Origin of the sequence: uncultured Tenacibaculum sp. (genome assembly GCF_947502995.1) — a bacterium.
Lineage (GTDB): Bacteria > Bacteroidota > Bacteroidia > Flavobacteriales > Flavobacteriaceae > Polaribacter.
In genome coordinates, this window is the sequence record NZ_CANNBW010000001.1 from 1 (window position 1) to 115,343 (window position 115,343).

Annotated in this window: 105 protein-coding genes (1 of these 105 running past the window's edge); 73 read left to right on the plus strand and 32 right to left on the minus strand. The window is 30.2% G+C overall.

All coding sequences use genetic code 11. The features are described 5' to 3' along the window. On the minus strand, window positions 1–2,579 hold a 2,579-nt coding region (locus Q1A46_RS00005; protein WP_299672440.1), incomplete at its 3' end, for a PA domain-containing protein. A 64-nt stretch (window positions 2,580–2,643) separates the two neighbouring features. Beyond that, window positions 2,644–3,981: a deoxyguanosinetriphosphate triphosphohydrolase gene (locus Q1A46_RS00010; protein WP_299672443.1), complete on the minus strand. Its 1,338-nt coding sequence runs from the start codon at window positions 3,979–3,981 to the stop codon at window positions 2,644–2,646. Between the two features lie 152 nt (window positions 3,982–4,133). Here Q1A46_RS00010 and Q1A46_RS00015 point away from each other — a divergent pair, with 152 nt between their 5' ends. After that, entirely contained in the window at window positions 4,134–4,658 is a 525-nt protein-coding gene (locus Q1A46_RS00015; protein ID WP_299672473.1) for a Panacea domain-containing protein, read from the plus strand. After that, window positions 4,651–4,983: a hypothetical protein gene (locus tag Q1A46_RS00020; protein WP_299672476.1), complete on the plus strand. Its 333-nt coding sequence runs from the start codon at window positions 4,651–4,653 to the stop codon at window positions 4,981–4,983. Before Q1A46_RS00015 ends, Q1A46_RS00020 begins: the two co-directional genes overlap by 8 nt. 58 nt (window positions 4,984–5,041) lie before the next feature. On the opposite strand, the gene Q1A46_RS00025 is transcribed toward Q1A46_RS00020, so the two are convergent. The 3 genes from Q1A46_RS00025 to trxA all read right to left on the minus strand — a co-directional run bounded on the left by Q1A46_RS00025 (window position 5,042) and on the right by trxA (window position 9,357). Next, window positions 5,042–7,432, minus strand: coding sequence for a ribonucleoside-diphosphate reductase subunit alpha (locus Q1A46_RS00025; RefSeq protein WP_299672479.1), 2,391 nt, complete (start codon window positions 7,430–7,432; stop codon window positions 5,042–5,044). 90 nt (window positions 7,433–7,522) lie between these two features. Beyond that, window positions 7,523–8,494 carry a ribonucleotide-diphosphate reductase subunit beta gene (locus tag Q1A46_RS00030; protein ID WP_299672482.1) on the minus strand — a complete coding sequence of 324 codons (972 nt, stop codon included), beginning with the start codon at window positions 8,492–8,494 and terminating at the stop codon, window positions 7,523–7,525. Window positions 8,495–8,997: 503 nt separating this feature from the next. Further along, window positions 8,998–9,357, minus strand: coding sequence for a thioredoxin (trxA, locus tag Q1A46_RS00035; RefSeq protein WP_299672485.1), 360 nt, complete (start codon window positions 9,355–9,357; stop codon window positions 8,998–9,000). Between the two features lie 146 nt (window positions 9,358–9,503). Between trxA and Q1A46_RS00040 the strand changes: the two genes are divergently transcribed. From Q1A46_RS00040 to Q1A46_RS00055, 4 genes are all read left to right on the plus strand, one after another. Then, entirely contained in the window at window positions 9,504–11,657 is a 2,154-nt protein-coding gene (locus Q1A46_RS00040; RefSeq protein WP_299672488.1) for a prolyl oligopeptidase family protein, read from the plus strand. A gap of 64 nt (window positions 11,658–11,721) precedes the next feature. Next, the gene (locus Q1A46_RS00045) at window positions 11,722–12,186 is read left to right on the plus strand and encodes a hypothetical protein (RefSeq protein ID WP_299672491.1); all 465 of its coding nucleotides are present in this window, start codon (window positions 11,722–11,724) and stop codon (window positions 12,184–12,186) included. A gap of 104 nt (window positions 12,187–12,290) precedes the next feature. Continuing rightward, window positions 12,291–13,028 (plus strand): DUF3667 domain-containing protein, encoded by a 738-nt coding sequence (locus tag Q1A46_RS00050; protein WP_299672511.1) that lies wholly within the window; start codon window positions 12,291–12,293, stop codon window positions 13,026–13,028. A gap of 65 nt (window positions 13,029–13,093) precedes the next feature. Further along, window positions 13,094–14,020: an ABC transporter ATP-binding protein gene (locus tag Q1A46_RS00055; RefSeq protein ID WP_299672514.1), complete on the plus strand. Its 927-nt coding sequence runs from the start codon at window positions 13,094–13,096 to the stop codon at window positions 14,018–14,020. On the opposite strand, the gene Q1A46_RS00060 is transcribed toward Q1A46_RS00055, so the two are convergent. Both Q1A46_RS00060 and Q1A46_RS00065 read right to left on the minus strand, forming a co-directional pair. Further along, window positions 14,010–14,459, minus strand: a complete 450-nt coding sequence (locus Q1A46_RS00060) for a 3-oxoacyl-ACP synthase (protein ID WP_299672517.1) — start codon at window positions 14,457–14,459, stop codon at window positions 14,010–14,012. The genes Q1A46_RS00055 and Q1A46_RS00060 overlap by 11 nt on opposite strands. Further along, window positions 14,456–15,562, minus strand: coding sequence for an FAD-binding oxidoreductase (locus Q1A46_RS00065; RefSeq protein WP_299673180.1), 1,107 nt, complete (start codon window positions 15,560–15,562; stop codon window positions 14,456–14,458). The genes Q1A46_RS00060 and Q1A46_RS00065 overlap by 4 nt, the downstream gene beginning before the upstream one ends. Before the next feature lie 83 nt (window positions 15,563–15,645). Between Q1A46_RS00065 and Q1A46_RS00070 the strand changes: the two genes are divergently transcribed. The 5 genes from Q1A46_RS00070 (at window position 15,646) to Q1A46_RS00090 (ending at window position 20,058) form a co-directional block, all read left to right on the plus strand. After that, entirely contained in the window at window positions 15,646–16,125 is a 480-nt protein-coding gene (locus Q1A46_RS00070; protein ID WP_299672520.1) for a hypothetical protein, read from the plus strand. 104 nt (window positions 16,126–16,229) lie between these two features. After that, window positions 16,230–17,162: a hypothetical protein gene (locus tag Q1A46_RS00075; RefSeq protein WP_299672523.1), complete on the plus strand. Its 933-nt coding sequence runs from the start codon at window positions 16,230–16,232 to the stop codon at window positions 17,160–17,162. A 137-nt stretch (window positions 17,163–17,299) separates the two neighbouring features. Beyond that, window positions 17,300–18,055, plus strand: coding sequence for an SDR family NAD(P)-dependent oxidoreductase (locus Q1A46_RS00080; RefSeq protein WP_299672526.1), 756 nt, complete (start codon window positions 17,300–17,302; stop codon window positions 18,053–18,055). After that, window positions 18,045–18,917, plus strand: a complete 873-nt coding sequence (locus tag Q1A46_RS00085) for an aldo/keto reductase family oxidoreductase (RefSeq protein ID WP_299672528.1) — start codon at window positions 18,045–18,047, stop codon at window positions 18,915–18,917. Before Q1A46_RS00080 ends, Q1A46_RS00085 begins: the two co-directional genes overlap by 11 nt. Before the next feature lies 1 nt (window position 18,918). Beyond that, a complete protein-coding gene (locus tag Q1A46_RS00090) occupies window positions 18,919–20,058 on the plus strand; it encodes an ATP-binding protein (protein WP_299672530.1) in 1,140 nt (379 codons plus the stop codon). Here the strand turns inward: Q1A46_RS00090 and Q1A46_RS00095 are convergent. Beyond that, window positions 20,055–20,678 carry a hypothetical protein gene (locus Q1A46_RS00095; protein ID WP_299672532.1) on the minus strand — a complete coding sequence of 208 codons (624 nt, stop codon included), beginning with the start codon at window positions 20,676–20,678 and terminating at the stop codon, window positions 20,055–20,057. The two genes, Q1A46_RS00090 and Q1A46_RS00095, sit on opposite strands and share 4 nt — an antisense overlap. Window positions 20,679–20,766: 88 nt before the next feature. Beyond that, entirely contained in the window at window positions 20,767–22,896 is a 2,130-nt protein-coding gene (locus tag Q1A46_RS00100; protein ID WP_299672534.1) for a T9SS type A sorting domain-containing protein, read from the minus strand. 214 nt (window positions 22,897–23,110) lie between these two features. Between Q1A46_RS00100 and Q1A46_RS00105 the strand changes: the two genes are divergently transcribed. From Q1A46_RS00105 to Q1A46_RS00120, 4 genes are all read left to right on the plus strand, one after another. Beyond that, window positions 23,111–23,806 carry a response regulator transcription factor gene (locus tag Q1A46_RS00105; protein ID WP_299672536.1) on the plus strand — a complete coding sequence of 232 codons (696 nt, stop codon included), beginning with the start codon at window positions 23,111–23,113 and terminating at the stop codon, window positions 23,804–23,806. Between the two features lie 59 nt (window positions 23,807–23,865). Next, the gene (locus Q1A46_RS00110) at window positions 23,866–24,864 is read left to right on the plus strand and encodes a cell wall metabolism sensor histidine kinase WalK (protein WP_299673182.1); all 999 of its coding nucleotides are present in this window, start codon (window positions 23,866–23,868) and stop codon (window positions 24,862–24,864) included. A 61-nt stretch (window positions 24,865–24,925) separates the two neighbouring features. Then, window positions 24,926–26,725 (plus strand): excinuclease ABC subunit UvrC, encoded by a 1,800-nt coding sequence (gene uvrC / locus Q1A46_RS00115; protein WP_299672539.1) that lies wholly within the window; start codon window positions 24,926–24,928, stop codon window positions 26,723–26,725. Next, window positions 26,722–28,920, plus strand: coding sequence for a patatin-like phospholipase family protein (locus Q1A46_RS00120; RefSeq protein ID WP_299672541.1), 2,199 nt, complete (start codon window positions 26,722–26,724; stop codon window positions 28,918–28,920). Before uvrC ends, Q1A46_RS00120 begins: the two co-directional genes overlap by 4 nt. Before the next feature lie 60 nt (window positions 28,921–28,980). Here Q1A46_RS00120 and Q1A46_RS00125 read toward each other — a convergent pair whose 3' ends face one another. Next, window positions 28,981–30,522, minus strand: a complete 1,542-nt coding sequence (locus Q1A46_RS00125) for a ribonuclease E/G (protein WP_299672543.1) — start codon at window positions 30,520–30,522, stop codon at window positions 28,981–28,983. Between the two features lie 284 nt (window positions 30,523–30,806). Further along, complete coding sequence (locus Q1A46_RS00130) at window positions 30,807–31,097, minus strand: HU family DNA-binding protein (protein WP_075340504.1); 291 nt, start codon at window positions 31,095–31,097, stop codon at window positions 30,807–30,809. A gap of 142 nt (window positions 31,098–31,239) precedes the next feature. On the opposite strand from Q1A46_RS00130, the gene mutY reads away from it, so the two are divergent. The 5 genes from mutY to Q1A46_RS00155 are packed head-to-tail and all read left to right on the plus strand — an operon-like array spanning window position 31,240 to window position 35,055. Further along, a complete protein-coding gene (gene mutY / locus Q1A46_RS00135; RefSeq protein WP_299672545.1) occupies window positions 31,240–32,283 on the plus strand; it encodes an A/G-specific adenine glycosylase in 1,044 nt (347 codons plus the stop codon). A 33-nt stretch (window positions 32,284–32,316) separates the two neighbouring features. Then, on the plus strand, window positions 32,317–32,742 hold the full coding sequence (locus tag Q1A46_RS00140; protein ID WP_299672548.1) for a single-stranded DNA-binding protein: 426 nt from the start codon (window positions 32,317–32,319) through the stop codon (window positions 32,740–32,742). 19 nt (window positions 32,743–32,761) lie between these two features. Continuing rightward, entirely contained in the window at window positions 32,762–34,090 is a 1,329-nt protein-coding gene (gene gldE, locus Q1A46_RS00145; protein ID WP_299672551.1) for a gliding motility-associated protein GldE, read from the plus strand. Next, a complete protein-coding gene (gldD, locus tag Q1A46_RS00150; RefSeq protein ID WP_299672554.1) occupies window positions 34,083–34,643 on the plus strand; it encodes a gliding motility lipoprotein GldD in 561 nt (186 codons plus the stop codon). The genes gldE and gldD overlap by 8 nt, the downstream gene beginning before the upstream one ends. A gap of 10 nt (window positions 34,644–34,653) precedes the next feature. Beyond that, on the plus strand, window positions 34,654–35,055 hold the full coding sequence (locus Q1A46_RS00155) for a hypothetical protein (RefSeq protein WP_299672557.1): 402 nt from the start codon (window positions 34,654–34,656) through the stop codon (window positions 35,053–35,055). Between the two features lie 318 nt (window positions 35,056–35,373). Here Q1A46_RS00155 and Q1A46_RS00160 read toward each other — a convergent pair whose 3' ends face one another. Next, on the minus strand, window positions 35,374–36,438 hold the full coding sequence (locus tag Q1A46_RS00160) for a heme A synthase (protein ID WP_299672564.1): 1,065 nt from the start codon (window positions 36,436–36,438) through the stop codon (window positions 35,374–35,376). Between the two features lie 117 nt (window positions 36,439–36,555). Here Q1A46_RS00160 and dinB point away from each other — a divergent pair, with 117 nt between their 5' ends. Further along, complete coding sequence (gene dinB, locus Q1A46_RS00165; RefSeq protein ID WP_299672567.1) at window positions 36,556–37,638, plus strand: DNA polymerase IV; 1,083 nt, start codon at window positions 36,556–36,558, stop codon at window positions 37,636–37,638. Here dinB and Q1A46_RS00170 read toward each other — a convergent pair. From Q1A46_RS00170 to Q1A46_RS00195, 6 genes are all read right to left on the minus strand, one after another. After that, window positions 37,635–39,572 (minus strand): tetratricopeptide repeat protein, encoded by a 1,938-nt coding sequence (locus Q1A46_RS00170; RefSeq protein ID WP_299672570.1) that lies wholly within the window; start codon window positions 39,570–39,572, stop codon window positions 37,635–37,637. The two genes, dinB and Q1A46_RS00170, sit on opposite strands and share 4 nt — an antisense overlap. 1 nt (window position 39,573) lies before the next feature. Further along, window positions 39,574–40,317 carry a LytTR family DNA-binding domain-containing protein gene (locus tag Q1A46_RS00175; RefSeq protein WP_299672573.1) on the minus strand — a complete coding sequence of 248 codons (744 nt, stop codon included), beginning with the start codon at window positions 40,315–40,317 and terminating at the stop codon, window positions 39,574–39,576. 146 nt (window positions 40,318–40,463) lie between these two features. Beyond that, on the minus strand, window positions 40,464–41,246 hold the full coding sequence (locus Q1A46_RS00180; protein ID WP_299672576.1) for an enoyl-CoA hydratase/isomerase family protein: 783 nt from the start codon (window positions 41,244–41,246) through the stop codon (window positions 40,464–40,466). 3 nt (window positions 41,247–41,249) lie between these two features. Then, window positions 41,250–42,662 (minus strand): PAS domain-containing sensor histidine kinase, encoded by a 1,413-nt coding sequence (locus Q1A46_RS00185; RefSeq protein ID WP_299672579.1) that lies wholly within the window; start codon window positions 42,660–42,662, stop codon window positions 41,250–41,252. A gap of 51 nt (window positions 42,663–42,713) precedes the next feature. Further along, on the minus strand, window positions 42,714–43,229 hold the full coding sequence (locus Q1A46_RS00190) for a hypothetical protein (protein WP_299672582.1): 516 nt from the start codon (window positions 43,227–43,229) through the stop codon (window positions 42,714–42,716). 1 nt (window position 43,230) lies between these two features. Next, window positions 43,231–44,382: a DNA polymerase III subunit delta' gene (locus Q1A46_RS00195; RefSeq protein WP_299672585.1), complete on the minus strand. Its 1,152-nt coding sequence runs from the start codon at window positions 44,380–44,382 to the stop codon at window positions 43,231–43,233. A 126-nt stretch (window positions 44,383–44,508) separates the two neighbouring features. On the opposite strand from Q1A46_RS00195, the gene Q1A46_RS00200 reads away from it, so the two are divergent. The 8 genes from Q1A46_RS00200 (at window position 44,509) to Q1A46_RS00235 (ending at window position 53,738) form a co-directional block, all read left to right on the plus strand. Beyond that, entirely contained in the window at window positions 44,509–44,739 is a 231-nt protein-coding gene (locus tag Q1A46_RS00200; protein WP_299672588.1) for a FeoA family protein, read from the plus strand. Then, window positions 44,740–46,836, plus strand: a complete 2,097-nt coding sequence (feoB, locus tag Q1A46_RS00205) for a ferrous iron transport protein B (RefSeq protein ID WP_299672591.1) — start codon at window positions 44,740–44,742, stop codon at window positions 46,834–46,836. After that, entirely contained in the window at window positions 46,833–46,949 is a 117-nt protein-coding gene (locus Q1A46_RS00210) for a FeoB-associated Cys-rich membrane protein (RefSeq protein WP_299672594.1), read from the plus strand. Before feoB ends, Q1A46_RS00210 begins: the two co-directional genes overlap by 4 nt. A 633-nt stretch (window positions 46,950–47,582) precedes the next feature. After that, complete coding sequence (locus Q1A46_RS00215) at window positions 47,583–48,137, plus strand: hypothetical protein (protein ID WP_299672597.1); 555 nt, start codon at window positions 47,583–47,585, stop codon at window positions 48,135–48,137. 119 nt (window positions 48,138–48,256) lie between these two features. Beyond that, a complete protein-coding gene (locus Q1A46_RS00220; RefSeq protein WP_299672600.1) occupies window positions 48,257–48,814 on the plus strand; it encodes a transposase in 558 nt (185 codons plus the stop codon). A gap of 378 nt (window positions 48,815–49,192) precedes the next feature. Further along, the gene (locus Q1A46_RS00225) at window positions 49,193–49,600 is read left to right on the plus strand and encodes a hypothetical protein (RefSeq protein ID WP_299672602.1); all 408 of its coding nucleotides are present in this window, start codon (window positions 49,193–49,195) and stop codon (window positions 49,598–49,600) included. A 198-nt stretch (window positions 49,601–49,798) separates the two neighbouring features. Beyond that, complete coding sequence (locus Q1A46_RS00230) at window positions 49,799–53,173, plus strand: hypothetical protein (protein ID WP_299672604.1); 3,375 nt, start codon at window positions 49,799–49,801, stop codon at window positions 53,171–53,173. A gap of 88 nt (window positions 53,174–53,261) precedes the next feature. After that, on the plus strand, window positions 53,262–53,738 hold the full coding sequence (locus Q1A46_RS00235) for a hypothetical protein (RefSeq protein ID WP_299672606.1): 477 nt from the start codon (window positions 53,262–53,264) through the stop codon (window positions 53,736–53,738). On the opposite strand, the gene brnQ is transcribed toward Q1A46_RS00235, so the two are convergent. Both brnQ and Q1A46_RS00245 read right to left on the minus strand, forming a co-directional pair. Then, a complete protein-coding gene (gene brnQ / locus Q1A46_RS00240; protein ID WP_299672609.1) occupies window positions 53,735–55,009 on the minus strand; it encodes a branched-chain amino acid transport system II carrier protein in 1,275 nt (424 codons plus the stop codon). The genes Q1A46_RS00235 and brnQ overlap by 4 nt on opposite strands. Before the next feature lie 3 nt (window positions 55,010–55,012). Then, entirely contained in the window at window positions 55,013–55,804 is a 792-nt protein-coding gene (locus Q1A46_RS00245) for an alpha/beta fold hydrolase (protein ID WP_299672612.1), read from the minus strand. A 21-nt stretch (window positions 55,805–55,825) separates the two neighbouring features. On the opposite strand from Q1A46_RS00245, the gene Q1A46_RS00250 reads away from it, so the two are divergent. The 4 genes from Q1A46_RS00250 to Q1A46_RS00265 all read left to right on the plus strand — a co-directional run bounded on the left by Q1A46_RS00250 (window position 55,826) and on the right by Q1A46_RS00265 (window position 61,440). Further along, on the plus strand, window positions 55,826–56,635 hold the full coding sequence (locus tag Q1A46_RS00250; RefSeq protein WP_299672615.1) for an alpha/beta fold hydrolase: 810 nt from the start codon (window positions 55,826–55,828) through the stop codon (window positions 56,633–56,635). 45 nt (window positions 56,636–56,680) lie between these two features. Then, window positions 56,681–57,811 carry an AraC family transcriptional regulator gene (locus tag Q1A46_RS00255; protein ID WP_299672618.1) on the plus strand — a complete coding sequence of 377 codons (1,131 nt, stop codon included), beginning with the start codon at window positions 56,681–56,683 and terminating at the stop codon, window positions 57,809–57,811. A 4-nt stretch (window positions 57,812–57,815) separates the two neighbouring features. Continuing rightward, window positions 57,816–58,934, plus strand: coding sequence for an AraC family transcriptional regulator (locus Q1A46_RS00260; RefSeq protein WP_299672621.1), 1,119 nt, complete (start codon window positions 57,816–57,818; stop codon window positions 58,932–58,934). Between the two features lie 133 nt (window positions 58,935–59,067). Beyond that, window positions 59,068–61,440, plus strand: coding sequence for a TonB-dependent receptor domain-containing protein (locus Q1A46_RS00265; RefSeq protein ID WP_299672624.1), 2,373 nt, complete (start codon window positions 59,068–59,070; stop codon window positions 61,438–61,440). A gap of 80 nt (window positions 61,441–61,520) precedes the next feature. Here the strand turns inward: Q1A46_RS00265 and Q1A46_RS00270 are convergent, their stop codons facing one another. Next, on the minus strand, window positions 61,521–62,309 hold the full coding sequence (locus Q1A46_RS00270; protein ID WP_299672627.1) for a hypothetical protein: 789 nt from the start codon (window positions 62,307–62,309) through the stop codon (window positions 61,521–61,523). Window positions 62,310–62,424: 115 nt separating this feature from the next. Here Q1A46_RS00270 and upp point away from each other — a divergent pair, with 115 nt between their 5' ends. Continuing rightward, the gene (gene upp / locus Q1A46_RS00275) at window positions 62,425–63,078 is read left to right on the plus strand and encodes a uracil phosphoribosyltransferase (RefSeq protein ID WP_299672630.1); all 654 of its coding nucleotides are present in this window, start codon (window positions 62,425–62,427) and stop codon (window positions 63,076–63,078) included. Here the strand turns inward: upp and Q1A46_RS00280 are convergent, their stop codons facing one another. After that, window positions 63,079–63,981 (minus strand): DUF6427 family protein, encoded by a 903-nt coding sequence (locus Q1A46_RS00280; protein WP_299672633.1) that lies wholly within the window; start codon window positions 63,979–63,981, stop codon window positions 63,079–63,081. A gap of 42 nt (window positions 63,982–64,023) precedes the next feature. Here Q1A46_RS00280 and Q1A46_RS00285 point away from each other — a divergent pair, with 42 nt between their 5' ends. The 27 genes from Q1A46_RS00285 (at window position 64,024) to Q1A46_RS00415 (ending at window position 90,684) form a co-directional block, all read left to right on the plus strand. Then, window positions 64,024–64,242, plus strand: a complete 219-nt coding sequence (locus tag Q1A46_RS00285) for a hypothetical protein (RefSeq protein ID WP_299672638.1) — start codon at window positions 64,024–64,026, stop codon at window positions 64,240–64,242. A gap of 17 nt (window positions 64,243–64,259) precedes the next feature. Continuing rightward, complete coding sequence (gene trmB, locus Q1A46_RS00290; protein ID WP_299672641.1) at window positions 64,260–64,931, plus strand: tRNA (guanosine(46)-N7)-methyltransferase TrmB; 672 nt, start codon at window positions 64,260–64,262, stop codon at window positions 64,929–64,931. Between the two features lie 69 nt (window positions 64,932–65,000). Beyond that, window positions 65,001–65,612 carry a hypothetical protein gene (locus Q1A46_RS00295; RefSeq protein ID WP_299672644.1) on the plus strand — a complete coding sequence of 204 codons (612 nt, stop codon included), beginning with the start codon at window positions 65,001–65,003 and terminating at the stop codon, window positions 65,610–65,612. Between the two features lie 3 nt (window positions 65,613–65,615). Continuing rightward, a complete protein-coding gene (locus Q1A46_RS00300; RefSeq protein WP_095074806.1) occupies window positions 65,616–65,942 on the plus strand; it encodes an MGMT family protein in 327 nt (108 codons plus the stop codon). Next, window positions 65,918–66,808, plus strand: coding sequence for a hypothetical protein (locus Q1A46_RS00305; RefSeq protein ID WP_299672655.1), 891 nt, complete (start codon window positions 65,918–65,920; stop codon window positions 66,806–66,808). The genes Q1A46_RS00300 and Q1A46_RS00305 overlap by 25 nt, the downstream gene beginning before the upstream one ends. 116 nt (window positions 66,809–66,924) lie before the next feature. Beyond that, window positions 66,925–68,055, plus strand: coding sequence for an Mrp/NBP35 family ATP-binding protein (locus Q1A46_RS00310; RefSeq protein ID WP_299672658.1), 1,131 nt, complete (start codon window positions 66,925–66,927; stop codon window positions 68,053–68,055). A gap of 11 nt (window positions 68,056–68,066) precedes the next feature. Then, the gene (locus tag Q1A46_RS00315) at window positions 68,067–68,300 is read left to right on the plus strand and encodes a NifU family protein (RefSeq protein WP_299672661.1); all 234 of its coding nucleotides are present in this window, start codon (window positions 68,067–68,069) and stop codon (window positions 68,298–68,300) included. Between the two features lie 13 nt (window positions 68,301–68,313). Beyond that, on the plus strand, window positions 68,314–69,369 hold the full coding sequence (locus Q1A46_RS00320) for an NAD(P)/FAD-dependent oxidoreductase (RefSeq protein WP_299672664.1): 1,056 nt from the start codon (window positions 68,314–68,316) through the stop codon (window positions 69,367–69,369). Between the two features lies 1 nt (window position 69,370). Continuing rightward, the gene (locus tag Q1A46_RS00325) at window positions 69,371–70,279 is read left to right on the plus strand and encodes a sterol desaturase family protein (protein ID WP_299672667.1); all 909 of its coding nucleotides are present in this window, start codon (window positions 69,371–69,373) and stop codon (window positions 70,277–70,279) included. Between the two features lie 11 nt (window positions 70,280–70,290). After that, complete coding sequence (locus tag Q1A46_RS00330; protein WP_299672670.1) at window positions 70,291–70,560, plus strand: hypothetical protein; 270 nt, start codon at window positions 70,291–70,293, stop codon at window positions 70,558–70,560. A 1-nt stretch (window position 70,561) separates the two neighbouring features. Further along, window positions 70,562–70,897, plus strand: coding sequence for a 2Fe-2S iron-sulfur cluster-binding protein (locus Q1A46_RS00335; RefSeq protein ID WP_299672673.1), 336 nt, complete (start codon window positions 70,562–70,564; stop codon window positions 70,895–70,897). 36 nt (window positions 70,898–70,933) lie between these two features. Then, window positions 70,934–71,236: a hypothetical protein gene (locus Q1A46_RS00340; protein WP_299672676.1), complete on the plus strand. Its 303-nt coding sequence runs from the start codon at window positions 70,934–70,936 to the stop codon at window positions 71,234–71,236. A gap of 96 nt (window positions 71,237–71,332) precedes the next feature. Then, window positions 71,333–71,839, plus strand: coding sequence for a ferritin (locus Q1A46_RS00345; protein ID WP_299618465.1), 507 nt, complete (start codon window positions 71,333–71,335; stop codon window positions 71,837–71,839). A 306-nt stretch (window positions 71,840–72,145) separates the two neighbouring features. Further along, window positions 72,146–73,303 (plus strand): homogentisate 1,2-dioxygenase, encoded by a 1,158-nt coding sequence (locus tag Q1A46_RS00350; protein ID WP_299672679.1) that lies wholly within the window; start codon window positions 72,146–72,148, stop codon window positions 73,301–73,303. Window positions 73,304–73,542: 239 nt separating this feature from the next. Continuing rightward, complete coding sequence (gene hppD, locus Q1A46_RS00355; RefSeq protein ID WP_095074795.1) at window positions 73,543–74,706, plus strand: 4-hydroxyphenylpyruvate dioxygenase; 1,164 nt, start codon at window positions 73,543–73,545, stop codon at window positions 74,704–74,706. Between the two features lie 139 nt (window positions 74,707–74,845). After that, a complete protein-coding gene (locus Q1A46_RS00360) occupies window positions 74,846–75,763 on the plus strand; it encodes a tryptophan 2,3-dioxygenase family protein (RefSeq protein WP_299672682.1) in 918 nt (305 codons plus the stop codon). Between the two features lie 309 nt (window positions 75,764–76,072). Further along, on the plus strand, window positions 76,073–77,032 hold the full coding sequence (locus Q1A46_RS00365) for a hypothetical protein (RefSeq protein ID WP_299672685.1): 960 nt from the start codon (window positions 76,073–76,075) through the stop codon (window positions 77,030–77,032). 160 nt (window positions 77,033–77,192) lie between these two features. After that, window positions 77,193–77,711, plus strand: a complete 519-nt coding sequence (locus tag Q1A46_RS00370) for an RNA polymerase sigma factor (RefSeq protein WP_299672688.1) — start codon at window positions 77,193–77,195, stop codon at window positions 77,709–77,711. Between the two features lie 3 nt (window positions 77,712–77,714). Next, window positions 77,715–78,638, plus strand: a complete 924-nt coding sequence (locus Q1A46_RS00375) for a FecR family protein (protein WP_299672691.1) — start codon at window positions 77,715–77,717, stop codon at window positions 78,636–78,638. Between the two features lie 2 nt (window positions 78,639–78,640). Then, window positions 78,641–81,211: a TonB-dependent receptor gene (locus Q1A46_RS00380; RefSeq protein WP_299672694.1), complete on the plus strand. Its 2,571-nt coding sequence runs from the start codon at window positions 78,641–78,643 to the stop codon at window positions 81,209–81,211. Between the two features lie 66 nt (window positions 81,212–81,277). Further along, entirely contained in the window at window positions 81,278–82,063 is a 786-nt protein-coding gene (locus Q1A46_RS00385; RefSeq protein WP_299672697.1) for a DUF3108 domain-containing protein, read from the plus strand. Between the two features lie 91 nt (window positions 82,064–82,154). Further along, on the plus strand, window positions 82,155–83,468 hold the full coding sequence (locus Q1A46_RS00390) for a peptidoglycan DD-metalloendopeptidase family protein (protein ID WP_299672699.1): 1,314 nt from the start codon (window positions 82,155–82,157) through the stop codon (window positions 83,466–83,468). A gap of 7 nt (window positions 83,469–83,475) precedes the next feature. Beyond that, window positions 83,476–85,044 (plus strand): glucose-6-phosphate isomerase, encoded by a 1,569-nt coding sequence (gene pgi / locus Q1A46_RS00395; protein ID WP_299672702.1) that lies wholly within the window; start codon window positions 83,476–83,478, stop codon window positions 85,042–85,044. A 124-nt stretch (window positions 85,045–85,168) separates the two neighbouring features. Further along, a complete protein-coding gene (locus Q1A46_RS00400) occupies window positions 85,169–88,399 on the plus strand; it encodes a TonB-dependent receptor (RefSeq protein WP_299672705.1) in 3,231 nt (1,076 codons plus the stop codon). Between the two features lie 97 nt (window positions 88,400–88,496). After that, on the plus strand, window positions 88,497–88,910 hold the full coding sequence (locus tag Q1A46_RS00405; protein ID WP_299672708.1) for a hypothetical protein: 414 nt from the start codon (window positions 88,497–88,499) through the stop codon (window positions 88,908–88,910). Window positions 88,911–88,958: 48 nt separating this feature from the next. Then, a complete protein-coding gene (locus tag Q1A46_RS00410) occupies window positions 88,959–89,690 on the plus strand; it encodes a 1-acyl-sn-glycerol-3-phosphate acyltransferase (protein WP_299672711.1) in 732 nt (243 codons plus the stop codon). 13 nt (window positions 89,691–89,703) lie between these two features. Further along, window positions 89,704–90,684 carry an acyl-ACP desaturase gene (locus Q1A46_RS00415; protein ID WP_299672714.1) on the plus strand — a complete coding sequence of 327 codons (981 nt, stop codon included), beginning with the start codon at window positions 89,704–89,706 and terminating at the stop codon, window positions 90,682–90,684. A 46-nt stretch (window positions 90,685–90,730) separates the two neighbouring features. Here the strand turns inward: Q1A46_RS00415 and Q1A46_RS00420 are convergent, their stop codons facing one another. The 4 genes from Q1A46_RS00420 to Q1A46_RS00435 form a co-directional block, all read right to left on the minus strand. Continuing rightward, window positions 90,731–91,270, minus strand: coding sequence for a DUF4377 domain-containing protein (locus Q1A46_RS00420; protein WP_299672716.1), 540 nt, complete (start codon window positions 91,268–91,270; stop codon window positions 90,731–90,733). An 82-nt stretch (window positions 91,271–91,352) separates the two neighbouring features. Further along, window positions 91,353–92,186, minus strand: a complete 834-nt coding sequence (locus Q1A46_RS00425; protein ID WP_299672719.1) for a rhomboid family intramembrane serine protease — start codon at window positions 92,184–92,186, stop codon at window positions 91,353–91,355. A 58-nt stretch (window positions 92,187–92,244) separates the two neighbouring features. Then, a complete protein-coding gene (locus Q1A46_RS00430; protein ID WP_299672722.1) occupies window positions 92,245–92,865 on the minus strand; it encodes an acyloxyacyl hydrolase in 621 nt (206 codons plus the stop codon). Further along, entirely contained in the window at window positions 92,866–93,642 is a 777-nt protein-coding gene (locus Q1A46_RS00435) for an amidohydrolase (RefSeq protein WP_299672725.1), read from the minus strand. It abuts the gene before it with no gap. A 145-nt stretch (window positions 93,643–93,787) separates the two neighbouring features. Here Q1A46_RS00435 and Q1A46_RS00440 point away from each other — a divergent pair, with 145 nt between their 5' ends. The 3 genes from Q1A46_RS00440 to Q1A46_RS00450 all read left to right on the plus strand — a co-directional run bounded on the left by Q1A46_RS00440 (window position 93,788) and on the right by Q1A46_RS00450 (window position 99,692). Continuing rightward, the gene (locus tag Q1A46_RS00440; protein ID WP_299672728.1) at window positions 93,788–96,538 is read left to right on the plus strand and encodes a PD-(D/E)XK nuclease family protein; all 2,751 of its coding nucleotides are present in this window, start codon (window positions 93,788–93,790) and stop codon (window positions 96,536–96,538) included. Between the two features lie 304 nt (window positions 96,539–96,842). After that, window positions 96,843–99,185 carry a T9SS type A sorting domain-containing protein gene (locus tag Q1A46_RS00445; RefSeq protein WP_299672731.1) on the plus strand — a complete coding sequence of 781 codons (2,343 nt, stop codon included), beginning with the start codon at window positions 96,843–96,845 and terminating at the stop codon, window positions 99,183–99,185. Window positions 99,186–99,509: 324 nt separating this feature from the next. Continuing rightward, on the plus strand, window positions 99,510–99,692 hold the full coding sequence (locus Q1A46_RS00450; RefSeq protein ID WP_299672735.1) for a hypothetical protein: 183 nt from the start codon (window positions 99,510–99,512) through the stop codon (window positions 99,690–99,692). A 39-nt stretch (window positions 99,693–99,731) separates the two neighbouring features. Here Q1A46_RS00450 and Q1A46_RS00455 read toward each other — a convergent pair whose 3' ends face one another. Together Q1A46_RS00455 and Q1A46_RS00460 are read right to left on the minus strand one after the other, a co-directional pair. Then, complete coding sequence (locus Q1A46_RS00455; RefSeq protein WP_299672738.1) at window positions 99,732–100,328, minus strand: hypothetical protein; 597 nt, start codon at window positions 100,326–100,328, stop codon at window positions 99,732–99,734. A 16-nt stretch (window positions 100,329–100,344) separates the two neighbouring features. Continuing rightward, the gene (locus Q1A46_RS00460; RefSeq protein WP_299672741.1) at window positions 100,345–100,875 is read right to left on the minus strand and encodes a GNAT family N-acetyltransferase; all 531 of its coding nucleotides are present in this window, start codon (window positions 100,873–100,875) and stop codon (window positions 100,345–100,347) included. Window positions 100,876–101,012: 137 nt separating this feature from the next. Between Q1A46_RS00460 and pgk the strand changes: the two genes are divergently transcribed. From pgk to Q1A46_RS00480, 4 genes are all read left to right on the plus strand, one after another. Then, a complete protein-coding gene (gene pgk / locus Q1A46_RS00465; RefSeq protein WP_299672745.1) occupies window positions 101,013–102,200 on the plus strand; it encodes a phosphoglycerate kinase in 1,188 nt (395 codons plus the stop codon). A gap of 247 nt (window positions 102,201–102,447) precedes the next feature. After that, window positions 102,448–103,488, plus strand: a complete 1,041-nt coding sequence (locus Q1A46_RS00470; RefSeq protein ID WP_299672748.1) for an NADP(H)-dependent aldo-keto reductase — start codon at window positions 102,448–102,450, stop codon at window positions 103,486–103,488. Window positions 103,489–103,491: 3 nt separating this feature from the next. Further along, window positions 103,492–104,595, plus strand: coding sequence for a DUF695 domain-containing protein (locus tag Q1A46_RS00475; RefSeq protein ID WP_299672751.1), 1,104 nt, complete (start codon window positions 103,492–103,494; stop codon window positions 104,593–104,595). 33 nt (window positions 104,596–104,628) lie between these two features. Then, window positions 104,629–104,946 carry a cytochrome c gene (locus Q1A46_RS00480; RefSeq protein WP_299672754.1) on the plus strand — a complete coding sequence of 106 codons (318 nt, stop codon included), beginning with the start codon at window positions 104,629–104,631 and terminating at the stop codon, window positions 104,944–104,946. 80 nt (window positions 104,947–105,026) lie between these two features. Here Q1A46_RS00480 and Q1A46_RS00485 read toward each other — a convergent pair whose 3' ends face one another. The 3 genes from Q1A46_RS00485 to Q1A46_RS00495 form a co-directional block, all read right to left on the minus strand. Further along, a complete protein-coding gene (locus Q1A46_RS00485) occupies window positions 105,027–106,454 on the minus strand; it encodes a S41 family peptidase (protein ID WP_299672757.1) in 1,428 nt (475 codons plus the stop codon). A 242-nt stretch (window positions 106,455–106,696) separates the two neighbouring features. After that, entirely contained in the window at window positions 106,697–107,665 is a 969-nt protein-coding gene (trpS, locus tag Q1A46_RS00490; RefSeq protein ID WP_299672760.1) for a tryptophan--tRNA ligase, read from the minus strand. Between the two features lies 1 nt (window position 107,666). Beyond that, on the minus strand, window positions 107,667–108,467 hold the full coding sequence (locus tag Q1A46_RS00495; protein ID WP_299672763.1) for a hypothetical protein: 801 nt from the start codon (window positions 108,465–108,467) through the stop codon (window positions 107,667–107,669). A gap of 80 nt (window positions 108,468–108,547) precedes the next feature. Here Q1A46_RS00495 and Q1A46_RS00500 point away from each other — a divergent pair, with 80 nt between their 5' ends. Both Q1A46_RS00500 and Q1A46_RS00505 read left to right on the plus strand, forming a co-directional pair. Beyond that, window positions 108,548–109,336 (plus strand): 1-acyl-sn-glycerol-3-phosphate acyltransferase, encoded by a 789-nt coding sequence (locus Q1A46_RS00500; protein ID WP_299672766.1) that lies wholly within the window; start codon window positions 108,548–108,550, stop codon window positions 109,334–109,336. Then, window positions 109,311–109,952, plus strand: a complete 642-nt coding sequence (locus Q1A46_RS00505) for a hemolysin III family protein (RefSeq protein WP_299672769.1) — start codon at window positions 109,311–109,313, stop codon at window positions 109,950–109,952. Before Q1A46_RS00500 ends, Q1A46_RS00505 begins: the two co-directional genes overlap by 26 nt. On the opposite strand, the gene Q1A46_RS00510 is transcribed toward Q1A46_RS00505, so the two are convergent. Further along, window positions 109,953–110,423, minus strand: coding sequence for a CYTH domain-containing protein (locus Q1A46_RS00510; RefSeq protein WP_299672772.1), 471 nt, complete (start codon window positions 110,421–110,423; stop codon window positions 109,953–109,955). A 68-nt stretch (window positions 110,424–110,491) separates the two neighbouring features. On the opposite strand from Q1A46_RS00510, the gene Q1A46_RS00515 reads away from it, so the two are divergent. The 3 genes in view from Q1A46_RS00515 to Q1A46_RS00525 are tightly spaced (at most 3 nt apart) and all read left to right on the plus strand, a layout consistent with a single transcriptional unit that may run on beyond the window. After that, a complete protein-coding gene (locus Q1A46_RS00515) occupies window positions 110,492–112,813 on the plus strand; it encodes a two-component regulator propeller domain-containing protein (protein ID WP_299672775.1) in 2,322 nt (773 codons plus the stop codon). Further along, window positions 112,813–113,535 carry a DNA repair protein RecO gene (recO, locus tag Q1A46_RS00520; protein ID WP_299672778.1) on the plus strand — a complete coding sequence of 241 codons (723 nt, stop codon included), beginning with the start codon at window positions 112,813–112,815 and terminating at the stop codon, window positions 113,533–113,535. The genes Q1A46_RS00515 and recO overlap by 1 nt, the downstream gene beginning before the upstream one ends. A 3-nt stretch (window positions 113,536–113,538) precedes the next feature. Further along, on the plus strand, window positions 113,539–115,343 hold the 5' portion of the coding sequence (locus tag Q1A46_RS00525; protein ID WP_299672781.1) for a TonB-dependent receptor domain-containing protein. Its footprint extends 667 nt past the window's final position; only the first 1,805 of its 2,472 coding nucleotides appear in the window; its start codon is at window positions 113,539–113,541; its stop codon lies beyond the right edge, outside the window.

The following is a 115,343-nucleotide window of genomic DNA, read 5'->3' on the forward strand; positions in this document are numbered from 1 at the left end:
TCATTTTCAGTAGCTCCAAATTCAATATCAGATATAGAACCTACAAACTCACTTCCTGTAATATCTGTCCAAGTAGGACTTGCAAAGTTAGCATTGTCAACTCTTAACAATTTTCCACTTTTTAAACCAACGAATAGTTTACTAGCACTAGTAGTAATTCTACTATGAGGAGATACTTTTAAATAAGAAGGTTCAGCATCCATTAAAACATCAGTTAAATCTTTTTTTGAAGTAGCATTAAATTTAAAATCTGAATATCTTCTAATTATAAAGTTTGAACCATTAGAGTAATTACTATATAGAATATCAAAATTAGAATCTAAATCTTCTTGGTTGATAAAATCTCCATTTGAGACGTCTTCATCACTAATAGTTACTCTTCGAATACCTGCCGAGCTTAAATCGAAGAATTGAATAGATCTATTGAAAACAAAATTTGTAATGTAGTAAGTGTCTCTTCCATCTTGATCAAAAAAACTGTAAGCTCCATCTCCTCCAGAAGTTTCTGTAGATGAACCAATATTGTCAGGAGCATCTGTAAATAGTTGTGTTCCGTTATCTTGTGCACCAGCTAAGAAATAATCTCCAGTAAATGCAGAAGTTGGAGCGACACCAATAGTGTAAAATTGAAGTGTATTATAATTATTTTTTCTAGGGAAAATATCTTCTCCAGCATTATTACTGATATACACTCCTCCATCGTTACTAAAAATTATTTTATTAGAAGAGGCAAAAGCAATAGCGTGTTGATCAGCATGAACTTCTTGAAAACCAAACCCGCCAAACCAATGAGATAATTGGTTCCATGTAGTACCTCCGTTTTCAGATTTAAATAAATCAATACCACCAGCATATACTGTGTTATCGTTATTAGGGTCAATTTTTATTAATAAATCATATCCTGCTTGTCCTCTTGTAAAATCATTAGCGTCTATACCTGTATCGGCATCATTAGGTAAAGAAACTTCTGTGATAGAATTAAATCCATCTACAGTTTTATGTATTTTAACAGGTTCTGCACTACTATTGATTTCTGTAAGTACGTAACCAATATTAGGATTTGAAGAAGAAAGTGTAATTTCTGTTCTATTTCCATTAGATATTGTATTAACTAGGTTAAAAGTGTTTCCATCAGTAGATTTTAATATGGTTCCACCTCCGTCACCATTAGAATTACTAGTAATTGTGCTTACATAAACTGAATTGTCAGCAGCTATTTCTATATTATTAGGCTCAAAATTATTACCGTTTGTTGTTTTTGGTAAATTTAATCTGTTAAAATTAACTCCATCAGTAGATTTATATACTCCAAAACTATCTCCACCAATCAAAGGACGTGTTGGAGTAGAACTAGAATAAACAGCATCTGCAACAGCTACATATATTTCAGATGTTCCACTATTATTTCTAATTGCTATATCATTTATATGTGTTACTCCTGGAACTAAAAAACTACCAGTCGCATTATCGTTAACTTTTCTTAAAGTCACATTAACAGGTTCCGTAGCTAGAGTGTTGATTAAAATATTTCCATCTGTTTGTGAAATCATTACAGATGGTATCGTTATACTAGGATCTGTCCCACTTTGTCCTATAGGATTTCCTGAAACATTATTAACAATAATAACAGCAATTGCTCCAGCGTTTTGAGCTTTTAGAACTTTATCTACAAAAGTACATCCACCTCTTCTTATTACAGCTATATTACCATTTATTTGTGAAGTATTCGTTATATTTTCACAAGCATCTTCTGTGGTTCCTGAGCCATCATCAACAAGAACCAAGTTAGCAGATACATTAGTGCTTAAGTTGCCACCGAAATTAGCTAGAATAGATGAATAATTATTGGATATTGAGCTAGGTGTATTTACAGTGACTTGAGAGTCGGTGTCCAAAAAAGCATCACCGGTAATACCCCCAAAAACTTTAAACCATGTGTTTCCTTTGTCTGTAGATTTCCATAGACCATTACCTGAAAATATTAAAGCACCAGAATAAGATTCACCAGTTCCTGCATAAAAGATATTGGAGTTATTAGGATCAACTGCTATAGATGAAACCGAAAGGTTTTCTGGAGCATTTAGTTGCTGCCATTGAGAGTTTGGGTTGCTAATATTCGTGTTTTTCCATAAGCCTCCACTAACTCCACCAGCAATAACTGTTTCTTTAGTAGCATCATTAGGATCAAATATTATAGCTCTTGTTCTTCCTCCTACATTATTAGGTCCTCTCTCTATCCAAGGATTATCAGCTGCATCTCCAGGTACTCTTTGTTTTATACTATTTAATCTTTCTTGTAAATCGTATACATTTTCTTTATGAACTCTTCCAGTAGAGGGATTAATTTCACTTAAGTATTTTTGTTCGAAATAAGCATTTGGAGGTAAACCAGCATCCTTTCTTTCTTGTCTGGATAAACTTCCAGTCTTTTGATAAGGGTGTTCTTTAAGGAATTTTGCATGACTTTTTCTTAATCTTTCAACATTATTTAATGTAGATTCCTTAGAATTAAAGTACAAAAAGCTACCAGCAGAAAACATTAATAAAGCTGATGCTGAAAAGAGTAGTTTTCGTTTCATTTGAGAGAAAATTAATTTTTTGCTAATTTACTAGCAGTTAATAGTTTTTTTAGCTTTTTTAACACTAACTAAGTAAATTTCCATTCACTTTTTTATACAAACGAATAGCGTATCCATCAGACATGCTAGCTATGTAGCTACAAATTTGCATAATTCTATCGTATAAATTTTCTTTAGGTTCTTGGTATTCTTCAGGAAGTAAATTCAGCACTAGTTTATCGTAATTAGATTGTTTTTCGTCATATTTATTATTTAAAGCGACGACAAAAACATCTAATAAATCTGCTATAATTTTATATCCTGAAACTTCTTTCTCAATAACTTCTTTACTCTTATAAATCTTTTCTACACTAATATTTATAATGTCACGTATTTGAGCTTCAAACTTACATTTGTCTAATAATGCATTATTGAATTTACCTTGTAAAATAGCTTCTTCATTATCTAAGAATATAGAAACAGCCTCACCAACTAGAGTATTAATTGCAATAGCTCTTAAATATGCAGTTCTATCTTTTTTATATTTTAAGGAATAATACTTATCTCTATTAATATTAGACACTAATTTAGACATATATTCTAATGCATAACTTTCATCAATTAAGCCAAGATTGATTCCGTCTTCAAAATCAATAATAGTATAGCAAATATCATCAGCAGCTTCTACTAAATAGGCTAAAGGATGACGGTGAAAAGCAATTTCATTTCTGTCCTTTTTTAGCATTCCTAAATCTTCAACTAAATCTAAAAAAGCTTCTTTTTCAGATTGAAAAAAACCGTACTTTTTATCAGAAATTTCTTTAGTTGGTTTTTTAGGAAGACTTTCTTTTGGGTATTTTATAAAGGCTCCTAAAGTAGCATACGATAAACGTAAACCACCAGGAGTTCCTGCTCTATTTTCAGTAACTATTTTTAAACCATTGGCATTTCCTTCAAAATCAATAATATCTTGATATTCTTTTTCTGTTAATCGCTCTTTGTATTGTTTTCCGTTACCTGTTTTAAAATATTCTCCAATAGCTTTTTCACCTGAATGACCAAAAGGAGGATTACCAATATCATGCATTACAGAGGCTGCTGCTACAATAGCTCCAAAATCGTTAAAAGTATATCCTAATTTTTTTAAGTTAGGATGTCGTTCTAATAATTCTTTTCCAACTCTTCTTCCTAATGTTCTTCCAACAACAGAAACTTCCAAGCTGTGTGTAAGTCTTGTGTGTACAAAATCAGTTTTCGATAATGGAATAACTTGTGTTTTATCTTGTAAACTTCTAAAAGGAGAAGAAAAGATAATTCTATCAAAATCAACTTCAAAACCTAAACGAGTTTCATCTTGCTGAATACGCTCACGTTTTTGTGTGTCACCATAACGTTTTAAAGAAAGTAATTGCTCCCAGTTCATTTATTCTAATAAATCAATTCGAAACAAAGTTATTTAATCTTTTTTCTTTATATTAGAGAAATGTGAGTAAACTTTAACTATTTGATTTTTAGCTTCAGAAATTGTATTTTTGTGCCATAGAAATTGAAAAAGGTTAAAAATTGTCACTACATTTGTATAAACAACACAGTATTAAAGGTATGGGAACAGCTAGCTCTGTGGCTAATGAATTTATAAGTCTTGCAAAACAGCACAATGTTGGTTTAACTAATATGAAATTAGTTAAATTGATGTATATCGCTCAAGGGCTTTCTTTATCTTTGTTAGAAAGGCCAATCTTTAATGATGATAGTATTGAAGCATGGAAATACGGTCCTGTAGTTCCAAGTATTTATCATGAGTTTAAGCATTTTAAATCAGGTCCTATTACGTCTAAGTCTATGGCTTTAAAAAACGAATGGGATAGTCCTTATGAACCTGCTTTAACAGATGAGGAAGATAAAAAAATTGTAAGGTTAACTTGGAATTTATATAAAGAGACTTCTTCTGAAGAGTTGGTAACTTCTACTCATAGGCCTGGAACTCCATGGAGTTTGACTTACAGGTATGGAGAAAATAGAGTGATAGGTGATCGATTAATAAAAAAATACTACGACGAATTCGTTGTTAACTTAAGAAAATACCTAAGAAGTGCATAATTCTGAGTTAGATGACTTGTTAAAAGGTGCCGGTGATACTGGTATTGAAGGTAAAGAATTAGATTTTGATATTAATTTAAATCTAACCCAGCAAGAGATTTCAGATAGAATTCAAGATAGAAATGAGCGTAAAAAATACGCCTACAGAACTTTCATTTTCTTAAGTGTCTTTACTTCTATTATATTATTTATTATAATCGCTGCTGGTTTTTCTACTCAGTTAAATTTCAAGTTAGATAATACTGTTTTAATTTCATTAATAACATCTTCTTTAGCTAGTGTTGTTGGTATTTTCATATTAGTAATGCGTTATTTATTTAGATAAAAAAAAGAGAAGTTTTTCAACTCCTCTTTTTACTCCCTTTTAAATTAAATTCAAAATTTTAAGAACCACACATTAAACAATCTTCTGGTCCTTCAGCATTTTTAGATGCTTCCACCATAGCTTTAAACTCGGCAGGACTCATTGGTTTATCTTCTTCTGTGTCCTTTTCTTTTGACAATGTAAACTGTATAGCGTTTACAGCAGATTTTGTACGTAAATAGTACATTCCTGTTTTTAATCCACTCTTCCAAGCATAGAAATGCATAGAAGTTAATTTACCAAAATCAGGATCTTTCATGAATAAGTTTAAAGATTGAGATTGATCGATAAAGTATCCTCTATGGCGAGCCATATCGATAATATCTTTCATACTCATTTCCCAAACTGTTTTATATAAGTCTTTAAGATCTTGTGGAATCGAATCTATATGTTGAATAGAACCATTAGCTCTCATGATATCTTCTTTCATATCATTGTTCCATAAGTTTAATTCAACTAAATCTTCTAATAAATGTTTATTTACAACAATAAACTCACCAGATAAAACTCTACGAGTATAAATGTTAGAAGTATATGGTTCGAAAGCTTCGTTGTTACCTAAAATTTGAGATGTTGATGCAGTAGGCATTGGAGCTAATAATAAAGAATTACGAACACCGTGTTCGATAACTTCATTACGTAATGATTTCCAATCCCATCTTCCGCTTAAATCTTCGTCTTTAATTCCCCACATATTATACTGGAATTCTCCTTCAGACATTGGAGATCCCTTAAATGTAGAGTAAGCTCCTTTGTTTTTAGCAATATCTTTTGAAGAAGTTACAGCAGCAAAATATAAGGTCTCGAAAATCTCTTGATTTAATTTCTTAGCTTCTTCACTTGTAAAAGGTAAACGAAGCATAATAAAAGCATCAGCTAAACCTTGAATACCTAATCCAACAGGACGGTGACGTGTATTTGAGTTTTCAGCTTCTACAACTGGGTAGAAATTCTCATCAATTACAGTGTCTAAGTTTCTGATTACTTTTTTAGTAACTTCAAATAATTTATCGTGATCAAAGAATTTGTTTCCGTTTTCATCTTCAGCAACAAACATAGGAATGGCAATAGAAGCTAAGTTACAAACAGCAACTTCATCCTCAGCTGTATATTCCATAATCTCTGTACAAAGATTAGAAGAACGAATTGTTCCTAAATTCTTTTGGTTTGATTTACGGTTAGCTGCATCTTTATATAACATGTATGGAGTTCCTGTCTCGATTTGAGATTCAAGAATTTTTTCCCATAATTCACGAGCTTTTATTGTTTTTCTACCTTTACCAGCTTGTTCGTAACTAGTATATAAACGCTCAAATTCTTCTCCGTAAGTATCGTATAAATGCGGACATTCATGTGGACACATTAGAGTCCAATCAGCATCTTCTTGAACACGTTTCATAAATAAATCAGAAATCCACATTGCATAGAATAAATCTCTAGCTCTCATTTCTTCTTTACCGTGATTTTTCTTTAAGTCAAGAAAATCAAAAATATCAGCATGCCAAGGTTCTAAATACATAGCGAAAGAACCTTTACGCTTTCCTCCACCTTGGTCTACATAACGAGCAGTATCGTTAAAAACACGTAACATTGGTACAATACCATTCGATGTACCATTAGTACCAGCAATATAACTACCTGTAGCACGGATATTATGAATAGATAAACCGATACCTCCTGCAGATTGAGAAATTTTAGCAGTTTGTTTTAATGTATTGTAAATACCATCAATACTATCATCTTGCATTTGTAATAAGAAACAAGAAGACATTTGTGGTTTTGGTGTACCAGAATTAAATAATGTTGGTGTAGCATGAGTAAAGTATTTTTTACTCATTAATTCGTATGTAGCAATTGCTTCATCAATATCTTCTTTGTGGATACCTATAGAAACACGCATCAACATTTGTTGAGGACGCTCAGAAATTTGTCCGTTTAATTTTAGTAAATAAGAACGCTCTAATGTTTTAAAACCAAAGTAATCGTAATTAAAATCACGACTATAAATAATAGTAGAGTCTAATTTATCAGCATTTTTCATGATGATTTCGTATACATCATCAGCTAATAAAGGAGCTTTCTTTCCTGTTCTTGGGTTAATGTAATTATACAAATCAGTCATTGTTTCGGTAAACGACTTTTTTGTATTCTTATGTAAGTTTGAAACGGCTATTCTTGCAGCTAATTTAGCGTAGTCAGGATGAGCAGTAGTCATAGTTGCAGCAACTTCAGCTGCTAAATTATCTAATTCAGAGGTAGTCACCCCATCATATAGCCCTTCGATAACTCTCATGGCTACTTTAACTGGATCAACAATACTGTTTAATCCGTAACACATCTTTTTTACTCTTTCTGTGATTTTGTCAAACATCACAGGTTCTTTTCTGCCGTCTCTTTTTACTACATACATGATAAATTTTGGTTTTATATAGGTTAGTCCTAGGGAGAATACTTCCCTAAGATATAATTGTTTTCAGATGTTATTTATGTGTGTAAGGCTTTAAAAATCAGCGTCAAAACTGATAGAGCCTGTTCCCCCAGATTTTACTCCTGCTTTTTGATATTCAGATACTCTTTTTTCAAAGAAATTGGTTTTTCCTTCTAGTGAAATCATCTCCATAAAGTCAAAAGGATTTGATGTATTATACTCCTTTTCACAACCAAATTCTAATAATAAACGATCTGTTACAAACTCTAAATATTGAGTCATTAAATTAGCATTCATACCTATTAAACTAACAGGTAATGATTCTGTGATAAATTCACGTTCAATGTCTAAAGCAGAAATTATTATTTCCTTAATTCTATCTTTAGAAACTTTATTTTGTAGATGATTATTGTGTAAGTGTACTGCAAAATCACAGTGCATTCCTTCATCTCTAGATATTAACTCATTTGAAAATGTTAATCCTGGTAATAAACCTCTCTTTTTTAGCCAGAAAATAGAACAGAAAGATCCTGAAAAGAAAATACCTTCAACAGCAGCAAATGCGATAAGTCTTTCCGCAAAAGAGTCAGATTCAATCCATTTTAAAGCCCAATCTGCTTTTTTCTTGATAGCAGGAAAAACTTCAATGGCTTTAAATAAATTATTTTTTTCATCATCATTTTTGATATAAGTATCAATTAATAATGAATACGTTTCAGAATGGATATTTTCCATCATGATTTGAAAACCGTAGAAAAATTTAGCTTCAGAATATTGAACTTCATTTACAAAATTTTCTGCTAAGTTTTCATTTACGATTCCATCAGAAGCAGCAAAGAAAGCTAAGATATGTTTTATAAAATAACGTTCATCATCTGATAATTTATTGTTCCAATCATCAAGATCTTGATGTAAGTCAATTTCTTCAGCTGTCCAAAAACAAGCTTGTTGTTTTTTATACCAGTCCCATAAGTCATTATGTTGGATTGGAAAAATAACAAATCGATCTTTATTTTCTTGTAAAATTGGTTCTAATACGGCCATTTTTGTACGTTCAAATTTTTGTTAAAAAGTTACTGCTAGGGGGAGAACAAAGATTCAAAATTTTGTGAGAAAAATAAAGCTATACTTATCCACAAACTCCTTGAAGTTTTTAACAAATAACCTAATTTTTAAAAAAACCACAAATAATTTTGGTTTATGTAAAATATTGTAAAACAATTATTTGTGTTGTCGTTTTTTGCTCAACTCCTTGTGTTTGTTGACATTCTTATTTTGAAAAAATTACGAAAAAAAGTTGTTGTTTTTTGAGAGAAAAAAAGACAATAAAAAAAGCAACGTCTGAGAAACGTTGCCTTTGATTCCATAATTCGAATAATCCCCAATATTACGATTTATGATTGTGTAAATGTTGAATACATAAAAGTACACCGCGAATATACACAGTTTACATAATTCGGAATTTATTTTTTGTATAAATGGTTAAATTTTATGTGTATTTGGTAAACAAAAGACATTGGATTTAAAAATAATACAATAAAATCGTCTTATTTAGATACTTTTAAAACATCTTCAATAATTTTTTCTATCTGTTGTTTAGGTAATGCACCATGTGCCATTTGAGGATCTTCACCTATTGGACAGAATAACATCGAAGGGATACTTCTAATTCCAAACATGGCAGATAATTCTTGTTCAGCCTCTGTGTCAACTTTGTAAATAACTACTTTGTCTTTATATTCTTCTCCTAGTTGTTCTAAAATTGGAGCTAACATTTTACATGGTCCACACCAATCGGCATAAAAATCTATAATTGCAGGTAATTTTCCTGAGTAATTCCATTTTTTATTTTCTTCATAGTTAAACACTTTTTCTAAAAATGTATCTTTTGATAATAATTCAGTCATTTTAATCTTGCTTAAGTTTTTAGTTTAGACGTTAAATGTAATAGAAATTACAGATATAGACTACAGATGTTAAAAAGCTCTTAAATTGTAACGTTTGATAAATTATTTAATCTAATTTTGAAAGTATTAACTAATCTATCTAAATAATGAAAAGAATATTTATACCAGTAATAACAGGGTTGTTACTTGTTGGATGTCAGCAAGAAAAACCCAAAAATGTAATAGAATTGAACTATCCAGAAACGGAGAAAGTACCAGTAGTAGACAAATATTTTGAAACAGAAGTAACGGATAACTACAGATGGTTAGAAGATGACAGAAGCGAAAAAACAGAAGCATGGGTAAAAGCAGAAAATGCTGTAACATTCGATTATCTTGATAAAATTACTTACAGAGATCAACTAAAAGAAAGATTATCTGAACTTTGGAACTATGAAAAATTAGGAGTTCCATTTGAGAGAGGTGATTATACGTATTTCTACAAAAATGATGGTTTACAGAATCATTATGTATTGTACAGAAAAAATAAAGAAGGAAAAGATGAGGTTTTCTTAGATCCTAATGCTTTTTCAGAAGATGGAACGACTTCTTTAAGTACAGCAAGTTTTTCAAAAGATGGAAAAACATTAGCTTACGCAATTTCAGAAGGTGGTAGTGATTGGAGAAAGATCATTATTATGGATGTAGAAAGTAAAGAAATTAAAGAAGATACTTTGGTTGATGTGAAGTTTTCGGGAATTTCATGGAAAGGTAACGAAGGATTTTACTATTCAAGTTATGATAAACCGAAGGGAAGTGAATTATCAGCTAAAACAGATCAACATAAATTATACTATCACAAGTTAGGTACAAGTCAGAAATCAGATAAGGTCATTTTTGGTGCAACAGCCGAAGAAAAGCACAGATATGTAGGAGGTACAGTTACAGAAGATGGTAAATACCTTTTTATATATCCTAGAATTTCTACATCTGGGAATAAATTATTAATGAAAGACTTGTCTAAAGAAAATAGTCCAATTGTTACAATATTAGGTGATGCTGGTAGCGATACTTATGTGATAGAAAACGAGGGTAGTAAATTGTTTTTAGTAACAAACTTAGATGCTCCAAATAAAAAAATAGTAACTGTTGATGCTGCTAATCCAGGTGTAGAAAACTGGAAAGATTTTATACCTGAAACAGAGAATGTGTTAAGTCCATCTACAGGTTCAGGGTATTTCTTTGCTAGTTATATGGTCGATGCAGTTTCTAAAGTATTTCAATATGATTATGAAGGAAAATTGATTCGCGAAATTGAATTGCCAGGTGTAGGTTCTGCTGGTGGTTTTGGAGGAAAAAAAGAAGCAAAAGAATTGTATTTTTCTTTTACAAATTATAAAACTCCAGGAACATCTTATCAGTTAAATCCAAAAGATGGTACCTATAAAAAATATTGGAAACCAAATATTGCTTTTAATTCAGATGAATATGAAAGTAAGCAGGTTTTTTACACTTCTAAAGATGGAACAAAAGTTCCTATGATTATCACACACAAAAAAGGAATTGAACTTAATGGAAAGAACCCAACTATTTTATATGGTTACGGAGGATTCAATGTGAGTTTAACTCCTAGTTTCAGTATAACAAATGCTGTTTGGATGGAACAAGGAGGTGTTTATGCTGTTCCAAACTTACGCGGAGGCGGTGAATACGGAAAGAAATGGCATAAAGCAGGAACTAAAATGCAAAAGCAAAATGTTTTTGATGATTTTATTGCTGCAGCTGAGTTTTTAATTAAGGAAAAGTACACATCTTCAGATTTCTTAGCTGTAAGAGGTGGTTCTAACGGAGGATTATTAGTTGGTGCGACTATGACACAGCGTCCAGATTTAATGAAAGTAGCGTTACCAGCAGTAGGAGTTTTAGATATGTTACGTTATCATACATTTACAGCAGGAGCAGGTTGGGCATACGATTATGGAACAGCAGAAGATAACAAAGAGATGTTCGAATATTTAAAAGGGTATTCACCAGTTCATAATGTAAAGTCAGGAGAAGAATATCCAGCTACAATGGTTACAACAGGAGATCATGATGATCGTGTAGTTCCAGCTCATAGTTTCAAGTTTGCTGCAGAGTTACAAGAAAAGCAAAAAGGAACTAATCCAGTATTGATCAGAATTGAAACTAATGCTGGTCACGGTGCAGGAACTCCTGTAGCTAAAAGAATAGAACAGAGTGCAGATATTTTCGGATTTACATTATTCAATATGGGATTTGAAACTTTACCGTATTCTCCAAAAACGAAAGTTAAAGGTTAATTCCTGTAACATTTTATCTAAAAACGATTCTTATATAGTGTAAAACAAATTAATTAAATCGTTTATGGAAATTATAGAATTGAAAAAAAATAATCAGTTGACTCAGAAAGAAACAACGAAGAAAGCATTTTCTAATTTAGAAAAAACTTTAGTTGCTTTAAGAGGGTTAGATTTACCAGAAGATTCTGTGATAAAAATTAATGATAAAATTAAATTGATTAATTCTTTTCAAGAAAGTAACGAAAGAAAATTTAGAAGAAAACTGTTAATTCAAAAGAGTAACATTATTCATCTTCTGGTAAAAGAACATGGTTTAGTTCCAGAAAAATACTATCAAAACCAATGGTTTGCTATAGGTATGTCGACATTTGGAATTCCATTAGGTTTAGTTTTTTCTTCCGCTATTGGTAATACCGCTTTTTTAGGTTTTGGTCTTCCGCTTGGGATGTTAATAGGTTCTATGATTGGAAAACAAAAGGACGAAAAAGCTAAAAAGGAGGGAAAGCAAATAAACTTATTATTTAGATAAAATGTGATACATAATATTAAAAACCGATACGAGAGTGTCGGTTTTTTTATTGAAATCAAGTGTGTAGATTTCTGTATTTTTGGATGTTATTTTAATTTTTCTTCATGAATTGTAAAAACTGTAATGCAGAGGTTAATGGTAATTTTTGTTCAAATTGTGGACAGAAAACAAACGTAGGTATAATTGATTTTAAATATCTATTATCAGAATTAAACAATTCATTTTTTCAGGTAGATCATGGCTTCTTTTATACAATAAAACAATTAGCAATAGCACCAGGAAATAGTATTAAAGATTTTATAAATGGAAAAAGAAAAAACTATTTTAAGCCTATAACTTTTGTGCTAGTTTTATCAACAGTTTATGCTTTAATTGCTGGTTTTTTTGATGAAAGAACTATGCTTGGTGATTTTGTGTCAGGCTGGAATAATTATGAAAATTCTAAAGTCGGCTCTAATGACAAAATACTTGTTTTTCAATGGTTGGTTAAGAATTATGCATACGCTATGTTGTTATTTTTACCTGTGTTTTCTTTCGGTTCTTATTTGTCTTTTAGAAAGCATAAATACAATTATTTTGAACATTTAGTGTTGAACTCTTTTATAACTGGTCAACAAGCAGTTATTTATACTTTTTTTCTCATTTTAAAATCAATTACAAAAGGCAGTGTTTTTATAGAGACAATTTATATGTTGTTTGTTTTAGGTTATGTTTTTTGGAGTTATTTACAGTTTTTTAATAATTATAAAAAGTTAAAAACGATTCTTCTAACAATTCTTACCTATGTGTTTTATTTAATTTTTATGAGTTTAATAGGTCTTGTTTTATCACTTTTAATATGAAATTTAGTTCAATAAGTTTATAAATCTATAGAGGTCTTTCTTAGAATAGGTTTATTTTTACACTCATGCTACAAGTAAATAATATTACATTTTCATATTCAGAAAAAAAGAAAATTCTTAAGAATATCAGCTTGAAAATTTCAGAAGGCGAACATTTAAGTGTTATGGGTGAAAGTGGATGTGGAAAATCAACATTATTGAAAGTTATTTACGGATTATTAGATCTTGATGAAGGAAATATCTTTTGGAAAGATCAAGAAGTTTTAGGTCCAGCTTATCATTTAGTTCCTGGAATGGATTTTTTTAAATACGTTCCTCAAAACTTCGATTTAATGCCTTACATAACAGTTGCAGAAAACATCTCAAAATTCTTATCTAGATTTTATCCAGAAGAGTCTGAAAGAAGAACAAATGAATTGTTAGATGTTATAGAAATGAAAGCGTATGCAAATGAAAAAGTAAAAAACTTAAGTGGAGGCCAGCAACAGCGTGTCGCAATAGCAAAAGCTTTAGCAAAGGAGCCAGAATTATTATTGTTAGATGAACCTTTTAGTCAGATTGATAATTTTAAAAAAAATGCTTTAAGAAGAAATCTTTTTTCGTATCTAAAAAAGAATAAAATTGCTTGTATAGTAGCAACTCACGATGGTAACGATGCTTTGTCATTTTCAGATCAGTTAATTGTAATTCAACACAATAAAATTATAGCTTCCGGAACTCCATCTGAATTGTATCAAAAAAGAAACAATAAATATGTGGCAGCTCTATTTGATGATGTAAACGAAGTTGTAATTAATAATGAAACAAAACTGTTTTACCCACATCAAATAAAGTTTGTAGAAGATTCAGAATTTAAAGTAAAAGTACTTAAGAATTATTTTAAAGGATTTTACTGGTTGGTTGAAGTAGCTTACGATAGCCAAAGTCTTTTTATTGCTAGTGAATTTGAATTAGAAGTTAGATCGGAAAGGTTTATCAATTTTAGAGAATAGATTGTATTGTTATCGAGTTTCCATTGAAAACAACTTTATCGCCTTCCTTTTTACCCAAGAACATTTTTCCAATTGGTGAAGAACTAGAAATAATAAAATAATCTTTATTATCAATAGTTGTTTTACCTAAACTTATTGCGATAAAGTAATTTATTTTTTCAGTGATAATAACACTACCTAAACGGACTAAATCGTGAGAATTTGCGGTATCAACTTTAGCTAAAGTTTCTTTCATTTGATGTACGACAGCAATTTGCTGACTAGCTTTTTCCATTTCTAATTGCAGCATAGCTCGTCCAGTTTCATGCTTGTCACCAGCCGAACTTTTGGTTTCAGATAGTAATGCTTTTTTGTTGGAATTTATAATTTCTTGTATTGTTTGTTCTCGTTTTTCAACATAAAAAACACATTCTTGATATAGTTTTTCTTTTATACTCATAATAAATCCGCTAATTCTTGTCCGATTAAACTACCAATAGCAACACCCATTCCGCCTAATCGTATTCCGCAAAATACATTTTCTGATATTGGTTTTACGATACTTTTTTTCTGATTTCCTATTCCCATAATTCCGCTCCATCGATGATCAATTTCAAAAGCGGTATTTGGTAAAATAGTATTCTTTAAAATTTCTTCTAATTTCTTTTGAATCAATTCTGTTAGAGAAAACTCAGTGGTTTCTTCAGTTTTAAAATCTAAATTTCTACCACCTCCAAACAAAATACGATCATTAATATTTCTAAAATAATAATATCCTTTGTCTAAATGAAAAGTTCCTTTAATATGAAGGTTTTTAATAGGTTCTGTAATTAAAACTTGAGCTCTAGCTGGCTTAATATCCTCATTTAATAAAGTTTTAGAAAATCCATTTGTGGCGATAAAAACTTTATTTGAATTAAAGGTTAGTAAGTTAGTTTTTATATGAACAGCGTTTTTGTGATCTTGAATTTCCTCAACAGTAATATTGTTGATGATTTTAACTCCAAGTGATTGAACTTTTTTAAGAAGTTCATGCATCATTTTTCCTGTGTCAATCTGACCTTCGTAATTATTTATAATATATTTCTCTTCAATTTTTTTGAAGTTAAAAGTATTGCTTGATGTTGAAAATACGGGAGTATCAAAAACACCTGAAAGTAACTTATTAATTGTTTCTTTTTGAGACAAACAACTATCTAAAAGTTCCTTGTTTTGAAACAATTCAAAACCTTTGTTTTGTTGAAAATCAATATTTTTATCACCTAAGTTTTTTCGTAATAATTGTAAGCCATTCCAACGTTTTTTAACTAAGCCTAACACTTCATCTTCTGTGTGATTTTGTAAATCATCAACAAGTTCAGATAAACTTCCAAAACAAGCAAATCCAGCATTTTTAGTGCTTGCACCATGAGGTAAAATACCTTTTTCTACAATTAAAATATTTGATTTAGGAAATCGTTGTTTTAACTGTAAAGCACAATTTAATCCTACAATTCCACTACCAACTATGGTATAGTCTACATTTGTAAACCATTCTTTAATTTCCCAATAACTTAGTTGTATCATGCGTTAAAACTATAAAAAAGGTTTCATTTAAATTTGTACATTGGTATGATCCTTGAAAAAACATTTAGAAAATACATATTATGAAGATAATTAAGAGCAAAAAGATAATTTTCCCACTTTTTATTTTGGCTATTGTGAGTTGCGGAAGCTACCAATTTGAAAAGAAGCCACCTTTTAAGGTTTTATCAGGAACGTACACAAGTTGGGTAGGAGGTGTGCGAGGTGTTTCTGGAGTTAATATCAATATTGTATATTCTGCTGAACAAAAAATAAAGTTTGAACATATATTTTACAGAGGAAGGAAAGCACCAGTAAGTTATAAGGAAAATGGAAATCAAACTTCAATATTAGGACAGTTTAGAAATCAATCTGATGATTTTCAATTACATGAAGATCCAAAAAATGAATATGGAAATACGCCTCCAAAAGATACCTCTAAAGAAGATTTTCCATTTAAATTAGACGGAAATGAAGTTGTGATAAGTTATATAGAAAAAGGCGAGGTAAAGTATTTTAAATACAGTGGGTTAACTGAAGGTGAACAAGTGTTGTATCAATAAAAATAAATAAGAAAAATAGTTTAATAAAGTCGTTCGAAAGAGCGGCTTTATTTTTTTGGCACGTATTTTGAAATTATTTCCATATAACCGTAAAACTTAAACTTATGAAAACAGTAAAATTACTTTTAACGCTATTTGTAGCCGTCACAACTTTAACTTCTTGTGTTGTAAGAAATGAAGAAATCATTGTAGAAAATATTGTGCCTACAGAAGCAATTGTTTCTGGTTATGATTTATGGTATGTAGATTTTCACAGAACTCAAGGAAGTGCAGAAATTCCATTTTTATCAAAAGCATTTACAGTTTCTTTTTTAAATGGAAATATGTATGCAAACAATAATATTGTTGATATTGGTTTAACAGGAAATGGGTTGGGAATAAATGTAGGAAGTTATAGAACTTTTGATGATGGAGTTATTGAAACTTTTCACACACAAGACGGAAATTACAGTTTTGAAGTGATAGAATTAAGTAATAATGAAATCCGATTAAATGATTTAAATAATAATGTGAGTTATTTTTTAATAGGTTACCAAAGAAACAATTTTGATTATGACAAGTTGTTTTATGACAATATTGAGTTCTTTTTACAAGAGTATGTTGCTTGGGAAAGAGTAGCCACTAGAAATGGTGCACCAAATCCGTTTGATAATGAGCGTTATTTACAATTTACGCCAGAAAATAATACAACTTTTTACTCATCTCACGATAATTTTGGCACAAATGTTGCTTCTATTAATTGGGACTTTGTAGGGAGCTATACAATAGATGATATAAGGGATTACGACGATCTTAAGTTTTTAACACTAAATTATGATGGAGGAGATACTGAAGAGTTTGAACTGAGCGTTGTTAATGATGGTGAGATAGAATTATACCATATCAGTACAGGAACAACATATGTATTTAATGGTAGAGGATTCATTCAGTTCTTAAAAGGAGAAAATGCAAATGGTTCTAAAAAACCAGTAAGGAATAGTAATAGAAAACGTACTAAAGTAAAAAGAAAAGAAATTACAAGAAAAGTATTAAAATAAAGTTTGGTTAGTTGATTTTTGGTTGGTTATTCTTAAATAACCAATTAGAGATGCCGCCCCAGGAGGGCGGTTTTTTCTTTTTATATAACTTAAGGTTTACATTAAAAGTTTTACTTTTATAGTAAATAATAAAATTTATGTCAACCGTACTAATTACTGGTGCTACATCTGGAATAGGTAAAGCTTGTGCTTATGTATTTGCAGAACAGAATTATAATTTAATTTTATGTGGTAGAAGATCAGAAAAATTAAATGAATTAGAAAAAGAGCTATCAAAACAAACCAAAGTACACACACTTCAGTTCGATGTACGTTTTAGAGAGGATGTTTTTAAAGCTATTGAGAGTATTCCATCAGAATTTAAAGCGATAGATATTTTAATTAATAATGCAGGAAATGCCCACGGATTACATTCAATTCAAGAAGGTAGTTTAGATGATTGGGATGCTATGATTGATGGTAACGTAAAAGGCTTGTTATATGTTTCTAAAGCAATAATTCCAACAATGATAGATAGAAACCAAGGTTTTATTGTAAATATTGGATCTATTGCTGGGAAAGAAGTATACCCGAACGGAAATGTATATTGTGCTTCAAAATTTGCTGTAAATGCTTTAAATAAATCAATGCGATTAGATTTAAATCAATACAATATTCGAGTAAGCGGAATTCATCCAGGTTTAGTAGAAACAGAGTTTTCTGATGTTCGTTTTAAAGGAGATTCAGAAAGAGCAAAGCAAGTTTACAAAGGTTACAAGGCACTTCAAGCGGAAGATATTGCAGATATTATTCATTTTGTAGTCACAAGACCATATCATGTAAACATAGAAGATTTAATCGTTTATCCAACAGCACAAGCAAGTGCTACAATGTTAAATAAGAATGAAAACTAAACTTTCAGATATTATAATAGGCTGCATGTCTTGGGGTGTATGGGGTAAAAACTTCTCAACTAAAGAAATGACCGATCTTATACATTTTTGTGTTGAAGAAGGAAATATTACTTTCGATCATGCAGATATTTATGGTGGATATACAACTGAAGCAGCTTTTGGAAAAGCATTTGCTGAAAGTGGTATAGAACGAGAGCAAATTCAATTGATATCTAAATGCGGAATTCAATACATCACAGAAGAAAGGCCAGATAATAGAGTTAAATTTTACGATTATTCTAAAGAATATATCATTTGGAGTGTAGAACAATCTTTAAAGAATTTAAAAACAGATTATTTAGATGTTTTACTGTTACACAGGCCAAGTCCTTTAATGCAATCTGAAGAAATTAATGAGGCAGTTGTTAAACTTCAGGAAGAAGGAAAAATTATAGATTTTGGAGTTTCAAACTTTACTGCAAGTCAAATGGAGTTGTTAAAGAAGAAAACTCCATTAACATGTAATCAATTAGAGTTTTCGTTGGTTCAAAATTCAGCAATAGATCAAGGTACTTTAGATTATCTAATTAAAGAAGATATGAAAGTAATGAGTTGGAGTCCTCTAGGAGGTTTCTTTGGTTTAGAAACTGAGCAAGCAGAGAGAGTTCAACAGGTTTTAAAACCAATGTGCGATAAGTATAATGCAACTAGCGATCAGTTATTATTAGCTTGGATTTTAAAACATCCTTGTAATGTTGCTCCGGTTATTGGTACCTCGAATAAAGAAAGAATAAAAATGTCAAACCAAGCTTTACAAATTAATCTAGATTTACAAGATTGGTTCGTGCTTTATGAGGCTAGTAGAGGTCATAAAGTAGCTTAGTATGATTAATAAAAGGCTGCTTATAAAAAATTTGCTTTCTCATAATGATGAAAACAGTTTTTACGATAAAAAACAACGACTTTCATTAGGTAGTAAAGAAGGAAAAGCAAAGTTTATAAAACATATATGCGCCTTATCTAATTCTAATCCAGAAAATAATTCATATATCTTAATTGGTATTCGTGATGAAGACAATGAAGTAATAGGTGTTGACTTTTTTGATGATAGTAAAATTCAAAATTTAGTTAACGCCTATTTAATAAATCCACCTAATATTCAATACGAAAACATACCTTTTCCAGGTTTACCTCGGTATAAAGTTATAGGATTAGTTACCATTCATCCTAAAGAGAAAATTTCTCATTTATCTAAGTTTATATGGAAATATCCTAGAGGAACTGTCTTTTACAGAAGAGGAAGTAATTCAATGCCATTACTGGAAGAATTCAAACTACCTAATAGTAATAGAGAAATTGTAGAGTCTATTGAGAAAAATGCTAGAAATAATATTGAACTAACACTCGATGGAGTTTTCGATTTTTTTAATAGACATAAAGACGAATATCATCCTAAATATAAAGTTTTTAAGGAACAGTTTGTTTTATGCTGGGCAGGAAAAAAAACAATGGTAAATGAAGAAGAGTTTTATTCTAGAGTTGATATTGAATTAATCAATGAGCAAGTACAGCTTTTTTATTCAGCATTAGATGAAGTAAAAATCAAAATAAACCATCATTCTTTTATAATTATAGAATATATAACTTTAGGTTTAGAGAAAGACGAGGTAAAATATCCGTTAGAAAAAACAATTGTTCATTTTAAAAATAACGGAAAACTAGATATCATAAAAGAATTTTTATTTGAGCCTCCAACTTACGACAGTAAGATTATTAATCATATTTACGAGAATAGTAATAATATAGTTAACAATATTGAAAATAATATCCCTTTATCAGTAACAGAGCATGAAGATGTATATCGATTACCTAACAACTATTTAATCTGTTATTTAAACGGATTTTTAGATGCTAGAGAACAATTAGAAAAAGCTAAAGATTATATAAAAAACTTAGAAGATAAAACGACTTATATTAAATATAAGGAAGTAAATAGAGTACTTAGAAAAGTAAAGTATCATTAACTTCTTTTGTAGTCAGAATTAACCAGACATTTATTGTTTTTCCACCTTCCTTTCAAAGAATCAGGTTTAATTAATTTTCCATCACACGTTAAGAACTCGCCTTTTTGGTTTTTCTTAATAACTTTCATTTTTCCTTTTTTAATGGTGTTAATTACTTTGTAGATAAGTCCGTTTCTGGGAGTTTTACAATTTTTAGTAGTTAAAGAAAGTCCCACATCATTATTAAATAAATCCATTTCAGAAGAAATCTCATCAGGAACAACACCTTCTTCTAATTTTCGCTTTTTATACATTAAATAATTTTCTTTCTCGTGTGCTTTGCCAAGAGATTTTGCAGCAGATTTTCCTAATTCTTGTCGTAGCCTAGCCATCCAATATCCATGTCTAAAAGCATCTACTTGTCCACCAGCATGATCACCATCTAATAAATTAGTTTTTCGAATACTATCTGAAACACGATTAGCTTCTTTAGAAATTTCCAAAGCTTTTTTTGCTTTAAAAGGATGGAAAATAACCCACCATTTTTTAGGAGAAGAAAGCTTTTTGAATTTTTTGTAGTTAGATTGAGAAAATCCAAAAGTTACAGATAAACCAAGAATTAGAAAGAAAACTTTTTTCATGATAAGAAAGATACTATGTTTTTTATAAATGAAAAAGAGAGGTTTTATCCTCTCTTTTTACCAACAATATATTATAAAGTATAATTCATTATTTAATAATTAATCTTTGTGTAGCTACTTTATTAGATTCTACTACTTTTAAGATGTACATTCCTGAACTAATAGATGAAACATTTACATCTTTTTTAGTTCCTGAAACAGAAGTTTCATATACTTTTTTACCAATCATGTTAAAGATTTGAATGTCTTTTACATCAACTGAAGCAGAAGTAAGTGTGAATGTTTTGTTATTTGTAGGGTTAGGATACACTCCAAAACCATCTATTTCATTTTCTATTACAGAAGCTGTAGAATTATCTTTAGGAGTAACTTCAGCCCAAGTTTTAGCTATTCTTAATTCATCAATTTCAATAGTAGGAGTTTCATTTGTTGAATCCTGTCTTAAAATAAAAGTGTTAATAGAAGATGGTGCGTTTGTGTCATTTCCTCCTAAATCTGCTGTAGGTGCAGCTCCTTCAAAAGTTGCAACATCTGGATTAATCCATAAGCTTACAACATCATTATCTAAATCGTAAGCCATTACGATAAATAATACATCTCCTAAATTATAAGTAGATGTTGTAAAAGGAGGATTTGAGCTTTCTGGTCCAAAACCAATATCAAATGTAGTTCCGCTAGTGTCTGGATTCGGTCTAACCCATAATCTAGCATCATAAGATGATGTGCCTGCAGCTAAACCAGCAAAATATCCACCATCTGCAGTGTCAGGATTACTACCAGTTTGGAAAGCAGAAATTTTTAATAGAAAAGAACTATATATTGTACCTGAAGATACATCAGTAAATTTAGTAAAAGATTCAGCTCCTGATCCATTAAACGTAATTTTATTTCCTTCGGAAGGCTTTAGTCCACTATAAGTTAAACTACCTGTAGTAGTAACTATGTCATCTCCAGAGTTTACACTTTCCCAGTCTGCTTGATCAGATAAAACAGAGGTGTCAGCATAATCAAAGGTTTCAATAAAAGGTAAGCCTTTACAGGTTGGACTTGAAATATTTCTCGTAAAATCACAACTACTATTGCTAGTATCTCCTTTAACAGTAAAAATAATATTTGTTCCTTCGGTTATTCCAGAGATAGTAATTGTTCCTGTTGCCATCATTGAAGGATTATCTCCTCCTATTGTTCCATTGTCAGTTGTTAACATATAAGTTGAGGTTCCTCCTCCTGTGAAATCAATAGAAACATTGTAAGTGTCTATACCAGAAGTTTCTGCAACACATGATGTTGTGATCGTACTGATTTGAATGTCACAAGGAAGTCCTACAGTAAAAGAAATTGTTTGATTAACAGGAGTTGATAAAGCATTTCCAGCATTATCAACTAACTCCATAAATACTTCGTAAGTTGTTCCGCCTGTAGTAGCAAAAGTGATGTCATCAGTATCAAATTTATCAGCTTGAGCTACACTATTTAATGTCCACTTTATATAACCGTCTCCTGTACCTCCTGCAGCAATGTTGAAATTACTTACTGAAAACTTAACTGTTGCCATATCTGTAAAAGATATTGTAGATCCGTTTGAAGGAGAACTGATTGTTAATGAAGGTGTCGTAGAAGCTGTGGCTGTGTATGTTCCAACAGGAAATACAGAAGAACAGTCAGCGTTTATTCCAGAATCATCACTTTTATCACATCCATCAACAGCATTTGGTCCACTAAATGTCCATTGATTTGGATCAAAAGTAGCACTTGGTCCTTGCCCGTCTTTTCTGTATGCCCATCCATCGACATAATCCCAATCTTTACCAGTACCATCTTCACCAATCCTTCCTAATAGATCTTCGATTGTTCCATTTTTATACAAAATCACAGTATCATCCCCATTTACGTTTATTACATTATCAACATATTGAGGGGTTATTCCTAAATACTGATTAATAAGTGTATCTTCAAAGGATAAGTAAATGTATGAACCTGCTGTTACCGCATCAGCAGGAAATGTATACTCAGCTCCAGCCGCAGCGGCACCATTTGTTGTAGATTCAATACCATAAATACTTAAATCAGCAATGTTATTTACTGCATATAATTCAATAGCTTTTGGAGCACCTGAAGGTAAAGGGCCATCAATAGCTCCAGTTATAATTAAGTCCTGAGAAAAAGCAGAACTAAATAAAAAAGTTAGTAAAAAAGTTAAAAAGTAATTTTTTTTCATGTTATCCCGTTTTAAAAAAAATGCTCTCAAAATTAGGGAATTATCCGACTTTTTGTTAGTTTTTTTAGATTAATTTAATGTTAAGCGTCTAATGTTTAATAATTAGATAAAACATTTTTATTAATATTAAATCAACATTAACTTAAAATCTCTTTAACTGTTTTTGTTAATTTATCGTTACTTTTGGGTTGTTTTGCACAATAATTATAACAGTATGAATACTAACGATATTAAAATTTTATTAGTTGATGATGAGCCAGATATTTTAGAGATTGTAGGGTATAATCTAAGATCTGAAGGTTATCAAGTTTTTACAGCAACTAATGGATTGGAAGGGGTTAAAATCGCTAGAAAAATTACACCACATTTAATTTTATTAGATATAATGATGCCAGAAATGGATGGTATCGAAGCTTGTGAGAAAATTAGAGATATTAAACCTTTAGAGAATGTTATAATTTCTTTCTTAACAGCTCGTGGAGAAGATTATTCTCAAGTAGCCGGTTTTGATGCTGGTGCAGATGATTATATTACAAAACCAATTAAACCAAAAGTATTGGTAAGTAAAATTAAATCATTATTAAGAAGACTTAAAACAGATACAGTTTCTGAAGCTACTACAAAAATTGGAGATATTTTAATTAATAGAGATGAGTATGTAGTATTTAAAGGAGATGAAAAAATTACATTACCGAGAAAAGAGTTTGAGTTATTCTCTTTGTTAACTTCTAAGCCAGGAAAAGTTTTTAAAAGAGAAACAATCTTAGATAGTGTTTGGGGTAATGAAGTTGTAGTAGGAGGTAGAACTATTGATGTTCATATTAGAAAATTAAGAGAAAAAATCGGAGATCATCACTTTAAAACTGTTAAAGGTGTTGGTTATAAATTTGTTTTAGAAACAGATAAATAAATTTTAATTTATTATTGAATAAGCTAAGAAAAACATATAGATACGCACTTACTTCTGCGATGTATTTAACAGTAATATCAGTTGTTATTGCTGTTTTTTCGTATTTGTCATTTTTTAAATCGTTAGGTTTAGTTGCTATTATTATCTTCGGAATACTACTGTTTACAATTTCGTTTTTTGTAATTCAGTACAGAGCAGAACATTTTATATACCAAAGGGTTAAGAAGTTGTATCAAGATATTTCTATTCTAGATATTCAAGATTTAAAGAGAGATAAAATTACTACAGATATTGAAGATTTTACAAAAACCGTTCAAGAATATGTAGAAGATAAAAAAGAAGAGATTGCTAATTTAACTGAAAGAGATTCATTTCGTAGAGATTTCTTAGGGAATGTTGCTCATGAATTAAAGACCCCCCTTTTTACTGTCCAAGGTTATATTTTAACTTTAATTGAAGGAGCAGCCAACGATAAAGTAATCCGAGATAAATATTTAGAAAGAGCAAATAAAGGTGTAGAGCGTTTAACTTCCATAGTGAAAGATTTGGATATGATTGCCAAATTAGAAACAGATGGAATGAAAATGAAAATAGAACCTTTTAATATTATTGAATTAATTCAAACGGTTTTCGACCTGTTCGAAATGAAAGCTAAAAAGAGAAATATCCAGTTAGTTTTCGATAAGGTTTATGATTTTCCTCTTTTTGTAAAAGGAGATGTAGAACGAATAGAACAAGTACTAATTAACTTAATTGTAAATTCTATTAAGTACGGTAAAGTTGATGGAGTTACTACTGCAAGTGTTGAATCGTATAACGAAAACAAGTTTGTAATTAAGATTTCTGATGACGGAGAAGGAATTAAACAAGAACATATTCCTAGATTGTTTGAGCGTTTCTATCGTGTAGATCAGAGTAGATCTAGAGAACAAGGAGGTTCAGGACTTGGGCTTTCAATTGTAAAGCACATTATAGAAGCACATAACGAAACAATTTTATTAAAAAGTACTTTTGGCGAAGGTTCAGAGTTTTCTTTTACTCTAGAGAAAGCAATTTAATTTATAACTACAATTTCTTAGATTCAATTTAACTTAATTGAATAAATTGTATTTTCGTTATATGCCAACAGACTTAGAACTACAAATAAAAACGTTACCCAATTCACCAGGAGTTTATCAATATTTTGATAAAGAAGACACTATTATTTATGTTGGTAAAGCAAAGAATTTAAAGAAACGAGTTTCTTCATATTTTACTAAAAATCATGAATACGGTAAGACTAGAGTTTTAGTAAAAAAAATAGTGAAGATTGAGCATATTGTGGTCGATACAGAAACAGATGCTTTATTATTAGAAAATAACTTAATAAAGAAATATCAACCAAGGTATAATGTGTTGTTAAAAGATGACAAATCGTATCCTTGGATTTGTATTAAAAAAGAACGTTTCCCAAGAATATTCATAACAAGAAGAGTTATTAAAGATGGGTCAGAATATTTTGGTCCGTACACAAGTGTAAAAACAGTACATAATTTACTAGATTTAATTAAGCAGTTATATCCTCTTCGTACCTGTAATTATGATCTTAGCGAACCAAAAATACAATCAGGAAAATACAAAGTTTGTTTAGAGTATCATCTTAAAAATTGTAAAGGACCTTGTGAAGCTTATCAAGATGAAGATTCTTATGTTAGTAATGTTAGAGCGATAAGAAATATCATCAAAGGAAACTTTAAAGAAAGTCTTGAAAGTTTGCATAATATTATGATGGATTATGCTGCTGATATGAATTTTGAAGAAGCACAACGTATTAAAGATAAATTAGATTCATTAAAGAATTATCAAGCAAAGTCGACTATTGTAAATCCGAGTATCAATAATGTTGATGTATTTTCAATTATTTCTGATGAAACGCATGGTTATGCGAATTTCTTTAAAATAATGAATGGTGCCATTGTGCAATCTTACACAACAGAAATCAAGAAGAAATTAGATGAATCCGATAAAGAATTATTAGAACTTTTTATCGTTGAAACTCGTCAGCGATTTAATTCATTATCAAGAGAAGTTTATGTTCCGTTTGAACTCGATTTAGGCGAAAAAATTAAAGTTATTGTACCTAAATTAGGAGATAAAAAGAGAATTGTAGATCTATCATTACGTAATGCTAAATATTACAGACAAGAACAATTCAAACAAATAAAAATTGTAGATCCCGATCGTCATACGAAAAGAATTATGGCGCAAATGCAAAAGGATTTACGTTTAAGTAAAGAGCCAAGACATATAGAGTGTTTTGATAATTCCAATATTCAAGGAACAAATCCTGTAGCCGCTTGTGTAGTTTTTAAAGATGGAAAGCCGAGTAAGAAAGATTACCGTCATTTTAATATTAAAACTGTCGAAGGACCAGATGATTTTGCTTCTATGGAAGAAGTGGTTTTTAGAAGGTATAAAAGACTTTTAGAGGAAGATAAACCATTGCCGCAATTAATTGTTATTGATGGTGGTAAAGGACAGTTATCATCTGCATTAAAGAGTTTAGATGTTTTAGGATTAAGAGGAAAAATTGCTATCATAGGTATTGCAAAGCGTTTAGAAGAGATTTATTATCCAGGAGATAGTGTTCCTTTGTATTTAGATAAGAAATCTGAATCTTTAAAAATCATACAATACCTTCGTAATGAAGCGCATCGATTTGGAATTACATTTCATAGAAATAAAAGAAGTAAAAGTGCAATTCAGTCTGAGTTAGAACAAATTCCAGATGTAGGTAAACAAACGATAACGAATTTATTACGAAAATTTAAATCAGCAAAAAGAGTTAAAAGTGCTACTTTAGAAGAGTTAATTGAAGTAGTTGGAAAAGCAAGAGCAAAAAAGGTTTTCGACTATTATAACACTGAAAAATTGAAATGAAAAAGCTAATACTAATATTAATTTTACCTTTCCTCATTTATGGACAAGAACAGCCAAAAGTTGGTTTGGTTTTAAGTGGAGGTGGTGCAAAAGGTTTTGCTCATGTTGGTGTGTTAAGAGAACTTGAAAAGCTCGATGTACAAATAGATTATATTGGTGGTACTAGTATGGGAGCTGTAATTGGAGGGATGTACGCTTCTGGTTACAGTCCAGATCAAATTGAACGTATTATTACCGATATAGATTTTTTATCAGTAATTCAAGATAATATTTCAAGAGAGGATAAATCGTATTTTGAAAAAGCATTTTTAGAAAAAACTGCTGTAAGCTTACCAATAAAAAATGGAAGTATTGGTCTGCCTTTAGGATTGTCTAAAGGTCAAAACGTACTAAACTTTCTTACAGAACTTTTAGCTCCTGTAGATGATGTGAATGATTTTTCTAAGCTTCCAATTCCTTTCTTCTGTGTTGCTACCGATACTGAAACAGGAGAAGAGGTTGTTATAGAAAAAGGTTCGCTTCCTTTAGCTTTAAGAGCAAGTGCTTCTTTTCCTTCGTTATTAAATCCGGTAGAAGTCGACAATCGATTATTGATGGATGGTGGTGTTGCCAATAATTTTCCTGTAGATAGAATGCAAGAAAAAGGACTGGATATAATTATTGGAGTTAATGTCCAAGGAACATTATTAAAAAGACAAGAATTATCTTCAGTAGCTTCTTTACTTAGCCAAATTGTAAATTTTCAGATGTATGAAAAATCTGATCAACAGGTAAAAAAATTAGATATTCATCTTCATCCTGATATCGAAGATTATACGGTCGTTTCGTTTGATAAAAAAACTGAGATAATTAAAGCAGGAGTAAAATCGGTAAAACCATATCTTAGAATTTTTAAGGAGATTGCTAAAAAACAAAAGAATAAAAGAGAGCGAAAAGAAATTATTTATAAAGAGAAACAGTTTTTAATTGATCGAATTATTCTCAAAGGGAATAAATTTTATACTCAAGATTACATTCTAGGGAAATTAAGATTGAAAGAAGGAGATTCTGCTTCTTATAGAGATATTTCTAAAAAAGTAAATACGCTTACAGCGTCTAAAAACTTCCAAAGAATCGATTATACTTTAAAAAAATCTTTCAAAGGGAAAAAGTTAGAAGTTGTTGTAAAAGAGAATGACATTAAAAGTTTTTTAAGTTTAGGTGTTCATTACGATCTACTATATAAAACAGGAGTGTTGCTGAATTACAACCAGAAGAAAATACTTTCTTCAAACGACGAAATTTCATTAGACTTAGTTATAGGAGATGATGTTCGTTACGATTTTCAGTATTTTATAGATAATGGTTTTTTATTGAGTTATGGAGTTTCTTCTAGATTTAATTCTTTTGAAACTGATGTCCTTTTTAATGAAAACAACTTAAATAAAATAAATGTAGAATACAGGGATTTTACGAATAGAGTTTTTGCACAAACTGTTTTTAATAAAAGAACAGCTTTTGGTTTAGGTTTGGAGTTTAAAAATCTTAAAGTTTCTTCTGAAACATTTCTAACGAATAATGAAGAAACTATTTTCGATAATAGTAATTATGTAAGTTCTTTCGCTTTTCTGAATATTGATACTTATAACAAAAGTATGTTTCCTACAAAAGGATTCTTAGTAAATGCGAACTTCAAGTGGTTTATGTGGTCGAATAGAAATAATAGTCTTAACGACTTTGCAAATGGTAGTGTTGGTTTCAATCAATATTCGCAAGTAGACGCATTGTTTAGTTATGCAACAACTTTTTGGGAAAAATTTACATTCTTAAATTCATATCAATTTGGAGCTACATTAGGTGAAGAGGATTCAGAGATCTTTGATTATCGTGTTGGTGGTTATAACCAAAATTATATCAATAACTTTATTCCTTTTTACGGTTATGATATTTCTTCATTAACAGATCAGTCGTTCTTAAAGTCAGAGTTTCATTTACGATATCAACCTTTTAAGAAGAATTACATTAGTTTAATTGCGAACTATGGTAGAGTAGCAAAAAATGTTTTTAGAAGAGGAGAGCTCTTAAAAGATACCAAATCTGGCTATGGGGTTGGTTATGGACTAGAAACTATAATTGGACCTATAGAATTAAAGTATACTTGGTCTCCAGACCACGATGATAAGTTTTTGGTTTTTAACCTAGGTTTCTGGTTTTAAACAAAAAAACCTACCTGAAATATTTCAAGTAGGTTTTGATTTCTTAATAAGAAAATTGCCTTATTTATTTTTTTTCTTGTAAGAGAAATGGTACTGTAAATACTGGTACGCATCTCTAGGTATAATTTTAATCCATTTTTTATGTCTTAAAAGCCAATTAAAGCGAATAGATTTTAATAAACCTTTAGTTAAATAGGCGTAGATAAACGGATGCACATTTAAAGTGATCTCTTTGTATTCTGTTTGACTATTAACTATTTTGTCTAATTCTACTTCAATTTTATCAATTAAAACAATAGGAGCTTCAACTTCTCCATTTTTGTTAGGATTTGGTTCACGTGTTTTAATTTCGAGTTCAGGTCTAACTCGTTGTCTTGTAATTTGAACAAGTCCAAATTTACTTGGAGGTAATATTTTATGCTTCGTTCTATCCAAAGCCATAACTTCTCTAAAGTGCTGAAATAATTTTTGTCTGTTCTCTGCAGACTTCATATCAATAAAATCAACAACTATAATTCCTCCCATATCGCGAAGTTGTAATTGTCTAGCTATCTCTGTAGCAGCAATTAAGTTCACTTCTAAAGCAGTTTCTTCTTGATTTTTTGCTTTATTTGAGCGGTTACCACTATTTACATCAATAACATGCAGTGCTTCTGTATGTTCTATAACTAAATAGGCTCCCTTACTCATAGATACGGTTCTACCAAAGGAAGTTTTAATTTGGCGCTCTATACCGTATTTTTCAAATATTGGAATGTTAGATCTATGAAGTTTTACAATGTTTTCTTTATCAGGAGATATTTCTTGTAAATACTCCTTAATTTCTAACATTAAACTTTCATCGTTTGTTACAATACTTGTAAAAGAATCGTTCATTACATCTCTCAATATAGAAGATGCTCTGTCTAATTCACTTAAAACCTTTGTAGGTGTGTTTGTATTTGGAATTCTTTTACAAAGTGTTTTCCAACGATTAAGTGAATTTTGTAAATCTTTATCAAGCTCTGCTACTTTTTTACCTTCAGCAACAGTACGCAAAATAAGTCCAAACCCCTTTGGTTTAATACTTTTTGCTAGCTTTTTTAAACGCTCTTTTTCTTTATTATCAGTAATTTTCTGAGATACTGATACTCTGTTAGAAAAAGGGACTAATACTAAATATCTACCGGCAATTGATAATTCTGAGCTTATCCTTGGGCCTTTAGTAGATATTGGTTCTTTTACAATTTGTACTAATAAATTTTGACCTGATTTTAGTACATTGTTAATACCCCCATCTTTGTCGATGTCTTCTTCAAAGCGGAAGTTTTTTAAAGTGAACTCTTTAAATTTACCCGTGCTTACTTTTTTAATAAACTTGTTTAATGATTGTACTTGTGGTCCTAAATCATGATAGTGTAAAAAACCATCTTTAGGATAACCAACATTTACGAAAGCAGCGTTTAAACCTGTCATAACTTTTCCTATTTTGGCAAGGAAAATATCTCCAACAGAGAATTTATTGTCGCTTGTTTCTTTATTTAACTCAACAAGTCTACCATCTCTTAATAAGGCAAAATCAATATCAGAAGAATTGGAACGAATAATTAATTCTGTTTTCATCTGAATAAATTTTGTGTCAACGTTAAAAAACGAAGACTGATTAAGATTTTAAGCAGGTATTTTGTAATACCAGTTTGAGGATTTAAACCTCAATTTCAAAGAACTTTGTGTTTCTTAAAAGCAAACGAAAAAGTAAGTAGAGTACTCTACTTACTTTTTCTTGTGACGATTTGCTCTTGCTCTTTTTTTCCTTTTGTGCGTAGAGATCTTAGCTCTCTTTCTTTTTTTACCACTAGGCATATTGAAAATGTTTTAAAACTCTTTTTAAAGAGTAGGTTAATATCTTATTTTACTGCAACTTTAGCTTTAACACCTTCTGTAAAAGTCTTAGCAGGCTTAAATGCTGGAATGTTGTGCGCAGGAATTTTAATTGTAGTGTTTTTAGAAATATTTCTACCTGTTTTTTCTGCTCTAGTCTTAATGATAAAGCTTCCAAAACCTCTTAAATATACATTATCTCCACTCTCTAAAGAATCTTTAACCTCAGACATAAATGCCTCTACAGTCGCTAAAACATCTGCCTTCTCTATCCCTGTCTTGTCTGAAATCTTCGATACGATATCTGCTTTTGTCATTGTATATATACTTTTATATTATATGTTGTGAATTTAATTTTACGAGGGTGCAAATATATGATAATTAATCAATTCGTAAAATAATTGTTCTTAAAAAAATCTAAATAAAATGCAGTAATTTTGTTGATACAACTTTAAATTGATGGAATTTAATAAAGTACTGATAGACTGGTATTTAAAAAACAACAGAGAATTGCCATGGAGAAAAACCAAAAATCCATATTACATTTGGTTAAGTGAAATCATGTTACAACAAACAAGAGTTGCGCAAGGTTTACCTTATTATTTGAAGTTTACTGAGGCTTTTCCTACGGTTTTTGATCTAGCAAATGCCGATGAAGAATATGTGTTGAAACTATGGCAAGGTTTGGGGTATTATTCAAGAGCTAGAAATTTACATTTTACAGCAAAGCATGTCGCAAATGATCTTAATGGAGAGTTTCCTAATACATATAAAGGTTTATTAAAATTAAAAGGAGTAGGAGATTATACAGCTTCAGCTATAGCATCTATTTGTTTTAATGAGGCAGCAGCGGTGGTAGATGGAAATGTTTATAGAGTACTTGCTAGATATTATGGTATAGATACTGCTATTAATTCTACAAAAGGAATTAAAGAGTTTAAAGAATTAGCTCAACAAGTAATAGATGCTGATAGAATTGGAATATACAATCAAGCAATAATGGATTTTGGAGCTATTCAATGTAAACCTAAAAGTCCAGATTGTACAGTTTGTCCGTTAAATGAAAGTTGCGTGGCTTTAGAAAAAAGTAAAGTTGATGTTCTTCCTGTAAAAGAGAAGAAATTAAAAGTAAAAAAACGTTTTTTTAATTACCTCGTTTTAATTGCTGACAATAAAACCATCTTGAAAAAAAGAGAAGGTAAAGGAATTTGGGAAGGTTTGTTTGAGTTTCCTTTAATTGAAACTTCAAAAAGTATCCAGGTAGAAGAGTTAATATCAAATGAAGAATTTGTCGGTTTTTTTCCTAACGATGCTAAAATTAAATTATTTAACTCAAAAGATATTGTACACAAATTATCGCATCAGCATTTGCATACTAAATTTTGGATAGTTGAAGGTAAAACAACAAATCAACAGGTTGTAAAATGGGATAATATTGATACTTATCCAGTTCCAATTTTGATCCATAATTTTTTAAATGAATACAAAACAAGCAAAAACTAAATTCGTATATTTGAAATTACACAAGTGTAAATAATGGCAGGAACAATAAATAAAGTAATACTTATTGGTCACTTAGGAGATGAAGTGAAGATGTATAGATTTGATGAAGGTAATGCGGTTGGACGTTTTCCTTTAGCTACTAATGAAACATATACAAACCGACAAACAGGTGAAAGGGTTTCTAATACCGATTGGCATAATATTGTTGTGAGAAATAAACTTGCCGAAATTTGTGAGAAGTATTTAAGCAAAGGAGATAAGGTGTATCTTGAAGGTAGAATCAAAAACCGTCAATATGAGGTTGAAGGACAAAAGAGATATACTACAGAGATTCATGTTCAGGAGATGACTTTTTTAACAACTAAAAAAGAATTAAATACTCCAAGTGAACAGCCACAACCTCCAGTGCAAAATAGTAGTCAAAGTGTTTCTAATGAAGACGATGATTTACCATTCTAGTTTAACCAAAATTTAAGAATTGGACCCAGAACCCCATTTTTTACTTATAGCAAGTACCACTTTTTTAAATTCAATAAGTTTAATAGTTTTATTAATTCTTTTAATCTGTTCTGCATTAATTTCGGGTGCAGAAGTTGCCTTTTTTTCATTATCACAAACAGAATTAGATGAACTTTCAGAAAAAAGTAAAGGAAAAAATACAGTAGTAAAATTATTAGAAAAGCCCCAAAAGCTTTTAGGAACAATTTTAATCACTAATAACTTTATCAATATTTTGGTGGTTTTAATTTTTGCTTCTCTAGATGAGTTTATGTTTGGAAACATGAATTTTTCTTTGGATTTAATTTTCTTCATTATACCGGCTTCAGTAGTAAAAATTATAGTTCAAGTAGGATTGGTGACATTTCTAATTTTACTGTTTGGAGAAGTTTTACCAAAGGTATACGCTAGTAGGAAATCTATTCAGTTTGCTAGTTTTATAGCAAAACCTTTAGATATTTTAAATGCAATTTTAAGTCCATTAAGCATTCCGCTTACAAGTGTTACAACGATTATTGAAAGAAAACTAGGAAATAAAAACAATAATTTATCTGTAGAGAGACTATCACAAGCTTTAGAGTTAACTTCGGAGAATGCAACTACTAAAGATGAACAAAAAATACTAGAAGGAATTGTTACTTTCGGAAATACCGAAACGGTACAAATTATGAAACCTAGAACAGATGTTTGTGCAATATCAAACGCAGATTCTTATGATAAAGTTTTAAGTACAATCTTAAAAAATGGATATTCAAGAAATCCAGTATACGAAGAAAATATCGATAATATTATAGGTGTTTTATATGCAAAAGATTTATTAGCACACTTAAATAAAAAGAATTTCGATTGGTTGTCTTTATTAAGAAAACCATTCTTTGTTCCTGAGAATAAAAAGTTAGATGATTTATTAAAGGATTTTCAGGAAAGAAAAAATCATTTGGCAATAGTGGTTGATGAGTATGGGGGAACAAGTGGAATTGTTACTTTAGAAGATGTAATTGAAGAAATTGTTGGAGATATAAACGATGAGTTTGATGATGATGATTTAACATATTCTAAATTAGACGCTAATAATTTTATTTTTGAAGGTAAAGTTACAGTAAGAGATTTGTGTAGGGTTTTAGATGAAGATGAAGGTATTTTTGAAGACGATAAAGGAGAAAGTGAAACTTTAGCCGGTTTTATTTTAGAAGTATCTGGAAAGTTTCCTAGAAAAGGAGAAAAAATAAACTTCAAGAATTATACGTTTACCATAGAGGCCTTAGATAGAAAAAGAGTAAAACAGATAAAAGTAACAAGAAATGTATAGGTATTTGTGTGGTTTTTTATTGTTGATTTTAATGAGCTGTGGAGGTGAAACTTTACCAAAACCGAAAGCATATTTAAGTTTGAATTATGCAAAACCTAATTATCAGAAAATCAATGTAGAAAGACCATATACTTTTGAGGTTTCCAATGTGGCAAAAATAAAATCGCTACCTAAAAATTGGTTAAAAATTCAATACCCAGAATTAAAAGCGTCTGTAGATATTACTTACAGACCCGTTAAAGATAATCTTAAAGAATTGTTGCTTGAAGCAGAAAAATTAGTTTTTGAACATACGGTTAAAGCTGATAATATTTCTAATACAGAAGATTATATTAATAAAGAAAAAAAAGTATACGGGAAAATGTATTTCATTTATGGAAACGCAGCTTCTCAGGTACAATTTCATGTTACCGATAGTGTGCAGCACTTTTTAAAAGCTTCATTATTTTTCTATTCTAAACCTAACTTCGATAGTGTTTTGCCTGCTGTGGATTATGTTAAAAAAGATATGGTAAAAATGATGGAAACTTTAGAGTGGAATAATATTGATTAAAATACCTGCTATGGAATTAGAAAATAACGAAAAACTCTTCAAGGTATTACATCAAATAATTTCAGATAAACATTACGAAGGAATTATAAGTCCTACAAATTTTGAGTTTCAAAGAACTTCAAAATCTAATAACATTAAAATTTTAGGCGTTTTAAAGGGAGATAATTTATTTGATCTCAAACACGATTATGTATTTCCTACGAATTATAGTTTTAGAATTTTTCTCGTAATTCTTTTAGTGGCAATTGTAGTTTTTGCTATTCAAAGCAATTGGTTTCCAGTAATTCTTTTTTTTGTGTTAGGTGTGGGATTATTAATGAGTTTTAAAGTAAAAGGAGAGAAACAAAAAGAACTTTTCCTAGAGCGATTTTTAGAGACCAAAAGAAGATTATTTAAAGAGGATTTTCAGTAATCAAATTCAAGCTTTTATGGTTTTTAAATTAGTATTTCATCTTTTAATAACCTTTTTACTTACTATTACAACTCAAATAGGAGGTGTAGTTTATTTATTTACAATTTTCCTAAGTATTTAACTTTTGGTAGTATTAATAAAGATGTTCAGTTTTCAGAAAAAGGAACAAAATTATTAATAAATACTATTTTAAAACAGAAACAGGTTAGTAAGCTTTTTATTGAGCCACATTTGAAAAACAGATTGGGGTTAATAAATAAAAAAATACGATTTCATGGGTGTCAAGCTGTCCGACACGACGACCATATTCATTTTCAATTATACTAATTTCGCAGAAGTAGATTTTCTACTTTGCATCCATAGGTAAAATTGTAACCCAAATAAAATTGCTCCAGCTAATAAATGCACAGCTTGTGTTCCAATAGGGAATTCTGCATAATACATTAAAATTCCAGTTATAGTTTCTAAGAATATTAAAAATACAATCCAGTTTACCAGTTTGTAACCTAAGTCTTTAATCTGATTCAAATAAAACATTCCAAAATTAACTAGCACAATTGCAATTGTAAAAGACCTGTGGAAGTAAAATTTAAAACTAGGATTTAGTAAACTATATTGCTTGTTATCAAAACCAAATTGTTTTACTTGCTCATCAATAAATTGTCTTACTTGAGTTCCCATAGCAATTTGGATTACTGAGAAAATTACAGAAAAGATTAAAAGTTTATTGAAAAGCGCATTGTATTTAAAGGTATTCTTTCTTTCAGAAACAGTAAAATGCAAGTACAATAAAATTCCTACAATTAAAAGTCCAACTACCATATGAATGGTGATTATAGTTGGTTTTAAGTTCGAATCAACAACAGTTTTACCGAGCCAAGCTTCAAATCCCATTAAAAATAAGGAGAAGAAAGATAAAAGAGTAATCGATTTTTTTTCTTTCCAGTATTTAATTGAACCTAAAATTAGAAAGATAAAAACGAAACCAGAAAGTACAGAAGCTAATCTGTTAATGTATTCCGTCCAAGTATGATATTTGTTAAACTTAGCGTAATCGTGTTTTGTGTATTTTTCCCAGTTGCTAGCAGTGAATTCTTTTGAAGTTTTAATATCGTTTTGAGCTACAAAAAGTGTTTCATCTTTAACGATAATCATTCCTTTTTGAAACTCCTTATTCGGTTGCCAAGTGATTTGTTCTTCAGAAGTTGGAGGGATTAAATAACCAAAACATTTTGGCCAATCTGGACATCCCATTCCAGATCCGGTCATTCTTACTACAGCGCCTGCTAAGAAAATAAGATAAACAGAAATTAAAGTGATTTTAGTAATCTTAGGAAATTTTGACTTAAAGTAGTGAAGTATGTTGTTAATCTTTGCTAACATAGATCCTCGAAAAAAAATTTCAACAAAGATACGGTAAAACCAAGGAAAAAGTATTTTTCTCTTTATAAGATGTTATTTTAAAATGAATTTAAATTATTCTTTTTTTAATTTTATAAAATGGAAATGGAACCACCTTTTAGAAAAATTATTCATGTGGATATGGACGCATTTTATGCATCTGTAGAGCAATTGGATAATCCAGATCTCAGAGGTAAAGCTGTTGCTGTTGGCGGAAGTGAAGTTAGAGGTGTGGTTTCTGCTGCAAGTTATGAAGCTAGAAAATTTGGTGTTCGATCTGCAATGAGTGGTGTTTTGGCAAAAAAGAAATGTCCGCATTTAATATTTGTTAAGCCTAGATATGAAAGATATAAGGAGATTTCAGCAAAAATTAGACAAATATTTTATGATTATACTGATCTGGTTGAACCTTTGTCTTTAGATGAGGCGTATTTAGATGTTACAGAGAATAAAAAAGGCAATCCGTCTGCTAGTTTAGTTGCAAAAGAGATTCGTAATAGAATTTGGGAAGAACTAGAATTAAGAGCTTCAGCAGGAATTTCTATAAATAAGTTTATTGCCAAAGTTGCTTCTGATATTAACAAGCCAAACGGGCAAAAAACAATAAACCCTGAAGATGTGATTCCTTTTTTAGAAGAGCTTCCTGTTGGGAAATTTTATGGTGTTGGAAAAGTTACAGCTGCCAAAATGCATAATAATGGAATTTTTAAAGGAATAGATTTAAAAAAAAGAACATTAGAAGAGTTAACAAAGCTCTTTGGGAAGTCTGGTGTGCATTATTATAATATCGTTAGAGGAATTCATAATAGCGTAGTTAAACCGAATAGAATTAGAAAATCGATAGCAGCAGAAAGAACATTTAATGAGAATTTATCTTCTGAAATTTTTATGCTTGAAAAATTAGAACACATAGCGGAAGAATTAGAAAGAAGAATGCACAAATCTGAGACAAAAGGAAAAACAGTAACACTAAAAATTAAATACAGTGATTTTACACAGCAAACTCGAAGTAAAACTATATCATATTTTATCCATAAGAAAAGAGAGTTTTTTCCGATAGTTAAAGATTTGCTCTTACAGGAAGAATTAAAAAACTCAGTACGTTTATTAGGGATTTCTTTCAGTAATTTAAACATAGAAAAAAAAGATCCTGTTTGGGTTCAATTACAGTTTGAGTTTTAAACTACTGGAAATTGAATAGAAACTTTTGTTCCTACAGGTTCGCCAAAGTCATCTGTCAAATCGTGATAGGTAAGTGTAAATTCTTCTTCGTAATCTTCAGCAAAAGTTTTTAATCTTTCTATAGTTAGATCGATACCTACTGATTTTCTTTTTAAAGATTTAGATCTTTTAATTTCTCCAGCAGCCTCTCTACCAATTCCATTATCAATAATATTTACAGAAACCATATCTTCTGAAACCTTATTGGCAGTTAGTGTAATTTTTTTATCACCTTCTTTAGAGGATAAACCATGCCAAATTGCATTTTCTAAAAAAGGTTGTAAAACTAAAGGAGGTACTTTAATAGTATCTGTATTTAAATCAGGATTGATATCTAAGGTATAGTCTATTTCATTAGAAAAGCGAATGTTTTCAATAGTCATGTATAAATCCATTGTAGAGAGTTCTTCTTTTAAGCTAACTTCTTTTACTTTAGATACTTCAAGAATATTTCGAATTAATTTTGAGAATTTATTTAAGTAATAAACTGCTTGCTTTTGATCGTTATTAATAACGTAAAGCTTAATAGAGTTTAAAGCATTAAAAATAAAATGAGGATTCATTTGTGTTTGTAACGCTTGTTGTTCTAACAGTAATATTTTTCTATCGTTATTAAGTAGTTTTTGACGGTAAACAGAATATAAAGCAATACTAGATAAGGCGATTGTAACTAGTGTGATTATTAGAATATTTCTATCTTGTTCAGTTCTTAAATCTTGAATCTGAAACTGCTTTTCCATATTGTCTCTTTCATTAATCTTAGCTAAAACATTTTGTTTAGAAATAAGATTGTTAACGTAAGAGAATGTTTTCTCCTTAAGTGTTTTTTTCTCTAGTTCTACTGCTTCTTTATAAAAACTAAATGCTTTTTTTTCGTCTTTTTTCTTTTCGTAAAGTTCTGAAAGTGCAAATAAACTTCTTGTGTGGCTTCTACTAAAGTTATTTGGAGTAGCAAGCTCTATAGACTCTGTAAGATATTTCTCTGCTTCTTTAAGATTATTATTTTTAAGATTAGCTATTCCAAGATTTGTTAATGTTCTAGCTAGATAGAACTTGTTGTTTTTTTCTACAGCTAAAGGGTAAATCTTTTGTATTAATTCTAATGCTTTTTCAAATTCTAGTTTTTTTAAATATGTAGAAGTTAAGCTGTTATAACATATGATTTGACCTCTTTCTGAGTTTAATTCCTTGTTTATTTTTAAGGATTTATTGTAGTTTTCGATTGCATCGTCGTAAAAACCTAAGTTTTCTTGACTAAATCCCATGTTTTGATAATTAATAGCTAAACCTAATTTGTTATTTAGCTCTTTCGAAATGGTGATCGAATTTTCAAACTGTTCAAGAGCTAGGTCGTATTGTTTTAATAACAAATAGATGTTACCAATATTGTTAACAGAAATACTCTTATTTCTCATGTTAACTAAGCTTTCATTCTTAGCTCTTTTGATTAAAGTTAAAGCATCTTGATGACAGTTTAAAGCGTTTTTTACATCATCTAACCTTCTGTAGCAAGAACCAAGTAGGTTTAATGTGTAGGCTTTTATGTCATTGTTTTTAATGGTGTTGACTAGCTTTAAAGCTTTAATGTGATATTCTACAGCTTTTTCGTAGTCAGATTTTTGTCTAAATATTTTACCAATATTATTATAAGCATAAATCTGACCGATTTTGTATTTATTTTTTAAACTATTTTCATAAAGTTTATAAAATTCATCTTCTGGTATTGAATTTAACTTATGATGAACGCTAACTATAGAATCTAATAAAAAGTAGTTTTTGTGCTTTTTGTTAACTAAATTTTCTAGAATTGAATTAATGTCAGTATCGTTAGTGTTTTGAGAGAACACTAAAAAGTTGAAAAAAAATAAAGAAAGAATTACTGACTTATTTTTCATTTTAAAACTTGTCTAAGAATTCAGTTTTTCTTTGTCTAGATACAGGTATTTTATGATTTTTTTCTAGAATAACATAACCGTCGGTTTTATAGTATTCTCTTACTTTACTAAGATTAATAATATAAGAATTGTGTATTCTAAAAAATAAGGATTCAGGAAGTAAAGAGTTAACTTCTTTTAATTTTTTGGTAACTACTATTTTTTTACCCTCAGTGGTGTAAATTGAACTGTAATTTCCGTCAGACTCAATACAAAGTATTTCAGAAGGCTCTAAAAATATTAAACGACCATCAGCATTTATGACTACTTTTTTCTCTTCTAACTTCTGATTAAAGTTATAAAGAATTTGTTCTAGTTTTTCATTAGTGTCGCTAACCGATATTCTTTTAGTGAATTTGGTGATTTTCTTTAAACTTTGTTCTAAATCGTCGGTATCTACAGGTTTTAAAAGATAATCAATGGCCTCTTTTTTAAGAGCTTTAATAGCGTATTCGTTGTAAGCAGTGGTAATAACAATAGCAAAATCCTTTTTTGGAAGTTTTTCAATAAATTGAAAACCATCCATAGTAGGCATTTCGATATCTAAAAAAAGACAATCGATATTATGATTAGCGATAAAATCTAGTGCTTTACCAGGATTTGTGAATGTATCTAATATTTCAACTTCGTCATTAAAGTTGGATAATTCCCAAGATAAGCTTTTTATAGCCTTGTCCTCATCGTCGACAATGATTGCTTTTAACATGCTAAAAAAGTTTTTTTTGCAATTTATACAAAAAAAACGACCATTCATACAAAAAACTCATTTTTTTAACAAATCTAGTAGTTTGATGGGGAATAATGGGGGGTGTAAATAAAAAGCTCGCAAATTATTGCGAGCTTTTTTGAGAATTATTTATTTGGAAAATTTGGTTTTCTTTTCTCTAAGAAGGCTGTAGTTCCTTCTTTAAAATCTTCAGTTCCAAAACAAGCACCGAAAGCACTAATTTCAGATTTATATCCGTTTTCTCCATCTTTAAATCCAGAGTTTACGGCTTCTATAGCTTTTCCAATTGCAACAGATGAATTTTTAATAATTTTTCCGGCAATTTTCTCTGCTAAAGGTTTTAATTCTTCTTGAGTTACCACATAATTTACTAATCCGTAAGACTTAGCTTCCTCAGCAGACATCATTCCGGCAGTCATAATTAACTCCATAGCTTTACCTTTTCCTATAAGTTGAGGTAAACGTTGTGTTCCTCCATATCCAGGAATTACTCCTAATGAAGTTTCAGGTAAACCAACTCTAGCATTATCAGAAGCTATTCTAAAGTGACACGACATAGCTAATTCTAATCCACCACCTAAAGCAAAGCCATTAACTAAAGCGATTACAGGAGTTGATAAATTCTCAACAAAATCGAAAAGTAATTCTTGACCTTTTGCAGCCAATTTTCCGCCTTCTTCTTCAGAAAAATGTGCAAATTCAGAAATATCGGCACCAGCAACAAATGCTTTGTCTCCACTACCGGTTAATAAAATAACTTTAGTATTTACATCATTATTTAAATCTTTAAAAGCTTCATGCAATTCTTCAATAGTAGCTTTGTTTAATGCATTCAGTTTTTTAGGTCTATTAATTGTAATAGTTGCTATTTCATTAGTTTTTTCAACCAATATGTTCTCAAAGTTCATAAATTAAGTTTTTGGTAAAGTTACAGTAAAAACAGTTCCTATGCCTAGAGTAGATGAAAAAGTTATTTCACCATTATAGGCTTCAATAATGTTTTTTATCATAGGTAAACCTAATCCCATTCCACTGGTTTTGGTTGTGAATTTAGGTTCGAAAATTAATTTTTTATTTTCTTCTGAAATTCCTTTTCCGTTATCAGAAACAGTAATAATTACATTATTTTCTTTAGAAACTACTTTTACTTCAATTACAGGGTTCGTTTCGCCATCTTTCATTGCCTGTGTAGCATTTTTCACAAGATTAGTAATGATTCTAATCAGCTGCGTTTTATCTAAATGTGCATGAAGTTCTTTTTCTTCAGGATAATAATGAATATAATCTTCATTAAAGATATCTAAAGCATGTTTTACAACATCTACAACATCTAAGTTCTCTTTTCGTTGTGTTGGCATTTTAGCAAAGTCAGAAAATGCCGAAGCAATAGAACTCATTACGTCTATTTGTTGAATAATGGTTTCGCTATATTCTGCAATTTTTTCTCTAATTTTCGGATCAGTAGGGTCAAACTTTCTTAAGAAACTTTGTACTGTTAATCGCATTGGAGTTAATGGGTTCTTAATTTCATGAGCTACTTGTTTAGCCATTTCTCTCCAAGCTTGTTCACGTTCACTTTGTGCTAATTTAACAGCACTATCTTCAAGTTGATCGATCATGTTGTTATATGAATCTACTAAAGAGTTGATTTCTGAACTAGCAGCGTTTAATGTGATTTTTTCATTCTGCTTATTTAAGCGTGTTTCTTTTAGTTTGTTAGATATTGTTTGAATTGAACGTGTAATGTATGTTGAAAGAAAATAAGCTAGAGCAATACCAGCAATTAACATTAAAATGTAAACGACTAAAAGTCTACTCATAAATTCACGAAGTTCTTTTTTTTGTTCTTCGTTATCCTGAGCAATCGTTAATTCTAGAATTCCAATACGTTTAAAACGAGTGTCGTTAATGTAGGTGTATGACGATTGGTATGTAACGTCATTTACAGTTCTGTCTCTTGAAATTCTATAGTTTGAGTTATTTGCCAGTTCAGTTACTATATTTTTTTCTAAAGGTTTTTCGTCAATTTCTTCAAAGTTATACGGTATCGAAGATTTTAAGAGTTTGCCATTCATGTCGTACATGCTAATGGTTAGGTTATGAACACTAGCAATTTCATAAATTCTATCTTGGAAGATTTTAGATAGATTTTCTGGTGTAACAGCAAAAGTGGTTTTTCGTCTAAGCTCTATTTCGATATTGTTCCGAGTAGCTTTTTCTTTTCTCTCTAAACGATGAATGTTATATTCTTCAGTTTGTTCGCCATATTGATAATAAGTAACAACAGCAATAAGAATAGAAGCCAATAATACTAAGAGTATCATTGAAATGAAAATTCTAATTCGTAGCGATATATTGTTTAAACTAAGCAATTTTTATTGTATTCTTTTAGATTTCATAATTAATGTATCGTCGTTTTCACCGTCATTATCCCAATCGTAAGTTACAGTTCCTTTAAATTGATTGCCCTTCTGTTCAATTATATACCATACTTGAACTTGTTTTCCTAAGTATTGGTAATCTATATATAAACTGTCACTTCCTCTAGTTTTCCAGTTTCCGTTAGTTTCACCTACTTTAGAACTGTCTGGTTGTTTAAACCAAGCATTAAAAGTTCCGTCGTTTGCATATTTAGACTGTGCTCTTCCAGAGTTTGGTTTACTGAAATCATCTTCAAATACATGAGAACTATCTGTTTTTTGATAGGTCTTGTATTCGATTTTTATGTATTGAGTTTCCCATTTTCCAATCATAAAATCGTTTAAAGATTGTTTTGGAATTACTGTTGGAGTTTCTATTTGCTTTAATGGTGAAATTTCTTTTTTTTCGCTTTTACAAGCAGCAAAAATCAGTCCAAAACTAATAATTAAGGTAGAAAATGTAGATTTCATGTTAGGTTTCAATTTTTTGTTCTTTGGTATGTAGTAAACGCGTAAGTTTTATAGATAAATCTAATAATATAATTTTAGCGTTTCCATTTCTTTCAATATGATATTGTGCATCGTTCACTTCTTTTTCTATGGTTAAAATATTACCACTGTGTACAAAAGGAGCGAATTTTTCTAGTTTGAAATTTGCAGTTTGTGGAATTAAATATACAAGATCAGGAGCACCATAATTTAATAACATAGCTTGTCTGAAAAAATGCAAACAGTACTGTAAAAATTGTTTTTGCGTTTCTCTTCCAGATTTGGAAATAATTTCACTCCATTGAATTAAATCTTGAATTACAGAGGCGTTTCCTTTGGCTTTAAAAGCACTGCGAATCCATGTAATAAACCATTCTTCAAAAATTAAATCGTTAGAATCGTTATGATATAAATGTAAAGCTTTGTTTAAGTTTCCTTCAGATTGTTGAGCTATTCTGTTAGCATCTTGTTGATTGATATCGTGTTTTTGAGTTAAAAATGAAACGATATCATTTTCAGATAAACTAGGAAAATGTAAAGCTTGACAACGTGATTTTATTGTATTAATAATTTTTCCTTCATCTTCTGTTACTAAAAGAAATATGGTTTTAGATGGCGGTTCTTCAATTAATTTTAAAAGTTTGTTAGATGCAGCGATATTCATTTTTTCTGCCATCCATATAATCATTACTTTAAATCCACCTTCGTAAGATTTTAAGGATAGTTTTTTAACAATATCTTCAGCTTCATCTACACCAATTTGTCCCTGTTTATTTTCTACACCAATATGTCTTAACCAATCGAATAAACTACCGTAAGGAGTTTCATTAACAAAGGTTCTCCATTCTTCTAAAAATAAATCACTAGTTGGGTGTTTTTTTACCTTATCATTAGTTGTAACAGGAAAAGTAAAATGTAAATCTGGATGTTGTAATTTGTTACATTTTATATTACAAGCTTCAGCATCGTTAGAAAAATTACACAGTAAAAATTGTGCATAAGCAATAGCCATTGGTAATGTTCCAGATCCTTCTTTCCCAACAAATAGTTGAGCATGAGGAATTCTTCCGTTCTCTGTTGCGGTAACTAAGTGTTTTTTAATGTGTTCTAAACCAACAATCTCTTCAAAAGTCATAAGACAAATATACCATTTCTTAAAAGAGAAGAAAACAACTTCTTTAGAACGATTCTAATTTAGTATATTTGCATTTATTCTACAATTCTTGTAACAACAAGAATATTCGTATTAAACACATCATTTTTGAGTACAATAGCATCATTAAAAGTAGGACAAGTAGGAGTAATTTCTGAAGAAAATGAACACTCTATTCCTTTAAAATTATTAGAAATGGGTTGTTTGCCTGGAAGTACAGTTGAACTCGTTCAAATTGCGCCTTTACACGATCCTATTTATATTAATGTAAACGGAAGTCATATGGCAATAAGAAAAGAGATTGCATCAAAAATAAAAGTTACCAATTTAGAATCGTAAATGGGGAAAAATAATATTCAAGTTTCGTTAATTGGTAATCCAAATACGGGAAAAACATCTTTATTCAATAAGCTTACAGGATTAAATCAGAAAGTAGGAAACTACCCAGGAATTACTGTAGATAAAAAACAAGGAGTTTGTAATTTGTCTTCTAAAAATAAAGCGATAATTACAGATTTACCAGGGACATATAGTATTAATCCAACATCATTAGATGAAAGTGTTGTATTAAAAGTGCTAGAAAATCCAATAGGAAAAAATTATCCTGATGTTATTGTTGTTGTTTCCGATGTAGAAAACTTAAAACGTAATTTATTACTCTTTACCCAAGTTCAAGATATTGGTATTCCTACAGTTTTGGCTATTAATATGGCTGATGAAATGGATAAAAAAGGTATTAGTATCGACGTTCCAGGATTGGAAAAAGCTTTAGAAACAAAAATTGTTCTTATTTCAGCTAAGAAAAATACAGGTATTCAGGAGTTAAAAAGTGTTTTAGAAAATTATGAAGTTTTAAAATCAGTTACTAATTTTTCTGAAGTAGCTAAGAGAATAGATGTGTCATTTTTTGATGCGTTACAAAATGTAAATCCAGAAAAATCATTATATCATTTATGGTTGAGTGCTACACAACAATCTTTTAGAAATGTAAATAAAGAAGATCTTTCTGATTTTTTAGATGATGTTTCTAAATTGAAAAAATATCAGCATAAAGAAACGATATACAGGTATCAAAAAATTAATAAAGCTTTAAAAGAGTATTATGTTTTAGATAGAAATAAAGCGAAAGATATAAGAGCAAAGTTAGATAAAGTTTTTACTCATAAGATTTTTGGTTATGCGATCTTTTTCGGAATTCTATTTTTAATTTTTCAATCTATTTTTAGTTGGGCATCGATACCAATGGATTTTATTGATGAAACCTTTGGAAGTCTTTCTGAGAAAGTAAAAGAGCATATGTCTGATGGAATTCTTTCAGATTTAATAACAGATGGAATAATTCCAGGTATTGGAGGTGTTTTAATTTTTATTCCACAAATAGCCATTTTGTTTTTCTTGATAGCAGTTTTAGAAGAAACAGGTTACATGAGTAGAGTGGTGTTTTTAATGGATAAAATTATGAGGCGTTTTGGACTTAGTGGAAAAAGCGTAATTCCATTAATTTCAGGAACTGCATGTGCAATTCCTGCTGTTATGGCAACACGAACAATATCTGGATGGAAAGAACGATTAATAACAATTTTAGTTACGCCATTTACAACTTGCTCTGCTCGTTTACCAGTGTATGCAATTTTAATAGCGATTATTATACCAGAAAATAAAGTTTTAGGTTTCTTTAATTTACAAGGATTAACACTTTTGGCCTTATACCTTTTAGGTTTTGCAACAGCCTTGTTAGCAGCTTTTATTTTGCACAAAACACTAAATGTTAAGAGTAAATCATTCTTTGTGATTGAGATGCCAGATTATAAAGTTCCATCGTTAAAAAATGTTTTTATTACTGTTGTAGAAAAAACAAAAAGCTTTGTAATTGAGGCAGGAAAAATAATTTTACCAATTTCAATAGTGTTATGGTTTTTAGCAACTCACGGACCTTCATCATTTCACAAAGTAGAAGAAGAAGTGAAGAAAGAAGTAAGTTTAAGTAACTTATCAGAAGAAGAAATTGCACAAAAAATAGCTTCAAAAAAACTAGAGAAATCTTACATTGGTATTGCAGGAAAAACAATAGAACCTGTAGTAAAACCTTTAGGTTACGATTGGAAAATAGGAATTGGTTTAATTACTTCTTTTGCAGCGCGAGAAGTTTTTGTAGGAACTTTAGCCACAATTTATAGTATAGAAGGAGTTGAAGATGAAGGAACGATAAAAGAACGTATGGAGGCAGAAGTAAATCCAGATACAGGCAAAAAGCGTTTTAATTTTGCAACAGGTATGTCGTTACTTATCTTCTATGCATTTGCAATGCAGTGTATGGCTACTTTAGCTATTGTAAAACGAGAAACTAAAAGTTGGAAATGGCCTTTAGTACAACTTTTTGGTATGGGAATTTTGGCGTACGTTTCTGCATTAATAACATTTCAAATTTTAAGATGATTCAAGAAATTATCACATATAGTATTATTGCATTAGCTATTCTTTTTTTAGGAAGAAAATTTATTTTTAAATCTAAAAATAATGGTTGCGATCCTGGTTGCGGATGCAGTTAAATGACTTTCTCTTTTATTTTAAGATTTACAAATGAAAAACTTATTGAATTATTAAGGTGTTTTAAAGGTTGAGAATCAAAAACAACTTATAATTTTCAAGCAGATCATACAGTTTTAGCAATAGATGATATTGGATTTTTTAATTAACAAGATTTAGTCACTCGACAGAGTCGAACGCTAGCATCAACTGGTATTTCTATAAAGTCAGGAAATAAAAAGATAATAGAAGCAACAGAAAAAAAATAAGATAATAATATCATTACAAGAGTTAGGGGCAATTATAAGATTTGTATTTGTTTATAGATTTAATGCAAAAAAAATGAATGAAGCTCATAATAAAAACAAAGAGAAAGAAGATAAGAATAATATTGCTATAGCTCTAATAGCAATGATGGTTTTGGTAATCATTGGGTTTGTTTTTTATTTTCTCAGTTAGTTTCTTAGCTCCCGCCCGAAACCTTTCGGGTGCCAAACAAGGTAAGCAAGAACAGTAATTAAATATACTAACCACAACATTTTTTATAAGTGTTGTAGTTTTTTGCTGGTAGTAAGCAATTGAAGTCCTTTTAACACAAAACCAAATTGAATTTTGAGAGAATAAACTATTTTTGACATCTATTCGTTGTACAACATATGATCAAAAAGCTATTTATTTTTTTTCTGTTAATTGCCACTGCTGGATTTAGTCAGAGAAATCTTAAAGAATTTCGATCAAAAAAAATCAATGTTAAAACCGATACCATACAAATAGATTCGGTAAGTATCAATCCAACTTTTTTTAAGTTGCTTAATAGCAAAGGAGATTCCATTCCTAAGCATAAATATCAAGTAGATTTTCCGAAAGCAAAACTGATTATCAATGCAAAAGAATATCGAAAAATCACTATAGAATATTTACGATTTCCAGATTTTTTGACCAAAGTATACGCGCCTCTAGATGAAAAACTCATAGTTCCGAATACTAATAGAACAGATAAATTATACAGTTTAACAACGAATAAAAAGAAGCAAGATTTTAAGCTTTTTGATGGATTAAAAACTCAGGGTTTTATTTCACGAGGAATCACAACAGGAAACAATCAAAATGCTGTTACAAACGCTTCCTTAGATTTAACATTAGAAGGAAAACTATCCAAAGAAGTTGGTATTCGTGCTAATATTTTTGATACCAATTTACCACCCCGCTAGCGCTCGAATCTTTTCGGGTGCCAAGCAAGAGTGATCAATAACATTAATTAAATATATAAAACCATAACAGTGAATGTTATGGTTTTTGTTTAGTTCAATTTTTATATTTTAGTAAAGCTATGAGTAGAAAATATAAATTCCATAACAGATCAGGTATTTATTTTGTGTCTTTTGCTACAGTATATTGGATAGATGTATTTACAAGACAAATTTATTTCGATATATTAGTAGATAGTATAAAGTATTGTAGAGAACACAAAGGTTTGGAGTTGTATTGCTATTGTTTTATGCCAAATCATGTGCATTTTATATTCAGATCTACAAACGAACAACCTATGGAATTATTAAGAGATTTTAAGCGATATACATCAAGAAGAATAATTGAAACAATTCAAGATAATTCACAAGAAAGTAGAAAAGAGTGGTTGTTATGGATGTTTAAAAGAGCAGGAAAGAAACAAGGAAATGTAAATAAATATCAATTTTGGCAACATCATAATAAACCTATAGAATTGTGGAGTACAAAAGTTATTCAGCAAAAAATAGATTATATTCATAATAATCCAGTAGAAAGTGGTTTGGTAGTACATCCAGAAGATTGGAAATATTCTAGTGCTAGGAATTTTCAAGCAGATCATACGGTTTTAGCAATAGACAATATTGGATTTTTTAATTAGTAAAGTTTAGTCACTCGACAGAGTCGAGCGCTAGCATAGGGGTGATTCTAATAAGATACATGTATTTAAAGGTAATATTAAGTATGAATCGTCTTATAATAAAATTGAATTAGAGAAATTTCATTACCCTAATAGAATAATATCGTGTTTGTTTTATAAGGCTAAAAATAATTTGAACGAATTGATAGGATTAAAAGATGATAGTTTTTTTGATTTTAGAGTATATATAACAATAGTTGAAAAAGGGAAGATATCTACTTATAAAGCTAAAAATATATGTTTTACGCCTGAGCCTGATTTGATTAATAGAAATTCAAATTAGAACTTAGTCCCCGCTAGCAAAAGCAGAATTAGAAAGAGATAAAAAATGGATAAATCATGGGTAAAAGTAAAAGGATCATGTTAATAGTTCTGGTTTTTACAGGATTTTTAATGTACGGTCAAAAGAATTTTTTTTCAAAAAATTCTGATGTTAATTTCAAAATATATTTAGGAAGTCAACTATCAAAGGAAGGAATATCAGTTCCAATGTATCGTATTGAGCTTTTAGATGTCCATGATAGTATAAAAAGTATAAACGATCTAAATATACCTAAGGTTTTAAAGCTCTTGGATAACAATAATTATGATTGGTATATAAATATACTTTTATATCATTTAACAGGTAAAAGCGCCATGATTTATTCTGCACTTGAAATCAGGACTAAAGAAGTTTGGCTTGAAGAATTATATGAAGCCGATATTAAATACTGGAAAAAAACTTTGAATGCTATTTTAGAAAAGTAACCCCGCTCGCGCTCGAATCCTTTCGGGTGCCAAGCAAGAGTAATCAAGAACAATAATTAAATATACTAACCACAACATTTTTATAAGTGTTGTGATTTTTCTTTTACTAGTAGTAAGTAATCGAAGTCCTTTTAACACAAAACCAAATTGAATTTTGAGAGAATAAACTATTTTTGACATCTATTCGTTGTACAACATATGATCAAAAAGCTATTTATTTTTTTTCTGTTAATTGCTACTGCTGGATTTAGTCAGAGAAATCTTAAAGAATTTCGATCAAAAAAAGTCAATGTTAAAACCGATACCATACAAATAGATTCGGTAAGTATCAACCCAACTTTTTTTAAGTTGCTCAATAGCAAAGGAGATTCCATTCCTAAGCGTAAATATCAAGTAGATTTTCCGAAAGCAAAACTGATTATCAATGCAAAAGAATATCGAAAAATCACTATAGAATATTTACGATTTCCAGATTTTTTGACCAAAGTATACGCGCCTCTAGATGAAAAACTTATAGTTCCGAATACTAACAGAACAGATAAATTATACAGTTTAACAACGAATAAAAAGAAGCAAGATTTTAAGCTTTTCGACGGATTAAAAACCCAGGGTTTCATTTCACGAGGAATCACAACAGGAAACAATCAAAATGCTGTTACAAACGCTTCCTTAGATTTAACATTAGAAGGAAAACTATCCAAAGAAGTTGGTATTCGAGCCAATATTTTTGACACCAATTTACCACTTCAACAAAATGGATATTCGCAAAGTTTAACCGATTTCGATCGTATTTTTATTGAGTTATTTAGTAAAAACTGGAAAGTAAAAGGAGGAGATGTTTCGTTAAATAATAAAGACAGTTATTTCCTGAATTTCGATAAACAAGTTTCAGGAATACAAGTGGATGCAAATTTAAGTGAACATTTTAATGTTGGAGCTTCTGGAGCCATTGTTCGTGGTCGGTTTTCTGCATTTAATTTTGTTGGAGTAGAAGGAAATCAAGGCCCGTATAAAATCTTTGGTCCAAATAACGAAGCGAATATTGTAATTGTAGCTGGAAGTGATGCTGTTTTTATTAACGGAGTTCAGTTAGAACGTGGAGAAAATAAAGATTACATTATCGATTATAATTTGGCTGAGATTCGTTTTAATACGACATATCCAATTACCAATGATATGAGAATTCGAGTAGAATTTCAATTTTCAGATCAAAATTATACACGTTTTATTACCTACGAAAAAGCGCAATATAAAAACGATAAATTTTCAATTTCTGGATTCTTCTACAACGAAAACGATGCTAAGAATCAGCCGATTCAACAGAGTTTAACAAATGATCAAAAGCAGATTTTAGCAAATGCTGGAAACGATATAACTCAAATGGTTGCAGAGAGTGCTTTTGAAGATGAGTTTTCAGAAAATAGGATTCAATATCGTAAAGTAATTGTTGGCGGAATCGAAACCTTTGAATTTTCAACAGATGAAACAGCCGATTTATTTACAGTAACTTTTTCTAATGTGGGTGTAAATCGAGGAAGTTATGTTATAGACAGCGCAATTGCTACTGGAACAATTTACAGGTATGTTGGTGCAAATTTAGGAAACTTCGATCCGGTTGTTCGTTTGGTCGCGCCAACAAGTTTACAAGTTGCAGTTGTAAATTCTGAATATAATCCTACAGAGAAAACAAAGATTCAAGCAGAATTGGCATATAGTGATAACGATCAGAATTTATTTTCTTCGATAGATGATGAAAAAAATCAGCAAGTCGCTTCAAAATTAAAATGGGATCAATTAATTTTTGATACTACATGGAAGTTAAAAAGTACAATCGATTATGAGTTCGTACAAGAAAATTTTAGAACCGTACAACGTTTTAGAAGTGTTGAGTTTAATAGAGATTGGAATGTGCGACAACAATTAGGAAATCAAAATCAATTATCAACACGATTGTGGTTAGAAAAAGACGAAAATAACTTTCTTTCGTATCGTTTTAATCACTTGAATTTTTCTGAAAGTTTTAATGGAAACAAACATGAGATTCAATCTAAAATCAACAGGGAAAAGCTATCGTTTCAAATAAAAAGTAGTTTGTTATCTAATACTTCAAATACAGAAAAAGATAATTTTTTTCGATTGTATGCCAAAGGAATTTACAGTTTAGGAAAATCGTGGTTGGGTGGTTTTATTGGAGCAGAAACGAATGAAATTCAAAATAGAAATACGAACGATTTTAATATATTAAGTCACCAATTTCAAGAATATGAAGGTTTTTACGGAATTGGAGATTCTACAAAAGTATTTGCTAAAATCGGATTGAATTACAGAGTAAACGATAGTATAAAAAGCAATCGTTTTACTCAAATCAATAACCGAAACACCTTGTATTTAGACAGTAGATTAATTCAGGATGAAAACACAAATTTATCGTTGTATGCAAACTATCGATTTACAGATAATAAGTTCGAACCTAACGCGCAATCTCTAAATTCAAGAGTAATATATAATCAGCAGTTTTTTAAGCGTTTTCTGAATCTAGGAACCGTGTATGAAACGTCGTCTGGAAATGTTGCTCAACAAGATTTTGTATATGTAAAAACAGAACCTGGTCAAGGTTTTTATACTTGGAACGATTACAATAATGATGGAATTCAACAGTTTGAAGAGTTTGAAATAGCCGAGTTTCAAGATCAAGCAGAATATTTACGTGTGCCTTTACCTAATATTCGATTTTTACCAACCCAAAAAGCAGCTTTAAAACAGTCGATTACGCTAAATCCTACACAATGGAAAACACAAAAAGGATGGAAAAAATGGATGAGTCATTTTTATAATCAAACGTTTTTAACTATTAATAACGAGAGAAAAAGAGAAGACGATGGTTTTAATTTTAATCCGTTTAATTTGGCGGAAGAAGGTTTGTTGAGTTTGCAGTTTAATATTAGAAATTCATTTTATTACAATAGAAATTTGCAGCGATATAGTTGGATTTATACTTACGGAACATCTAGAAATAAGCAGCAGTTTTCCATAGGAAATCAAGAGAATAACGCCTTAATACATCAATTGGAATTTCAGCATAAATTGTCTTCATTTTGGTTGTTAGAAGTTGCTTCTTCTTACGGAGAAAATAAGTTGGATGCCGAAAATTTTGCCAATAGAAATTATAGTTTAATCAATAAAGAATTAAATCCGAAACTGAGTTATCTGTTCAATAGAGATCATCGCTTTTCAGTATTTTATCATTTAAAAGATAAAAAAAATACAGTTGCAGGTTTAGAAACTTTAAATCAGCATAAGGTAGGTGTAAATTATTTTTACTTAACCAAAAAGAAGAATCAGATTTCAGCAGATTTTTCTATGTTTTTAAACAATTTTGAAGGAAGTGCAAATTCACCTGTCGGATATCAAATGTTAGAAGGTTTACAAGAAGGTAGAAACTTTACTTGGAATGCTTTATTCAATCAAAAAATAAATTCATTTTTAAACTTAAGTTTGAATTACTTCGGAAGAAAAAGTGAAAATGCTAAAGCTATTCATTCAGGAACGGTTCAGTTAAAAGCAATTTTTTAATACTATTTTTCAAAAAAATATGAGTCAAACTTTAAGTTTTGTACAGTTTTTGATTGTATCTTGAAACATATAAATAATGACGTATATCATGAAAAAACTAGTGGTAATTTTAACGATTTTAGGAGCTAATTTTTTACAAGCACAACAAGAAGTAAGTATCGATTTAGCCGATGCTTTAGTGATAAAAACATTAGAAGTTACTTACGAACATTATATTGGAGAACAGTCTTCTATTGGTGCATCTGCACTTTTTAATTTTGAAGGAGAAAATTCAGATTTTAGATATAATGAAGATAATATGATTACTCCATTTTTTCGTCATTATTTTACTACAGCAAGAAACTGGAATCATTTCGGAGAAATATTCATGGGAATCAATTCAGGGAAAAATGATAGTGGAATTTCTTATACTGATGGTGCATTAGGTATTTCCGTAGGAACAAAATATGTATCTAACGGAGGTTTAGTAATTAGCGTTCATGGTGGTTTAGGAAGAAACTTTTTTACAGATTTATCTCCTTCGGTAGTGCCAAGAATCGGATTAAATGTAGGATACCGTTTCTAAGCTTCCTTTTTGCTTAAGAAAAAAGTTATTGTAAAAGTTAGCAACGCTGGTAACACCCAACCTAAATTATAATTAGCTAAAGGAATATAACTTTGAATGTTTGTAATAGTATCATTTTTAGCGATAGATTGTATAAAGTCTGGTGTGCTAAAAACAAGTGTTGCAATTACTACAGCTTTAAAAACATTGGCTGTAGCAACTTTTTCAGATAAAAGATTAAGCAAAATTAATACAATAGTTATCGGGTAAATAAACATTAATGCAGGAATAGCAATGTGAATAATATGATGTACATCAAACTGTCCCATAACCACACCTAAAATACACCCAACTATTGCTGTTACTGTATATGCTTTTTGAGAATTATCGAATAAGCCTTTAAAATAATCAGAAGTGCCGGTTACAATTCCAACCGCAGTTGTAAAACACGCCAATGAAACCAAAACATTTAAAAAAGTAGTTCCAATATTTCCTAGTGTTTTTGAGCTTAGTCCAGTTAAAACTTCTGTTCTAGTTACTTCTTTTTCAAAAGTTCCACCAAATAAAGCGCCATTGTATATCAATCCAGCATAAATAACTAAAAGACCTAAACCAGCAACCAATCCTGCTTTGCTAATCAGTTCTTTTTTCTCTTGAAAACTAGCTTCTTTTTTAAAGTTCATAGAAATAACTAAAACCCCACCGATAACTACGGCTCCAATGGCATCAAAAGTTTGATAACCTTCTAAAATTCCATCAACTAAAGGCGTGTTAAAAATTGTAGATCCCGTAATTGTATGGTCAGAAAAAATACCAATAAAAATTATAGAGAGTAAAATGAGAATAATTAAAGGAGTTAAAAAACGTCCAATGAGATTTAAAATCTTACTTCTATTCATCACGAAAATAAATACAAGAATAAAGTAAATGCTACTGGTTAATAATGAGCTTGTTTCAAAATAAGGAGCAATTGCCATCTCATGTGTTACAGAAGCTGTTCTTGGTGCAGGTAAAGCAATGGAAATAGCATATACAATTAAACAGTAAATTAAACTAAATGAAGGAGAAACTTTTTTCCCAAAATCATACATTGTTCCTTGTAAACGAGCATGAGCTAAGATTCCTAAAATAGGAATAAAAACAGCGGTAATAAAAAATCCTAAAGTTACCCAATACCAAGAGTCGGCAGCGTTTTTACCCAAAAATGGAGGAAGAATTAAATTTCCAGCACCGAAAAACATAGAAAATAAGGCAAATCCAACAATAAGGATTTCTTTTTTAGGATTTTTCATTGATTATTTAGTTGAATTTAATGACGAGATAAAATCGATAGTCTTTGTGTTAAAAATAGTTGGTTGTTCTACATTAACTACATGACCACATTTTTTAATGATAAATAAAGAAGAATTTACATGATGTTGCACCACTCTTTTTATAGATGGCAAAAACAAGTGATCTTCTTCTCCCATAATATATAAAGTAGGAATTTTTATGTCTTTACTTCTAAAAAAACGCAATAATGGATTAATTTCTGAAGTAAGTTTAAACCATTTTAAAAACTCTTTTTGATATAGTTTCTTCGCTTCATTAATAAATAAAAGTCTAGAGTTTTTATGGTTTTTTCTAGGCATAATAATAAAAGCGAACAACTTATAAAGTAACATGTAAGGAACAATAGATTTAAAAAGATTACCCAATTTCATCAGTAATTGTGATCTAAAGTTCAGTTTTAAAATAGCACCCCCTAAAATCATGCTTTTCACCAATTCAGGCTTTTTTTCAGCAAGATTTCTAATTAGAATAGATCCTAAAGAAATACCAATGAAATGCGATTTTTTAATTTTTACATGATTTAAAACTTCAATAATGTCTTTAGTTACAACATCAAAATTATATTCACTCTTAAAAATTTTACCTAAGGTAGGTTTACTTCTTCCGTGTCCTCTTAAGTCGAGAATAAGTACATTAAAATGTTTTTTAAATTCTCTAACTTGTTTAAACCAAATAGTGCTACTTCCGCCAGCTCCGTGAACAAAAGTAACCCATTCTTTAGAGGTTTTATGCAAATATGTATTGTGATATAACAAGTCCCGTTTTACGTTTTAATCTTGAAAGATACATATTTTTGCGCCATGGTAAATTCTATACTATATAAAAATGCTAAAGTTGCATATCATATTTATGGCGCAGGTAAGCAAAAATTGGTTTTGTTACATGGTTTTTTAGAAAATGCTAAAATGTGGGATTTTCTAACGAAAGAAATGCAACATGATTTTCAAATTATAACTGTTGACTTGCTTGGTCATGGGGCTTCAGAGTGTTTAGGTTATGTGCATACTATGGAAGAAATTGCTGAAACCATTCATCAGGTGTTAGAGAAAGAAAAGATTACTAAAGCAACTCTTATTGGTCATTCAATGGGAGGTTATGTGGCTCTAGCTTTTGCTGAAAAATATCCAGATTATGTAGAACGATTATGTTTGTTGAATTCAACATCTTTGCCAGATTCAGAAGAACGTAAACAAATACGAGACAGAGCAATTAAAATGGCTAAGACAAATTATAAAACATTAGTAGCAATGTCTGTCGGAAATCTATTTGCAAGAGAAACTCATAAAAAGCTTGTAGATAAAATAGAAGTTTGTAAACAGGAAGCTTTAAAAACTAAAGTGCAAGGTTATATTGCTTGTTCAGAAGGAATGAAGTTGAGAAAAAACAGATCAAGTGTTTTGCAAAATGGCACATTTAAAAAATTGATAATTGGAGGTGAAAAAGATCCTGTTTTAGATATAAAAGCGATAGAAATTGAAGCTAATAATACAAAAACTCCGCTACAAGTTTTATCTAACGGGCATATGAGTCATATTGAAAATGAGGAAGAACTGCTAGTTGTATTAAAAGATTTTTGTTTGTCGTAAGTGCATCAAAGAATATTCATTTATATTTGAATTGAAGCCAAACAAATGAATGATCTAGATTTAAGGGTTTTTATTGGAATCCTAGCTACTTTTGTAACATTACTATTTGCCATTTTTATTTTCACGGTTAAGTCTGAAAATAAATTAAGCAATCGCTTATTTGGTGTTTTCCTGTTGTTAAGTTCAATTGAAATGAGCGGTTTTTTCGTTCATGATTTCATACCAACATCGTTAAGCATGATTATGCTTAAAAACAACAATTATTACCTGTTAACTCCTGTTTTTTACTTTTACGTTTGTTCGGTGTGTTATTCTAATTTTAAATTAGAAAAAAAACATTTGTGGCATTTATTGCCTTTTATCATTGGTAATATAGCCATGATGCCTCGATTTTATTTTGGTGACGATCAAGTTTTAGAAGAAGTTTCTAAAGACACAATTCATACTTGGGAAGTTATTTTTATGCATTTATCCATGCATTTACAATCCATTTTTTATTATGTGATGAGTTTAGTTGTGTTGAAACGAGCAAAAAACATTTTTTACGAAAATCATTCAGGAAATAGAATTCAAGCTTATAAATGGTTGTATCAAATTGTAGTGTTTTGGATTGTCATTTTTAGTGTTGCACTTGTAAAAAATATTCTAAAATATTCTGATGTTGAAGAAAAGATATTTTCATGGTCGCAGGTAATTTTAATTTTTTTAGTGTTATTAATTACTTGTTGGTATATTTTAAAAGCCTTAAACAATCCTGAGTTATTTAAAGGAGTAGATTCTCAAACAAAACTCACAAAGGATTTATTAAATGAAACTGAGGAGAAGGGTGAGAACGATGAAATTATTGAAAAGTTAAGATTGTTTATGGATACAGAAAAACCTTACCTGAATCCGTCTTTATCTATTCGGAATTTGGCACAGCAAATGAAAATTCCTTCAAGAGAATTGTCTATAGCGATCAATCACGATTTAAAACAACATTTTTTTGATTTTGTAAATGAATACAGAATTAAAAATGCAATGCAATTGTTAACCGATAAAAATCAGCCGAAATTAACTGTGTTAGAAATTTTATATGAAGTAGGATTTAATTCAAAATCATCTTTTAATACAGCGTTTAAAAAGTATACGAATTTAACTCCAACTCAATACCGAAAAAAAGAGTATAACTCATAAATATATGGAAAAAGTTTCTGTAATAGCAGTTTTAGGATTTATAATTTTCTTGTTGTTCTTGTTTTTTGCAGGCTTCTTACTTACTGTAAAAACCAATAAGAAATTAGGAAACCGATTATTAGCTTTTTTCTTAATAGTTACAGCTTTAGATATTAGCGTGTTTTTTTATTCCATGTTTGTAACGCCAAATTTGAATTTAGAAATGCTACGGATCAAATTATCTGCTCTTAAAGATCCATTATTGTTCTTGTACGTGCTTTCGGTCATCTATTCTAATTTTAAACTGAAGAAAATTCACGTATTACATAGTTTATTTTGGGTAGTAAGTATAGGAATATTACTACCAAATTTTTTCCTTGTAGATACTTCAGCAAAAGAAGCTTTTTTAAGTAATTACGATGATAATTGGGAGATTCAATTTTTAGATTTTGCAGGACATTTTGTTTCTTTAGGTTATTTCTTAGCAACATTGTATTATGTGTTGCGATATCGGAAATTGATTCTTGAGAATTACACAAATTCTGATGTTTTAAAAAATTATAATTGGTTAAAACAGTTACTGATTTTAATTACTATCGGACATCTGTTAACGTTAATTAAAGGATATGCTAGAGATACAATTGAAAATGATGAAGTAACTCAGCTTTTAAGAATTATAGTGTTACTTTTTGGTGTCTTTTTTATCTTTTGGTTATTCTTAAAAGCATTACACTCACCAAAATTATTTAGAGGAATAGATGTTCATCTTTCTACATCAAAAGAAATAGAACAAGAAATAGATGAAAATGATACGAAGATAGAAGATTTAAAAAACTACATGATTACAAAAGAGCCGTTTTTAAATCCAGATTTAACGATTCGAAAACTTGCTGAGAATATGCAAATGCCTATGCGAGATTTATCGGTGTTAATCAATCAAAGTTTGAATCAACATTTCTTCGATTTTATAAATGGATACCGAATAGAAAAAGCTAAAAAAATACTCTCAGATACGTCAAAATCTAAAGTTACTGTTTTAGAAATCTTATATGAAGTTGGTTTTAATTCAAAATCATCTTTTAATACTGCATTTAAAAAGTATACTGGAAAAACACCTACACAATACAGAAAATCAGTGATTTAACGCAAAGTCGAACGTTTTAAAAAAATAGTCGAACCAATTTTTAGAAGAGAAAAAGGTTCGACTTTATGTTGTCGGTCGCACAAAATAGGAATCTAAAGCACTTTTGTGTCATCAAAACAAAAAAACACAAAATATGAAACGTTTAGCTTTAGTAACACTATTATTTTTATCAGTATTAGTTTACGCACAACAAGTAAAAGGAAAAGTTGTAGATGCATTAGGAAATATTGCATTTGCAGATGTAGTTTTAAAAGATACTACAGGGAAAGTTATTGCAGGAACAAACTCTAACGACGATGGAATTTTTTCACTTAAAAGTCCAAAAGGAAACTATGAAGTTACAATTTCTTTTTTGGGATATAAAGATTGGAAAAAACAGATTTCGATAACGAATACTATCGATTTGGGAACAATCACATTATTAGAAGACAGCGAAAATTTAGAAGAGGTAGTTATAAAATCAAAAACAAGAGTGATTCAGCAAAAAGTAGATCGATTAGTTTTTGATGTAGAAAAAAGTGTTGTTGCAGAAGGAGGAAATGGTATTGATATTTTAAATGTTGCACCAAGAGTTCAAGTACAAAATGGGACTTTAGAAATTTTAGGAAAAGGACCTTCTAGAGTTTTAATTAATGGTCGTTTATCACCTTTAGAAGGAGAGGAGTTAACAGCTTTTTTACAAGGTTTAAATGCAAACGACATAAAAACAATTGAAGTTATTACAAATCCACCAGCAAAGTATGAAGCTTCTGGTAGAGGAGGTTTAATCAATATCATTTTAAAGAAATCGAAGCAAAATTCTTGGAATAATACTGTTAGAGCTGTTTACAATCAAAACAGATATAATTTTGGTTCTTTTCGAAACAACTTTTCTTACAATAAGAATAATTTATCTGTAGTTGCAAGTATAAATGCTACAAAGGGACATTACAGACATACTGAGGATTTACAAATTCAGTATCCACAAAACTTTTGGGATATTGCTATTGAATCTAAAGAAAGAACAGATAATTTTTCAGGAAGATTTCAATTAGATTATCAAGTTTCAAACCATACATCTTTAGGAATTCAATATTTAGGAAATGCTAGAAAGCCAGGAGGGTTTACTACGGTAACATCAACAATTTTTGATGAGAATAAACAGTTAGATCGATTTATAGAAAACAAGGGAGATAATAGTATTAATAGAAAAAATAACACCTTAAATTTTCATGCGGAAACGAAACTAGATTCTTTGGGAAGATCGATTTCTGTTGATGCAGATTACTTTAATTACAATTCTAAAAACGACAGAGAATTTACAACTGAAGTGTTTGGTAATACAGGAAATTCAATGAGAATATCATCGGCTGCATTAAATATTTCCGATCAGGATATACAAAACTATAGTTCAAAAATAGATGTGAATTACCCAATAAATAAAGTTCAATTATCGTTTGGAGGAAAGGCAAGTTTTACAACTACAAAAAGTAATATTTTATTCTTTGATACACTTTCTGGAAATCCAGTTTTAGATCCAACAAGATCGAATAATTTCGAATATCAAGAAGATAACTTGGCAGCTTATATTTCAGGAAGTACAAACTTAAATTCAAAATTAGAGTTAAAGTTAGGATTACGTTTAGAGAATACAAATACAAAAGGAATTAGTGAGCAAACAAATCAAGAGATAGAAAATGAATTTACAAAGTTGTTTCCAACGTTATATGTATCGTATAGAAAAAATGATCATCATGCTTTTTCTTTCTCTTACGGAAAACGAATTGATAGACCAAGATTTTCAGATTTAAATCCATTTAGATATTATATTAATGATAATAGTTTCGGAGAAGGAAATCCTTTTTTACAACCATCATTCACAGATAGTTTTGAGTTGTCACATTCTTATAAAAGAAATTTAAACACAAGTGTATTTTTAAATGTTACTACAGATGGTTTTGGAGTGATTTTTACCTCGGACCCTGTTGCAGAAACTCAAATAGTAACTCGTGATAACTATATCACACAATATAATTATGGAATTTCTGAGAACTATAATTTTAAAGCAAATTCATGGTGGCAAAGTCAGAATAGCATCAATATTTTAGGATATTATTCAACGTTTCAAAAAGAAATAGGAGCAGAGCCAAGAAATGGAGTGCAAGCAAGAATAGCTTCAAATAATACATTTTCATTGTCAGAAAAATCAAAATTCTTAGTGAACTCATGGTATAGTTCTGCGTATAGTGGAGGTTTATTTAGTGTTGGAGAAATGTATAGCGTGTCTTTAGGATACCAACACGATTTTAAAAACAATATAAAACTCTCTGTTTTTGCTAATGATATTTTTAATACAAGCGCCTTAAATAATTTAACTTCTGTAGTAGATGGTGTTGAACAAGTATACGGACAGAATGAAAGTAATAGAAATTTCAGAATTTCTTTAGCATATAGTTTCGGGAATAAAAAGATAAAAGTAAAAGACAGAAACTTCGGTAACGACGAAGAACGAAGACGAAGCAATTAAAACAAGTTTTGTTTTGATAAAATGCTATGCAAAATGAAGTATATTTTAAGATTCCTGCTTATGCAGGAATCTTTTTTAGTTTAAAATGTATACTCCAATCCAAATACCAATCCAGATACAGTTTCACTACCTAATTTATAGTTGTGATATCCTGTATAAAGAGCTGTTTTTTTTATGTGATATTTAGCCTGAGCTTTAAATACATTTACAGAATTATCGTTAATAAAACTTTGTTTCCAACCCAAGTGTAGGCTAATTGGTTTAGCAGGATAAATATCTGTGCCAAAATTATAAGAAACTCCAGCAGAATTTACACCATTTCCAACATAAGTAACTCCTAATCCCCACCACATAGATATATTGCGATTTCTAATTCTGTAATAATTTAAGTTTACAGATGTAATATTTAAAGATTCTGAGTTTAATAATGTGTTTTCAGAAAAGTTAATGTGAGAAAGTTCAACCCCAACTAAATAAACAGGTTTGTATACAGCGTTAAACTCAATTCCTCGTACACGATTAAATAAATAGTTTGTGCTTAATTTTAGGCTTTGTTTTTTAACGTTTCCATCTAAGCGAATAGAATATTCACCTTCTTTATCATTGTAATAAGGATAAGGATTCATTGCCGTTTCTGTGGGTTCTCCAATGAAAATACCAAGACTTGCATAATAAAAGACATCTAAAAAAATTTCTCCGAAAAAAGCGGAAAAAAAATTAATGTCATCATCATCGTCTGAATCATCATTTGAATTACTGCTAGATGATGTACTAGAGCTACTGCTTAAACTTTGTTTAGCATTGCTTAAAGTACTTTGACTGCATAAAAAAAAGGGAATAAACACTAATAATAGTAGTTTTCGTTTCATAGTAGTTTCGTTTCAGTTTTGTCATTTTTTACCAATTTTTGTACCGTAAATTTTGATATCTGAAAGCTATGTTTAACTTTATGGTTTAATTAACGTTTATTAGTACTCCTGAAAAATGAAGGTATTCCATTTAGCGCATCAAAATTCAATTCTTAATAAGTTTCTAAGTGAGATTAGAGATAAAAATGTCCAAAAGGATAGTATGCGATTCCGAAGGAATATCGAAAGAATTGGAGAAGTTTTAGGTTATGAATTAAGTAAGAAATTAAATTATACAACTGAAAAAGTAACTACACCTTTGGGAGTTAAAAATGTTAATTTACCAGATAATGAAATAGTTTTATGCTCAATTTTACGAGCAGGTTTACCACTTCATGATGGACTTTTGAATTATTTTGATGATGCAGAAAATGCTTTTATTTCTGCTTATCGTTATCATCCGAATAATTCCAAAGATTTCGAAATTATAGTCGAATATTTTGCATCACCACCTATTGATAACAAAACAGTTTTACTTATCGATCCCATGTTGGCGACAGGAAGATCTTTAGTTTCTGTTTACTCGGCTTTAAAGAATTATGGAACGCCAAAAGAAATTCATATTGTTTCTGTAATTGGGTCACTAGACGGAATAGATTATATTAAAAATCACTTTCCAGTAAATACTTCTTTATGGATTGCCGATATAGATAAAGACTTAAATGATAAAGGTTATATCATTCCTGGTTTAGGAGATGCTGGAGATTTGGCTTTTGGTCAAAAAATGTAACTACGAAAGATATGTGAATAAAGAAGCAGAAAGAATTGCAATAAGTATAAAATCTGCGTACCATTTCTTTTGAAATAGTTCAAAACCATTGGCTATAACTAGCGCAGCTGGAAAAATAATATACAATACTTCACTACCGTTTCTATCTTTTAAAATTAATAGTAGAATTAAAGAAAAGAAAAAGTGAAAACATATTAGAATCCAATTTTTTCTAAAAGAGTTTTTTACACGAAGTGTTTTTGGCGTTTTTAATATAGATGATATCGTAACTAGTAATAGAATTAAACCAAATAAAATAAGGTATCTAGAAGTATTGTAAATACTAAAGTCATAATTTGTATACCAATTAAAAAGAACATTAAAGTCGTCTGGATTTTCATACCAAAGGGTGTAAGTAAAGTATAAAATTATAGGAACAGAGAAGCCAATAATCGGAGTTAAAATTCTTCTAATATCTATGTGTTGATGTATTAAAATTCCAATAAAAGTTAAAGGGAAAAACACTAAAGTGAAAGGTTCTATTAAAAAAGAAATTCCAATCCAGAATCCACTATCAAACAATTTTTTTATAATGTTTTTAGAAGATTGAAAACTATAAACACGCCTGATGTATATTGTTAAGATAAGATTTGAATAAAAAAAGGTATTAATCTTAAAGGTTTCTGGGAAAAAACTAAGAAGGATAATAAAGAAAAGAAAAAAGTAAGAATTGTCGAAAGTTAAATTATTTTTCGAGTTTACAAAATTTGCGATGGCAAAAAGTGTTAAAAACCACAAGAAAAGAGGAACATTAACAAGGTTTACATAGTTTGTGAAAAAACCTGCAACGACATAACAAATAAACAATCCTATGATAAACATAGAATTTACTGGTTTAGTTGTACTGAAAAAGTTGGTTAACATTTTTTCTTTTTATATTTTTGCAGGCGTAAAGATAATCAAGATATGTTAGGATTAAATATTTTTAGATTCATAGGTGAGATATTTCAAGTATTATTCATTCCATTTGAATGGATTCGTTTAAGTCTTGCTAAAGGTAGTGCAGGATGGTGGACGTCTAATACTATCAACTGGATTTTCTTATTAGTACTTATCGTATTACTTTCTTATTGGATTTCTCAAGCTCTTAAATTTAAGAGAGAAGGAACTGAAGATAGAGCCTAAGCTTAAGCTATTTTATATTGGGAAGTAAAAACAAACTCAAACGTTTCAGAGAAAACGAAACTTTTGCTAATGTTATTCAACCTACAAGAGAAGAAGTTGTAAACGATTTTTCTTTAAAAGGTAAGTGGAATACATTTTTTAAAAACGACAATCCTATTGTTTTAGAGTTAGGTTGTGGTAAAGGAGAATATACAATTGCATTAGCTGAAAAAAATCCAGAATTCAATTTCATAGGAATAGATATTAAGGGTGCACGTTTTTGGAGAGGAGCAAAAACAGCTCTAGAAAATGACATGAATAATGTTGCATTTATCAGAACGCAAATAGAATTAATTGATTTTATTTTTGCTAAGAATGAAGTGCATGAAATTTGGATTACTTTCCCAGATCCTCAAATAAAATATAAGAGAACTAAACATCGTATGACGAATACTAGTTTTCTTAAAAAATACCATCAAGTTTTAAAAGAAGATGGTGTTATAAATCTTAAAACAGATAGTGAGTTTATGCATGGTTATACATTAGGACTTTTACATGGTGAAGGTCATGAGGTATTACATGCAAATCACGATGTGTATAAAAATCATTATTCTCCTGAAGAAGTTACAGGCACGCAAACTTTTTATGAGAAACAATATCTGGAGAAAGGTAAACCAATTACTTACGTAAAATTCAAGTTAAATTACTAAGCTTTTTTAATAGTCAAGAAAGTTTTTTCCTATATAAGCGTCTAAAATTATTCATCAATAATTTTTAGAATGCTGTTTCATCTTATTCTTGGTTTTGTAACTTCTTATCTTGGATTTGTAGCTCCCAGTATGCTTAACTTAACTGTGGGTAAAATTTTTATTGATGAAAATAAAAAATCAGCAAGACATTTCATTTTAGGAGCAGCAATTGTAGTTTTCTTTCAATTTTTGTTAAGTTTAATAGTGATTCGATTAATTCACAAATTTCCCCACACGTTATTTTGGATTAAAAATGTAGCGGTTTTTGTTTTTATGTATCTATCCTTTTTCTACCTGAACAAAGAATTTTCGTCTAGGCAAAAAGTACAGCAGATTTGTAATCAAAAAACATGCTTTTCTTACGGAATCAAACTTTCTTTTATCAATATGTTTGCAATTCCTTTTTTTGCATTAACATATTCATTCTTCATATCTAAAGGTTGGTTGTCTGAAGAATATAACTATTTGTTGTCTTTTGGAATAGGAACTTCATTAGGTGTAATTGCAGTTCTTTCTAGTTATATTTTACTTGTGAAAAAAATGGAAACCAAAGTGGCTAAAATAATGGTGTTTTTTAATCCGTTAATGAGTATAATTACAGGTTTTTTAGCAATATTAACATTAATAAAATTGTACTTTTAAAGTATGGAAGATTCTAAAAATTTTTTCGATAAAGTATATGAAGTAGCAAGGTTAATTCCTCATGGAAGAGTAACAAGTTACGGAGCAATTGCAAAATATTTAGGTGCTGCTCGTTCTGCAAGAATGGTAGGTTGGGCAATGAATAATTCAGGAGGTAAAGAAGTTCCTGCGCATAGAGTTGTAAATAGAAAAGGTATTCTTACAGGAAAACATCATTTCGATGGAACAAATTTAATGCAGCAATTATTAGAAAGTGAAGGAATAGAAGTTATCGAAAATCAAATACAAGATTTAGAAAAAGTATTTTGGGATCCAATGAAGGAACTCTAGGAATAGTTTTTGATTTTGTTATTCTTATGGAAAAGAAAGTACAGCTTATAATTATGATATTGTTTGTCTTTTTTTATGCTTGTGAAAAAAGAACAGTAATTACATTTCCTGAGATCATTATGTCTGAATATGATACGCTTATTCAGTTTGATTTAAAAGAAATGGAAAGATCAATTCCGTTAATTTATGCTATGAATGTCATTGCAAGTGATACGATTCGACTTAGTAATGAGGTTGAATATGTAAAAGAAAACTATGCGGATTATGATCATATGGAAATAGATAGAACAGATAGTTTAAAAATAATTGTAAATCCTATTAGTTCTTTTCATTCAAATTTATACGGATTGACAAGTGTTCTGCCACCACTTCCAATGAAAATTGATGAAAAAGAAGTAGACTATGATAAGAGGAGTTATGATTTTTATAGTGAGATGAAGAGAATAAACTATGAAATGACACCTGTTTTCATATATAATGTATCGAATAAAAATCAGGCACTAGAAAAGCCAATAGGAGGAAGTTTACAGTTGATAACAGAAGCAAAGGATGAAGAAGGAAAGTGGAAACCTGTTGATTTTTCTGAACAATTCAGACCCTTATGCCGAACTGGGCATCAAAATTATAATTTACAATCTAAACGTTTTATTGTCGCTGGCGTTGCAAAATATCAGGGGAATTTTAAAACTCAATTAAGGGTTAAGCTTAAGTCTTTTAGTAAAGTTTTTTATTCCAACGGTTTTGAAGGGAATATCAATAAAAATCAGTTTAATACCGCACAAGTTGTTGCAGATACAGAAAAGAGATTTTCTTTAAGTAAAAAGGAAACGAGAGAAAATAAGTTGAAAGAGTTGTTTTTAGAATAGCTAATGAAAAAAGATAAATAATATGAACTTATAAGGCTATAAACAATCGTAATTACACCGCTTTAATATCTGAAGCTTAAATGGTATCTTTGTAGTTAGAATTAATATAAAACATAATGAGCTTTAAAAAGCAAGATATATATAACGCATTAGAAACGATAACTGCTCCTGGAGAAGGGAAAAGTTTAGTTGAAAATGAAAATGTAAAGAATGTGGTTACTTTTGGAAATGAAGTAATTGTTGATGTTGTAATTGGAAACCCAACTTTACAAGCTAAAAAAAAGATGGAAACTGAAATTAAAAAAGCAATCCATCAAAATGTAAGTGACAGCGTTGAAGTTAAAGTCAATGTAAAAGCTGAGGTAAAACCAAAAGAAGAGGTAAACCAAATTCGAGGAAAAGAAATTCCAAATATTAAGAATATAATTGCAATTGCATCTGGTAAAGGTGGTGTAGGTAAATCTACAGTAACAGCAAATGTTGCGATTAGTTTAGCAAAAATGGGATTCAATGTAGGTGTTCTTGATGCTGATGTTTATGGTCCATCTCAACATATTATGTTCGATGTTGAACGCGAAAGACCATTATCAGTTAAAGTTGATGGACGTTCTAAAATGAAACCTGTTGAAAATTACGGAGTAAAATTACTATCATTAGGTTTCTTTACAAATCCAAATCAAGCTGTAATCTGGAGAGGGCCAATGGCTTCTAAAGCTTTAAATCAATTAATTTTTGATGCAGATTGGGGAGAAATCGATTTCTTATTAATCGACTTACCTCCAGGAACTGGTGATGTTCATTTATCAATTGTTCAAGCTTTACCAATTACAGGAGCTGTAGTTGTAAGTACTCCTCAAAATATTGCTTTAGCAGATGCGAAAAAAGGTGTAGCAATGTTCCAACAAGAAGCTATTAATGTTCCTGTTTTAGGAATTGTTGAAAACATGGCATATTTTACACCAGCTGAATTACCAGAGAATAAATACTATATTTTTGGTCAAAACGGAGCTAAAAATTTAGCAGAAGATTTAGAAACAAAATTCTTAGGTGAAATTCCAATCGTTCAAAGTATAAGAGAAGCAGGAGATGTTGGTCATCCTGTAGCTTTACAAAACGGAACAAAACTAGAAGAATCATTCAAAGAAATAACGCAAGAAGTTGTTTCGCAGTTATTAAAAAGAAATGAAAACCTACCTCCAACAGAAGTAGTACGAATTACTACTATGAGTGGTTGTAGTACAAAATAAGTCAGTAAGATATGTCAGTAGAAACACAAGATAAAGTAGAAAAAGCATTAGAAGAAATTCGTCCATTTTTAATTAGTGATGGAGGAAATATTAAGCTTTTATCCGTAGAAAATAACATTGTAAAAGTACAGTTAGAAGGAGCTTGCAGTGGTTGTTCTGTAAACCAAATGACACTTAAAAATGGTGTAGAAGCAACGATTAAAAGACATGCTCCAGAGATTGAAGAAGTGATTAATGTAGCTTAATAATTTTACTTTTATGATTAAAACCGATATACTTATCATAGGTGCCGGTCCAACAGGCCTGTTTACAGTTTTTGAAGCAGGTTTATTAAAGTTACGTTGTCATTTAATTGATGCGTTACCACAACCAGGCGGACAATGTTCTGAGATTTATCCTAAAAAGCCTATTTATGATATTCCTGCATATCCAGAGATTTTAGCTGGTGATTTAACAGATAAATTAATGGAGCAAATTAAACAATTTGAACCAGGATTTACCTTAGGAGAACGTGCAGATACTGTTGAAAAACAAGAAGACGGAACATTTATAGTTACAACAAATAAAGGTACAAAACATCACGCTCCAGTAGTTGCTATCGCCGGTGGATTAGGAAGTTTTGAACCTAGAAAACCACCTATTAGTAACATAGCAGATTACGAAGGAAAAGGAGTAGAATATATTATTAAAGAACCAGAAATGTACCGTGGTAAAGATGTGGTTATTGCTGGTGGTGGAGATTCTGCTTTAGACTGGTCTATCTTCTTAGCTGATGTTGCTAATTCTGTTACGTTAATTCATAGACGAAATGAATTTAGAGGTCATTTAGATTCTGTAGATCAAGTACAAGAATTAAAAAATGAAGGAAAAATCAACTTAATTACTCCAGCAGAAGTTAAAGCGATTGTTGGTGATGGTAAGGTAGAAGGAGTTGAAGTTCATAAGAAAGATGAAGAGCCTTTTGTAATCAATACAGATCATTTTATTCCTCTATTTGGATTATCTCCAAAACTAGGACCTATTGCTGACTGGGGACTAGAAATTGAGAAAAATGCAATTAAAGTGAATAATGCATTAGATTATCAAACTAATATTCCAGGAATTTATGCTATAGGAGATGTTAATACATATCCTGGTAAATTAAAATTAATTTTATGTGGATTCCATGAAGCTACTTTAATGTGTCAAAGTGCTTTTAAAAGAATTTTTCCAGATAAAAAATACGTGATGAAATACACAACAGTTGGTGGTGTTCAAGGTTTCGATGGAACTAAAAAAGAAGCGCCAAAAGCTGTAGTTAAAGCGATAAAATAAATTGACAATTACAGAATATATACAACAACTGTCACAAGATAAACTCTTGTATTTCGCATTACCAGTTTTCTTTTTTTCAATGCTGGTAGAATATCGATTTGCAAAAGAGAAATACCATGGTAAAGACACTACTGTTTCTTTATTAATGATGGTGTTTTCAGCAATAATAGAGTTTATTCCAAAGGTGTTGGCGTTTGTTGTATTTTTCTATTTACATGAATTAAGTCCGCTAAAAGACGTTGTTGGTCGCCAATGGTGGGCTTGGTTGTTATTGTTTTTTGCTGATGATATTTCATATTATTGGTTTCATCGTTTAAACCACGAAGTTCGTTTGTTTTGGGCAGGCCATGTTCCACATCATTCATCTATCTACATGAATTTAGGAACAGCATTACGTCAAGGAGTTGGAGAACGTATTCACAAGTTTTTCTTTTGGTTATGGATTCCATTATTAGGGTTCGATCCTTTAATGATGTTCACTATGATGGGCGTAAGTTTAATTTATCAGTTTTTTGTACATACAGAACTGGTAGATAAATTACCAAAACCAATTGAGTTTATTTTCAATACACCATCGCATCATCGAGTTCATCATGCATCTAATATTCGATATTTAGATTGTAATCACGCTGGAATTTTAATTATTTGGGATCGTATTTTTGGTACCTTTTCAGAAGAATTAAAAGAAATTGATCAACCAGTTTACGGTTTAACAGTAAATATTGAAACATTTCATCCAGTAAAAGTTGCTACACACGAGTATGTTGCAATTTGGAAAGATGTAAAACGAGCTGATAAATGGTCCGATAAATTGAATTATATTTTCAATTCGCCGGGTTGGAGTCATGATGGAGAGGATAAAAGAGCAAAAGTGCTTCGAAAGAAATTAAAAGAGCAGGAAAAAATTTAAATTTCTCTTATATGATGTATTTAAGACTTGTTGGAGGATTTGATCTCAATCATATGATTAACGTAACATTGGATGAAGTTATTATCTATTTATTATTGTCAATAGTTTTAGGTTTAATTTTTCATTTTGCATTATCTTCAAAGCAAATTGATTCTACTGAGGAAGAGACAATTATTAGTAAATCTATACCTCTAAAAACAAAAATTGTATTAGTATTTATTACACTTGTTATAGTGTTTGTTCCAGTATTCAAGTTATTAAATACTGGTTATTTCTTATAATATGGAAAATCAAGATATTACAATAAAAATTACAGACAGAGAAGGTGTAACTCACGAAGTTCAAGCACCAACAGATATGAACATGAATTTGATGGAAGTAATTCGTTCTTATGAATTAGCTCCAGAAGGAACAGTTGGTATTTGCGGAGGAATGGCAATGTGCGCTTCTTGTCAGTGTTATGTGAAATCAGATCATGAACTTCCAGAAATGTCTGATGATGAAGATGCAATGCTTGCAGAAGCCTTTTATGTTGAAGATAATAGTCGTTTAGGATGTCAAATTCATATGACTCCAGAACTAGATGGACTCGAAGTTGAGATTGCTCCTGAAAGTTAATTTTAATTTATTCTAAATAAGTGTTACATTTGCAATATGAATGTAGATGCAAGTGTTGAGTACGAAATCGATCTTAAAGAGATCACATTTTGTAAGTACGAATTAAAAACAGTCAATAAAAGAATCCCTTTATCATTTCCTCAATTATTACAATTGAGAAAAAATGTATACAATCTTACAAAGCCAGAAGCTTTATATGATATTATTGATTCTGAGAATTTTGTACTGCTTTTTGTTGCAGATAAACAGCATTTAATCTATTTAGATATTCCTCAAATCTTAAACTTAAGAAACACAATAGATTCGTTTTTTTACAGTTTTAAATCAGTTTCAATCTAAATAATATCCTTATTTAGACTTCCTTTAAATTTTGACTGTCAGTTTTTTACAGCGATGTATTGTCGTATTTTTGTAATAAGTAAAAATTAGAATATCATGAAAACAGCAATAAGAAAACAAATGACGATAAATCCTGTAGTTATGGATTTATTAAACAGTCAAATAGCATTAGAAATGAAAGCCTCTGCATCTTATTTAGCTATGGCTTCATGGTGCGATCAAAGAGAATTATTGAACAGCAAATCATTTTTCTATAAGCAAGCTGAAGAAGAAAGAGAGCATGCAATGAAAATATTTGCGTTTATAAACGATAATGGTGGAGCAGCAATCTCTCCAAGTGTAGAAAATGTAAATAATGATTTCGAAAGCCTTAGAGCGATTTACGAAACTTCATTAGAGCAAGAAATAAATGTAACAGAATCGATTTTCAAAATCTTTAAAACAGCAAGAAAAGAAGACGATTTTGTAACAGAAGTATTCTTACAATGGTTCATTTCAGAACAATCAGAAGAAGAAGATACAATGAGAAGCATTATCGATGTATTTGATTTAATGGAAGGAATGCCATTAAAAATGATCGACGAAAGATTACCAAAAGAGTAATTTGATGTATAACAATATACTAAGGTCCGAAGTTAATAACTTCGGACTTTTTGTTTTTTAAGAATTCTTTGTAGAGTGACTTTTATCAGTCTGTAATCCACATTCTTTTTATTATATTTGTAAGACAAACAACTAAATCGCTAAGAATGTTCTGGTTAGGCTTACTAGCACACTTAAAATTTTTAATCAAGCGAAATCCTGAGTGATAGGTTAATGGATCAATTTATCTATTTGAGAATGTAATGCTTAATCAATATTTTGATTTTAAGTACACATTATATCATTAACAAATAAAACTATCGGCTTATGCCTTTTTATCATAAATTAGGAAAAATTCCACCAAAGCGTCATACACAATTCCGTAAAGAAGACGGAAGTTTATATTATGAGCAGTTATTTGGTACCATAGGATTTGATGGAATGTCATCAAATTTATATCACGAGCACAGACCAACTCAGGTAAAAGAAATTAGAAAGCAATATTCTGTAGCTCCTAAAATCGCAAAGAAAAATAATATTCAATCGTATCGTTTTAGAGGTTTTCAAGTGCCTCAGGTCGAAGACTATTTAGAAAGTAGAAAAATAGTTTTGACGAATTCAGATTGTAATATTATTCTTTCAGCACCAAAATCATCTACAAACGACTATTTCTATAAAAATACAGATGCAGATGAAGTAATCTTTGTACACAGAGGAACAGGAAAATTAAGAACACATATGGGGAATATAAATTTCAAATATGGAGATTACTTAGTAATTCCTCGCGGTATGATTTACAAGTTAGATTTTGATACAGAAGATAATCGCTTATTTATTGTAGAATCATACAGACCAGTATATACACCTAAACGTTATAGAAACTGGTTTGGTCAATTATTAGAACACGCACCGTTTTGCGAAAGAGATATTCGTCAGCCAGAAGAGTTAGAAACACATAACGAAAAAGGTGATTTTTTAATTAAAATTAAAAAGCAAGACGAAATCATAGAAATGGTATATGCGACACATCCTTTTGATGTTGTTGGTTATGACGGATTTAACTATCCGTATGCATTCTCAATCCATGATTTTGAACCAATCACAGGTAGAGTACACCAACCGCCACCGGTACATCAAACTTTCGAGACAGATGCATTTGTGATTTGTAGTTTCGTGCCAAGATTATACGATTATCATCCACAAGCAATTCCAGCTCCATACAATCACAGTAATATCGATTCTGATGAAGTATTATATTATGTAGATGGAGATTTCATGAGTAGAAATGATATTGATGCTGGACATATTTCATTACATCCAGCAGGAATTCCTCACGGACCACATCCTGGAGCAACAGAAAGAAGTATTGGAAAGACTGAAACAGAAGAGTTAGCAGTAATGGTAGACACGTTTAAACCATTAATGGTAACAGAAGAAGCAATGAAAATTGCAGACGATAAGTATTATCAGTCTTGGCTTGAGTAATCGCTAGTATTAATAAAGGAATTTGAAAGTATAGTAATAGACTTTCAAATGAATCAATTTTAACAATTATCCATGATATCTAATAATAAAAACACGTCAACCTGAACTTGTTTCAGGTTCTCATTATAAATTATTGTAAATGTTTTATGAGATTCTGAAATAAATTCAGAATGACGTCAACAATAATAATGATGATCTAGAATGGATATTTAATTTAATTTTTCAAATTAGAAATTAAGATGAGTAATAAAGATATAAAATCAGTAAACTACGGTTTAGAAAAAATATTTGAAGGAGCACAAGATTTCCTTCCACTTTTAGGAACAGATTATGTAGAGTTTTATGTAGGTAATGCAAAACAAGCAGCCCATTTTTATAAAACAGCATTTGGTTTCCAATCTTTAGCTTATAAAGGTTTAGAAACAGGATCTCAAGATGAAGTAAGTTATGTACTTGTACAAGATAAGATTCGTTTAGTATTAACAACTCCGTTAAATAGTAAATCACCAATTAATGACCATATCGTTAAGCATGGAGACGGAGTTAAAGTTGTAGCACTTTGGGTTGAAGATGCTCGTTCTGCTTGGGAAGAAACTACAAAAAGAGGAGCAAAATCTTACATGGAGCCAACTGTAGAAACTGATGAACATGGAGAAGTAGTGCGTTCTGGAATTTATACTTATGGAGAAACTGTACATATGTTTGTGGAGCGTAAGAATTATAAAGGAACATTTATGCCTGGATTCATGGATTGGAAATCAGATTACAATCCACCATCAGCAGGATTAAAATACATCGACCACATGGTAGGAAATGTTGGTTGGGGTCAAATGAACAAATGGGTAAAATGGTACGAAGATGTAATGGGATTTGAAAACTTCTTATCATTTGACGATAAACAAATTCATACAGAATACTCTGCTTTAATGAGTAAGGTAATGAGTAATGGAAATGGACGTGTTAAATTCCCAATTAATGAGCCAGCCAAAGCAGCTAAAAGATCTCAGATAGAAGAATATTTAGATTTTTATGAAGGTGAAGGAGTACAGCATATTGCAGTTGCAACTGATGATATCATCAAAACTGTTTCACAATTAAAAGCTAACGGAGTAGAATTTTTGCCACCACCACCTCAAGCATATTACGACATGATTCCTGAACGTTTAGGAGTTCATAGAGATATGATGAAAGAAGATATTTCTAAATTACAAGAATTATCAATTTTAGTAGATGCTGATGAGGAAGGATATTTATTACAGATTTTCACAAAACCAGTAGAAGACAGACCAACATTATTCTTCGAAATTATTCAAAGAATGGGAGCAAGAGGTTTTGGAGCAGGAAACTTTAAAGCTCTTTTCGAATCAATCGAAAGAGAACAACAAAGAAGAGGAACTCTATAAATATATAGAATTGAGGAATTGAACCAAGAAGGAAATAATCTTTCTTGGTTCTTTTTTTAATGTTAAAATTAAATAGAAGTCTTATAAGTGTGCAAAGTCTTGTATCTTGGCTTCTTTTATTCTTTAGTCTAAAAAACAAATGAGTCGAGAAGAATTACTGAAGGCAATAGAAGAAAAGTATAATAAATTAGGAGTGCCAGTTGAGGCAATGCTAGAAGGTTTACTATGGAGTAAACCAATTACTTATTGGGATTATATTCAAACAGATGCATTATTAGGTTTACAAATCCCTAGAACTACACAACCAGATGAAATGGTGTTTATTATGTATCATCAGGTAAACGAGCTTTTGTTTAAAATGATTCTTTGGGAAATTGATCAAGTAGCGAAAAGTGTAGAAATTTCTGCAGATAAATTTTCAAAACATTTAATGAGAATAAGTAGATATTTCGATGTTCTATGCAGTTCATTTGATGTTATGGGAGATGGAATGGATGTAGAACAATATCTTAAATTCAGAAATACACTAACACCAGCCAGTGGTTTTCAAAGTGCTCAATATAGAAAAATTGAATTTGCATCTACAGAATTAATAAACTTAATAGATATTCGATTTAGAGATACTATAGATCGTAACTCGTCATTTAAAAATGCGTACGATCATTTATATTGGCAAGCAGCAGGGAAAAATTATACTACAGGTCAAAAAACAACATTATTAAAGTTGTTTGAAAAGAAATACATGGGAGAGTTTATGGAGTTCATGGAAGATTATAATGATATTAACCTTTCTAAGAAATTCCAACAGCTTCCAGAAGATATTCAAAAAGATGAAGCTTTAATTAAAGCAATGCGACATTACGATTATACAGTAAATGTAAAATGGGTTATGGCACATTACAATGCTGCAGGAAAATATTTAGGAGGAAATGATACCGATTTAGAGGCAACAGGAGGAAGCAGTTGGAGAAAGTATTTACACCCTAAATATCAAAAAAGAGTTTTCTTCCCATATTTATGGAGTAAAGAAGAGTTAGAGAATTGGGGAACTTTTTAAAACGATTTACAAAACCTTTACTAAAAAAATAAAGATAGAAAACTGCATGTTTTACATGCGGTTTTTTTATTCTAAAACCTTTTTAAAAATAAAACTGTAGGGTTTTTATTTGTTCTGTTGTATTAATAACAAGGGAACAAATTTTATATATAATTATGGAACATTTTGGAGAATTTTGCTTGTTAATATCATTAATGTTAACAGTGTTAGGGGTTTATTTAGAGACGGATAATAATTTATTTTAACAAAACCATAGGGTAAAAAAAAGTTGAGTTGTATTAAACCTGTAACAACAATAAAACATTTACAATGAAACAATTTCGTACACTTTTTTTAGGAATTAGTTTAGCAGTCTTTTTTGGTTGCGCCGATACAAGTTTTGAAGGTCTTCCTGATGAACAAGGCGAAGAAAATCAAGAAGGTCAAGACAATCAAACAGAAGGAAGAACAATTTTCGCAATAGACTTTGAAAATGATGCTGCAGGTTTTGTAGTGAATCAATTCGGAGATCATGTAGAAGGAAGTCCTGTAATTCATATTAATGAAGAACAAGAGAGTAAATGCGGAACATTATTTATTGGTAAATCAGAAGATTTTACTGAGTGGAATGGTTACGATTTTCAAGGGAACGACACACAATTCATGGGCTTAGATATGGGAGCTTGTGGTGGTTTTTTTGAAGCGGTAGTAGAAACTGAGTTCGTTTTAGAGGAAAGTCTATCAGTCGAAAGAGCTAAGTTAGAATTTAAGTATTATATGCCTGGTAATTTCACAGGTTGGGGAGATCCATATCTTTTTAATGTCATTATTGAAAGAGAAGAAACAGATAATAATGGATCTCAAGGTTCAGATTATGGAAACTTTGCTAATGCTTTTATAAAGTTTGAAGTAGAAGAAAATCAAGATGGTTGGGTGAATTTTTCAAGAGTGCTACCTGTAGACGTGCCAGCAGGTAAATACAAGTTGATTGTTGAGATTATCGGTTCTTCAGCTGCTATAGATGATATCAAATTAACTGATTTAAGTGATAGTCAAGATGGCGACCAAGGTGGAAGCGATAATGATAACGGAGGTCAAGATGGCGACCAAGGCGGAAGCGATAATGACAACGGAGGCCAAGAGGGCGACCAAGGCGGAAGCGATAATGACAATGGAGGCCAAGATGGCGATCAAGGCGGAAACGATAATGATAATGGAGGTCAAGATGGTGACCAAGATGGAAACGATAATGACAATGATAACGATAATGGGAATCAGGGAGATAATTAAAAGTTGAACTTAGGATTTTTAAAAATTAATTATATGTAAGTTGATTCTTAAAGTAAAAGCAGAGCGATTTGGTTCTTTTCTTTCTCATAAAGCTCTGCTTTTCAATATTGAACGTTAAAAAATATTACTCATTGAACTAAAAGGAGTTATTTTTGCAGTAATGGAAGTAGGAGATAAATCATTGTGTGATTCGAAAGTGTTCGAACAAGTATACAAAACTAATGCAACTGCATTACGTAATTTTGTGTATTATAAGTGTGGGGATATAGATGTAGCTGAGGATATTATTCAAGATTGTTTTATGACAATCTGGAAAAAATGTTCTACGATAGTATTTAAATCTGTAAAATCGTTATTGTTTACCATGGCTTCTAATGCTTTTTTAAATATGGTAAAACACAAAAAAATAGTTTTAGAACATCAAAAACTAAATAAAAACATTAACGATAGAACTAACGAGAATCCTGAGTTTTTATTAGAGGAACAAGAGTTTTTAAAAAAACTAGAATCTGCAATTGCAGATTTACCAGATAATGAAAGAGAAGTATTTCTTTTAAATAGGATAGATAAAAAGAAATACAGAGAGATAGCAGACTTACTTAATATTTCTATTAAGACAGTTGAGAAGAGAATGAGTAAAGCATTGAAGCAGTTGAGAAATCAAATAGAAGGTATTTAAGAAATGGAAAATCAAGAATTTGAAATATTATTAAATAAGTTTATAGAAGGAAACATTTCTTCCGAAGAACTTAATGTTTTAGAGAATTCGTCAGAATTTTCTACTTATAAAAAAATATTAGAAAGTTCATCGGAATTTTCTACTCCTTATGTAGATAATGATAAGTCATTTAATGCCTTCATGGAGAAAACCAAGTTTAATGAGAAAGAGCAAAAACCTGTGCGAAAATTAAATAGATATTATTTAGTTAGCGGTGTTGCAGCTTCATTAATATTTTTATTTGGTTTATTTCAAATATTCAATACCAACGAAACATACGCTACAGATTTCGGTGAGCAATTAGCTGTTTTATTACCAGATAGTTCAGAGGTAGTTTTAAATTCAGATTCTTTTTTAGAATTCAATAAAAAAGATTGGAAAAAAAATAGAAAGTTAAATCTTAAAGGAGAAGCATATTTCAAGGTTAAAAAAGGAAGCAAATTCGAAGTAGTAACTTCTGAAGGATCAGTAGCTGTATTAGGAACTCAATTTAATGTAAATCAACATAAAAACTTTTTAGAGGTACATTGTTTTGAAGGAAAAGTACGTGTAGTTAGAAATAAAGAAAAGTTTATTTTAACTCAAGGAGATGCAGTTCGTCAGATAGGAAATGCAGCATTTGAAAGCTGGAATTTTTCTGAAGTTTCACCAACTTGGAAAAACTTTGAAAGTAGTTTTAAAAACACACCATTACGATTTGTAGTGCAAAGTTTAATTAAAACTTATGGAGCTACTGTAATTTCAGATAATGTCGATTTAGACAAACGTTTCTCTGGAAGTTTTCCAACAAATGATCTAGAAATTGCATTAAAAACAATTACTACTTCTATGAATTTAACTTACGATTTAGAAGAAGGTAAAAAAGTAACACTTCGATCTAAAGAGTAGAAATGATAAGAGTACGATTATCCCTAATTTTTATCGTGTTTTATACTTTTCTTTTTGCTCAAAAAGAGAAGCAAGTACCCTTGTTAAAGGTGTTAAACTCGATTGAAAAAACGTATAATATAAAGTTTTCTTTTTCTGAAGACATTATCGAAAACAAATCAATAAATGTTGATAATGAAGATAGTTTATTAACTGTTTTAATTCAGCAAATAGAGAAGAAAACAGGATTAAAAATTAAAAAGATTAACGATCGTTATTACACAATAGTTTCTAATACAGATAACATCAAAATTTCGGGTTATATTTTCGATGAAAATTCAAAAATTCCATTACTAGACGCTGCAGTTTTTACAAAAGAGAAAGGTGTAGGAACAGATGAAAAAGGCTATTTTGAGTTAAAAGGCTTACATGAAAAAGACACTGTTACTTTTTCTTTTGTTGGTTATGAAAATATACAAAAGACAGTAGCTGAATTGAAAAAAGAAAATAGCATAACAGTGTATTTAAAAGAATCGTCTCAAACACTTAACGAGATTATAATTTCTAGCTATTTAACTACGGGAATTGCTAAAAATACAGATGGTTCAATTTTGTTGACACCAAGGAAACAGGGAGTTTTACCAGGTTTAACAGAAGCAGATGTTTTATTAAGTACACAGCAATTACCAGGTATTCAAAGTCCTATTGAAAGTGCTTCAGGAATTCATATTAGAGGAGGAACACCAGACCAGAATTTAATTCTTTTTGATGGAATAAAATTATATAATACTTCTCATTTCTTTGGGTCTATTTCTGCTTTCAACCCTTATGTTGTTGATAATGTGAAAGTATATAAAAATGCTTCAAATGTTAAATACGGAAATCATGTTTCTGGTGTTATCGATATCGAAACTATGTCAGATATACCCAAAAAGATAAGTGCAGGAGCAGGATTCAATTTTACAAATGCAGATGTAAATACTACGATTCCTCTAGGAGAAAAATTAGGAGTACAATTTTCTTTTAGAAGATCTATTTCTGATTTGTTAGATACACCGACATTTGATAAACTTTCTCAAAAAGTATTTCAAAATACTGCTATTGCTGACGGAGAAACGCAAGCTGAAGAACAGCCTTTTATAGAAGATGAAAATAATTTTAGTTTCATTGATTTTAATACAAAAGTAATTTATCAACCCAACGACAAGAATAAAATATCATTACAACAAATTAGAATTAAAAATGATTTGGAGTATGAGTTGAATAATGAAGTTGATAATCAATCTCGATTCGATTTTATTGATATTCAAAATGAGGGTTATGGAATAACTTGGAACAGAGGTTGGAGTGAAAACCTATCTCAAGAAACAAATATAAACTATACAAATTACAAACTTTTTTATAACGGAAATAAAAAAAGAGATGGAACAATCTATGATTATACTATTAAAAATAACGAAGTAAAGGAAGTTACTTTTAGTTCTATTTTTAATCAGAAGTTAAATGATATAAGTGCATTGAATTTTGGATATCAGTTTACACAAAGTGATATTTCGTTTAGTTTAGATCAAGAGAATTTAGATTTATTTAAAAAAGCAAATGAAAGTGATAAAAAAGCAAATAATCAACAGACAATATTAGTTGAATATGTATTAAGTAAATCAAAAAAATATAATTTTAATGTAGGCTTACGTACTAGTTATATGCCTTTGTTAAAAAAGACTTTTTTAGAGCCTAGGATATATGGTAGAGTTCAAGTACTTCCTTCTTTTTGGTTAAATACATCAGCAGAAATCAAACAACAATATACGAGTAAAATTATAGAGTTTTTTACTTCAGATTTTGGTTTAGAAAACGAATTGTGGGCAATTTCTAATGGTAAAAATGTTCCTATTTTAAAAAGTCAACAAGTAACTTTTGGATTCTTATTCGACAAAGGAGGTTGGTTAATAGATACTGAAGCTTATTATAAGAATATAGAAGGATTAACTTCTTTATCCACTGGTCTTGACAATAGTTCTTCCGAAACTATTTTCAATGGAAAAGCAGCTGTTTTAGGGATAGATATACTATTGAAGAAAAAATGGACTTCAAATATTAGCTCTTGGGTAAGTTATACATTTGGTGAAAACACAATGGATTTCACTGGGTTTAATGATGGAAAATCTTTTAAAGGAAATTTTAATATTTCAAATGCATTGTATGTAGCACAACAATTAAAGTTTGGTAATTTCGATTTTTCATTAGGATGGACTTTCAGAACAGGTTTACCATTTAGTGATGTTGTAGATGGTGGATTTGATATTGAACAAGAACAGTTGTCACAGAAAATTGAAAATAGAAATCAAAAACAGTTGCCAAATTTTCATCGTTTAGATGCATCTGCAACCTATGATTTTTATTGGAGTAAAAAAAGAAAAGTGAAATCAAAAATAGGACTCTCATTTATCAATATTTATAATAGAAAGAATATTTTGAGGCGAACTTATGAGGAGGCAGTAGATCCTCTAAACCCTTCTCGTAGTATAATAAATACTGTAGATACCTTTTCTTTAGGTTTTACTCCAAACGTAGTTTTTAGAGTTCAGTTTTAGTTATAAAATTGCTAATAAATTTTTTTGGAACAATAATTGTCATTCTTTTTTTATAAGTTTGAAAGTATGAGAAAGACGATATTTTTTTTAGCTCTTCTATTGATAGTTAGTAAAGTTTTTTCACAAGAAACTATAGCTACTACTCCAGCCTTTAAGGGAGGAGAATGGTTACAATATAGAATGAGTTATAGTGGTTTTTTAAAGGCTGGTACAGCAACATTATCTTTACAAGAAACTCAGCTAGAGGGAAAAAAAGTACTTCACGCAACAGGAGAAGGAACAACTTCAACAGTTGTAGGTTGGTTTTTTAAAGTAGAAGATAAATACGAAAGTTATTTTACTACTCCAGAAGTGAAGCCTTATTTATTTAAAAGAAAAATAAATGAAGGAGGTTATAAAAAAGACAAACAAATTACTTTTGATCATAATAAGAACACTGCACGTGTTCAAGATTTTCTTAAGAAAAAAGATAGCGTTTTTTCAGTAAAAGGTCCACAAGACATGATCTCAACTTTTTACTTTTTAAGAAGTCATGATACAAAAAATCTTAAAGCAGGTGATGAAATAGATGTTTCTATGTTTTTTGATGAAAAAGCTTACCCTTTTAAATTACATTGTTTAGGATTTGAAACTATAAAAACTAAATTTGGTAAGCTAAGAACGCAGAAATTCAGGCCTTTAGTTCAAGCCGGAAGAGTTTTTAAAGCAGAAGAAAGTGTTACAATCTGGATTACTGCAGACGACAATAAAATTCCAATTAAAATGAAGGCTTCTTTGGCTGTTGGTTCACTTAGAGCAGAATTAGAGGCTTATAAAGGTTTAGCGAATCCGTTTGAGGTTGTTTACGACTAAATCGTTTTAGTTGTTTACATTGTGTTAAAGTAACCTTAGCGAAAGCAATTATTTGTACATTTGTTTCTTTAGAGGAGCAAAAAACAAAGAGGTGAAGGTTAGTTACTATTCGTGTATTTTTTTATTCATTATTATTTTATCAGTTTCTTGTAAGCAAGAAAAAGTAGAAGAAACACCTGAAGAGGTTATAGAAGTTAAAGAGCCTGAACCAGTTATTGAATATGGTTTTAATATCGATAACTATACAGTAATTAATGACACGATTAAAAGTGGTGAAAGCTTTGGAATTATCTTAGATCGTCATCATGTTTTTTATCCAAAAATTAATGCGATTTCAACTAAAATCAAAGATACTTTCGATGTTAGAAAAGTAAGAGCCGGAAAACCTTATACTATTCTAGCGTCAAAAGATACAACTCAAACAGCTCAAGTTTTTATTTATAAACATAATAGAATAGAATCTACTGTAATCAATTTTAAAGATTCTATTATAGAAGCATACACCTACAAAGAACCCGTAAAAATTATTGAAAGAGAAGTTTCTGGAAAAATTATAGATAATTTTTCTCAAGCCTTAGATACATTAGGTTACGGAGCTACTTTAGCAAATGAAGTAGCTGATATTTATTCTTGGACTGTAGATTTTTATAGACTTCAAAAAGATGATACATTCAAATTAATTTTTGAACAGAAATTTATTAACGATACTGTTCCTGTTGGATATGGAAAAATTAAAGCAGCAGTATTTAATCATAAAGGAACCGATTTATATGCCTATCGTTATGTAGCCGATTCTATTAAGGGAGATGTAGATTATTATGATGATGAAGCAGGATTGTTAAGGAGACAGTTTTTAAAATCACCAATAAAATTTCAATATCGAATTTCTTCAAGATATAATTTAAGAAGACGTATAGCTTTATACGGAAATAAAGTTAGACCTCACCGAGGTACAGATTTTGCTGCCGCTTATGGAACTCCAATTATGACTACGGCAAGTGGAACTGTAGTAGAATCTGCACGAAGAGGAGGAAACGGAAATTATGTAAAAGTAAAGCATAATAGTACTTATTCTACTCAATACTTACATATGAAAAGACGTAAAGTTCGTGTTGGTGAATATGTAAAACAAGGAGATGTTATTGGTTGGGTTGGAATGACCGGAAATACAAGTGGACCACACGTATGCTACCGATTCTGGAAGAATGGAAAACAAGTAGATCCTTTCAGACAAAAACTTCCTACAGCTAAACCAATGGTAGATAGCCTTAAACCAAAATATTTCGAGTTTATAAGCCCGTTAAAAGAACAACTAAATAAAATTCCTTTACCTGTTATTGAAGATGTTTTAGAAACAGAAGAATTAGAAAAAACAGAAGAGGATAAAACCATCGCTAAAAATTAATCAATCCATGGCTCTGAAAAACTATAATCCAACTCAAACTGAAACTTGGAAAAAATTAACAGATCATTTTGAAGCATCTAAAAACTTAAACTTAAAAGAATTGTTTAGGACAGATGAGAGTAGAAAAGAAAATTTCTCTGTTACAGTTGATGATTTAGAAGTTGATTTTTCAAAAAATAGAATCACTAGAGAAACTTTAGATTTATTAGTTGAATTAGCTAATGAGGTAGAGTTAAAAGATGCAATTGAGAAATATTTTACAGGAGAAACGATAAATGTTACTGAAGGTAGAGCTGTATTACATACGGCACTAAGAAGTACTTCTGAAGAGCCAGTTTTAGTCGACGGAAAAGATATCAAACCAAAAGTTCAAACCGCACTAAGAAAAATTAGAGCTTTTAGTAATAAAGTAATTTCTGGAAAGTGGAAAGGGTATTCTGGAAAGTCTATTACCGATGTTGTAAATATTGGTATCGGAGGTTCAGATTTAGGTCCAGATATGATTGTTGAAGGACTAAAGTTTTATAAGAATAAATTAAATACACATTTTGTTTCTAATGTAGATGGAGATCACGTTTCAGAGGTATTAAAGAATTTAAATCCTGAAACAACACTTTTTGTAATTGTATCAAAAACATTTACAACTCAAGAAACAATTAGTAATGCCAATACAATTAAAAATTGGTTTTTAAAATCAGGATCAATTTTCGATGTAGCAAAACATTTTGTTGCGGTTTCTACAAACTTAGACGCAGTTTATGATTTTGGTATTGATAAAAATAATGTTTTCCCAATGTGGAATTGGGTTGGAGGAAGATTCTCTTTATGGTCTGCAGTAGGCTTATCAATAAGCTTAGCTGTCGGATTCGATAATTTTAGGGAATTATTAAACGGAGCAGAAGAAATGGATATCCATTTCAGAACTACCGATTTTGATGAAAACATACCTGTGATTTTAGCTTTATTAAGCGTTTGGTATAACAATTTCTATGGAGCAGAAACAGAAGCAATTCTACCATACACACAATACTTATCAAAACTTCCAGATTATCTTCAGCAAGCTGTTATGGAAAGTAACGGAAAAGGAGTTGATAGAGACGGAAATGAAATAACTTATCAAACAGGAACAATTGTTTGGGGGAGTACAGGTACAAACATGCAACATGCATTTATGCAGTTAGTTCATCAAGGTACAAAGTTAATACCAACAGATTTTATAGGATTTAAAGAATCGTTACACGGTTTAGAAGATCATCACAATAAATTAATGGCAAACTACAATGCCCAAATGGAAGCACTTGCTTTTGGTAAAACAAAAGAAGAGGTTCATTTAGAATTAAAAGCTTCTGGAGAAATGGAAAAAATTAATTCTTTATTACCTTATAAAGTATTTTCTGGGAACAGACCGAGCAACGGAATCTTATTTGATAAATTAACACCTAAATCTTTAGGAAAGTTAGTTTCATTATATGAACACAAGATTTTTGTACAGGGAATTGTTTGGAACATATACTCTTACGACCAATTTGGTGTCGAATTAGGGAAAGAATTAGCTAAAAAACTCCTAAAAAATTAGTCCTAAAAATTAAAACTAACGGAATATTCTTAAAGGATCGTTAAAAAAGTTAACATTTATTTAATATTGGAAATATTAAAAAGAGTGAATTTTGCTTCGTTTTAATTACATTATATAAAGGACAATGAAAAATTTCAAAAATTTACTACTAGTATCTTTACTGTTTGTTGTAACAACAGTTTTAGGTCAAGGGGTAACTTCGTCTTCTGCTTCAGGTAAGATTACCGATAACACAGGAGAACCGTTACCAGGTGCAAATGTACTTTTAGTACATACACCTTCAGGAACTAAGTATGGTGCTTCTACAGATCTTGATGGATTCTTTAGAATTTCTAACATGAGAACAGGTGGACCATATAAGTTAACTATTTCTTTTGTTGGTTTCCAAACAATAGAGAATAGTGGGATTTACTTAACATTAGGTCAATCTAAAAAATTCAACTTATCTCTTAGAGAAGATTCAAACCAACTTGAAGAAGTTGTAATTAACGCTCAAAGAGATGGATTAATTGATGGTAATAAAACAGGTTCTGAAACTACTATCGGAAAAAGAGAAATCGCTACGTTAGCATCTGCTTCACGTTCTGTTGCAGATTTCGTAAGATTAACTCCTCAAACTCAGATTAGTGAAGGAGATGATGGATTCTCAATTTCTATTAGTGGACAAAATAACAGATATAACTCTATCTATATTGATGGAGCTGTAAATAACGATGTATTCGGTTTAGCTGGTTCAGGAACAAATGGAGGACAAACAGGAGTAAGTCCTTTCTCTATTGATGCAATTGAGCAGTTTCAAGTAAACATCGCTCCATTCGATGTAAGACAATCTGGTTTTACAGGAGGTGCGATTAACGCAATTACAAGATCAGGAACTAACAAATTCGAAGGATCTGCTTATTTCTTCACAAGAAACGAAGATTTAGCAGGTAAAACTCCAGTAGATTTAGTTGGTTCTAATGGTAGACAAAAATTAGGTGAGTTTACTGCTAATACTTATGGTGTAAGAATCGGAGGTCCAGTAATAGAAGATAAATTATTCTTCTTCGTAAACTATGAAAGACAAGATGATGAATTACCACAACCATTCGCAATTGAAAACTATGACGGTGATTCTAATGCAGCTGATATCACAAGATTAAGAGATCACGTATTAAATACTTACGGATATGATATCGGAAGTTTCGAAAATGCATTAAGAACTCTACAGAGTGATAAGATTACTGCTAAAATCGACTGGAATATCAACGATAGAAACAAGCTTTTATTAAAACACACTTATGTAAGTGCAGAAAATTTAGAAACTAGAAGTTCTGGTTCTAGAAGTTTAGGTTTTTCTAATGGTTCTGAGTTTTTCATCAGTAACACAAACTCTTCTTCTTTAGAGTGGAATTACCAAGGAGATAAAATAGCAAACAGTTTATTAGTTGGTTATACAAGAGTAAGAGATGATAGATCTCCATTTGGAAACCCATTCCCAACTGTAGTAATTGGAGATGGTATTAATACTTTTGGTTTTGACGGTATCCAGTTTGGAGCTGAGCGTTTTTCTACAGCGAACTTATTAAATACTGATGTATTAACAGTAACAAACAACTTTAACATTTACTACGGTAAACACACTGTTACTTTAGGTACTCACAACGAATTTACAGATGTAAAGAACTTATTCTTTGCTTCTAACTACGGAACATACGTATACGAGTCTGTTGATGATTTCATCAACAATACAAACTTAGTTGACTACGAAAGAAACTACTCATTAATTTCTAATAGTGTTGGTGATAATTCTACTGGTGCTGCTGAATTTGGAACTAAGCAATTTGGTTTCTATGTTCAAGATGAAGTTGATTTCACAGATAACTTAAAAATTACTGCAGGTTTACGTTTCGATATTCCAGTATGGGAAGACGGTGCTGTAAACAACGATTTTAATACAAGAACTGTTGCTTTATTACAAGCTGCAGGTAAAGATTTACAAGGAGCAAGAGTTGGTCAAGGAGTTAATTCTAGATTATACATTTCTCCAAGATTAGGATTTAACTGGGATGTAGATGGAAAAGCTACTACTCAAATTCGTGGAGGTATGGGTATCTTCGTATCTAGATTACCATTAGTATGGCCAGGAGGTACATATAACAACAATGGTGTTACTCAAGGAAACTTCGAGGATGCAACAGGTTTAACATTCAACCCAGATATCAATACACAACCAATCGGTGTTGCTCCAGGTTCAGGATTCACAGGAGGAAATGTAGATTTATTTACTCCAGATTTCCAATTACCACAAGTAGTAAAATATAACATTGCTGTTGATAGAAAGTTACCAGCTGGTTTCTCTGTATCTGCTGACTTTGTTTACAACGATAATTTATCTGCAATTTTCTACGAAAACTTAAACATTCCTGATGCAGTAGGAACGTTAGTAGGAGCTGATAACAGACCTTTCTATAACAGAAGAGGTTCTATCGATAATACTTATGGAAGAATTATTTTAGCTTCTAACACAGATGTTGGTAGCTCTTGGAATACATCTTTCACAGCTAGAAATACATTCAAGAGTTCTTTAATTGATGTTTATTCTTCTGCTACTTATTCTTATGGTTCTTCTACTAGTATCTTTGACGGTACTTCATCTCAGAACAGTTCTCAATGGAGAGGTATTGTTACTGTAAATGGTAAAAATGGTAACCCTCAATTAGGTAGATCTGGTTTCGATCAAGGAAGTAGAATTTTTGCTAACGTAAGTGCAGATTTCAAATGGAACGAAAACTTAAAGACTACTATCGGTTTATTCTATAATGGTCAAGAAGGAAGACCTTTCTCTTATGTATACGGAGGACGTGATTTATTAAATGACGATTCAAGAGATAACGCATTAATTTATGTACCAGCTAGTGCTTCTGAAATTAACTTAGTTGATTTTGTAGATAATGGTACTACTGTAACTGCTGCTGAGCAGTGGGATGCTTTAAACGCTTATATAGAAAATGATGATTACTTAAGAACTAGAAGAGGTACTTACGCTGAAAGAAACGGAGATAGAGCTAGATTCTCTCACGTAGTAGATTTAAAATTCTTACAAGATTTCACAGTTAATGCATTTGGACAAAAGCATACATTACAATTAAGTGCAGATATCTTTAACTTCACAAACTTATTAAATAAGAACTGGGGTAAAACATATTTTGCTAGTGATGTTAGTTTAATCGAAGTTGAAGGTGGTGGTGGAACTGCTAACCCAGAATTCACTTTCGATCCAAATAGAACTATTACTATCGATCAAATTGATGATAGAGGAATCCAATCTTCTAGATGGCAAGCACAAATCGGTCTTAGATATATCTTTAACTAAGATATTCACCATATTTTTTAAAACCACCTCAAATGAGGTGGTTTTTTTATGCATAAAATTCAGTACTTTTACACTATAAATAAACTAACTAATTATGATGAAAACAGTTCACTCTTATTGGGCTTACATTGCATTAGCAGTATTAATTTTTGCTGTTGTAAATGCTGTAATAGGATTAGTACAGAAAAAAGAATTTACGCATAAAGATTTCCGCTTAGGATTGTTCACTTTAATTACTGCTCACATTCAATTATTAATAGGTTTAGGATGGTATTTTATGTCTCCTTGGTATAAATCAATGAAAGCAAACGGTGTAGACGCTACAAATCGTTTATTAGCCATTGAGCACCCAATAATGATGATTTTAGCAATTACTTTAATCACAATAGGTTGGTCTAAGCATAAAAAACAAGTTAAAAGCGAATCTAAATTTAAAACCTTTACCATTTTTTACGGAATAGCCTTGCTATTTGTTTTGTCAAGAATTCCATGGTCTAACTGGTTATCTTAAAATTGAAAACTTAATTCCCGCATCTAGCGGGAATCTTATTTTAATAAAATGAAGCTCATAAGTTATTTTTTATCCTCAATTTTTGCACTAGTATTTTTTTTACTACTTATAATTTTTCATCCAATCCAATGGTTAGGATTAAAATTAGGTGGACAAAATGGTCATCAGAAAATAGTAAATATTATGAACTGGTTTTTAGTAAAATCATTACTAATTTTAGGTGTGCCAGTACGTGTAGAAAACAAGTATAAAATCCCAGAAAATCAAACGATTATTTTCGTGTCGAATCATCAAAGTATGTTCGATATTCCTCCAATCATTTGGTATTTCAGAAAACACTGTCCAAAATTCGTTTCAAAAAAAGAATTAGGAAAAGGTATTCCTAGTATTTCTTTCAATTTAAAGCATGGAGGTGCAGCTTTAATAGATAGAAAAGATAGAAAGCAAGCAATTACAGAAATGATTGAATTTGCTAAAAGAATACATAAAAATAACTGGTCAGCAGCTATTTTCCCTGAAGGAACAAGAAGTAGAAACGGAAAACCAAAAAGTTTTGCTTCTAATGGACTTAAAATGCTTGTAAAATACAATCCTGATAGTTATGTAGTGCCTTTAACTATAAATAATTCATGGAAAGTATTTAAGTATGGAAAATTTCCTTTAGGAATTGGAAGTCCGATAAAAATTACAACACACGAACCAATAAAGATAGACAGTTTACCGTTTGATGACTTATTAGCTAAAGTAGAAGCTGATGTTACAGGTGCTGTTGTAGCTTAAAACAACTAGATTAATGTCGATAAAAAATATAAGAAAAGAAGTGATGAAAACCTTGGAAAGTAAAATCCATGGTTTTGTAGATGATTTTTTAATTCCCGTTGAAAAAATCTGGCAACCAACAGATTTTTTGCCGAATTCACAAAGTGATAATTTCATAGAAGAGGTCAAAGAGATTAGAGAAATCTCTAAAGAGTTAGATGATGATTTTTGGGTGGTTTTAGTAGGAGATACTATTACTGAAGAAGCTTTACCTACTTACGAATCTTGGTTAATGGATTTAGATGGAGTAACTCAAGATCCAGATAATGGTTGGGCTAAATGGGTGAGAGCTTGGACTGCAGAAGAAAATCGTCACGGAGATGTTTTAAATAAATACTTATACCTTTCTGGAAGAGTTAATATGCGTGAAGTAGAAATTTCTACTCAGCATTTAATTGCAGATGGTTTCGATATTGGTACTTCTACAGATCCATATAAGAATTTCGTATATACAAGTTTTCAAGAATTAGCAACTTATGTGTCACACAATAATGTAGCTAAAATTGCTCGTAAGAAAGGTCATAAATTATTGGCTAGAATGTCTAAGATTATTGCGGGTGACGAAATGAGACATCATAAAGCTTATACAGCATTTGTAAAAGAGATTTTTGCCATAGATCCTAGTGAAATGATGTTAGCTTTTGAAAAAATGATGAGACATAAAATTGTGATGCCAGCAATGCACTTACGCGAATCTTTTAATGAAAAAGGAACTCTTTTTGATGATTTTTCAACTGTAGCACAACGTATAGGAGTTTACACAGGTTTCGATTATGTAGATATTCTTAGAAAATTAAATGCAACTTGGGAGATTGATAAAATTACAGGCTTAACTGCAGAAGCTGAGAAGGCAAGAGATTATTTAATGAAGTTGCCAGACAGAATGTACCGTATTACAGAAAGAATTGTAATTCCGGAAACAGATTTTAAATTTAAATGGATGATACCAGCATAAATGAAAAAGCAACCAATTTGGTTGCTTTTTTTATTGTTAAAATGGATTAATTTAAACTAATCAATTGTAAATTATTTTCATCGATATGTTTAAAAGTTCCAGATACATTATTTTCAGTTTGTAGTTTGTTTTCTAATTCCTGACATAAATTTTCACAGTTAATTGTAATTGCATCTAGAATTAAAAAGTTAGAAGAAGAAGTATTTACAAAATTATCTCCCTCAAGTTTTAATGTTAATTCAAAAGAAACATCTTCACTTACTTTCTCTTTAGAAAGTATTTTTTGTAATGAATATTTAAAAGAACTAGCGTCTTGAGGAGGATTTCGAATTGTTTCTTTTTTTACAGACAATGCATAAATAAAACCTGGTTCATAAGTGAATCCTTCAATAGAGGAATAGAAATTATGCCAAGTATCAGTATTTAAAATAGCTCCTTCTTGAATTAAAAGTGTAAACTGAGGAGATAAACCTACAGCGGTGTTTTTGTAATGATTTACGCGAATATCAACAATTTCACTTTGATTTTCTTCTTCACAAGAAATCAATATTCCAATAAAAGTTAATAAGAGAATTAGTTTTTTCATTTCAAAATCTTTTTAATTTATACTAGTTAGATAAAGAATACTCGATTTGGTTGCTTTAGAATATAACTTAATTTTAAATTAATTATTTCGAAAGCTCATCTAATCTTTCTTTTTCCCTTTGTGTAAGATTCTGATAACCTTTTTGATTTATTTTATCTAGAATAGAATCGATTTCTTCTTGTTTTGCAACCTTTATCTCATTGAATTTATCATCTATAGTAACGTTTTTAGGTGCGCTTTTAAACGGATCATTCAATAAAAGAATATGGGGTTTAATAATAAGTAAAAACAAGAATATAGAAGTTGGAATTAATGCTAGCGCGATAGTTAAAAAATTAGTATTAATAACTTCTGGTTTAATAGCAATAACGGTTAATAAACCTATGATTGCACCACCTAAATGAGCTTCGTGCCCAACATTATCTTTTTTACTTGTAATTCCGTAAATAGAATATAAAACGTATCCTATAGCATATAACCAAGCAGGAAATTCAAAAGGAAGAATGATAAAACCGATTTCCATACCAGGAGATAGTCCAATAGCAGCAAAAACGATTCCACTAACAGCTCCAGAAGCACCAACAGCTCTATAATCGGAATGATTTTTATGAATGTATAAAGCAAACAGATTTCCACCGATTAAACTGATGAGATAAATTAGGAAGAAAAGAAATGCACCAATAGAGTCCTCTAAATTAGATCCGAAAAGATATAAGGTAATCATATTAAAGGCAAAGTGTTTCCAATCTACATGAAGAAAACCTGATGAGATTAGTCGGATATATTCTTTGTTGTTGAATACTTTATTAATATGAAATAAGAATTTGTCTTGAAAAGTAAATTCCTTTAAACCTTTGTTAGTAATAAAAGCTGTTACACCGATAAGAAGTAAAGTGAACAGTTGTACCTTTTCCATATAAATATTGAATGTTTTTTTTAGCTCGTTAGTAAAAATAGGAATAAAAATGATTCATTTAAAGTTGAAAAGAAATTCCAGATTCAATACCAAAACTATTATGTCCTTTATTAGGAGAAGCAAAATTTAAATTAGAATTGTGTCGCAAAGTCAATCGAAAATCAAATAGTATTCTTTTTTGTTTCCATGAAAATCCTAAACCTAGGATATCTGAAAAAGCAAATCCTCTTCTTAAACGTTCTGTATCTTCATTAGAAATCATTGGGCCCACACTACCAAGTAAATAAGAACTGAAATTTGAAAATACATTATAGCGAACTAAAATTCCGATGTTTAAAGCATATTCTTCAAAAGCTCTCCTTTTGGTAAATTTTTCTCGTAACTCTAAATAGTTTTCAGTTGTTGGTAAAACAAATTGCTCGTTTAATAATTGATGATTGGCAAAGTATACACTAGGTTCTATTAAAAGCTCAAAATTGAAATTATCTTTAAGTGTTAACGGATAATTGATTTGAACTTTTAAATACTGATTGTCATAATCGTAATCAGGATCATTTAACGGAAAGCTATTCTGTGTTGCTCTTCCGTAATTTAAACCCAAGTAAATTTTACGCTCTTGAGAAAAAAGTGTTATAATCGTTAGATTGAATAAAAAAAACAAGAAAATAGATTTTTTCATTTATAGCAAACTAAATTTATCTCGATCTTTTAAAAAACCAAGTTTTTCTCGAACAGTATCCTGTTCATTTTTTTGAAGTTTCAATGTAATTGTACTTTCTAGTTCGTTATTTTCTTCAGACAAACAATTCCCTAAGCAATCGTAAACAGCAGAATGACCAACATATTCATAATCATTGCCATCTAATCCAATTCTGTTTACACCAATGGTAAAACTCATGTTTTCTATCGCTCTAGCTTTTAATAAAGCATCCCAAGCGTTAATTCGTTTTTTAGGCCAACTTGCGGTATATAAAAGTAAATCATAATCTTCTACGTTTCTAGACCAAACAGGAAAACGTAAATCGTAACAAATAAGCGGACAAATTTTCCATCCTTTGTATTCCACAATTAACTTTTGAGTTCCAGAAGTATATGTTTCGTGTTCTTTAGCTAAAGTAAACGTATGTTTTTTATCGTAATATTGAATTTCACCTGATGGAAAAACAAACAACAAACGATTAAAAAATGCATCATTTTCTTCAATAATAATACTTCCAAGTATAGCAGCATTTTTTGCTACGGCTGTTTTTTGCATCCATTGTACAGAAATACCATCCATTTTTTCAGCCAAATTACTAGCATTCATAGAAAAACCGGTAGTAAACATTTCTGGTAATACGATAAGATCTACAGTATCAGAAATATGATTTATTTTCTTTGTGAAGTTTTCTAAATTTTTAGTCGGATTTTCCCAAACTAAATCAGATTGTAATGCAGCAACAGAAAGTGTATTCATTTGTATTTAGTTGAAATCAAAAATAACATAATTATTGTACTTTAGAAATATATCAAGTTACCATGTTATTTCTGTATTCTTAAGAATAACATTATTGACTTAACTTTGTATTCTCAATTTAAAAATTCAAACAGAAATAAAATAAATGCAAACATTTATTCAGGAAACAATTCAAGACATCTTAAAAACGACGCAATCTTTTCAAGATGTAACTTTTGTATTGCCATCGAATCGTGCTGGAGTTTTTGTAAAACAAGCACTAAAAGATGCGCAAGTAAAAGGTTTTTTTCCTGAAATATTGAATATTGAAGAGTTTACAGAAGAAGTGTCTGGAATTCGTAAAGTAGATTCAATACAATTACTGTTTTATTTCTATCAGATTTACAAGAAAGTTGAAGAGAAACCAGATACGTTTGATGTTTTTGCTTCTTGGGCATTTACAGTGTTACAAGACTTTAATGAGATCGATCAGCATTTAGTAAATACGAAAGAAGTGTTCGTTTACATTCGAGATGTAGAACGTTTAAAAAAATGGTCGGTAAAAGGTACTTTTCAAGAAACTGAATTAATAAAAGATCACTTTGCATTTACTGAAAAACTAAACGAATATTATAATTTTTTCTATGAATATCTGATTGAAAATAAAATCGGATATCAAGGATGTTTGTACAGAGAAGCAACTGAAAAACTAGAAGGATTTTTACAACAATCTGGAGATAGAAAGTTCTTTTTTATTGGATTTAATGCTTTAAACAAAGCAGAAGAATTCATGATAAAACAAATGTTGTTGGAAGGAAATACTGAAGTGTATTGGGATATTGATGAAACGTTTTTGTATTCGAATCATCAAGCAGGTGCATTTATCAGAAAATATAAAACCAGGTGGAAATATTATCAAACAAATGAAATAAAAACGATCGGAAATTGGTTTTCGCAACCTAAGAATATCGAATTAATCGGAGCTTCTAAAAATGTAACGCAAATGAAGTATGCAGGAGAATTATTATCGCAATTCTCTAGTCATGAAAATACAGCTTTAGTTTTAGCCGAAGAATCACAATTGCCAATCACCTTAAATTCGTTACCACAGAATGTAAATTCAGTGAATATTACGATGGGATATCCGTTAAAAGATATGCCTTCAACAAGTTTGTTTTTGTCGTTGTTTCAACTGTTCATTACACAAGAAAGACTTCAGAAAAAAGATGCGCAACAATTTTATTACAAAGAAGTAGTAAAGTTATTAAAAGAACCTTTTGTTTATAAAATATTAACTACAGAAACCGAAGTTGTTTCCGAGCAAATTATAGGTGCAATTTTTACTGAAAACCGAACTTTTGTTTCTAAAACTTACATCGAAAGTTTTCTTAAAAATATAGACGAAACAAAACGAGATTTGATTTCCGATTTATTTTCAGAGTTTAAAACAGTAGATGCTTTTTTACAAAGAATTGTTCGATTTATAGATCATTTAAAAGATAAAGTAGAAGGATTAGAAAAAGAGTTTTTATTTCGTTACTATACAGCTTTTAATCAGTTACAAAATTTACAATTAGAGTTTGGTTATTTTTCCGATTTAAAAGTTTTATATCAGTTTTTTAAACAGCTTATTTCTTCTGAAAGTTTATCTTTCCAAGGGGAACCGTTACAAGGATTGCAGCTAATGGGGATGTTAGAAACACGTTTGTTAGATTTTAAAAATGTAATTATTACTTCGGTAAATGAAGGCGTTTTTCCAGCGTCTAGTAAACAAACGTCATTTATTCCTTTTGATGCAAAAGTGCATTACGGTTTGCCTAGTTATAAAGAAAAAGATGCAATTTTTTCGTATCACTTTTTCAGATTGATTCAAAGAGCAGAGAATATTTATTTGATTTATAATACAGAAAGTGATTCGTATGGAGGAGGAGAGAAGAGTCGTTTTTTAACACAATTAGAGTTATTAAAAGATAATGTAAAGCACACATTTATAAGTCCGAAAGTAACACAGCAAACCACAGAACAATTAGAAGTTCATAAAAATGAAGCGATTCTTGAACGATTAAAAGAATTGGCAACTAAAGGAATTTCTCCTTCTGCTTTAACCAATTATTTGTATAATCCGGTTGCTTTTTATCAGCAAAAAGTTTTAAAAATCAGAGAGTTTGACGATATCGAAGAAGAAGTTGCATTTAATACTTTAGGAACTGTTGTTCACGAAACGTTACGTGTTTTATACGAACCTTTTGTTGGAAAGTTTATCGTGAAGAATGATGTGTCTGTGATGAAGAATAAAGTTTCTGAATTGGTAGAACATTTCTTCGCAGAGTATTTTAAAAACGGAGATATTACTACAGGTAAAAACAGATTGATTTTTGAAGTTGCTGTTCGTTTTGTGCAAAACTTTTTAGATCAAGAAATCACATTACTTTCTGATACAAATAATGCCTTAAAAATTGTTGAAGTAGAAAAAGATTATGAAGCGTTTTTTAATGTAGACGGAATCGACTATCCGATTAAAATACACGGACAAGTAGATCGTGTAGATCAACTCAATGGAGTAACTCGTATTATTGATTATAAAACCGGTGTTGTAAATGCTTCAGATTTAAAAATTTCTGATATAACAGGTGTTATAGATTTTAAATATAGCAAAGCCATTCAAGTATTGTTGTATGCGTTTATGTATACGCAAAATAATCCTACAGCTGAACTTCAAATAGAAGCTGGAATCATTTCTTTTAAAAGATTGAAATCTGGATTTATGAAGTTAAATTTCTCTGAAAAGTATCGTGGACAAGACAACAATGTCTCCTTAGATAGAATTGATTCGTTTATCGATCAAATTAAAAAGTTAATTCAAGAGATTTACAATCCAGAAATATCATTTTTAGAACCTTCTGAACTTCCTTTTTAAGTGCGTAACAATTTTTTAACGTAAACATTTAAGTGCTCTTTTTACGAAAAATTAATTTCAAAATTTGTTAAAAAAAACGGGCAAAAAACTGATAGTCAAAACGAAAATAAAACAGGATCAATTTTCGTTATAAACCTAGGGTTTTTGTAGGATTTATGTGAATTTAAAGAAGCCAAATTTCTTATGTTTTTTTTAAGATTTTCTTAAGACTTTCTAAGCTACTTTTAGTCTCAGAAAAACAGAAAACAGAAACAGAAAGATGAAAACTAATTTACAACCACTATTACAATTTTTGCTACTCTGCATGAGTACTAATTTTGCATTTTCTCAAAACACAATTGTACCAGATGATAACTTCGAAAGAGCTTTAATTGCTCTTGGTTTAGATTCTGGAGATTTAGATAATGTAGTGCCTACAGCAAACATTAATCGAGTAGAAAATTTAGATATATCGTTTAGAGATATTAAAGATTTAACCGGTATAGAAGGTTTCACTGCATTAAAAAATCTTGAAGCTCAAGGGAACGATATTCAGACTATTAATTTAGCTTCAAACATAAGTTTAGAAACTTTAAACCTTGAAGGAAATTTATTAGAAGAATTAACACTATCTAATAATGTTCTTTTAAGAGAAATTAATGCAGCTAAAAACAAACTGAATCTTTTGGAAGTATCGAGAAGCATTCTTCTTGAAAGTTTAAAAGTTTCAGACAATCTGTTAACAATTATTGATGTTACTAAAAATAGTCAGTTAAAAACACTAGAAATTAATAACAATCAAATAACTGCAATGGATTTAAGTAGAAATACATTTTTAGAAATATTTGATGCTACTAAAAATTCATTCACAACTGTCGATTTAACAAATAACCGCTTATTAAAAGAAATAAGTATTGGAGATAATGATCTTACAACGATAGGATTACGTAATAATTTTCAGTTAGAGAAATTGTACTTGAAAAACAATACACTCACAGAACTAGATGTATCTGGAAGTCCCCTTTTAATTAATCTTGATGTTAGTAATAACGAACTAAATGCATTAGATATACTAGTACAATCTAATTTAGAATCTTTGTATGCAGATGAAAATAATATCGAAGCGATAACCTTATCAACAAATACAAAACTAAAAGTAATTAGTATAGCTTATAATAAGTTGAAAGAAGTTAATCTAAGAAGCAATAGAGATTTAGAAATACTTACTATCGATGGAAACTTACTTACTGATCTTGCTTTAAACCGAAATAGAGAATTATATTTTGTAAGTGCAGATGATAATAAGCTGTTAGATTTAAACTTAAGAAACGGAAATAATACTAACTTTTTAACTGGTGCTGCAGGTTCTAGTTTTAAAAATAATCCAGCTCTAACTTGTATCGAGGTTGATGATGAAGATTATAGTAATACAAACTGGACAGATTTTAAAGATGATATTGCTAGTTATAATAGATTTTGTAGTAGCAGTGTTGCTGTCATTAGAGATGAGAATTTTGAACAAGCATTAATTGATTTAAACATAGATGCTGGTGATATAAACGGAACTGTTTTAATTCGAAATATTGAAAATGTAGAGTTTCTTGATGTATCAAATAAAGGAATCGAAGATTTAAGAGGTATTGAAGGTTTTAAAGTTTTAAAAGAATTAAAAGCTCAAAATAATAAGCTAGAACTTTTGTCTTTAACAGGAAATAGAGATTTAAGAAAATTAGAAGTGTTTAATAATGAAATTGCTAATATTTTCTTAGGAAACGAATTAGAAGAAATAAATGTTAGTAATAATAAAATAAGGATTTTAGATCTATCTAGAAATGACAAATTAAAGACATTAAATGCTTCTAATAATGAAATAGGTTTTCTTGCAGTTAATGATAATTTAGAATATTTAGATGCATCAAATAATAGTCTTGAAAATCTAGATTTATCGAATAGTAAAATTAAAGAAGCAAAACTTCAAGACAATGAAATGCTTACAATAGGTTTAAATAACAATACAGATTTAACATATTTAAACCTAAATAATAATAAGTTGAGAATCATTAACACAAAAGATGCAGTAGCATTAAAAGAATTATACCTTAATTCAAATGAATTACTAACTATAGATGTTTCTTTAAATACAGGATTAGAGGTTTTAGATGTGTCTAATAACGAATTAATCATCCTTGATTTATCTGAAAATTCTGAGCTTTATAGTGTATATGTAAATGATAATAAGCTGGTTTCTATAGATTTAAAAAATGGAGGAAACACTAAAATCGATGCGACTTTATCAGATTTCACTTCAAATCCAGAGTTGACTTGTATTCAGGTGGATAATAAAACTATGAGTGATAACGATTGGAGAACAATTAAAGATAATACTGCTACGTATAATGAAAATTGTAGAGCGACTGCCTCTAATGAAGATAATGAGTTTGTTTTAACAAATACTGTAATAGCACCAAATCCTGTTCAGCAAATATTAAATATAAAGTCAGATAAAGAGATTAAATCGTTAACAGTTTATAATTTACAAGGAGCCAAAATATTAAGAGCTAAAAACACAAAAACGTGTAACGTTAGTCAATTATCTAATGGTTTATATGTGTTAAAGATAGAAACAGATAAAGGAGAAATAGGAATTAAACGTTTTGTAAAAAAATAAGACTTACAAATTATTTTAAGATATATAATTAATGTCTTTTTGAAGTTTCTAAAAAAACTCAGAGAGACATTTTTTAGTTAAAAAACAATCTTTTTTAACATAATTGATTGCACAATATTTATTGAGTTTTCATATTTTAGATATGAATTAAGTCATAAAGAAAAAGACTTAATTATGAAGTTGCTAGAGATAAAATTTTGCTATGTATTATTCTCTTTTTTTAGCTGAAAACGATTCGTTTTAAAGTGGTTCTAGGATTAATAACGTAGTGGGCTTTTATCAATACAACTCCACTCATTTATTAACCAATAAATATTAAAAATCATGTTAAAAAACAATTTTAAAAACTGGAAAACACTAAGTAAAAAAGAGCAAAAAACAATTAACGGAGGCGGTCAATCTTGTGCGAGTACGCATCACTGTGTAGCAACACATGAATCTGAAGGATGCGAAGACGTTTTCTGTATTAACAACAGATGTGTTTTTGTGCCAATTTCATGTATCTAACTTATAGTTTCAAAATGAACTTTAGATGACTTCTAAAGTTCATTTTATTTTCTTTCCAATAAACAAACCAGTGATAAAAATTAATACTCCCAAAAGCGGTAATTTCCAATGAAAAGGAGTATTGTTGACTAATTCAATAGTGTTTGGGAATTTTTTATTCAACAAGTAAAAGTCTTCATTCGGCTGATTTTTTTCTCCATTTTTAGGTTTTAAGTTATAATAAAATTCTTTAGTTCTAAAGCAACCAGATGTATAAAGAACTTTTTTACCATTAAGCTCAAAAGGTTCTTTTGAAGTTCTCGCATAAACTAAATATGAATTTACACTTATATTAAATCTAAAACAGCAATTTCCGGCTTCTTGATAAATCTCAATATACTTTTTGTTAGACCCTTTCCATTTCTTCTCTACTTCAAATTTTGCATACCAAAATCGAGTTGTTTTTACTTTTTGATCAGTTTCTTCGAATTCATAATCATATGTTTTTGTGTCAATCTCTTTAATTTCAATCAACCGTCCAATAAATATTTCGTCAGCCTTTTTTACTTCATTTTCAAATGTTTTACCGTTACAAAGACAGGCGTTAGAAATAAAATATGTCAAAAATAAGAATAGAGATGTAATACGTTTTAGCATCGTTTTTTAATAAAGTTTATATATTCATAATAACTACTTTCCACAATTGTTGTCCCGCTTCATAAGTACAAAGATCGGAAAACCCAATAGTTTCATGTGCTTTTAAAGACCGAGTATTATTAGCGTCAATTTCTGTGATAATACTTGTAAACTCACCAGAAAAAGTTGCAGCCATTGTATCATACAAACCTCTAAAAATTCCTTTTCCTCTGTATGCTTTATCAACACAAATTTGTCCCATTACAATAAAGTTCTGATGAATATCAAGTTTATCTATTTCATTAAACATAGGAATTAAAACAGGAATTTCATTTTTAAATGACGTAGACATCGATAGTGCATATGCGACAAGACTATCATTATCTTTTGCTATAATATGCGGATGAAGATCATGCATTTTAGTGAGTATTTCTAAATCATGTTCAACAGTAACAAAACCCTGTGTTTTCTTTTCTTCTTCATTAAGTTGTTTGGGTAAGTTTCGTTGTTGTAATGCTAAGATTTGCTCAAGTTCAGAAGTGTTAGAAGTTTTTGTAAAAGTGATCATAATTAAACAGAAGATTTACAGTAAACGTTTTCGTTATAAATTTAGAGAAATAAGCGTTTTTAATCGTGTTTTTTCTAATTTAGAATAATTATTTTTGTTGGAATCAACAAAAGAGCAAACTTCTAAAAACATAAAAAATGAAGACAATCAACGATTTTAATTTTGAAGATAAAAAAGCATTAATCCGTGTAGATTTTAATGTGCCACTAAACGATGAATTTCAAGTGACAGATGATACTAGAATTCAGTCAGCTAAGTCAACAATCATTAAAATTTTAGAAGACGGAGGAAGTTGTGTGTTAATGTCGCATTTAGGTCGTCCAAAAGGAGTAGATGCAAAGTTTTCTTTAAAACATATTGTTGATAAAGTACGCGAAGTAATTGGAGTGCAAGTAAAGTTTGTTGAAGATTGCGTAGGAGAAGCTGCTGAAGCTGCTGTTGCTGAATTAAAAAGCGGTGAAATCTTATTGTTAGAGAACTTACGTTTTCATGGCGAAGAAAAAGCTGGTGATGTTGCTTTTGCAGAACAATTATCAAAATTAGGAGATGTTTATGTAAACGATGCTTTTGGTACAGCGCATAGAGCTCATGCTTCTACAGCAGTAATCGCTCAATTTTTTCCAGAGAACAAATGTTTCGGACATTTATTAGCGAAAGAAATCGAAAGTATCGATAAGGTATTAAACAATTCAGAAAAACCTGTTTTAGCAGTTTTAGGTGGAGCAAAAGTTTCTTCTAAAATCACTGTAATCGAAAATATTTTAGATAAAGTAGATCACTTAATTATTGGTGGTGGAATGACATTCACATTTGTGAAAGCACAAGGTGGAAAAATAGGAGATTCTATCTGCGAAGATGATAAAATGGATTTAGCTTTAGAGATTCTTAAAAAAGCGAAAGCTAAAAATGTACAAGTTCACATTCCTGTTGATGTAATTGCTGCTAGCGCTTTTGATAATAATGCAGAAACTCAAGTTTCAGACGTAAATGAAATTCCAGATAGCTGGCAAGGATTAGATGCTGGTCCGAAATCATTAGAAAATTTTGAAGCTGTAGTAAACCAATGTAAAACAATTTTATGGAACGGACCTTTAGGTGTTTTTGAAATGGAAAGTTTTGCAAAAGGAACAATCGCTTTAGGAAACTTTATCGACAATGCAACTAAAAATGGAGCTTTCTCTTTAGTTGGAGGAGGAGATTCTGTTGCAGCTGTAAAACAATTCGGATTTGCAGATAAAGTGAGTTATGTATCTACTGGAGGTGGAGCAATGTTAGAAAGCTTAGAAGGTAGAGTTTTACCAGGAATCGATGCGATTTTAAATTAATAAGATTTATCAGATTAAAAACCAATTGTGTAATTGGATAAAAATTCTGTCAATTCGAGTGATTTTTTAGAGTAAAAGGAAAAAAAATTATATCGAGAATAAGAATTTTAACTTAGAAATAGTTCTCGAACTGATAATTTAAAATTGTTCAACTCCCTGAAATCACAGCAAGTTAATAATGTAGTAATGCAATAAAATAGTAGAAAATTAAAATACTGTTGCATTAGTAAATTAAATAATTGAGTACATGAAATACACAACATTACCAAATACCGATGTTAAAGTTTCTAAGATTTGTTTAGGAACAATGACTTGGGGAAATCAGAATACAGAAGCAGAAGGATTTGAGCAAATGGATTATGCCTTAGAACAAGGTGTGAATTTTTTTGATACTGCTGAGTTATATTCTGTTCCTGCAACTCCTGAAACATACGGAGCTACAGAAAAAATCATCGGAAACTGGTTTAAGAAAACAGGAAATAGAGATAAAGTTGTTTTAGCTTCTAAAATAGCTGGAGGTGGAGATTATACAGCGCATATTCGATCTGGAGGTTTAACAGGAAAGAATATTGTTGAAGCTGTTGAAGGTAGTTTGCAACGTTTACAAACAGATTATATCGATTTATATCAGTTACACTGGCCAAATCGTGGAGTAAACTGTTTTGGAGTACGTGATTATCCGTATAAAACTTCAGCAAAAGAAGCCGAAAATCATATTGAAATTTTAGAAACACTTCAAGGTTTAATTAAAGAAGGAAAGATAAAACATGTAGGTTTATCGAACGAAACTCCTTGGGGAACAATGAAGTACTTACAAGCTGCTGAACAACATGATTTACCTAGAATGGTAACCATTCAAAATTCATATTCATTAATTCACCGAGGTTACGAATACGGAATGTCTGAAGTTTCGATGCGTGAAGATATCGGACTTTTAGCATATTCTCCTTTAGCGCAGGGAGTACTTTCTGGAAAGTATTTAAACGGAGGAAAGCCAGAAGGGGCGAGAGGAACTTTATTTCCACGTTTTATTGCGCGTTACATGGGAGATGGATCTCAAAATGCAGTGCAAGCCTATTTAGCAATTGCAGAAAAACACGGTTTAACATTGTCTGAGTTAGCTTTAGCTTATATTAATCAGTTGCCATTTGTAACGAGTAATATTATCGGAGCTACAAGAATGGATCAATTAAAAGAAAACATTAATTCAATTCATGTTGAATTGACTGAAGAAATTCTAAAAGAAGTAGAAGCAGTGCACGCAGCAATGCCGAATCCAGCACCTTAAATTATGAGTTTATTAAAAAAATTGTTTTCAAAAAAAGAAAAAGAACAAGCAATAACATCGTATCAAGATTTTTGGAACTGGTTTTTACTTCATGAAAAAACGTTTCATAAAGTAGTTGCTAGTGGAGATTCCAACAGACTTAGCAAGGAGTTCTTTGATGTTATTGGTCCAAAATTAGATCAAATTAAAAAAGGAGTTTTCTATTTATCAGGAATGCTCAATGATACTACTGCAGATTTAATTCTTACACCAGATGGAAACTTAAAAAACTTTTATTTGGTGGAAGAATTAGTAGCTGCAAGTCCTAAGCTACCTAATTGGAAATTTCAAGCATTTAAACCAAATTTTGGTTTTAATGATTCTGGAATAGAAATGTATAATTATAAATTCAGTACAGAAAATATGTATTTCTATGCTGAGAACGATCAAGAATATCCAGATGAAATTTCGATAACAATAGTTCATGATGATTTATCGGAAGAAAATAAATCTGAAATAATCAACGGATGCTATATTTTTTTAGATAATTATTTAGGTGAGCTAAAATTTGCAACTTTAATAGATGTAGTTCATTTTAAAAGGAAAGAAGAAGCGACACAAGAATTGGTAAGTTTAGACAAGCTCGATAGTTTTTTAACTTGGAGAGAAAAAGAGTTTGTTGAAAAATATGAAGGCTTAAGAAGAGATACTGAAAACGATAATTACGGTAGTTTTGAAACTACGCTGAAAAACGGAAGTCCTTTTATGGCCATCATGAATACAGATCTTTTAAATTGGGATGCAAAAGCTTCTCATCCTTGGATCTTGCGTTTGAAAATACCTTATGATGGTGCAGAGAATAATGGTTTCCCGAATAAAGATGTATATCAATTGCTAAATGATTTTGAAGATGAATTAATGCTGTCTTTAAAAGATGAAGAAGGATATTTAAATATTGGAAGAGAAACGGGAGATAATCTTAGAGAAGTATATTTTGCATGTAAAGATTATAAAAAGCCATGTAAAGTTACAGATCAAATAATTGAAAATTATAAAGGGAAATTAGAAGTAGATTACGAGATGTATAAAGATAAATACTGGAAATATTTCAATAATTATATTCAATAATTGAGTTTAAAAAACAAAATATTTGCATCATACATGGTCGTATTCATTACGATCATGATGATGCTTTTTTCTTCTATGTTATTCTCTGAAACAGCAGAAGAAGAGCCAAGATTTTTTTGTGGAACTGTAGATACAATTACTGAAGAAAAGAGAGCTGGAAGAAAGCTTTTTAATGCAAATTGTGCTTCTTGTCATAGGTTAGATAAACATATTACAGGCCCTGCTTTGAGAGGTGTAAAGTTTGATTCACTTTCTTTACATGAATATTTGAGTTCTAAAAAACATCAACCTACTTTTCCACAGTTAAGTATCGAGCAAGTCAATGAAATTCTAAAGTATACTAAAGATTAAAAGTAGCTGTCTAAAAAACAATGTCATTCTGAATTTATTTCAGAATCTCACTACGCTAATTTTAAACAGTTTTTTTCAGTTTATTTCTTGAGAAGATCAATAGTTTGATCTATCCAACTTTTTTGATTGTTCAAATAGAAATCAGGAGCAATACCAATCACTTCATAAGCACGTTGTTTTTTGTATCGACTAGATGTACATGTTAATGTGAAATTGTAACAAGGAGTTTTTACAGCGCCAACTTCACCATAACCAACATAACCACCAGAATTTTCTCCAACTAAAATTGTTTTCTTACTTTGTTTTGCCCAGAATAAAAGGGTTTCACAAGAACTAGCACAATTTTTATTATATATAATAGCGACCTTTTTTACAGCATTAGGTTTAAATTTCCTACTCATTCGCCCTCCTTTCGATACAGAAATATAGGAATTCAACTTTGCTTTTTTCATTCGTTCTACTCTTTTTTCAAACCATTTTACTCGATCTTTATCAAAGTTTACAGTATCACTTTTTGCATCTTCGTACCAGCTTTCCCAAATTTTAATGTTGTCTTTAGTAATATATAAATCAACTTTATCGGTTTTAATTTTATTTGTGTACATGAATTCTAAAAGTGGGTTTACATTGGAATCGCTTCCACCACCATTATTACGAACATCAATAATTAAATAAGGTTGCTTTTTAATTTTATCGAAAGAAGCTTTGTATAGCGAATCGATTTTTGCAGTTCTTTTACCAGAAAAAGTAGGAATTCGTAAATAAGAAATACTATCGTTAATTGTTTTAAAATCGTAAGTAGATGGAATATCAATTGCATGGTTCACATAAGAATTTAAAGAGGTTTTAAACCAATAATCTCCTAGTACACCTTCTTTTAAAGAGAACCGGCTTTCGTATTTTACAGCATGATTTTTTAAATAACTAATTGCCAAAAACTCATTTGGAGTGGCTGTTTTTTTAAGCTCAAACTTTACTTGTCCTTTTTTCCAAAGTTTTGTTTTCGCATCTAAAATTACACCAACATAATCTCTCAATTTAGTTTTGCTAGGAATTACAGCAACGGTATATGCATTTTTAATCTCATAAATTCCAAGAATATTATCTATAGGATATTGTTTTTGATCTACTTTTTCTAATGGAATTGTTTCTCTAGAAGTATAGGTTTCTGAAGTTAAAAATTGCTGTAATTCTTCTTCATTATTTTCATCAATATTTTGACTTCTCATATAAATTGAAGAATGATTATCTCTAAAAAACTCTACATATTGTAATGTTAATTTATAACAATCGTTTTTCGTACTGACTTTCTTTGCTTTTTCAATTAAATTGGTTTTTAAGGAAGCATATGTTTCTTTTGTTTTAGAAGTAACATTGTCTTTAAATCCGGGAAGATTGTTTTCATAATAATTAATTACAAAATCTAAATCTTTAGAGCATTTACATTCTTCTTGAGCAAAAGAAAGATATGTTAAAAGTAGTAATGAAAGTGTAAGTAAGTTTTTCATATTTGATTTTTCAGTTGTCTTAAAAAGACATTTAAAATATATAGTTGTTACACTAAAATTTTTAGTGAATAGTGTTCTTTAAAAATCAAATTATGAATTTTTAAATAGAGAAATTGAATTATTTTCCCAATAGTAAATTATTGTATCTGAATAGAATGATTGTTGCTAACATGCAATTATAAAAAGCAAAAGCTTCTAAGAAACATTCTTAGAAGCTTAAATTTATATGATTTAGTTTATAACTAGTAACCTACTTTTGCACGTACACGTTGTAGAACATCCTGAGCTACTTTTCTAGCTTTTTCAGCACCAATTGCTAATGCTTCGTCAATTTCATTTTTGTTCTCCATGTAGTGATTGTATTTTGAACGCACATCAGCAAACTTATCGATAATCAATTCGTATAAAGCCTGTTTTGCATGCCCATAACCATAATTTCCACCTTCATAATTTGCGCGCATCTCAGCAATTTGCTCATCAGAAGCTAATAATTTATACAAAGCAAAAACATTATCTCCATCAGGGTTTTTAGGTTCCTCTAAAGGAGTACTATCCGTTTGGATTTTCATGATTTGCTTACGTAACTTTTTGTCTGGTAAAAAGATATTAATCACGTTATCACGAGATTTACTCATTTTTTCACCATCAACTCCAGGAACCAATTGTGTATGTTCTTGAATTTTTGCCTGAGGCGGAACTAAAGTTTCCCCAACAACATTATTTAATCTTTCTGCAACATCTCTTGTCATTTCTAAATGCTGTAATTGATCTTTTCCTACAGGAACAATCTCAGCATCATATAATAAGATATCAGCAGCCATTAACATCGGATAAGTAAATAATCCAGCATTAACATCTTCTAAACGGTCTGCTTTATCTTTAAAACTATGAGCAAGTTTTAATCTGTTGTATGGAAAGAAACAATTTAAATACCAAGTTAATTCAGTTACTTCAGGAATATCACTTTGACGATAAAATACAGTTTTATTCACATCAATACCACAAGCTAACCAAGTAGCAGCTGTGCTATATGTGTTTTCACGTAATTGATTTCCGTCTTTAATTTGAGTTAATGAGTGCATATCTGCAATAAATAAAAACGACTCGTTTTCTGGCTGATTTGCCATTTCTATTGCTGGTAAAATTGCACCTAATAAATTTCCTAAATGTGGCGTACCAGTACTTTGTACACCAGTTAAAATTCTAGACATTTTATTTTGTTTCTTTTAATATTAAAAAGTCAAACCCATATCCATGATGTAATAATGGTTCTTCATAGATGGTTTCACTTATTTTGTCAAATTTTATATTTGGTTTGTGTTCTTTTGCCAAAATTACAACATCATACTCATCTTTAGGCTTTTTATTAGGATCATTTGTGATCCATCCCATAGATATTTCATGACCAGTTCCTACATGACCAATAACAATCTCAATATTGTTTGCTCTATAAACTCGAGTAGAACTTAAATAATAGGCTTTTAAATTATCGGTAAATGTAGCACTTCTTTTAAACTCTTGAAAAGCATTAAGACTTATTAGGTGTTTTTTTGATTTATAAATTAAATAATCCTTCTTCTTTTTAATATTGTTTTCTAAAGTAAGTATGTTACATTTCTTCTGAAAGTCGCAAAAAGAAATATATTCAGGATTAAATAATGTGATATTTTTATTTTGTGAGACTACGGCTTTTAATTTTTTCTGAAAGACTTCAGTTAATTCCTTAAGATAATGTTCAGCTTCAACAACTATTTTTTCAATTTTGCCCTTTGAGATTATTTGTCCATTTAAAGAGTAAGTGGAAATATAATATTTTAGATGCCATCCAATTTTAGGAATTTTAAACTCGGCTGTTTTATCAAAAAAATCTGTTCTATGAATATCTACAGTTAAAGTGATAATATTTTGATTTTGAATTCCAATAGGAAATATTTTATATTGATAAGCAGAATTACAAGCATCAACGAGTAATGATTGTAGTATCAAAAAAAGACAAATACAATAGATTTTCATTAGCAAAGTTTTTTTAAAATCGGTGAAACAAAAATAACCTTTAAATCTACCAAACAAAAGAAATTACTACATTAGCAACTATGAAATACATAAAAATTCCCTTTCTATTATTATGGCGTGCATGGTTTTATGTATTAATGTTTGTAGGTATTGTTTTATTGTCACCAATACTAATTATATTATCTTCAAATGAAAAACTATATCCGTACTTTTGGAAGGTAGCGCGTTACTTTTCATATTTTCTAGTTTTTGCGATGGGATTTCGTCTTGAAATTGAGCGAGAAGAAGAAATAGATAGAAACAAAAGTTATGTGTTTTGTGCGAATCATACTTCATTTTTTGATATTTGGTTGATGATTATCATGAGTAAAAACCCGATTGTTTTTGTTGGAAAAAAAGAGTTGGTTAAGATTCCTATTTTTGGTTTTTTTTACAAAAGAGTGGTGATTATGGTTGATAGAGGAAGTGCTGAAAGTAGAAGAAAAGTCTATGGTTTAGCTAAACAAAGATTAAGTGATGGAACGAGTGTGGCAATTTACCCAGAAGGTTTAGTGCCAGAAGAAGAGGTAGTGTTAGCTCCTTTTAAGAATGGAGCTTTTAGTTTAGCTATAGAATTTAAAATACCAATTGTACCACAAGTGTATTTTGATTGCAAACGTTCATTCTCATGGAATGTTTTTAAAGGTGGTCCAACGAAGTTACGTGTAAAACAATATAAATTTATACCAACAAGTTCACTACAAATTGAAGATCGTCGTCAATTAAAAGAAGAAGTTTTTGATTTGATGTATAGCGCATTAGTGAATGATAAACAATACATGAAAGACACGAATAAAGTATTACATGCAAAGCAGAAACAAAGTAAGTGAGTATAGTAAAGAAGAAGAGTATTTAAATGTACTCACGCATGCAATTGGTTTATTTGCAAGTTGTATTGCATTTCCTTTTTTGATATTTAAAGCGTGTTGCTATGTTAATGTTTGGTATCAAATAAGTTTTATTATTTACGGAATAAGTTTAATAACACTATATGCGGCATCTACATTTTATCATAAAGCAACAGATCCAGTTAAAAGGAAACGATTAAAAGTTTTCGATCATGCAGCAATTTTTATGCTTATTGCAGGAAGTTATACTCCTTTTTGTTTGGTTGCTTTAAAATCTGATTTAGGTTTACGAATGTTTTTAATTGTTTGGACTTTCGCTCTGGTAGGAATAATTTTTAAATTGTTTTTTACAGGGAAGTTAAAACATGTATCTACAGTAATGTATGTGTTAATGGGGTGGTTAGTAGTATTTTTTATTCAACCATTAATGGAAAGCTTATCTACAGAAGGAATTAATTATTTAATCGGCGGTGGAGTTTTTTATACTATTGGAGCTATTTTGTATTCAATAAAGAAAATACCTTTTAACCACGCTATTTTTCATGTTTTCGTATTGTTAGGAAGTCTTTGCCACTTTTGGGCCATTTATAACTTATAACTACCAATCTTTGTAAGGTAATTTACTAATGTTAGAATTGTAATATTTAGTTTCACCAGTAACTTCTTTATCTAACCAATCTGGTTTTACAAAGTTTTCGTCTTCACTTGAAAGTTCTATTTCAGCAACAATTAAACCTAAGTTATCACCTAAAAATTCATCTACTTCATAAGTGTGATTATCTATTACAACAAGATATCTGTGTTTTTCAATAATTCCTTTTTCACATAAATTGAATAAATCCTCAGCTTCTGTTTTAAGTATTTCTTTTTCCCATTCAAATCTTGTGGTCCCAGAAGAATTTGATTTTCCTTTAATAGTTAAAAAGCCTTGATCATCTTTTAAACGAACTCTAACCACACGTTCTTTATCAGAATTTAAAAATCCTTGTTTGATATACACTTTTTTTGAGGCTTCGTTTATAAATCTATTATCTTTTACTAAGAATTTGCGTTCTATTTCAACACTCATAAGATCAAGTTCTATTTTGTACGAATGTATCGCTTTTATCGTTATTATTAAATATCTTTGAAGCAATTATGAAGAAAATCTGTACACTAATAGCCTTGTATTTTTTGTTGTTATCTAATGCGCAAAATGATTTTAGTGATCGTTGGGAAGATTTCTTTTCATATAATAATGTAAGAGGCTTTGTTATTAATGGTGAGAATGTCTTTGCATTAACAGATAATGCGGTTTTTTCATACAATACAACTACAGAGGAGTTAAGGAAATTATCTTCTGTTAATGGTTTATCTGGTGAAACGACTTCAGCAATTCACTATAATGAAACTTTTGATAGAATTGTTATCGGATACGAAACAGGTTTGGTAGAAGTAATTAGTGATGATGGTACAGTTACGGTTTCACCTGATATCGTAAACTTTAATCAATCTGGTTTAAAAAGAATTAATGATATTTTTGAGCATAACGGACAATTATTCATAGCAACTTCATTTGCAATTGTTTTATATGATATTGAACGTTTAGAATTTGGTGATACTTATTTTATTGGTCCAGGATCTACTAGTGTAAATGTAAACCAAATCACTATTTTAAACAATGAAATTTACGCTGCTACAGATAATGGAATATTTGTGGCAGATATCACAAGTCCTAATTTGATTGATGCAGCAAATTGGGAACAAAGATTCACAGGGATTTTTCAAAAAATCACATCTTTTTCAGGAAATGTTTATGCAGTGTCTAATCGTAATTTAGTCAGGTTAAACGGAACAACACAACAAAATGTACTTACTTTTCCTGAAAACATTAAGGACATAAAAAGTTCTGCTACGAATTTAGTAGTATCACTATCAAGTTCAGCTAATGTTTATAACACTTCACTAGCATTACAAAGCACTAATACAACATCTAGTAGTTTTGATTTTACATTAAACACTGCTGTTGTTAATAACAGTTCAATTTTACTAGGAACATCAGAGTTTGGTTTATTAAATGCTCCTTTAGGGTCACAATCTTACACAGAGATTCACCCAGATGGACCATTATCTAATCAAGTTTTTTCTATTGATGTTTTTAATAATAATCTTTGGGTGTTATATGGGGGGTATGATGTAACATTTACACCTTCTCAGATACGTCAAGGTTATTCAAGATTCAACGGTGAAACATGGTTAAATACACCTTTCAATCCAGCTAATCCATTTGGAGATTTAGTAAGTATTACGATTGACAAAAATAGCGATAATAGGGTTTTTATAAGTTCTTTTGGAGATACTGGAGCTGTAAATACGCCATTAACTGGTGGTTTATTTGAAGTTGTGGATGATAACATTTCAAATTTTTATAATCATTTAAATAGCCCTTTAGAAGATATTGTTCCAACAGATCCTTCTCGAGTTACTATCCGTATTGGTGGAACAGCGCTAGATAGAGAAGGAAACTTATGGGTGACGAATATTTTAGGTTCATCAAGATTGAAGAAGTTATCACCTGCTGGAAATTGGACAAGTTTTAATATTAATGAGTTGTATGTTCAAAATAGGCCTGGTATGGGAGAGATAGCAATCGACAATACAAATACGGTTTGGATAACTACCAGAAGTAATGGATTGTTTGCTTATAATGAAAATGGGGATAGAAAAAGAGCATTAACTACAGAGCCAACAAGAGGAAGTTTACCAAATAGAAATACAAGAACTATTGCTATCGATAATAATAATAGGTTGTGGATTGGTACTTTATCTGGTTTAGTAGTATATAACAACCCGGCTTCTATTTTTGATGCAAATGTTTTCGATGCAGAGCCAATTATTATTTTAGATGATGGTATTGCTAAAAAATTATTGGGAGATCAAACCATAAATGCTATAAAAGTTGATGGAGCTAATAATAAATGGTTTGGAACAGATAATGGAGGTGTTTTATATACAAATCCTAATGGTCAAAATACTTTAGCAAATTTTAATAAAGACAACTCACCGCTACCTTCAAATAAAATTTTAAAAATTGCTGTAGATGAATTTACAGGAAAGGTGTTTTTTGCTACAGACAAAGGTATAGTTGCTTATAACAGTAATGTTGCTCCTTTTGGTGATGAGTTAAGTGAGGTATATGCATATCCGAACCCTGTTTTAAGTAATAACGACCAAGTAACTATAGCTGGTAGAAATGGAACTAATATTCCTAAAGGAACTAATGTGAAAATATTAGATGCTTCTGGAAATTTAGTGTATGAAACAAACGTTGTTGAGGGGCAACAAGTAGAAGGAGGAAAAGTAGTTTGGAATAAAAGAAATTTAGCAGGACAAAAAGTTGCTTCTGGAATTTACATCGTATTATTAACTACCGAAGAAGGAGAAGAATCTGCTACAACCAAAATTGCAATTGTAAACTAATGGCAGTAGTTTCTACAAAAGCAATTGTTTTTAGTGCTATAAAATACGGAGACTCTAGTTTAATTGTAAAATGTTTTACAGAAGAAGATGGAGTTAAAACTTACATGATAAGAGGTGTTTTAAAATCAAAAAGAGGAAAACTAAAAGCAGCATATTTTCAACCGTTAACTTTACTGCAATTAACTGCAAACCATAATAATAAAGGGACTTTAAATTCTATTAAAGAAGCACAGGTTTTACCAATGTATGAAACGATATATATGTCGGTTGTGAAGCAAACTATAGTGCTATTTATTTCAGAAATTTTATCCAATATTATTCAAGAAGAAGAGAAAAACGAAATGCTGTATAACTATATTGAAACAGCCTTGATTTGGTTAGATACTCATGATTCAATTTCTAATTTTCATTTATTGTTTTTACTTAATTTATCACGTTTTTTAGGGTTTTATCCAGATACTACTCATACAGAAAGTTTAGGGTTTAATTTATTGGAAGGAAGCTTTACTAATTCACTTTATGACAAAACAACGATAAGTGGTAACGATTTTATTTTATTCAAAAGGCTGTTAGGCATAAATTTTGATGCAATTCATACAATTTCATTTAATAAAAAAGAAAGACAGAGCGTACTAAAGCTAATAATTCGATATTTTGAGTTACATTTGGAAGGTTTTAAAAAACCAAAATCTTTAGACGTTTTAGAATCAGTGTTTAGTTAACCCATGAGGAGGATATTTTTACTTTTTTTATTAGTTTCTACTACCTTATTTTCACAAGAAGTTACCGTTTATGATGCGGAAACTGGTAAGGTAATTGAAGCTGTTGCAGTTTTTAATAAAAATAAAAGCAAATCTGGTGTTACCAACGAAAATGGTAAAGTAGATCTTACGATGTTTTCAAATGAAGTTATTTACTTTTCACATGTTTCTTATGCCGAATTTTCAAGTAAAAAATCAGTGATTTTACTTAATAATAATGAAGTTTTTTTATCTAAAGAATCAGAGCAATTAGATGAAGTTGTAGTTTCAGTATTTAAGAACAAAGCAAAGACTAAAAGAATTGCAGAGCAAATAGAAGTAATTAAAGCCAGAGAAATACAAAAGATAGCAGCACAAAGTTCTGCAGATGTTTTGGCAAATGTTCCAGGTATTCGAGTGCAACGATCACAATTTGGAGGAGGAAGCCCAGTGTTAAGGGGTATGGAAAGTAATCGTGTGCTTTTAGTTGTTGATGGTGTTCGAATGAATAACGCAATTTATAGAAAAGGACATTTACAAAACTCAATTACTGTTGCTCCAAGTATGCTAGATAGAACAGAAGTTGTTTTTGGTCCAACCTCAGTTACTTATGGTTCCGATGCTTTAGGTGGTGTAATTCATTATTATACTAAGACTCCGAAACTATCTAAAAATAAAGAAGTAAAAAGTAATTTTTTCTCACGTTTCTCAACTATAAATAATGAAATTACAAATCAAGCTTCTGTAGAATTACGTTTTCCTAAATGGGGAAGTTTTACAAGTGTTTCACATAGTGATTTTGGTGATTTAAAAATGGGAGAAAATAGATCTCATGGATTCCAAGAATGGGGAAAGATTACATATTTCTCTGAAAATGTAGGAAATCGTTTCGTATCAACTCCAACATTAAATTCAGATCCAAACCTTCAAAGAAACACAGGATATAATCAAACAGATATTCTTCAAAAGTTTTATGTGCCACTTTCTAAAAGTACAGATCTTAAAATAAACATTCAGTATTCGACATCTTCTGATGTTCCTCGATTTGATAGATTAACAGAACTTACTGATGAAGCAGATCCATCTACATTGAAATTTGCAGAATGGTATTATGGTCCGCAAGACCGTTTGTTAATTTCTCCACAATTAGAAATTAATCCAAAGAAAAAATGGATGAAGAGTGGTGTGTTTACATTGGCTTATCAAAATATTAAAGAGAGTAGAATTCAAAGGAAATTTGGTAGTTTACAAAGATCTTACAGAGAAGAAGAGGTAGATATTTTTAGTCTTAATGGTGATTTTTCAGTTCCATTAGCAAAACATAGAGATTTAGGGTATGGATTCGAAGTTGCCTATAATGATGTAAATTCTAATTCTTTCGGAAAGGAATTAAATGTTGTAAATAATGAAATCATAGGTTTTAACGGTGATTTTGCAGTACAATCTCGTTATGCTGATGGAGGAAGTAGTTATTTAAGTTCTGCTTTGTATGTTGATTATAGGCAAGATATATCTAAAAGGTCAACATTAAATTCAGGTATACGTTTAACTAATACACAGCTTAGAGCAAAATGGATAGATGATACATTTATTACTTTACCAGATAATGATATCAGTTTAAGTAATACAGCTGTAACATTCAGTGTAGGTTATGTTCATAAGCCAGCGAAAAATTGGAAATTGAATGCTGTAATTTCTTCCGGGTTTAGATCTCCTAATATCGATGATGTTGGAAAGGTAAGAGAAAAAGGAGGAAACGTAACTGTGCCAAATGTGAACTTAAGACCAGA

Bases quoted from the DNA above. Each gene is read 5' to 3' on its own strand.
- Q1A46_RS00335 (WP_299672673.1), top strand. From the start codon at position 70,562: ATGGAAAATCAAGATATTACAATAAAAATTACAGACAGAGAAGGTGTA.
- Q1A46_RS00420 (WP_299672716.1), bottom strand. From the start codon at position 91,270: ATGAAAAAACTAATTCTCTTATTAACTTTTATTGGAATATTGATTTCT.
- Q1A46_RS00155 (WP_299672557.1), top strand. From the start codon at position 34,654: ATGGAATTAGAAAATAACGAAAAACTCTTCAAGGTATTACATCAAATA.
- Q1A46_RS00180 (WP_299672576.1), bottom strand. From the start codon at position 41,246: ATGAACTTTGAGAACATATTGGTTGAAAAAACTAATGAAATAGCAACT.
- Q1A46_RS00425 (WP_299672719.1), bottom strand. From the start codon at position 92,186: ATGGAAAAGGTACAACTGTTCACTTTACTTCTTATCGGTGTAACAGCT.
- Q1A46_RS00070 (WP_299672520.1), top strand. From the start codon at position 15,646: ATGAAGATAATTAAGAGCAAAAAGATAATTTTCCCACTTTTTATTTTG.
- Q1A46_RS00280 (WP_299672633.1), bottom strand. From the start codon at position 63,981: ATGTTAACCAACTTTTTCAGTACAACTAAACCAGTAAATTCTATGTTT.
- Q1A46_RS00485 (WP_299672757.1), bottom strand. From the start codon at position 106,454: ATGAAAAACTTACTTACACTTTCATTACTACTTTTAACATATCTTTCT.
- Q1A46_RS00340 (WP_299672676.1), top strand. From the start codon at position 70,934: ATGAATGTAGATGCAAGTGTTGAGTACGAAATCGATCTTAAAGAGATC.
- Q1A46_RS00225 (WP_299672602.1), top strand. From the start codon at position 49,193: ATGGGTAAAAGTAAAAGGATCATGTTAATAGTTCTGGTTTTTACAGGA.
- feoB (WP_299672591.1), top strand. From the start codon at position 44,740: ATGGGGAAAAATAATATTCAAGTTTCGTTAATTGGTAATCCAAATACG.
- Q1A46_RS00320 (WP_299672664.1), top strand. From the start codon at position 68,314: ATGATTAAAACCGATATACTTATCATAGGTGCCGGTCCAACAGGCCTG.
- uvrC (WP_299672539.1), top strand. From the start codon at position 24,926: ATGCCAACAGACTTAGAACTACAAATAAAAACGTTACCCAATTCACCA.
- Q1A46_RS00195 (WP_299672585.1), bottom strand. From the start codon at position 44,382: ATGACTTTTGAAGAGATTGTTGGTTTAGAACACATTAAAAAACACTTA.
- brnQ (WP_299672609.1), bottom strand. From the start codon at position 55,009: ATGAAAAATCCTAAAAAAGAAATCCTTATTGTTGGATTTGCCTTATTT.
- Q1A46_RS00350 (WP_299672679.1), top strand. From the start codon at position 72,146: ATGCCTTTTTATCATAAATTAGGAAAAATTCCACCAAAGCGTCATACA.
- hppD (WP_095074795.1), top strand. From the start codon at position 73,543: ATGAGTAATAAAGATATAAAATCAGTAAACTACGGTTTAGAAAAAATA.
- upp (WP_299672630.1), top strand. From the start codon at position 62,425: ATGAAGGTATTCCATTTAGCGCATCAAAATTCAATTCTTAATAAGTTT.
- Q1A46_RS00085 (WP_299672528.1), top strand. From the start codon at position 18,045: ATGAAAACTAAACTTTCAGATATTATAATAGGCTGCATGTCTTGGGGT.
- Q1A46_RS00470 (WP_299672748.1), top strand. From the start codon at position 102,448: ATGAAATACACAACATTACCAAATACCGATGTTAAAGTTTCTAAGATT.
- Q1A46_RS00075 (WP_299672523.1), top strand. From the start codon at position 16,230: ATGAAAACAGTAAAATTACTTTTAACGCTATTTGTAGCCGTCACAACT.
- Q1A46_RS00045 (WP_299672491.1), top strand. From the start codon at position 11,722: ATGGAAATTATAGAATTGAAAAAAAATAATCAGTTGACTCAGAAAGAA.
- Q1A46_RS00010 (WP_299672443.1), bottom strand. From the start codon at position 3,981: ATGAACTGGGAGCAATTACTTTCTTTAAAACGTTATGGTGACACACAA.
- Q1A46_RS00385 (WP_299672697.1), top strand. From the start codon at position 81,278: ATGAGAAAGACGATATTTTTTTTAGCTCTTCTATTGATAGTTAGTAAA.
- Q1A46_RS00480 (WP_299672754.1), top strand. From the start codon at position 104,629: ATGGTCGTATTCATTACGATCATGATGATGCTTTTTTCTTCTATGTTA.
- Q1A46_RS00510 (WP_299672772.1), bottom strand. From the start codon at position 110,423: ATGAGTGTTGAAATAGAACGCAAATTCTTAGTAAAAGATAATAGATTT.
- Q1A46_RS00100 (WP_299672534.1), bottom strand. From the start codon at position 22,896: ATGAAAAAAAATTACTTTTTAACTTTTTTACTAACTTTTTTATTTAGT.
- Q1A46_RS00300 (WP_095074806.1), top strand. From the start codon at position 65,616: ATGGAAGATTCTAAAAATTTTTTCGATAAAGTATATGAAGTAGCAAGG.
- Q1A46_RS00450 (WP_299672735.1), top strand. From the start codon at position 99,510: ATGTTAAAAAACAATTTTAAAAACTGGAAAACACTAAGTAAAAAAGAG.
- Q1A46_RS00160 (WP_299672564.1), bottom strand. From the start codon at position 36,438: ATGTTAGCAAAGATTAACAACATACTTCACTACTTTAAGTCAAAATTT.
- Q1A46_RS00265 (WP_299672624.1), top strand. From the start codon at position 59,068: ATGAAACGTTTAGCTTTAGTAACACTATTATTTTTATCAGTATTAGTT.
- Q1A46_RS00495 (WP_299672763.1), bottom strand. From the start codon at position 108,467: ATGAAAATCTATTGTATTTGTCTTTTTTTGATACTACAATCATTACTC.
- Q1A46_RS00110 (WP_299673182.1), top strand. From the start codon at position 23,866: ATGTATTTAACAGTAATATCAGTTGTTATTGCTGTTTTTTCGTATTTG.
- Q1A46_RS00440 (WP_299672728.1), top strand. From the start codon at position 93,788: ATGCAAACATTTATTCAGGAAACAATTCAAGACATCTTAAAAACGACG.
- pgk (WP_299672745.1), top strand. From the start codon at position 101,013: ATGAAGACAATCAACGATTTTAATTTTGAAGATAAAAAAGCATTAATC.
- Q1A46_RS00095 (WP_299672532.1), bottom strand. From the start codon at position 20,678: ATGAAAAAAGTTTTCTTTCTAATTCTTGGTTTATCTGTAACTTTTGGA.
- Q1A46_RS00270 (WP_299672627.1), bottom strand. From the start codon at position 62,309: ATGAAACGAAAACTACTATTATTAGTGTTTATTCCCTTTTTTTTATGC.
- Q1A46_RS00030 (WP_299672482.1), bottom strand. From the start codon at position 8,494: ATGGCCGTATTAGAACCAATTTTACAAGAAAATAAAGATCGATTTGTT.
- Q1A46_RS00220 (WP_299672600.1), top strand. From the start codon at position 48,257: ATGAGTAGAAAATATAAATTCCATAACAGATCAGGTATTTATTTTGTG.
- Q1A46_RS00130 (WP_075340504.1), bottom strand. From the start codon at position 31,097: ATGACAAAAGCAGATATCGTATCGAAGATTTCAGACAAGACAGGGATA.
- Q1A46_RS00455 (WP_299672738.1), bottom strand. From the start codon at position 100,328: ATGCTAAAACGTATTACATCTCTATTCTTATTTTTGACATATTTTATT.
- Q1A46_RS00190 (WP_299672582.1), bottom strand. From the start codon at position 43,229: ATGAAATCTACATTTTCTACCTTAATTATTAGTTTTGGACTGATTTTT.
- Q1A46_RS00500 (WP_299672766.1), top strand. From the start codon at position 108,548: ATGAAATACATAAAAATTCCCTTTCTATTATTATGGCGTGCATGGTTT.
- Q1A46_RS00040 (WP_299672488.1), top strand. From the start codon at position 9,504: ATGAAAAGAATATTTATACCAGTAATAACAGGGTTGTTACTTGTTGGA.
- Q1A46_RS00170 (WP_299672570.1), bottom strand. From the start codon at position 39,572: ATGAAAAATAAGTCAGTAATTCTTTCTTTATTTTTTTTCAACTTTTTA.
- recO (WP_299672778.1), top strand. From the start codon at position 112,813: ATGGCAGTAGTTTCTACAAAAGCAATTGTTTTTAGTGCTATAAAATAC.
- Q1A46_RS00405 (WP_299672708.1), top strand. From the start codon at position 88,497: ATGAAAACAGTTCACTCTTATTGGGCTTACATTGCATTAGCAGTATTA.
- Q1A46_RS00365 (WP_299672685.1), top strand. From the start codon at position 76,073: ATGAAACAATTTCGTACACTTTTTTTAGGAATTAGTTTAGCAGTCTTT.
- Q1A46_RS00285 (WP_299672638.1), top strand. From the start codon at position 64,024: ATGTTAGGATTAAATATTTTTAGATTCATAGGTGAGATATTTCAAGTA.
- Q1A46_RS00230 (WP_299672604.1), top strand. From the start codon at position 49,799: ATGATCAAAAAGCTATTTATTTTTTTTCTGTTAATTGCTACTGCTGGA.
- Q1A46_RS00120 (WP_299672541.1), top strand. From the start codon at position 26,722: ATGAAAAAGCTAATACTAATATTAATTTTACCTTTCCTCATTTATGGA.
- Q1A46_RS00370 (WP_299672688.1), top strand. From the start codon at position 77,193: ATGGAAGTAGGAGATAAATCATTGTGTGATTCGAAAGTGTTCGAACAA.
- pgi (WP_299672702.1), top strand. From the start codon at position 83,476: ATGGCTCTGAAAAACTATAATCCAACTCAAACTGAAACTTGGAAAAAA.
- Q1A46_RS00105 (WP_299672536.1), top strand. From the start codon at position 23,111: ATGAATACTAACGATATTAAAATTTTATTAGTTGATGATGAGCCAGAT.
- Q1A46_RS00050 (WP_299672511.1), top strand. From the start codon at position 12,291: ATGAATTGTAAAAACTGTAATGCAGAGGTTAATGGTAATTTTTGTTCA.
- Q1A46_RS00515 (WP_299672775.1), top strand. From the start codon at position 110,492: ATGAAGAAAATCTGTACACTAATAGCCTTGTATTTTTTGTTGTTATCT.
- Q1A46_RS00345 (WP_299618465.1), top strand. From the start codon at position 71,333: ATGAAAACAGCAATAAGAAAACAAATGACGATAAATCCTGTAGTTATG.
- Q1A46_RS00375 (WP_299672691.1), top strand. From the start codon at position 77,715: ATGGAAAATCAAGAATTTGAAATATTATTAAATAAGTTTATAGAAGGA.
- Q1A46_RS00215 (WP_299672597.1), top strand. From the start codon at position 47,583: ATGATCAAAAAGCTATTTATTTTTTTTCTGTTAATTGCCACTGCTGGA.
- dinB (WP_299672567.1), top strand. From the start codon at position 36,556: ATGGAAATGGAACCACCTTTTAGAAAAATTATTCATGTGGATATGGAC.
- Q1A46_RS00400 (WP_299672705.1), top strand. From the start codon at position 85,169: ATGAAAAATTTCAAAAATTTACTACTAGTATCTTTACTGTTTGTTGTA.
- Q1A46_RS00175 (WP_299672573.1), bottom strand. From the start codon at position 40,317: ATGTTAAAAGCAATCATTGTCGACGATGAGGACAAGGCTATAAAAAGC.
- Q1A46_RS00410 (WP_299672711.1), top strand. From the start codon at position 88,959: ATGAAGCTCATAAGTTATTTTTTATCCTCAATTTTTGCACTAGTATTT.
- Q1A46_RS00235 (WP_299672606.1), top strand. From the start codon at position 53,262: ATGAAAAAACTAGTGGTAATTTTAACGATTTTAGGAGCTAATTTTTTA.
- mutY (WP_299672545.1), top strand. From the start codon at position 31,240: ATGGAATTTAATAAAGTACTGATAGACTGGTATTTAAAAAACAACAGA.
- Q1A46_RS00315 (WP_299672661.1), top strand. From the start codon at position 68,067: ATGTCAGTAGAAACACAAGATAAAGTAGAAAAAGCATTAGAAGAAATT.
- Q1A46_RS00255 (WP_299672618.1), top strand. From the start codon at position 56,681: ATGAATGATCTAGATTTAAGGGTTTTTATTGGAATCCTAGCTACTTTT.
- Q1A46_RS00435 (WP_299672725.1), bottom strand. From the start codon at position 93,642: ATGAATACACTTTCTGTTGCTGCATTACAATCTGATTTAGTTTGGGAA.
- Q1A46_RS00460 (WP_299672741.1), bottom strand. From the start codon at position 100,875: ATGATCACTTTTACAAAAACTTCTAACACTTCTGAACTTGAGCAAATC.
- Q1A46_RS00415 (WP_299672714.1), top strand. From the start codon at position 89,704: ATGTCGATAAAAAATATAAGAAAAGAAGTGATGAAAACCTTGGAAAGT.
- Q1A46_RS00055 (WP_299672514.1), top strand. From the start codon at position 13,094: ATGCTACAAGTAAATAATATTACATTTTCATATTCAGAAAAAAAGAAA.
- Q1A46_RS00505 (WP_299672769.1), top strand. From the start codon at position 109,311: ATGCAAAGCAGAAACAAAGTAAGTGAGTATAGTAAAGAAGAAGAGTAT.
- Q1A46_RS00330 (WP_299672670.1), top strand. From the start codon at position 70,291: ATGATGTATTTAAGACTTGTTGGAGGATTTGATCTCAATCATATGATT.
- trpS (WP_299672760.1), bottom strand. From the start codon at position 107,665: ATGTCTAGAATTTTAACTGGTGTACAAAGTACTGGTACGCCACATTTA.
- Q1A46_RS00475 (WP_299672751.1), top strand. From the start codon at position 103,492: ATGAGTTTATTAAAAAAATTGTTTTCAAAAAAAGAAAAAGAACAAGCA.
- Q1A46_RS00445 (WP_299672731.1), top strand. From the start codon at position 96,843: ATGAGTACTAATTTTGCATTTTCTCAAAACACAATTGTACCAGATGAT.
- Q1A46_RS00080 (WP_299672526.1), top strand. From the start codon at position 17,300: ATGTCAACCGTACTAATTACTGGTGCTACATCTGGAATAGGTAAAGCT.
- Q1A46_RS00260 (WP_299672621.1), top strand. From the start codon at position 57,816: ATGGAAAAAGTTTCTGTAATAGCAGTTTTAGGATTTATAATTTTCTTG.
- Q1A46_RS00295 (WP_299672644.1), top strand. From the start codon at position 65,001: ATGCTGTTTCATCTTATTCTTGGTTTTGTAACTTCTTATCTTGGATTT.
- Q1A46_RS00090 (WP_299672530.1), top strand. From the start codon at position 18,919: ATGATTAATAAAAGGCTGCTTATAAAAAATTTGCTTTCTCATAATGAT.
- Q1A46_RS00185 (WP_299672579.1), bottom strand. From the start codon at position 42,662: ATGATACTCTTAGTATTATTGGCTTCTATTCTTATTGCTGTTGTTACT.
- Q1A46_RS00380 (WP_299672694.1), top strand. From the start codon at position 78,641: ATGATAAGAGTACGATTATCCCTAATTTTTATCGTGTTTTATACTTTT.
- Q1A46_RS00125 (WP_299672543.1), bottom strand. From the start codon at position 30,522: ATGAAAACAGAATTAATTATTCGTTCCAATTCTTCTGATATTGATTTT.
- Q1A46_RS00310 (WP_299672658.1), top strand. From the start codon at position 66,925: ATGAGCTTTAAAAAGCAAGATATATATAACGCATTAGAAACGATAACT.
- Q1A46_RS00360 (WP_299672682.1), top strand. From the start codon at position 74,846: ATGAGTCGAGAAGAATTACTGAAGGCAATAGAAGAAAAGTATAATAAA.
- Q1A46_RS00210 (WP_299672594.1), top strand. From the start codon at position 46,833: ATGATTCAAGAAATTATCACATATAGTATTATTGCATTAGCTATTCTT.
- gldD (WP_299672554.1), top strand. From the start codon at position 34,083: ATGTATAGGTATTTGTGTGGTTTTTTATTGTTGATTTTAATGAGCTGT.
- Q1A46_RS00060 (WP_299672517.1), bottom strand. From the start codon at position 14,459: ATGAGTATAAAAGAAAAACTATATCAAGAATGTGTTTTTTATGTTGAA.
- Q1A46_RS00140 (WP_299672548.1), top strand. From the start codon at position 32,317: ATGGCAGGAACAATAAATAAAGTAATACTTATTGGTCACTTAGGAGAT.
- trxA (WP_299672485.1), bottom strand. From the start codon at position 9,357: ATGACTGAATTATTATCAAAAGATACATTTTTAGAAAAAGTGTTTAAC.
- Q1A46_RS00430 (WP_299672722.1), bottom strand. From the start codon at position 92,865: ATGAAAAAATCTATTTTCTTGTTTTTTTTATTCAATCTAACGATTATA.
- Q1A46_RS00025 (WP_299672479.1), bottom strand. From the start codon at position 7,432: ATGTATGTAGTAAAAAGAGACGGCAGAAAAGAACCTGTGATGTTTGAC.